Below are 115,343 nucleotides of genomic sequence, written 5' to 3'. Positions count from 1 at the left end.
ATCGTATCAACCCAATGCCGGGCTCCCAGGTCAGGCAGATCGTCACGATCGACCGACGTTATCACTGCGTGTTTTAAGTTCATCAGGCGAATACTTTCCGCTACATTGGCCGGTTCTTTCGGATCCAGCGGCAACGGCTTGCCTGTTAACGTATTACAAAAGCGGCAGGAACGGGTACATATCTCACCCGCTATCATGAACGTGGCCGTTCCCCGGCTCCAGCATTCTCCCATATTCGGGCATTTGCCGCTCGTACAAATGGTGTGCAGACAATGAGACTCAACAATGCTTTTCGTCTTTGTAAACTGCTCGTTCCCACCCAGCCGGATCTTTAACCAATCCGGCTTTCTCACATGTTCTGACATTATAAGTTATCAAATAAGAAGTTAGACATCCTGGTATACAGATGATAACGGGTATTTCCTCCGTAAATACTGTGATTACGGTCTTTGTAGACCTGCATATCGAACTGTTTACCGGCTTGTACCAATGCTTCTGCATAATCCATCGTCTGCTGGAAGTGTACATTATCGTCAGCAGTTCCGTGCACCAGCAACAGCTTACCTTGTAAGTCTTTTGCCAGCCGGATCGGTGAAGTTGCAGCATAGCCCGAGAAGTTTTCCTTTGGCGTACGCATAAAACGTTCGGTATATACCGAATCATAATATTTCCAGTCTGTCGGAGGAGCGACAGCGATACCGGCCTTGAATGTGCCGTTACCCACGCTCATCGACATCAATGTATTATATCCGCCAAAGCTCCAGCCCCAGATGGCAATGCGTTTTGCATCGATATACGGCAGTTTGCCTAAAGCCTGTGCGGCTTCCACCTGGTCTCTGGATTCCAAATCGCCCATCCGCAGGTATGTACATTTGCGGAAGGCTTCACCACGCGCACCGGTTCCCCGGCCATCCACACTGACCACGATGATTCCGTTCGCAGCCAGGTAATGTTCCCAGTCAAAACCATATTTGTCCAGTACTTGTTGCGAATTCGGTCCACTATATTGAACCATCAGTACCGGATATTTCTTCGATTCATCGAAGTTTACCGGTTTTACGATCCAGGCATTCAGCTCTATATCAGAGGCTGTATGTACTTTGAAAAATTCTTTTTTAGAGAAAGATGTACTTGCCAGCTTTTCGCGCAAGGCAGCATTATCCTGCAGCACGCGCAATACTTTCTTCGACTTCGTTTCATTTACGGTGATAACGGCCGGTGTATTGGCATTCGAATAGTTATTCACGAAATAGGCATAGTTCGCACTAAAGTCGGCACTGTTCGTTCCTTCGTTTTCCGACAGCTTTGTCTTCACACCTTTCTGGTCTATTTTATAGACAGAACGGCGCAACGGGCTTTCCTCTGCCGATTCATAATAGACAACCTTAGCTGCATCGTCATAACCGATCAGGCGGGTTACGTCCCAGTTACCTTTTGTCACCTGACGCTGCATGACCCCTGTCGGCGAATACAGGTAGATGTGTGAATAGCCATCCTGCTCGCTCACATAGGTAAACCCATTCGGATTGAAATGGATGGAAGTCAGCCATTCGGAATCTACATAGCATTTGTTTTCATCACGAAGGATCAGGCGGGATACACCGCTCTTCGGATTCACATAATACATATTGAAAAGATTCTGCTGACGGTTCAAAGTCATGACAGCCAGCTGATCGGAATTAGTCGTGAAAGTGATCCGGGGAATATAGCTGTCCGCATCCACCGGCATTTTCAATTCTTTGATATCTTTCGTTGCGACACTATACGAATGAACGCTTACCTTTGAGTTATTCTCTCCGGCTTTCGGATATTTGAAATTATAATATCCCGGATATAAACCGGTGCCATACATCTGCATGGAATATTCCGGCACTTCGCTTTCATCGAAACGGACATACGCCAGGTATTCACTGTCCGGAGACCATGCCATCAGGTTTGTAACGGCAAACTCTTCTTCATACACCCAATCAGTGATACCGTTCAGAATCTTGTTCAGTTCGCCGTCTTTAGTCACCTGCACTTCCGTATCATAGTCGAACTTGCGGATCCAGATATTGTTATCCACTACATAGGCACACATACGTCCGTCGGGCGAATAGGTCGGGATCATCTGTTTGTTCTTTGAGTCGGAAACAGGTTTGACATAGTTACGACGTACATCATAATCGTACACCATCGCTTTGAAAGAGCGGCGGTAGATGGGTTCGGTCTCTCTCCAAACCAAAATATGATGGCCGGTACTGCTGATATCATAGCCGTCGAAATCATCAAACGTACATTCACGGGCTGTCCGGGCATTGAACAAGGTGTCCACCGGATTTCCTGTACGATAGGAGTATTTAATGATCATACTACGGTCTTTATTCATTGCCGTATAATGTTCGCCATCCGGTAACGACCGCATTTCACCAATAGCGGTTACCTGACGGAACTTACCATCTGTAATTTCTTTTAAATCGACACGTTTGCTCCCACTCTGAGCAGATACGCTTCCAATTATCGCCAATGAAAGCAAGAAACCAACACCCAATCGTTTCATGAATACTATTATTTTATTTTGAACAGGCTGCAAAGGTAGTATTTTATCATGGTAAACCCTTAGCCGTTAAAGGTAAATTATGTACCCGACCGGAGTTTACCGGGTATTTTATCGTTAAATTAACCACCGGACATTGACCATTAACCATTATAAATTACCTTTGTCGTCATGGAAAACGTAAAACCTTATAACGATTTCGGAGATTTCCTACGGAAACTATTCCCTTATAAAGTACAGAAAATCTCCATAAATGCCGGCTTTACCTGTCCCAATCGCGACGGTTCGAAGGGATGGGGAGGTTGTACTTACTGCAATAACCAAACATTCAGTCCGGAATATTGCCATACAGAGAAGAGTGTGACCGAACAATTGGAAGAAGGTATCCGTTTCTTTTCCCGCAAATATCCGGAGATGAAGTATCTGGCCTATTTCCAGGCGTATACCAACACATATGATAAATTAAGTTCGCTGAAAGCGAAATACGAGGAAGCGTTATCTTATCCCGGTGTGGTAGGACTGATTGTTGGGACACGTCCGGACTGCATGCCGGAAGCTTTGCTGGATTATTTTACAGTCTTATCCAAAGAGAAGTTCGTAATGATAGAATACGGGCTGGAAAGTACATTGGATAAAACATTGATCCGTATCAATCGCGGACATACTTACGAAGAATCGGAAACTGCCATCCGCCGGACAGCAGAGAGAAGTATTTATACAGGGGCCCATCTGATCCTCGGGTTGCCGGGAGAAAGCCGGGAAGAAATACTGCATCATGCCGACCGGCTATCGGCATTGCCGGTCACAACCCTGAAACTGCATCAGTTGCAACTGATCCGCAACACCCGTATGGCAAAGGAATATGCCGAACATCCGGAAGAGTTCCATCTGTACACTGCCGACGAATATATCGACCTCGTGATCGACTTCATAGAAAAATTAAACCCCTCTATTGTAGTAGAGAGGTTTGTATCGCAATCCCCCAAAGAGCTTCTGATCGCTCCCGACTGGGGACTTAAAAACTTCGAATTCACAGCGAAAGTCAATAAGCGTATTGCCGAAAGAAATGCACGGCAAGGGCGGTTATTTATTCCTTTTTCTCAAGAGCCAGTTCCCCATAGAATGTGATGTTCTGTTTATTGACAGGTGTCACATTGATTGTCGCGGAGCCATTTGAAAATACCTGCACACTGAATGCAAATGTATCATCATCGCTTCGGGTACGAAACTGTATTTGAGCGGTTCCTTTCTTATTAAAAGAACATTGATAATCGGTAATTGATCCTTCGAAACGTAACCCGTCACCGCCACCATAAGGAGCCGAATATGCTCTTCCGAAATAAGGAAGATAGGAAATAACCGAGTCACCGCGCATTTCCAAAGAGTAGGGAGAAGTCAGGTTGACCGACCGTCCTCCCATGGGTATCGCACGGTCTACATCTACCGTAAACCGTTTACTATCTATTAATTCTTTTACTTCATTCGCCTTCTGCTCTTTCTTTTCTTTTTTACTTTGAGCATAAAGGGATTGCCCCGCTAACAGAAGGACAATCCCCACTAACCAAAATAACCTAACATTCTTCATAACCTTAAATACTAACACACAATTCTCCTTTATATATAAGACAATTACGAAAGCCAAAAGTTTATCCCAAACCCGTTAATTTAACACAACAAATAGTTAACAAACCATTACCTGGTGACATTTCAAAGGATCTGGTACATAAATTAATAAATCCTACTATCAATTAAAAACCAAAGCACTTGCGTATGTCCTGCAACTTTACGTAATTTGTTGACTCATTTTTTGAATCAGATTAAACAAATTTATGGAGAAAAAACATCAGTATCAGGGATTAACCAAACAAGAAGTTGAAGAAAGCAGGCGCCTTCATGGCGAAAACATCCTCACTCCTCCAGAGAAAGCCTCTCTCTGGAGCCAGTTCCTCGAAAAGTTTAATGATCCGATCATTAAGATTCTGCTGGTAGCGTGGCTGCTATCCATGATTATTGCCGGCGTACATTGTTGGGGACCGGAAGCGAAAGGTTTTACAGCCTTCCTCGAACCGATCGGCATCTTCTTTGCCATTATGCTGGCATCCTGTGTCGGTTTCTTCTTTGAAATGAAAGCCAACAAAGCATTCGACGTATTGAATACCGTAAACGACGATACGCTCGTCAAAGTAATCCGCGAAGGAAATATTTGCCAGGTGACTAAAAAAGAAGTCGTTGTCGGTGATATTGTCGTACTGGAAACCGGGGAGGAAGTTCCTGCCGACGGCTATCTGCTGGAAGCTATCTCCCTACAGATCAACGAATCGACATTGACCGGAGAACCGATCATCAGCAAGACGACCAACGAAGCCGAGTTCGATCACGAAGCTACCTATCCTTCTAACAGGGTGATGCGCGGCACAACGGTTGTCGACGGACATGGGGTAATGAAAGTCGAGCTGGTGGGCGATGCTACCGGCTACGGGAAAGTATATGAAGGCTCGCAGATAGAAAGCGATGTGGAAACGCCGCTACAAATACAGCTCAAAGGGCTTGCCGGTGTCATCAGTAAAGGGGGCTATACAGTTGCCGGACTTACTTTTGTCGCCTTACTGGCTAAATTATTGATGACTTCCGGTGATATGCCGGTGATGGATCTGATCTCACATATACTGAATATCTTTATGGTAGCAGTAACGCTGATCGTCGTATCCGTACCTGAAGGTCTGCCGATGAGTGTAACGCTAAGCCTTGCCCTAAGCATGAACCGCATGCTCAAGACAAACAACCTGGTTCGTAAGATGCATGCTTGCGAAACAATGGGGGCTACAACGGTTATTTGTACGGATAAAACAGGTACGCTGACACAAAACCAGATGCAGGTTTACCGGACAAACTTCTACAACCTCAAAGACCAGAAACTGGGAGACGACGAGTTGAGCAATCTGATCAAAGAAGGCATTTCCGTTAACTCGACTGCCTATCTCGACTTCTCGGAAGAAAAGGTGAAAACACTGGGTAACCCGACCGAAGCAGCCTTATTGCTCTGGCTGAACAGCCAAAATCAGAACTATCTGACATTACGGGAAGAAGCTCCGGTGCTGGCACAGCTTACGTTCTCTACCGAACGGAAATACATGGCCACTGTGGTGCAGTCTCCCCTGTTAGGTAAAAAAGTATTATATGTAAAAGGTGCTCCCGAAATCGTTCTAGCCAACAGCCAGCGGGTAGCAGCCGACGGTACATACAAAACGGTTGAATCTTGTAAAGCTGATATCGAGAAACAATTACTGGACTATCAGAACCAGGCGATGCGTACACTGGGCTTTGCCTACCAGATTATCGAAGACGGGAAGGATGATGCTTATTTCGTCAATGGACGTTTGTATGGGACCGACCTGACCTATTTAGGAATCGTAGCCATCTCCGATCCTGTCCGCGCAGATGTTCCGGCAGCCGTACAAAGTTGCTTGAATGCCGGTATCGATGTCAAAATCGTCACAGGCGATACACCGGGAACTGCCCGCGAAATAGGCCGTCAGATCGGTACATGGAAACCGGAAGATACCGACCGTAACATCATTACCGGTCCGGGATTCGAAGCATTGACGGACGAAGAAGCACTCGACCGCGTTCTCGATCTGAAGATCATGTGCCGCGCCCGTCCGACCGACAAACAGCGCCTGGTACAATTACTACAGAAGAAAGGTGCTGTCGTTGCAGTAACCGGCGACGGAACGAATGATGCCCCGGCATTGAAAGCCGCCCAGGTAGGTTTGTCTATGGGTGACGGTACCTCTGTTGCCAAAGAAGCCAGCGATATAACAATCCTGGACAATTCATTCGGCAGTATTACCCGTGCTGTCATGTGGGGACGTTCCCTGTATCGCAACATACAAAAGTTCCTTCTATTCCAGCTTACCATCAACGTGGCGGCCTGCCTGATCGTATTGCTAGGCTCTCTGTTCGGGACCGAATCACCGCTTACCATCACACAGATGTTATGGGTAAACCTGATCATGGATACATTTGCCGCCGGAGCATTGGCTTCATTACCTCCCAACGAACGGGTGATGAAAGATAAACCCCGACGTAGCGGTAAAGATGGCGACTTTATCATTACCCGCCCGATGGCTTACAATATCTTCGGAGTCGGTATAGCTTTCGTTGTAATTCTGATGGGGGTATTATATTACTTCCATGCCCAGACCGGATTAACGCCGCACGACTTGTCCTGGTTCTTCAGCTTCTTCGTAATGCTTCAGTTCTGGAATATGTTCAATGCGAAAGCGTTCATGGAAGGCCGTTCCGCTTTTGCCAACCTGAAAGAGAGCAAAAGCTTCCTGTTTGTCGCCCTGTTGATCATTATCGGTCAGTATCTGATCGTTACGTTCGGCGGAGAGATGTTTAGCGTAGTACCTTTGTCTTTCAAAGACTGGGGTATCATTATCGGTTCCAGTTCATTAGTGCTTTGGGTGGGCGAGATAGCAAGAGGCATCAGCCGACTGATTAAGAAATAGTTCATATTTTATCAGAGTTGAATGTTACTTTTCTCTTGAAAGAAAAGTAACCAAAAGTTCAAGGCTGCACCTGCCTCGCTACTCCGCATCCTACGTTCGCTGTCGCCTCCGAAACTCGCTACGCTCAAACAGCGGATGCTCCGGGCGCTCACTACGGCTGCTGCGCTTTACGCTCGCCAGCTGAGGCCTTTCATAGAACGCAAAGCGTTCTCCTGGGATGGCCGATACTGCCTGTTAAAACCGAAAGCACCTGTTATTATATTAGGTGTCGGTATCGGCAATCTTTAAAGGAAGCGGAGCTTCCTGGGAAAGGCCTAAGCGGGTGAACGTCCGCGGAGGGGAAAGACGAAGCGGTTAAAAAAATCCGTTGTCTGAGCGCAGCGAGTTTCGGATTTTTCAGCGTAGTCTTTCACCAAAGCAGTGAAGCCGGTTAAGCCTTGATCTTTTGCCTACTTTTGGATCAAGCCAAAAGTAGGTTCAATATTTCCTAATCTTTAACTCAATTAATCCCACCGACTACTATTTCTGCTACGCTTCATACAAAAGCCCTAAATAACTTGTCCAACTAAATGATTATCTATACTTTTGTTGTAATAGAAATCAGAACAAAACAATATATGAAGATCACAGTAAAAAACGGAAACGAAACGATCATCGGTCTTTCCGGCCAGTTAGATACGCTTACTTCTGCTGATTTTGAAAAAGAGATCACAAAAATACTTGCAGAGGATGTACATACGGTAGTACTCGACGGAACGGAACTCACTTATATCAGTAGCGCCGGACTTCGTTTATTGCTGACCTTACAAAAAGGGATGAAAGCGAAAAACGGAACTTTCCGGCTAAGAAACCTAAAACAGGACATTATAGAAATCCTGAATATCACCGGCTTCTCTTCTTTCCTGACCATCGAATCCTAAGCGCCCCGTACCGGCAGATGATAAACACGTTACACATAAAGAACGAACTGGAACAGCTCACCCGTTTGTACGAGTTTCTGGACCTGCAAGCATCTACTTACGGGTTGGAAGAACAATTGTCGATGCAAATCAAACTGGCTCTCGAAGAAGTTGTGACCAACGTCATATTATACGCCTACCCGGATAAAAAAGATCAGGATATACGCATTGATATGAACTACAGGAACGAACTATTGACCATCGTCATTACTGACAACGGCACAGCTTTCAACCCGTTGGAAATGAAAGAGCCTGACATTAGCCTTCCTCCGGAAGAACGTCCTATCGGCGGTCTCGGTATCTATCTGGTCAAACAACTGATGACAGAAGTCATTTATACCCGTTCATCAGGAAAAAATATACTCACAATGACAAAAGACATTCACTGATATGGCAGACTTCGACATCAAAGAGATAAGCGCGCTCAAACTGAAATTACGGATCATTGAGAAAGCGACACTGGCGGGATGGATCATAATCATCCTGGGGCTTTATTATGACTGGGAGACAATTCCCGGTCTCGCGGTTGTAACAATTATCATCCTCTATATCATTAAAGGACGGTTTCGCAAACAATTGAAGCAAAAAGAATATCTAGCAAAGATCGTGGAAGAACGGACCATCGAACTCCGCATCCAGCGCGACCAGGTATTAAACGAATCCAAGAAACTTTCCGATGCCCTGGATGCATTGGCTAAAGCACAGGACGAACTTGTCCGCAAGGAAAAGCTCGCTACCGTCGGACAATTGACACAAGGACTGGTCGACCGTATCCTGAACCCGATCAATTACATCAATAACTTCGCCGGACTTTCCGCCAATCTGATCAAAGACCTGAAAGAAAACATCATGGAGGAACAGACAGTCATGTCGAAAGAAAATTATGCCGACAGCATCGAAATACTCGACATGATCAACAGTAACCTGCAAAAGATCAACGAACATGGCTGTAACACCGTGCGGATCGTGAAGGCCATGGAGGAACTGTTGAAAGACCGGAACGGCAATGTCACTTCGACCGATATCTGCGAACTCTGTAAAGTGAACGTAGACGTGATCCGCAAAGCGTTCAAAGAAGAAATTGAAAGTAAACAGATACAGATCGATATCCTGTGCCCGGCAGAACCTGCTATGGCAGAAATCGATATCGAACAGATGAACAAGGTGATGCTCAGCCTACTGAAAAACTGTATCTATGCATTGCTTAAAAAGTTACAGAAAGTAGAATTCTCCCCGGTTATCACGATCCAGGTGGAGAAAAGGCTGAACGGAACGATTTATCTCAGTATCCGTGACAATGGTATCGGCATCGAAGACAATATCAAGAATAAGATATTCGAACCGTTCTTCACTACGAAACCCACCGCCGAAGCAGCTGGTGTCGGTTTGTACCTCTGCCGGGAAGTTATCCTGAACCACCGCGGTTCCATCATCGTAAAGAGTGAGAAGGACAACTTCACTGAGTTCATGATTACTATTCCTATTTATCAAAAGAGCAACAATGAGTGATAACAGCAAACAAGAAATTGAACGTCTGAGAAAACAAGTCAGCCAACAGGAAAAGATGGCTTCACTCGGACTGTTAAGCGCAGGTATTGCACACGAGATACAAAACCCGCTCAACTTCGTAATCAACTTCAGTAAACTATCATGCAAGTTGCTGCAGGATATGGAAGAAGTGCTGGACGAGCTGAACGACAAGCTGCCCGCAGATGCCGACGAAGAACTCCGGGAGATCATGGAGGATCTGAAAGGCAATATGATCAAGATTGAAGAGAACGGCAACCGGGCATCCAGCGTGATCCGGGGTATCTTACTCTACTCCCGCGGAAAGGATGATGAATATATCCCAACCAACCTTTGTCAGCTCACGAAAGAATATGTATGGCTTTCCTACCATGCGGTGCGGGCAAACAATAAGAGTTTCAATGTTGCCATTGAAGAAGAATACGACGAAACACTCCAATTGGTCAAGGTGATCCCGCAGGATTTCAGCCGTGCAGTACTCAATCTGATGAACAATGCCTGTTACGCCGTATTCAACAAATCAAAAGGGGCGACCGAAACGCCTTACAGACCGACTATCAAAGTAAGCCTGAAAAAAGACGGGGATAAAGCCTGTCTTACCATCGAAGATAACGGCTCCGGCATCACAGAAGAAGTAAAAAAGAAACTCTATACTCCGTTCTTCACCACCAAACCATTGGGCGAAGGAACTGGTCTGGGTCTCTCCATCACTAAATCGATCATCGAACAAAAACATAACGGAACGATAGAAATGGAATCACAACCTAACGAGTTTACCCGTTTTACTATCACTATTCCGATTCAATAATTACAGAAACAATGCTGCTATGGCTATAAAAATATTAAGTGTAGACGACGAACTGGACCTGGAAATACTGTTAACCCAATATTTCCGCCGCAAGATAAAGAAAGGCGAATATGAATTCTCGTTCGCACATAACGGACTGGAAGCACTTCAGATGTTGCTTGCCAAACCGGACTTCGATGTGATTCTGAGCGATATCAATATGCCGGAAATGGACGGGTTGACCTTACTCACCAAGATCAACGAGATGCGTAACCCGGCACTCAAATGTATTATGGTATCGGCTTACGGCGATATGGAAAATATCCGAAGCGCCATGAACCAGGGTGCGTTCGACTTCACAACGAAACCGATCAACCTGGAGGATCTGGAACGGACCATCGAGAAAGCAGCCGAACAAATCGCTTTCATCAAACAGGCCCAAAAGGAACATACACAACTGGAATCCATCCAGAACGATCTGCATGTGGCACAGGAAATACAACAAACTATTCTTCCAAAGACATTTCCTCCGTTCCCGGACCTGAAATCGTTCGACCTGTATGCCTATATGAGTGCCGCCAAATATGTGGGAGGCGATTTCTATGATTTCTTCCGCATAGGAGAAGACCGTTTGGGGTTCGTGATCGCAGATGTATCAGGCAAAGGAGTATCGGCAGCCATATTTATGGCAATCAGTCGTACGGTGATACGTGCCATTGCACTCACTGAGAACTCCGCCGCTTTGTGTATGCAACGTTCCAACAGCATTCTCTGCCAGGAAAGTGTGAATGATATGTTCGTCACTGTCTTTTACGGCATTCTGAATATCCGCACGGGAGTTGTTACTTATTGCAATGCCGGACATAATCCGCCCATCCTGATGCAGAAAGACGGTTCGGTTTCAAAAGTCCCGACTACGAACGACATGATATTGGGTGCCATGAGCAATGCCACCTATCACGAGAAAGAGTTGAAACTTGCTCCCGGTGATAATCTGTTCCTTTACACGGACGGAGTGACAGAGGCTATGAACAGAAAACATGAACTATACAGCGAACGCCGGCTACTCGATAACTGCCGGGAACTGGCGGGAAAAGAACCGAAAGAGGTAGTAGATAAGATTACCGAAACAGTAGGCGAATTTGTTGTAGACGCCGTACAATCAGATGATATAACATTACTCTCGATCTCATACAAAGGATAACAATAAAAAAGGCTGTCTTCCGACAGCCTTTTTCTATACATTATATTATATACAACTTATTTCAGCAATGAATCGCGGATAGCAGTGATGTCTGCATTGGCAGCTCTTGCATCCTGAATAGTTGCAACCTTCGTTTTCAACGGAGAAATAGTTTCACCCAGTTGTTTCAGGTCCGGATAGTAATTAGCCAGGTCGGCAACCACTTCTTCCAGCATGCTGACACGTTTTTCCATATTGGCAGAAAGACCGGCAGATGTAGCATCACCTTTTACTACCAATGTCGGATTAGCGATCAGACAGGCATATTCAGCAGAAGCAGCACCTAACATTTCAACTTCAACGTCAATTTTGTCTTCTGCAGCCATCTTTTCAATAATCTTATCTTCCTGAGATTGCAGGAATGCCTGTACCTGTTCTTTTGTTGCATCTTTCGGAGCCTGTTCTTTCAAAATATCCAGAACGAAAGAGATATTCAGGTCGGTAGCCAGTTTAGCAATTACAGCTTCAACTTCAGCAGTAGGTTGTCCCATTCCTTTCAACACGTTATAGTCAGCCATATACATACCCAATGCACGGGCTTTCTGTGTCGGTGTACTCAGTTCAGCAGCCTTGGCTGTCGGCAACATATATTTTACATCACCTACGTTTACTTTTACATCACCGCTGGTCAGACGATAAGGGATTTCAGAATCCGGCATGTCTTTCAGCAAATTGATTGTTTCTTGTTTCAACTCCTCGGTTAACAGATCTTTAGGAGCCTGACCTGCTATAACAGCAGCTTCTTCAGTTTCTTGGGCTTGTTCGTTTGATTTTTTGGCTCCGTTGCAGGAAGTCATTCCAAACACTAATGCTGCTACGGCGAGCATGCTTAATACACTCTTTTTCATATTGTATAATTTAATAATTTATTATTTTAAACCTCATCCTTCGTCCTGTTTAAAGAAACGTCCGGGAAACTCTGCGAATATAGCGATAATCGCTAATAATGCAAAGAAACCTATAACCAATAAATTAAATTTATAGGTAGAAAAATAAAATCCGCCCCAGTTTTTCTCATGACTATAGAAGGCGGCACGTCCCCAGTAGTTGTCGGGTTCCACATAAATAGTACCGACAAGCGGGTAAATACGGTTGTTCGTTTCTTTATACATGCGACGGTTTCCTGTCCCCATTACCAGGTCTTCTATCGCCATATTATGGTGCGCCTTTTTCTGTGCAGTCAGCCATTCAGAACCATTTTCACGGCTTTGTTCCCGTTGTACCTGATCCAGATAGGCCGTAAAATTATGTGCACGCTGATGCAATGCTGCCGCCGCCTTATCCAAATATGCAGAATAGTTTTCCCCTTCCGTATGTGGTTCGATACGGGCAGCACGGGCAAGCACAGCCAACTCATTTTCAACTGTTTTTCGTTTTACAGGATCATCACTGGTTGCAAGCTGTTCCGCCAGCGTCCGGACTTCCGGCAAATGTACATTCTCATAATATTGAGCCAGATACTTTTCTTTCTCGATCGGGAAATAGGTCCGGTTGTAAGCATTATCACAAAACTGTTCGACCATCAAAGCCTCGAAAGCCCAGCGCGAAGGGATCAGTTCTCCGATCAACGGCACAATGTTCTCATCGGAAGCACGGGTATTCAGATCGTCGAACTTGATCACCAAGCCACAAAGCAATATCTGAGGAATCAGCAAAAGCGGAATCGTAATATAGATGGCAACTACTGAACTCATGGTTTGCGACAGAATCAGACCTGTAAGGTTCGCCAGGAAAGAAGTAGCCCACAGGATACTCCACCAGATGAAAAACATCTCTCCCCCGACCCCAATGATTACATTTCCAACAGCTATGAATAACAAGGACTGAAGTCCGGAAACGAACAGCAGATAGATCATCTTGGAAGTCAGATAACTACTACGGCTCAACCGGAGGAAATGTTCCCGCTTCAGGATCGTCCGGTCTTTTATTATCTCTTCGGCACTGATACTCAGCCCCATGAAAGTCACTACGATCACAGCCATAAAGATATAGGATACAAAATTCTTATTGGTAAGCAACTCATATTCGCCATCATCCACATAACGCGTCAGAAGTGCCACGATCAGCGCCAGCAACGGAGCCTCCAGCAAAGTGATGGCCAGGTATTGCTTGTTAGCCAGCTTCGTTTGGATATTTCTTTCCAGGAAAATCATGAATTGCCTGAACCAGGATGGTTTCTTCTGCAGATTCTCCGGCAACTCTTCTTCGCTTACCGGAGAAAAAGACGAACGTGAACGAAGATATTCTTCATGCCATTCTTCCGGAGTAAACTTACGGATATCAGTCTGGTTACCCGAATCGTCGATCTTCTTGGAATCGATGATATTCAGGATCAACTCTGGATTTACATTTCCACAGGCACTACACACACTAATATCCGGATCCGTATATTTTGCCGCTTGCTTAAAATAGGTAATAGCCTCTATCGGATTCCCGTCGTAAATGGGATACCCCCCTTTATCCAACAACCATAAACGGTCGAACAACTTGTAAATTTCAGAAGAAGGCTGATGGATATTCACTACCACGAGCTTACCACGGTGTGTCTGTTCTTTCAGAAGCATGATCACTTTCTCCGAATCCGATGATGAAAGTCCGGAAGTTGGCTCATCCAAATACAGGATAGCCGGTTCACGGATCAGTTCGAGAGCGATATTGAGACGTTTCCGTTGTCCCCCGCTGATCGTTTTACGGATAGGGGAACCGACTTCCAGGTCCTTTATTTCCTCCAGCCCCAACTCTTTCAATACGGTATCCACCCGTTCTCCGATCTCCTGATCGGAAAGACAGGCAAAACAAAGACGGGCTGTATACAGAAGATTCTGATAAACGGTCAGTTCCTCGATCAGCAAATCATCCTGCGGAACAAAACCAATCAGCCGGCGTGCTTCGGGAGAATCGAGCAGATGCCCGTTCACAGTAATTGTTCCCTGGTCCGGACGGATATTCCCATTCATAATGCCCAACAACGTAGACTTACCGACTCCGCTTCCTCCCATAATGGCAACCAGCTGCCCGGATTCCAGATTAAAAGAGAAATTATGTAGTCCGTTACGGCTGTTCTTAAAAGTAAAATCAATATCCCGTCCCGCCAGACGAACGATTTCTTTCTGCTCATTCTTGTTGAAAACAGTAAGCAGGTCGCTATAATAAACAGGCAGGAACAATGGCCCCTTGAGTACACTGCTATGCTGCCAGGCATAAAACATATCCGGTGAAAGGGGAATATCGTTCATAAAGACCTGCCCGCTTCCATGATATGTAAATATCTGCTTATCAAACCGGCGGATAAAGAACACACGGATCATTCCCTCCATGCCTTTCCGCCTGATATGGTTACCGTCAGTTTCCTCTTCACCGCTGATCGTCAATAACGACGACGATGGCTTGCCTGTGATAAAGGCCAGCGAATCATCAAATTCCTCCTGTGAAATAGCAAAGATATCCGCTACCAGACGGAAAAGAGCCATATGCTCATCCGCTTCCTTGCTGTTCGTATAGGCAAATTCAACAAAGCGGATCAACAGAAGCAACTGTTCCTCTGCCCGCAACTTCACCTTCATTTGTTCGCAGATATTCCGCACGATCTGTTCCTTGTCGAGCACAAAGAGAGAATCGTCGTACATATCGCGCAACGCATTATAAAGTTCGATATATTCTTTATGGGATCGTACCCCGAAATGACTGGACAAATACGAATGAACGGCACGACTGGCCTGCTCCCTTTCAATACGCACGGAAGAAGCAAAGATGGCAAATAGATTCAATAGTCCGTTCAGTATGGTTTCATTCATTTGCTTGGCTGTTATTTGTCTGTATAATGATAAATAAAGTTACAAATATAACAAGAATCGATAGGTTTGGCGAAAGATTCGAACAAAACATTCCAATTAAGAGTATAAAAAGAATACTCACCAGGCAAGAACATCCACCTCATCAAAAAACAAAAAGCAGCCATCCCCAAAGACAGCTGCTTTTATTTTATTGAGCCGAAAGCCGGACTTGAACCGGCGACCTACGCATTACGAATGCGTTGCTCTACCAGCTGAGCTATTTCGGCAACAAACTATATTGCTATTGTTACTTGTTTTTCAATCCGGGCACAAAGATAAAAACTCTATTCGACATCTGAAAGAAGTTTTGTCAAAAAATCATCTAAATCTGCATCCAAATCTTTCAACAACGGATCATCCGCCCGTAAAAGCTCGTCGTCAATGAAGAGAAGCTCCTCTATTACAACAAAATCCTCATCCGTCAAGCTGACAGAGAAAGGTTTCATTATATGAGGGCTGTCAAAAGCATTTTTCGCAACCAAAAGAGTCAGCACAGATTTTACGGTGTTGGCTACCTGCTTATTGAATTGTTCTTCTTCACAGGGACAACCTACCCAATCAAAAACAATTACTTTATCCAGTAATCGTTCCTCTTCGTCGTAGATTTGCAATTCCCCGCTTTCAGGATCAGCCTGGACATATAAATCGCTATAATAGCCGGTAGAATCTTCTGCAGTCAATTTGTTAATGGCAGAAGTAAATGTTGTCTCCAGGACAGACTGAATCTTTGCATTATTTGCACTCATAACTCTTTTTTTATTCTTTTTTCGAATCGTCTGTCAAAAGTAATAATAATTCGGAGAATATATGATATTATTCTCCAAATTGCATGTTAAGTTTTTTATCTGAACGTACCCGGTTACGTAACACCTCTACATAAAGCGCTAAAAGTTTGGTATTCTTGCCGTCCTCGCCTTCTCCTTTTTTAAATAACTCAGCCGATTTATTCGCCCATTCATAGGCTTCATCCAGTTTTGTTTTCATTTCATAGCCCAAAGCGATATTGGATGCAGCCTTTGCTTTTGCCTTCCAACCGCCTGACTTTTCATATAAATGCTCCCAATACTCAACCGCCTTATCCCATTTCTCGGACTGGGCATAAGCCGAAGCTTCTTTCCATTTCGTTCCCATGCCGGTATAAAACCACCGTGTCTCATTATTCCAGTGAGGGACAAAATTCGGACTGGTTTTCATTCCTATATATTCCGCAGACGCACGCAACGCGTTTTCTGAAGAAGGCAGGAACTTATCAAGAAGAATCAGATTAGGGGCCTCTTCATTAAAAAAGACACTATCGGCCACATAGACTGTAGCCAGAGGATTCGGTCTGCCGGGAAGATAACCGCGCACGACTCCCGATATCTTTACCTGAATCTCACCTCCCACATAACCTTCCGCATAAGCCATGATATTTTTCTTCGATTCGAATAACAAACGGTCGATGGAAACCACCGCGTCTGTCCCGGTTTCGTCGCACAATTCCTGCACCTGATCCTGCGTCAGTTTCTTGTCTTCATAGTAGACATCATCTTTACGAACAGCATCATGATAGAGAAGCACATCATTAAAGAAAGAGATATCAGCCATTGCTTTCCCTAAACCACTACAAGCATAGAACAAAGCACTGTCAGCCTTCACCCTGCAAGTATCCACCTTATCACCAAATAACGTGAACTCACACCCGACATCATCCGGCTGATGGACAGCATTGTTCACTACCAGGATCTTACCGACATTACCAGGAAAGGTAATCTCGGCAGGATTGTAAGTCTCTATACCCACATAATTCACTGAACTACAGGAGGCTAAAAAGCAAACACTTAACAAACAACAGGCAACTCTCATCACTCTTACTATTAAAGGAGGCGCACTGATTTGCGCCCCTAATTATACAATATCACTCACAGCCTTGAAATAGCCGATCGATTCAGCTATACCAAGGAAAGGATCTTTCATATCCTTTTCATATTCAAGACTACACATTCCGGTATAGTTCACTTCACGCATCATCTTCATCAATGCCGGGAAGTCTATTTTACCCCGTCCGATTTCGATACCGACACCCGCTTTCGAAGCATCCGTCACATCTTTGATATGCATGTCAAACACACGAGTATGATACTTCTTCAAATCCGTCACCGGATTGCATCCGTTACGCAGGTCGTGACCGATATCCAGGCACATTCCGATACGCGGATCCAGATCTTTCGTATGTTCCCAGACATCTGTCGCATCCGGATACGTTTTAATATCGGGACCATGCAGATGGATCGCATAATTAAAGTCGTATTCCTTTACTTTCTTGTCCACATAAGGAAGCAATTCGTAATTGGGAACGCCCACAATCAGTTTTACACCTACGCGTTTCGCATACTCGAAAGCACGGTCTATTTCCGCTTCACTCTTCATATATATAGGACCAACGGCATAACCTGTTACCTTATGGGCAGCGCATTTATCATGAAATGCTTTAATCTGTTCATCGGTGCTATCCATCGGCAAGTGGAAATCCTTGATGCAAAGATAATGAATATCGAGTCTCTGCAATGTCTTCAAAGTGGTATCCAGGTCAAAATTAACAAATGTATAGCCTGCCATACCCAAACGCCAAGGATTAATCGACTTTGCCGCTTTAGGAATGATCCGGTCCGGCAAACCGGCTTTTACTACACCTGCCGATCCTAACAATAAAGCGCCGGCAAGCCCTTGTCTAAAAAATTTTCTTCTAGAATTCTCCATGGTATATAATAATGTATATAAAATATGTTACGGTTTCTTCAAGGGCAGCACTACAATAAAGGTAGATCCCTCACCAAACCGGGAAGAAACGCTGATTGTTCCTCCCATCTGAGAAATAAGTCCTTTACAAATTGCTAACCCCAGTCCTACCCCTTTGCTCCAGTCATTCAGCTGGACGAAACGGCTGAATATCTTTTCCAACTTATCTTCGGGAATACCTTCACCCGAATCTTCCACAGAAAAGACGACATCCGTCTCCGTCACCTCATAACCCAAACGGATAAAACCTTTTTCCGTATGCTTGATTGCATTGGTCAGCAAGTTAGTAAGAATTTGCGTAAGACGGTTACGATCGGTATAAAAAAGTTGTTGGGGACTATTACTTAGTTGTAGTTCCACTCCTTCCGGTATGCGTAGCAGGATGACATTGTAAATTTCTTTCATCAAGACAGAAAGCTCACAATCAGCGTAATGAAGCGCCATTGTATTCGATTCGATCTTTGACAGATCCAGTACATCCGTGATCAGCCGTTGGAGCAATTCATTATTACTTTGAATAATATTGGCATATTCCTGGCGGGTTTCGACATCCTCCTCATCGACCAGCACCTGGGAAAAACCGACAATAGCATTCAGCGGTGTCCGTATCTCATGATTCATGTTCGCCAGGAAAGCCGACTTCAAATGATCCGCTTCTTCAGCCTTCTCCTTAGCCAGTTTCAGTTGCTGTCCATACCGGTGACGGCTATAAGAAATATATCCCAACAAACAACACAAAACGAACAAAAATATAACTCCTCCTCCCATTAATAACAAATGGGAATGTGTCTGCGAAACCTCCAGGTCCATTTGCTTATTCTTCAACTCCAGCTTGTCCACTTCATGCTGTGTTTTCATTTCTGCCAGCTCATTGTAAAAATGAACTTTCGACAAAGAATCATTCAGAGCAGCATACTCTTTATAAGCCAACGAAGCACTCTTGTTTCTTCCGGCATCCAACAGGACATCTGCCTTATCTTTTAACATTTCAAGATAAAGAGACATTGAGTTTCTCATGCGCCAGACAGGCAATAACGAATCGTAAATGGCTAAAGCTTTATCATATTCTTTATTCTGTTTATAATAAGCCGCATAAATTGTCTTCAATTCGCTCCCGTAGTTATACATTTCATATTTATTCAGAAGAGCCTGAGCTTTTTGCAGATGCACCAAAGCTTCCCGAAACTCTTTCCTGTCTATATAGGCTAAAGCATAATGCCTGTGTACCACATACTCCAGGTAGTAAATTGGCATCTCTTCGTCCAGCCAGGTTATCTTCCTGTCCTTGCATATCTTTACATAATCATCCAAACGCCTGGTGTATTTCATTTTCAAGTCCGAAGTATGCGCCTTGTTCATCAACTGCCGGATAATATTAATACGTTTAATCAAAGGAGCATTCCTCATCTCCATGCTTTTCAGGACTTCCTCATATAAAGCGACGCCCTCTTCACCTAAGTTATTGGATAAATAAAAGTCAGCCAGTGCCTGATTTGCCATCTCCAGTCCTTCCGGAAATTTTAAGTTCTCAGCTTCCTGCTTCAAACCGGTAACATATTTCAGTGCTTCTTCATTCTTTTTTGAACGGGTCAGCACATAAATGTACCATGCCTTCATCCGGAAATACTCGACATACCGCTTTTGTTCATTAAAAAGAGGCAATGCCTTTTGCATCCAGAAATACATACTATCCGGATTTTTAGAGAAATAATACCGAACATAACAGAACATGGCACTTGCTTCATGATAACGATCCTTCTCATTCCGTGATCGTTCCAGCAACTGCGTAGTATAGTCAAAACCTTTTTGTTGCTGCACATGTGCCTGTGCCAGAATAAACAGCGAATCCAACGACAATGTCGTATCCTTGCTTTCGGTACCATATAAAGTTAAAGGGAGACCCAGTCCCCACAATAAACAAGAAAAGATCAGCAACCAACTTTTCACTTCCCCCATTTTTTATAGCTCTTGCATATATTTCAATGGCTGCAAGTTAGCAAAAAAAGAACTCTGTTGTTCTTTTACGTCACAAAATAAAACAAAAACATCCATATTTGTCCAAACAGAGACAAACATGGATGTTTTTTATGTGTAAAGGTACCTTCCTTATTTCGTCAATGCAGCAATGCTCTCCTCTATCGATTTGATCTTGCTTTCGGCATCGGCTTGTTTCTTACGTTCCATATCGATTACCTTAGCCGGGGCTTTGCTTACAAAGCTTTCGTTGCTCAGTTTCTTTATAACGGAAGCGAGGAAGCCCTGCTGATATTTCAGTTCTTCACGCAATTTAGCCAACTCTTCTTCCACATTGATCATACTGCCCAGAGGAACAGCATATTCCGTGGTACGAACCAGGAAGGATACAGCACCGGCAGCCTTATCGTCAGTCTTTGTTATCTCTGACAGGTTACACATCTTAGCGATTACCGGATTGAAAGCATCGTTATGATCGCCCAATACCTGTAAAGTCAATTCTTCCTTATTCGGAATATTCTTCTGCAGACGGATCGTACGGACACCGCTCACAATCTCTTTCACGATCTCGAATGATTCCAGATAAGCAGCATCTACCGGTGTAATTTCAGGCATTAATGCAACCATCAGACTTTCACCTTCCTTACGCGGTTCGAGAGCCTGCCATAATTCTTCCGTAATAAACGGCATGAACGGATGGAGCAAACGAAGCAACGCGTCGAAGAAACCGAGTGTTGCCTGATAAGTCACCTTATCGATCGGCAGTTGATAGCCCGGCTTGATCATTTCCAGATACCAGGAAGAGAATTCATCCCAGAACAGTTTATAGATAACCATCATCGCTTCGCTCAGACGGTATTTGCTGAACAGATCGTCTACCTCAGCAATCGTCTTATCCAACTGCATCTTGAACCATTTGACAGCAGTAGCCGATGCTTCCGGCTGCGCAATCGTATCGTCGACCGTCCAACCTTTGATCAAACGGAAGGCATTCCATATCTTGTTATTGAAATTACGTCCCTGTTCGCACAAAGCTTCGTCGAAAGGAATATCGTTTCCGGCAGGTGCTGCCATCATCAATCCCATACGAACGCCGTCGGCTCCGTACTGTTCGATCAGCAATAACGGGTCGGGAGAGTTTCCTAATGACTTCGACATCTTACGTCCGAGTTTATCGCGAACGATACCGGTAAAGTAAACATTCTTGAACGGCATATCGCCTCTGTATTCGTAACCTGCCATAATCATACGGGCTACCCAGAAGAAGATGATATCCGGTCCTGTTACCAGGTCGCTGGTCGGATAGTAATAGTTGATCTCTTCGTTATCCGGGTTATTGATGCCGTCGAATAGAGAGATCGGCCATAACCAGGAAGAGAACCAGGTATCCAGACAGTCGTCGTCCTGACGAAGATCGGCCATTGTCAGTGCCGGATTCTTTTGTTTCGCCAGTTCCAATGCCTTTTCAGGTGTTTCGGCTACCACATAACCGCCTTCCGGCAGATAATAAGCCGGGATACGATGTCCCCACCACAACTGACGGCTGATGCACCAGTCCTTGATGTTCTCCATCCAGTGGCGGTATGTATTCTTGAACTTAGGCGGATAGAACTTCAGGTCGTCATTCATAACCGGAGTCAAAGCGATCTGTGCCAGGTGTTCCATCTTCAGGAACCATTGCATAGACAATTTCGGTTCGATAGGCACATTGGTACGTTCCGAATAACCTACCTTATTTTCGTATGCTTCTACCTTTTCCAACAGGCCGGCAGCTTCCAGGTCTTTTTCGATCTGTGTACGAACATCGAAACGATCCATACCGATATACAAGCCGGCGGCTTCGCTCAGTGTTCCGTTATCGTTGAAGATATCGATGGAAGGCAAGTTATATTTCTCGCCCAGCATATAGTCGTTTACGTCATGGGCCGGAGTTACTTTCAGGCAACCTGTACCGAATTCGATATCTACATAATCGTCCTCGATAACCGGGATCACACGGTTTACCAGCGGAACGATCACTTTCTTACCTTTCAGGTGCTGGTTCTTCGGGTCGTTCGGATTGATACACATAGCGGTATCGCCCATGATCGTTTCCGGACGGGTAGTTGCAACAACAGCGTAACCGTCTTCCCCTTCGATTTTATACCGGAGGTAAAACAGTTTGCTATGTTCTTCTTTATAAATTACTTCTTCATCGGAAAGAGCAGTCAGGGCCTTCGGGTCCCAGTTTACCATACGCACGCCACGATAGATCAGGCCTTTGTCGAACAGGTCGACAAAAACTTTCAATACGCTTTCCGAACGTTTTTCGTCCATCGTAAAAGCCGTACGATCCCAATCGCAGGATGCACCCAGTTTACGTAACTGTTTCAGGATGATACCTCCGTGTTCTTCTTTCCATTCCCAGGCATGTTTCAGGAATTCATCGCGGGTCAGGTCGGTCTTTTTGATTCCCTGCTGTGCCAGTCTGTTCACCACCTTTGCCTCGGTAGCGATAGATGCGTGGTCGGTACCCGGTACCCAGCAAGCATTCTTACCCAACATACGGGCACGACGGATCAGGATATCCTGAATGGTATTGTTAAGCATGTGTCCCATGTGAAGTACGCCGGTGACGTTAGGAGGCGGAATGACGATTGTATACGGTTCGCGACCGTCCGGTTTCGACTTGAAAAAGCCGTTATCCAACCAATACTGATACCACTTTCCCTCTACTTCTGCGGGATTGTACTTACTTGCAATTTCCATATTGTTTTATTCAAATTATATCTATGTTCAATACAGACAAAAAAGTCCGTCATTTTTCAGACGCAAAAGTACAAAAATAATAGTAATATAGATAAGCCCGTAAATGCTAAATTTTATATTTCCTCACATTCAGAATTAATCATTAATGCTAATTCCGAACTGCATCTGTTATTTTTCTTGCTATTTACAAGAGGTCTCCCTATCTACTTATTATTTCTCTCCGAACTTCTCCTGTTGGATTTCAACATCCTCCAGGTCTTTTTCAGATATTATTTTCTGCAATCGTAATATTTCCTTTTTCATCATCTGTACATCTGAACCTTCCGGGATCTTAGTATTTGTCACATCTTTGCTTGCTACTTTCATCGATATAAGTTCAGAAGGTTTATAAATAAACTTCATTGAGGGTTGTACGGATTCAACTTCCAACTCTCCGGGCTCGATAGCATTCACTCCGTCACCAAAGATTTCCGCTTTTATCCGTATTTTCCCGGGACGTATTGTGGTACGCAACAAGATAGGTGCACTCCCCCAATTAGCCCGAACAGGATTGACTCCAATAGATTCATCCTCCAATAAAAGCCCTTCACCTTCTATTGAAAAACGGACAGCAAAGTTGTTCAATCTGTTCACTATGCCATTATGATCCACTATTTCCGCAACAACAACAGCAATATCCGATCCATCCGATATTAGAGGAACACCGTCATTATCCATCCGCAATCTTATTTTCATAGGCTTACGCGAAGGAGAACGTTTGTAAGTAGCCACAACCTTTCCGTCAATCAATCCCTCTGCCAGTAGATAAACATCTTTTTGTTTTCCAGCCCGCGATAGCGCTTTAGTATCCATAAAATCAAATACATTCTTGAAAGTAATAATGGGTGACGGCATTTTTAAAGAAGAGGAAGATCTCTTCCACACATATTGCTTCCCCCCTTCATAAACAGTCAGTCGCACCTCTTCACAATTAGAATATACAGTCACATCAGCCGGAGAAAAAGGAGTCATCTGATGGGCTATATAAACCATTGGCCCACTTTCAACGGGAGAAGAGTCATTCATTATATTCGGACGTTGGGATTTAAACATGTAATAAGCAGTTTTAGGTTGCCTGTAAGCATCCATTATCCCTCCATAAAAAGCGATCGGATGACATCCACGCTGATGATCAAATGAATGCCAAAGAGTTCCTCCCAAATGATTACTCTCCGCACGACAAAGTGCTTCTATCGTAGTAAAACGTGAAGAATAATAAGGAGCAGCATAATGTTCTGCTTGTACCAGCATCGGCACTTCTCCCCAAGATCTACAAACACGACTTGAAGAATTGTTGGCACTCCAGTCATCCACATTATCACCGAATTCACGTGTAAAATAAACTTTCGACGGATCAGCCTTATCCACACTGACACTACTTTTTTGCGGACTTATGCTTAGCGGATGAGTATAGACCACGGGAAAATATTCACTTCCTTTTGAACCCGGATCAATAGCAGAATAAGCATTTGGAGTACGCATTTCTTCATCCACACACTTTTTGGCTTGCAAAGCGAATTCCAAAGGAAAACCTGTCTCATTAAGTACCGGTTCCCAGAAAAGTAAAGAAGGACGATTTCGATCCCTACGAACCATATTCCGAATATCATCATATACACGCTCCACAAAGATAGAATCCTTATTATAAAATTGCCACCCAGGAGTCGCCTCAATATAGAACAGACCTAATTCATCACAAGCATCTATAAAGGCTGGATCTTGCGGATAATGGGCAGCCCGAATCACTGTCATACCTGCATCTCTCAACCGAAAAGCATCTCGCCAATGTAACGAATTAGGCAAAGCATTCCCAATCACGGCAAAATCCTGATGACGATTTCCGCCAATCAACTTTCGGTGATAAGGTTTGCCATTTAGCCACAAGCCCTCAACACCTTTCATTTCGATACAACGAACCCCTATTCGTTGCTTATAACCATCTATCACCACCCCCTTTTCATCTTTCACATAAACGTTGAGCCAATAAAGGGATGGAGATTCGGGAGACCATAAAGAGGGATTCCTTACCTGCAAATTCGACTGAACCACGATCGCTTCTCCCGAACTCACTCGATAAGCATTCTTTCCGGTAGCAACCACTGTACCCTCTCTATCCGTCAATGCATAAGAAACCATCCCCTTCCGAAGTTGTTTATATTCATTTCTCAAATGAAGCCTAATATCCACTTTCGCTTTTTCTTCATTTACCTCCGGATAAGAAATAAAGATACCTCCGCCACCTTTTTCTTTTTCATAATTCGGATCAGTAATAAACAATTTATCATGTGTTATAAGCCAACAATCCCTATATATACCTCCAAAATAAGAAAAATCAAGTGCACGCTGCGGTTTTCCGGGAGGATAAGACGAGTCATCACTATTATCAGCACATACGGCTATCACATTCTCTGCCCCATACTTCAACCAAGAACTTAAATCTGCAATGACAGGCAAATATCCTCCATAATGCTTTTTGATCAATTGACCATTTATCCAAACTTCAGATTTTCCCATAATCCCTTCAAAATGGATCATTACTTTTTTATTTCTCCATTCTGCATCAACCAAAAAATGTTTGCGATACCAAACCTTTCCCTGATAATTGATATTTCCACTTGCTTCTTCTGGCAACAGTTCTATTCCATTAGGCAAAGAAACGACCGCCCAAGTAGAATCCACCAATTCTAGAGCACCTCCATTGGCTATATCTCCTTTATGAAAGCGCCAAGCAACGTTCATATTATATACACACCTACCACTATTAGTCAACTCATAAAATCCGGCAGTTGAAAATCGAGATTCGCTTCCTTTCCCCCTGTTAATACCCGTCAGCAGACACAATAATACTATAACTATCGATCTCATTTTTTTACTTTATGATTAAAAAAACATCCCGGATCCTATCAACGAATTCCGGGACATTTTTATTTCAATTCAATCAAATTACCAATTGGGATTTTGTGTCAAATTTTCATTCAAATCACGGGCATCTTGAGGCACAGGCCACAGATACATGTGATCTTTCCACACTCTTGTTTCCATGAAGATATTCTCCCGCTTACCGGATTCTGTCATTTTAGCAAAACCATAGGCATCGCCTCCTCTTACCTTATCACAAATTTTCCAACGGATAATATCATAATAGCGCAATCCTTCCATAGCAAATTCCACACGACGCTCATGGCGCAATTTGTCACGCAAATCACTCTGATTCGTTACTTGTACATTTTTCGGCAACCTTGCCCTATCACGCACATCATTAATTAAAGCAACCGCCTCATCCAAATTTTCATTTTTCTCAATCAAAGCTTCAGAACGCATCAATAACACATCTGCATACCGAATTATGCTCAGATTCTTACCACCTAAAGTACGGTCGGCCTCTTCACCTTCCAAATCGACATATTTCGTAACCAAGAAGCCAGTATAAGAAGGATTTTTCTGGATATAATCTTTACTGTTCGGATCTTCTACACCAAATACAGATCTAACCGTCCCATTCGCTTTCCACTCCCAGCCTGGAGTTATAATAGTAGACTTCAAACGGGGATCCCGATATTCATATTCTCCATATCCACCATTTGCCGATACCTCTTCTCTCATTTGCACATACTTACAGTCCAATCTTTCACACTCACTTGTTGCATGACCACCCAAACATTCATACTCATCTACCAGACTTTGCAGAGGGCGTAGACCAGTCCAACCCAAATATACAGAAGATGCGGGTGACAAATTACGATTTAATGCATGTACCTTCAATGGAGCCGAATATTGTTTCTCAAAAATAATTTCATTATTGTTTCCATCAGCCTGCGGGCGGAACAATTCTTCATAACTATTCTTGTCCGCATTTCCATCAAATGCGCGGTATAAGCCATAATTACCAGAATCGATAATCGCCTTCGTATATTCCAAAACTTTATCGTAGTTCTTTTCATGCAAATAAATTCTAGCCAAGAAAGCTTTCACAACATTCTCATTGACACGTCCTGTTTCAGACGAAGTATCTTTCTGAATATCAACCAGGACTTCATTCAATTCTGTCAAAATAAAATTCAACACCTCTTCACGTGGCTGACGAGAGGTCTGTCTGGATTCATCAATTGTCAAAACTTTCGTTACTAACGGAATATCACCAAAGTAGAATAACATATCGTAATACAAGAAAGCACGAATAAAACGAACTTCTGCCCGCATGTGATCATACTGTTCCGAACTTACGGATTCTTTCGCTTTCTCCAATCCTTCCAATACATAATTCAAATTAGCGATCTCAGAATATTTCCATTCATTTTTCACTTTTCCGGTATAAGCCGTCATGGAACCGTCCGCCATCACTGCATTCCCGCTCCAAATAGCATTATCTGTAAATCCATCCCGGAAAACAAGAAGATTATCCCCATCATCATTATACAGATGGACATAACAATTATCCACCATCATTTTTGCCTGGCTTTCATCTTTCCACCAATCATCTTCCGTTATTTGATCAAGAGGAGGCGTGGTCAAAAAATCATCACAACCTGTCAAAACAATCATCCCCAGCAATATCAGATAATATTTTATATTTTTCATGACTGTACTTTATTAAAATTGAACATTCAAACCAAAAGAATAGGTTCTTGACAAAGGATATGTATACGCATTGGATGTTTCCGGATCATAGCCCGGAACAAAATTATCAATCGTAAACAAATTAGAAGCTGAGAAAAACAGACGCAAATTAGAAAAGCCTGAATTCTTCAACAAATCATTAGAGAAATTATATCCCACTTGCAAATTTTTCATACGAAAATACCCTGCATTGATTTTCCAAAAATCCGATTTTTCATAATTGAAAGAAGCTTGATCGGAAGTCAAAATACGCGGATATTCAGCATCTCGATTATCCTCTCTCCAATAATCCAACTGGTGCACAAACACCGGGCCTCCTCCTCCATCGCTTAACGGCTGGATACCAGGACCACTCATAATATAATCCTTCTTCCCAATACCTTGAAACAACATACTTATATCAAAGCCTTTCCAAGCAGCATTCAAACGCAAGCCATACAAATAATGCGGATTAGGATCACCTATAACAACACGGTCATCTCCATCGATCTTGTCATCATTATTCTGATTCTTATATTTGATATCTCCCGGTTTATTTTTCACATTTTGGAATGGAGAATTTGCAATATCTTCTTCCGACTCGAAAAAACCCAATGCTTCATATCCATAAATAGATTTCATCGGCAGTCCTTCAGCCGTATAACCATCTTTCCAAGGACCTGTTCCTGCCAAATCCAAAACTTTATTCTTATTATTTGAAAGATTGGCTTGGATAGAGTAACTTACTTCACCGACTTTATCGTTCCAACTTAATTCCATTTCCCAACCACGATTCTCTACTTCTCCGATATTCACATTCGGTTTTCCAAAACCATATTCCATCGGGACAGGTAAACCGATCAAAATTTCATTCGTATTCTTGATATAATAATCGAATGTAACTCCCAAGCGATTTTTCAAAAAATAAGCATCAGTTCCCACATCGAACATGGTCGTTTTTTCCCAACCCAAATCGGTATTACCCAACGTTTTCAAATAGGCAGTCTGTACATAAGAGTTATTCAATGCGACTCCTCCCATCGCTATCGTTGTATAACTCGGATACAATCCTAATCCGGAAGAAGCTCCGGTTTTACCCCATGAAGCACGAATTTTCATATCATCCAGAAATGAAGAGGTCACCCCCATGAAGTTTTCCCCTGAAATACGCCATGCAGCTGAAACAGAAGGGAAAGTTGACCAACGATGGCCACTGGCAAAACGAGAAGAACCATCAGAACGCACCTTCAAAGACAATAAATATTTACCCGCATAATCATAATTCATACTTCCGATAAAAGAAGCAATTGCCCAATGTTCTGCATTCCCATCATTACTCCAATTATCTTTAGATCCTCCAGTCAAAACATGTACGATATCCGTCGGATAACCATCCCGATAAGCATTGATCCAATCATAACGCTGATTTTCCTGCTGATAACCGGCTAAAACATCAATAGAATGTTTTCCAAATGTTTTCTGATAAGTCAACAACGCCTGCAAATTATAATATGCAGTAGAAGTACGTTCTTCTTTCATTGAATTGATCCCCTTGGTAGTCACCTCCTGTGTGAAAAAATCCGTAAAAGAAATTTCACGCCCAAACGTCGAAGTCTTACCAAAGATATAATTTACATTGGCTAGTCCGGTCAACTTCAAACCGTCAATAAACTCATAACTCATCTTAAAAATACCGGAAGCATCATGTTTATCCCACAAATCATGCCCAAACTCATGTATATAAGCAATCGGATTTATAATTGCTTTCGGATTATATCCATAACTTCCATCAGTATAGTAAGCGATGTTGGTCGGATTCATTTTATATACATCTATAATATTGTTATCCATTGAGATAACTTCATCTTTCTTACGTAGAATATATCTCATATCAAAAGATATATTAAACTTGTTCGTTACCTGAACATCCACATTTGAACGCACGTTGAACACATCATGTTCTACTTCAGGAATCACACCTGTCTGATGGTCAAAACCTCCACTCAAATAATATTTTACACTTTCTGTTCCACCAGTTGCTGCAATCGAATGGCGGGTTGTAATACTATTCTGAAACATCAAATCCAACCAATTGGTATTTGGATAACGGTTCGGATCTTCGCCACTTGCAAATTTTCTTATATCATCTTCTGAATAGACATCACTACGTCCTATATTACGCTGAGATTCATTATAAATTCTAGCATATTCGGCAGATCCCACCATTTCCGGCATATCAGTCGGAGTATTTACACCGACATATCCATTATAGCGAAAAGTAGGTTTTCCCAGTTGCCCACGTTTTGTTGTTACCAAAATAACGCCATGAGCTGCCCGAGAACCATAAATAGCAGCAGATGCAGCATCTTTCAAAACAGTTACACTTTCTATATCTTCTACATTCAAATAATTAAATTCACTCGGAACTCCATCCACTAATAAAAGAGGAGATCCGCTTTCATTCAAAGATGTAGCCCCGCGTAACTGCATGGATGAAGCGCTACCCGGACGACCTGATTGTACGATACTCAAGCCAGGAACGGCTCCCTGCAAAGCATCTGTAATCGTTTGAGACGGTTTATTAGTCAAAACATCTGCTTTAACAGCAGTTACTGCTGTAGTCAGATTCCCTTTTTTCACAGTACCATATCCGACAACGACGACTTCTTCCAAACTTTGCAAATCTTCTTTCAGAGTAATCGTCCAGTTTTTCCTTCCTTTCACCGGAACTTGTTGCTCCACATAGCCAATGTAAGAGATCACTAAAGATGCATTCTCCGAAGGTATTTCCAATGAGAATTTTCCATTGATATCTGTCACCGTACCGATTGTTGTTCCTTTCACAAACACATTCGCTCCAATTATCAACGTCCCTGCCTCGTCTGTAATAATTCCCTGGATAACTTTTCCTGATTGCTGAGCGACAGTCTCTCCCTGTATCTTCACCCGTTTTGTCAACACGATATAATCGTCTTCGAAAACGTATGACACACCCGAGTTCTTAAAAATACGGTTCAAGCAATCGGCTACAGCATTTTCGCCTTCATTCAATGAAACTGTTTTATTTACGTCAATTTCTCCCTTATTATAGACAAACAGATAGTCGGTCTCCTTTTCAACCTGATTGATAAAAGTCCCGATTGTCATACGACCGTTTGCGATGTTTACTTTTGCCGTCTGCGAATTTACATTCGACGCATAAGATGCAAACAAGCAGACAAACAAGAACAATGTTGAAATTCTCATAATATTAAAAAACTTCTTAAAGTGTTTTCTTTGAAATAATAAGATTGACAAAGCATATTTTTCCATACCTTTGTATAATTAAATGTTTAATACTTTTTCGACTAAGAGTGTTAGATGTATTGCTGACAGGTGGTGGAACACCTGTCAGCTCTTTATTTATAAAAAGATTTCTTATTTTTAAACCATAGGCATATTATTTTTAAGGTTACACATACTTTCCTGTATTTATATAGTTAACTCCTCCATATGGAAATCTGGAAATTATTTATTGCAAAAGAATCTGATTACGATCATCGTCTTTGGTGTAAGTGAACGGATATACTATTTGCAACTTTTTCAAAACACTTTCTACCCCATCCCTTTGTCGAAATTTCCCCGTATAGCGGAAATTACCGAGTTTTGTATCCTTCACAATAATTGAGACATCATAGTAAAGCTCTAATTTCTTTATAATATCAGTTAATAGCATATCATCAAAAATGAATACGCCATCCCTCCAAGACATAAAATCAGTATTAGTAAATAAAGAAATTTCCGATGAATGATCGGACACAACTATTTGTTGCTGCGGACGTAGTGCATAATTACGACTCCTATCATTTACACAGGATACAGAAACGCTTCCTTCAAGTAAGGACGTTACAAAATACATTTCAGAATCATATGCACTCACATTGAATTTTGTTCCAGTCACTTTTATATCCATCTTATTCGTTTTTACGATAAAAGGACTTCCCGTATCCTTTTCGACCTCAAAGAAAGCTTCCCCATTCAGTTCGACTTCCCGTTGTTTCAAATCGAAATGTTCAGGGTAACGTAATCTGGAATTAGCATTCAGCCAGACTTCCGTACCATCAGCTAACAAAACTTTCGCCCGCTGTCCTGCTGGCGTTGAAAATTCCTGATAACGAACCAATTCATCCTTCATATTCCCCGTATATGTCATCAATAAATAAGTCGACAAGACAGAAAAAATCATTATGGCTGCGTAACTAGCAATCTTCCTGGAACCTAAAAAGAACGTACGCTTTCTTCGTAAACTGACAAATGAACGATACTGCATATCGGAAGCCATACAATCTTCCTTAGCCATAGAAACAAGTGCTGATAAATTTTGCATATCAGCAGCTTCCTTCCTGTCACCGACATCTTCTTTCAATCGACGGAAAAGAGTTTGCTTTTCTTCAGACGAGATATTTCCCGTCAAATACTTTGATAATAAATCCAACATATTTCTTCCTTATATATAAGTTAAACTCTTATCTCAGGAAAGACCACTATAAGCCAATCAGAAATAAATATTATTTAACAAGGAATAATAATAGGGGCAGATAATCTTTTAGTTCAATACGTAGTTTCTTTAAAGCTGTGACTATATGATTTTCAACAGTATTTACAGAAATACCCAATTCTTCCGATATTTCTTTATACTTCAATCCTTCTATACGACTTTTAATAAAGACTTCCCGGCAACGCTCCGGCAGGGCATCAAGAGCCCGTTTTATGACTTCCTGCAATTCCGTTTCCGATTGATAAGAATAATCCAACGATTCCAAGGCATACAGTTTGAAACTTAGCTCTTCCTTCATCTGAAGATTATATTCTTCCTCTATCAGTTTGTGTCGCAGAAAACTAAGGCACTTATTCTTAACAAGGGTAAATAAATAGGTGGTTAATGTATAAGTAATTTCAAGTTCATCTTTTTTTTCCCAAAGCACCAAAAAAACATCCTGTACTATATTCTCGGCGTCTTCATCTGCCAAAACATAGTTTTTGGCAAATCCAAACATCTTCGGATAGTACAACTTATATATCCTTTCAAAATCACTTTGAATATAATTCATATTTATATACTTATTCCCTATTAGCAAAAGTAATATATTATTTCAACTTTTAAGCAATCGGATAAAATTAATGTATTTTCTCTTCTAATAAGACATCACAACAAGAACTTCCCCAATAACATATAAACATCTATATGTAATAAATAAAAATAAAATGAAAGCATATACGCTTTTCACATAACTATCCTAACTGACAAAACATCTCTACCAGCCATTTATCAGTTCGTTTACAGTAATTTTTCGAGATAAAGTCCGTCCTAATAAATATTACCTGCCGGGAAACCAACACTCAAGTCCGAGATAATTGTTATAAAGTCCGAGACAGTTGGGATTAGCTGCCGGGTAATGGAAAGAAGTCCGGCAGATAAATGATTTTCTGAAGATGAAACCTCAAAAACAACCATAGATTGTAAAAAAAAGGAACTCATTCTCTCTGGAAGCATTTACAGAAAACACTTTTTCCACCTAACATTTTTATGCAGAAAGAAGTCGGAAAATATCCCCTTTCTCATTTACCATCCGGATAATCTCTAACAAAAAAGCAGCATGCTACCTTTTCTGCCTTTTTTCTTTCTAAATATCATTCAACAACTATAACTTCACAGCATTATTCAAAACAGATTGAGCAACCAGCCGTCTATACAACATTCTCAAAGAGATTAATTATCAAAATGACATTTTGACAATTCGTATATTGCATCAATAGACGCTACAAGCGAAAACAAAATAGAAATATCCTTTACGGAGCGAAAAGGACAGGAACAATAACCTGGGTCGTATCCACCTTCCAGTCCGGACCTTTTTCGATCAGGCGAAGCGCTTCCTTGTCTGCTGATGCGCACAGGCTTCGTTTGACTTCCAGATCGACCGGACGGCCTTTTTCATTGATATGGAATGCAACAACGACAGTTCCGGTCACCCCTTTACAGGTTGAGTCCTGCGGGTGAATCAATTCTTTACGCAAATATTCCTCATAGGCTTTATAGCCTATAACAGGTTCCGGCCGGTGTATCGAGGCACGAGCCATAGTTGCATCCATCGCTACTTCTTCTTCCGCCACGATCATTTCTGCTACATTGGCATCATCTTCAACGATAGACAAGACTTCAGCTCTCGCAGGAGCAGCAGCCAAAGGGGCCGGCGTAGGTGTTACCTGCCGCATTCTAGCTTCGGGCTTTTTTGCAGCTACCGGTGCTTGTTTTTGCATTGCTTCCGTTTCTTCCTGTAATTCAGGGGTAACAGCAGCCTGGGCGATCGCCGGTTCAGGAGGTGGTGGCGGTGTCACAGCTTTTTCCTGTATAACCATCGACTGTAACTCTTTCGGCATAGCGGCATCTCTGTTAAACCAAAAATAACTGCCAAATCCCAGACAGATCAACAAGCTGGCAGCAATACTCCATTTCGCAATCTGATCTCTTTGAGAACGGGTACGGCGGGAGATACGGCGGCGCATTGCTTCGATACTTTCCACATGGTTGCCCTCCACTGTCTGAAAACCATCCAGTGCGTCGGCCAGGAAAGGATCTTTCATCGCCTCTTTTTCCAGACGATGGGCTTCCTTGCCTTTTCGTGAACCTTGTATGTATTGCAACAGATTTCTCATTGCGCCATTCTCTTTTCAATACAACTTTTCAGATTGCGTTTGCCATTCTGAATATAACTTTTTACGCTTTTGAGCTGATACCCGGTCTGCTCTACGATATCGACGTACGACATTTCTTCCATAAAAAAAGACAGGATACAACGTTGCTGCGGTTCGGGCAGCTTCTCCAGACAGTGCTTGAGGGCTGCCGTACGGGCATCGTCACTCGTTTCTTCTTTATCTAATAGATGCAATAAATCGTACGATTCCACAAATTGCCGGTCGAAATCGGTTGCTATCTCGGGATTTTCTTTTCGTAACAGCTGGAAGCAATGGTTCTTTGCCACACTGTAAATCCAGGTTCTGAACTCCCGTATCTCGTAACGCGAAAGCTTTGGCAGCAAGTCTTCGAACAATTGCATGACAGCATCCTGTGCTTTCTCTTCTTCCTGCAAATATTTCAGGCACAACCCGTATAGCAATGGGATATAGCGATTATACAGTTCACCGAAATAATCGCTTTTCCCGGTTTCCTTATATAATTGCAGCAGTTCGCTATCTGAATAGGTTGATATGTTACGTCTGAAAAACAGCAAGTTGTTCTCGTTTTTTCTACAAATGTAAACTTTAAATTAAAATCTTTCTCAAAAAAGTCCGAAACATTTATGGAATTCCCCTTTATCGCGGCATCTATCAGGTAAAAGCAATTCATTAATCATTAAACAGGATCAGTCATGAAAACGAAAACAACAATCATCAGCTTACTTACGGCAGCTATCCTGGCTGGCGGTCTGTTTCTTCTTGTAAAAAAGCCGTTAATCTGTACGCCTCCTCCGGTTCCGCATCCGGCACAGGCTGAGGTACAAACACAGAAAACAGCGAAGGCACAGGCTGAGGTTCTCTCTATCGTTGAAGACGCAGCTCCCATCATTGCAGAAGAAGAAGTCGTTTGTTGCGAAGCTTTGGTGACCACATCTTCATCCTATGATTACGATCAGGAAACAAACAGGAACGAGTATAACCAATTGGCAGAAAACAAATTCAGGAAAGTCAATAACGAACCGCTTTCTACTTTCTCGATCGATGTCGATGCCGCTTCTTACGGGACGATCCGGCGTTATATCAATGAAGGGCAAAATCCTCCGGCCGATGCTGTCCGCGTAGAAGAATTAATCAATTATTTCTCCTACAATTACGAGGAACCAACAGGAAAAGATCCTGTAAATATCACCGCCGAAGTAGGACCATGTCCCTGGAATAAAGAAAATCGCCTGGTACGTATCGGGTTAAAAGCGAAAGAGATTCCTTCTGAAAATCTGCCGGCTTCCAATCTGGTTTTCCTCGTAGACGTATCAGGTTCTATGTATGGGCCGGACCGTCTGGGATTGGTTAAGTCATCCCTGAAACTCCTGATCAATAATCTGCGGGAAGAAGATCGCGTAGCCATCGTGGTATATGCCGGAGAAGCAGGTGTGGTACTACCATCCACCTCCGGAAGTAATAAGCAAAAAATACGTGAAGCACTCGACGAACTGACGGCAGGAGGTTCGACTGCCGGTGGTGCCGGTATCCAACTTGCCTACGATATTGCACGGAAGAATTATATCCGGGAAGGAAACAACCGCGTGATACTCTGCACCGATGGCGATTTCAATGTGGGAGTATCATCTTCCGAAGGATTGGAGCGATTAGTCGAAAAAGAACGTAAAAGCGGTGTATTCCTAACCGTTCTGGGTTATGGTATGGGAAATTATAAAGACAGTAAGATGCAGGTTCTTGCCGAAAAAGGAAACGGCAACCATGCTTATATCGACAATATCCAGGAAGCAAACAAAACACTCGTCCATGAGTTTGGTAGTACAATGTATGCCGTAGCCAAAGACGTGAAGTTACAGATCGCTTTCAATCCCGATCAGGTACAGGAATATCGTCTGGTCGGTTACGAAAGTCGCTTATTGAATAACAGGGATTTCAACGACGATACCAAAGATGCCGGTGAAATGGGTGCCGGACATACGGTAACGGCTTTTTACGAAATAAAGCCGAACAATGCTCCCCGCACCATGCAGTTTGCAGAACCGGAGTTACTGGCTATACGCCTGCGCTACAAAGCTCCTGACAGCGACGTCAGCCAGTTGATCGAGACTAAATTGAAAGCAAGCGGCAGCAACAAGCTTTCCCCCGATTTCTATTTTGCATCGGCTGTCGCCATGTTCGGCCAGTTACTGCGCAACTCCGAATACAAAGGAACAGGTTCATATAATCAGGTGATCTCTCTGGCACAAAGCGGACTGGTAAATGACCGCCAGGGTTACAAACGGGAATTTATCCGGTTGGTTGAAACAATGAACGGGTTGACTGCTGCAACTCACTAACCAAGCGAGAAAAGCATCGCCGACGATTAAGAAGCCAGCCGGCTTTATGTATTCCGATCGATTTTGGGCGTCACTTTTTAAAACGCAGAGTATACAGATTGATATTCAACAATTAATGGATGACGCCGGAAACTGCCTCCGGCGTCATCCATTAATTGTTGAATATCATCATCTAAGTACCATGTATACATATAGTGACTCCGATTAAAGACTAAATATCAACAAACAACAGAGCCTGAAAACGAGTACCTATCCATGAATAAAGCGATGCCTACCCATTTGAAAAAAGCCGCCGAGCGGTTGCAGAAAATACTTATGTATTTAACAGGCCAAACATACGTCTTTTGTTATCAAAACATATATGATTTAACGACAAAACACCTATGTTTGAAAAGATGAATGTTTGCACAAACGGGAAAAAGTCAATACAATGTTTATTGAATAAAATTTAAACAGACCCCAAGATTATGAAACACAGCTTGCAACATTCCGCAAATGCCAGTATCTTTGTGAATTATTTATGATAATAAAATGAGAAGACGCTCAGGTTACAAAGACACAAATCAAAAAAAAGCCCCTCGCGGACGCAAAGTTGCGGTGAAGGAAGAGAATACACTGCTTCCTTTTCTGTTCCAATTGTTGAGCGAACAGAGCAAAAGTTCCGTCAAGGCCTTACTTGCCCACGGACAAATCTTGATAAACGGGAAAGTCACTTCCCAGTTCAACGCTCCTTTAGTGCCGGGAGACGAAGTCGAGATCAGTTACGAACGAGGAAAGGTGGAGTTCAGCAATCCTCTATTACACATCGTGTGGGAAGATGACGACCTGATCGTCGTCAACAAAAAGAACGGGCTCCTGTCTGTTTCCAGCGATCGTGTAAAGGAACGTACCGCTTACCACCTGCTCAGCGATTATGTCAAGAAGAATGATCCGCGAAGCAAAATTTTTGTACTGCATCGTCTTGACCGTGACACATCCGGACTGATGATGTTTGCCAAGAACCAACGTGTGCAAAAGGCTTTACAATCAAACTGGAACTCGGCAATCACACAGCGTACGTATGTGGCCGTCGTAGAAGGCCGTCCGGAAAAAGATTCTGACCTGATCGTCTCCAACCTGGTTGAAAACGCAAAGATGCAGGTGTATATAACAGCAGAAGGTGAAGGGAAGGAAGCCATCACCCGTTACCACGTCTTGCATAGTAACGGACATTATTCTCTATTGGAGCTTGATCTGGAAACAGGTCGTAAGAACCAGATACGCGTCCAGATGGAATCTATCGGACACCCGATTGCCGGCGATTACAAGTACGGCGCAGAAACCGATCCCGCCGGAAGGCTGATGCTTCATGCCCGACGGCTCTATTTTATTCATCCGGAGACAGGAGAAGAGATGCGTTTTGAAACGCGTATTCCGGATGCTTTCGTTTCATTAGCTAAATAAACTAGACTGAAATATAAACATTGTAATGAAGAAACTCTTTAGCATCTTATTGCTGGTGTTCGTAACACTGGCTGTACAGGCCCAAATCCATCAGCCTGTCAAGTGGAAAATTAAACTGGAAGACTCCCAGTCTGCCGAGAAAGAAATCGTATTCGCCGCCACAATCGATAAAGGCTGGCATTTATACGATATGAATCTGCCGGAAGGAGGACCTGTATCAACCTCGTTCACCTTCGAGACACTTCAAGGGGCAGAATTGATAGGACAGCCGGTATCCAACATCAAGCCGACCGTTGTATATGACGAACAGTTCGCAATGGATCTCCGCTGGTTTCCAGGTGCCGTAACTTTTACCCAAAAGGTAAAAATCCTCAATCCTAAAAAGTTCAAGATCGAAGGTGAAGTAGAATTTATGGTCTGCAACGACGAAACTTGCCTGCCGCCCGACCGTGTCAGCTTTGCTTTTGACAGTAAAAATACAAAATTGACATTGCCGGCCGATGCACCCGTCGTAGAGAAAGACGATGTGACCGAAGAACAGCCGGACACCAATCAAGTAGCGGAAGAAGGGAAGACTCTGACCACTCCGGATCCGGTCGCCAAAGAAGAAACGGTTATCGCCAATCCGGAAAAGATCGCTAACGCATTGACAAACGATGCCGCTCTATGGACACCGGTTATCGATGACTTGAAAGCGTATGGAGACACGACTGTTACGGCAACGGATACTTCCTGGCTATTCATCTTCTTCGCCGGATTCCTGGGCGGACTGATCGCTTTGCTGACTCCATGCGTATGGCCGATGATCCCGATGACGGTTAGTTTCTTCCTGAAACGTACCAAAGACCGGAAGAAAGCGATCCGCGATGCACTCACCTATGGAATGTCCATCATCGTGATTTACCTGGTGATGGGATTGCTTATCACAGGTATTTTCGGAGCTAGTGCCTTGAATGACCTGTCGACAAATGCGATCTTCAATATTATATTCTTCCTACTGCTGGTCGTATTTGCCATCTCGTTCTTCGGAGCATTTGAAATGGTATTACCTGCTTCCTGGACAACCAAACTGGACAGCAAAGCGGATTCTACGACTGGTATATTAAGTATCTTCTTCATGTCGTTTACGCTGGTACTGGTATCATTCTCCTGCACAGGTCCGATCATCGGTACACTGCTGGTACAGGCGGCATCCATGGGTACGGCAGTCGGCCCGGCTATCGGAATGTTCGGGTTTGCCCTGGCACTTTCCATTCCGTTCAGTTTGTTCGCTATCTTCCCGAATATGCTGCAAAGTATGCCTAAATCCGGCGGATGGCTGAACTCGGTAAAAGTAGTATTAGGCTTCCTGGAGCTGGCACTGGCACTGAAGTTCCTTTCTGTTGCCGACCTGGCTTACGGCTGGCGTCTGCTAGACCGCGAAGTATTTATCGTTCTGTGGATCGTGATATTCTTCCTGTTAGGACTTTACTTGCTAGGAAAGATCAAATTCAGCCATGACAGCGATGTTAAGTATGTATCCGTACCGCGTCTTTTCATGGCGATCATCTCGTTCGGTTTCGCCATTTACATGGTTCCGGGACTTTGGGGTGCACCTCTGAAATCAATCAGCGCTTTCGCTCCACCTTTGTATACACAGGATTTCAGCCTGTATAACGACGAGGTACATGCCCCTTATGATGATTATGAAAGCGGTATGGCTTATGCCAAACGGGTGAATAAACCAGTCATGATCGACTTCTCCGGCTTCGGTTGTGTTAACTGCCGTAAGATGGAAGCATCCGTATGGACCGATCCGAAAGTAAAACAATTGCTTGAAAAGGATTACGTCCTGATTACTCTGATGGTAGACGACAAGACCAAACTGCCTCAACCGATCGAAATCGAAGAACACGGCAAAGTGCGTAAACTGAAAACAATCGGTGACAAATGGAGTTATCTTCAGAGAAGCAAGTTCGGAGCCAATGCACAACCTTTCTACATTCTGCTGAATGACGAAGGCAAACCGCTCGGTCCGTCATATGCATTCAACGAAGACGTATCAAAATATATACAATTCCTTGAAAACGGATTGAAAGCGTTCAAAGAGCAAAATAAATAATTAATCAATTTGCCAATATGCCAATGTGCCAATAAAGAACCCCTGTCCATAGTACAGGAGTATTTAATTGGCACATTGGCATATTAACACATTGGCATTAACATTTTGGCATATTATTACAATGGCAACAAGAGAAGAAAAAATGGAAGCTTTCGGGCAACTGCTCGACATCCTGGATGAACTCCGGGTGAAATGTCCCTGGGACAGAAAACAGACAAACGAGAGCCTGCGTACCAACACAATCGAGGAAACCTACGAATTGTGCGACGCAATCATGAAGAATGACAATTACAACATCAAGAAAGAATTGGGAGACCTGCTTCTTCATATCGTTTTCTATGCAAAGATCGGTGAAGAGAAAGAAGCTTTCGACATCAAAGATGTATGCGACAGTCTTTGCCAGAAACTGATTTTCCGCCACCCGCACGTATTCGGCGACGCTTCTGCCGACACTGCCCAGAAAGTAGAGCAGAGCTGGGAACAGATAAAATTAAAAGAAAAAGGCGGAAACAAAACCGTTCTGGAAGGTGTTCCTTCTTCTCTCCCCTCTGTCGTCAAAGCCCACCGTATCCAGGATAAAGCCCGCAATGTCGGTTTCGACTGGGAACAACGTGACCAGGTATGGGATAAAGTACATGAGGAGTTTACCGAACTGAAAGAGGAGATCGACAAAATGGATGCAGACAAGATGGAAGGCGAATTCGGAGACCTGTTCTTCAGCCTGATCAATGCCGCCCGTCTCTACAAGATCAATCCGGACAATGCACTTGAACGTACGAACCAAAAATTTATCCGCCGTTTCAATTACCTGGAAGATCATACCATTAAAGAAGGCCGTTCACTGAAAGAAATGTCTTTGGAAGAAATGGATAAGATATGGAATGAAGCCAAATTGAAAGGCCTATAAAAAACAAAAGGGGAACCGACATCACGTCGCCACCCCTCCCTTAACTTAAACGCCAAAACTAAATCTAAACAAAAAACACAAATAATGATAATATTTTATTTTTTCTTGTTTTCTTCTTTCTTATCGTCCGGACCTTTCATAAAATTCCGTGCAAATTTGTATTCAGCACGCCGGTATTTATAAAGTTTCTCAGGCGATAGTATCTTTTTAAATTTTTCGTAATATTCTTTCTCTAAAGCAGCCTCCTTCATTTTCACTCCGATACATTCATCATTTACTTTTGAATAATCGTTTTCTGTCGGAGATTTCATGTGCTTTAGTTCCTTTGACAGTTTACGGCATTCACGACCAACCTCAAACATCTTTTCTTGCAATTCATTACATAAAGGAATGAAAGCTTCAGCTTCTTCCGGTGTCAAACCTACTTCAGCTGTAATAAAGGCATTTCTTTTTGCCTGAAAGGCCTCTTTGTCAAAATGTCGATGTTGTTTATCTCCCTGTGCCAACACTCTCGAAGAGAATAAAACTGAAATCGCCACAAATGTAATAAAAAATATTTTGCTCATACAATTATTATTACAAAAATATGCTAATAACTTCTTTTTTTCGTCAATTTATTCGTAATTGCCCAATTCTTCTGCTAAAAGATAATCTGTATACTGGGCTTCCAGATATTCCAGATATTCTTCATTTTCCGCTTCCAATATAGCAGCTTTAGTTTCCGATGCATCTGTCGACTGCACCAACAGCGTATCAGACTGGCTCTTTTCACCGTCGAAACCGACTATTGCTTTAAAGAACAATCCCAGCCCGGCAAATACTGCAGCCATATACAACCACGGACGGACACGGTCCGTCATAGAGACTTTCTTTGCCTCCACATGCGGCTTCTCCGGCAGCTGGCTCATAATATTAGCCGTGAGATCCTTCATGTACCCATCAGGCACACTAAAAGGATTCTTTCCTTTAAAACGATCCAGATTGTTTTGTTCTTTTTCCATACTCTTCCGTTTTAATACACCTTTGACGAGCTTCGAGCCAAAAGGTTTAAATGTCTTTAGTTAAAAACTCCTCGACTTTTTTGACTGCATGATGATAAGAAGCCTTCAAGGCTCCGACAGAGGTTCCAAGAACATCCGACATATCTTCATACTTCATCTCGTCAAAGTATTTCATGGTAAACACCAAACGTTGTTTCTCCGGCAAGGTGAGAATTGCTTTCTGCAACTTCAACTGGGCTTCATCACCGTCAAAATACTCGTCCCCTTTCAGACGTTCCAGCAAAAAGACATCAGTATCGTCAATCGATACATTATTTATATTCCGCTGACGGTTCAGAAAGGTAAGACACTCGTTGATGGCAATTTTATACAGCCAGGTAGATAACTTCGCTTCACCCCGGAAATAGTCGATATTCGTCCAGGCTTTCAGAAAAGTATTCTGCAAAAGATCGTTTGCATCGTCATGGCTCAATACCATCTTTCGTATCTGCCAATACAACTTTTCCCCGTAAAGGCTCACGACACTGGCAAAAGCATCCCTTTGCCGAGCCGGATCCCGCAGTTGTTCTACTATTTCATCTTCCGTATATTGCTGCATCCTCTCCATTTTGGCTCAAATATATAAAAAAATACGGACATAAAAAAAGCGGGCAACTTTATCAGTTGTCCGCTTTCGGAAGTGCCCAGAACAGGACTCGAACCTGCACGCCTCGCGACACACGCACCTGAAACGTGCGCGTCTACCAATTCCGCCACCTGGGCAATTCATCATTTTCAGGTAAGCAATCTCTCGTGATTGCGGTGCAAAGGTAGTGTTTTTTTTTATAAAACAAAATATCCGGCAATTATTTTTCGAGAATATTTTATCGTGATACCCTTTCATTTGAAAGGATACCACGATTATTTCTCCGGTATTTATTCAACTCCCCACGAATAATTAGGTTCCGAGGACATTTCAAGAGTCAGAGAGCCTCCTTTCAATAGTTCAGAAGCCGGGAAACGGAAAGACTCTAAAGGCGTACAGAGGACTTGCTATTTCGTACACTGGCTCTGTACTACAACCTCCGTCCGTTTGGAAGAAGCAATCTTCTGCAATTCCGGCAAGTCATATTATTCCGATTGAGTTGTACAATATTCCGATTCTGTCCTCTGATACGCAAAAAGCCCCGCCGGATAACCAGCGGGGCTTTGTTGTATGTAACCTGTCAACCTAACGGTTTACCAGGAATTGTCCTACTTATTTAACGATAGCTTTTACAGCTTCTTCACCGTCAACAGAAACAACCACGATACCTGCAGGAGCAGAGATTGTTACGTTGTCAGAAGAAATAGTCTGAGTAGCTACTGTCTGACCAAGGATGTTGCTTACAGAAACTTTCTTACCAGCAGCATTTGTGATAGTGATAACACCTTCACCAGCGATTACGCTAACTGTTGATGTAGAAACACCTTCGTTAGATGTTGCGAAATCTTCAGTATCTTCCAGGTTGAAGATCTGAGCCTGGTTGATAAGTTCTTTCATCTTATCGTCATCATCCTGGTGGTTACCGTTATCAACTTCGTATTCAGCCAATACAGGAACTCCGTTGTGGATTTTCACCCATGCACCCTTGAATGATGCTACGTGTGATACACCTGCCTTGTTAGATTCCAGTAAGAAATCTTTATGATCGTCGTCTGTGTAACGCAGAGAGAATGCATAGTTTTTGTGTAAGCCTGTCAGTTCTTTCTTTTCGAACTTGCTGGCATCGTACAGATCACGAGGATCAAGAACACCGTCTTTATTCTTCAGATCAGCCAACTTCAGACCGTTCTTCAGGATATACAGATATTCATTTTCGCCATCTACCTGGTGAACACCTTCTACGAATCCAAGGCGAGTGTAAGACTGCCATTTGTAAACGTCAGGATTGTTCAACATGTTAGTACCGCCTTCGATAGAGTCAGTCAGATTGATCAGGAAGCTACCTGCCAGGTAACCGTTGTAATCAATTTCATGTTCGCAGTTCGGGTTGTAACCGTGAGTGTTACACCATTTGCCGTCTTTCACTGAATCCGGACGCACAACAAACAGATACTGAGGCATACGGTCTGTAGAACTTACCACATAATCAGCATACAAAGCAGTTGTTTTACCTTCACCGATCGGTTTGATCTTTTCAGCAGTCATACCCAGGTAACCGAAACCCTTAACAACTTGCGGAGCGTTGCTCTGGTTGTTAGTATCTTCGAACAGATATTCAGCGCCAGTACCTCTTCCACGGAAGATGTTGATGTTCTTACCGATTTCACCCAGATCCATATATAATGGACGAGGATCAATATTGATAGAGAATGCTGTAGCTCTTTCCTGAGCCATGTTGTCAAGACGCAGGTAAGTCATATCACCCGGAGCATCTTCGCAGTTAGCCTGCATCCAACCGTTATTAACATCCAAAGTTGTACCATTGTTAATGTCAATCAATACATAAGCACGAGTGTCAAGATCGCTATGCATGCGCTGGTCAGCCTTCAGATAGAATACAGCCAGTTTCGGATTTTCATCCGTAGCAGCAGCAGCTTCCTCTTTCGTCATAGCCTTGTAGTAAGGAGTCTTACCCTTCGGTTCAACCAGATATACATAAACCTTATCGTTATCGATCAAGTTTTTATCGCTAACTTTCAATACATAACCGGTTCTGATCAACTGCGGTAAACCGATTTGAGCACCGTAACCGAAAGGAACATCAATAGCAGTACCATTAACGTCAAATACATTCTTAGCTTCAGTCAACTCATAAGTAGTAGCCTGACCTTCAGTCGGAGCAAAGCTCTTAGTAGCAGTTACATTCAGATACAAGTTCGGATTAGCGAACAAGTTATAGTTCAGATAATACTTAGTATAAAGCAGATCATCAGAAGTTAAATGTCCGTAACCATGGTAAACGCTAGTTGTAGCTTCACCGTCTGCAACAGTATTAAACTTATAGTTGTCAGTATGCAGTAGTTGTTTATCTGTGAAAGAATCAAAGTTCTGATTGATAAAGTAAACGCTACCATCTTCATTAGAATAAAGCTGACCTTCGTATACTTCGTCTGCATATTCACGGTTGTAAACAGCAACTGTCGGAACTAAACCGCAACCTGTAGTCTTAACAACCCACATAGTAGCCGGCATATCATTATAATTCTGAACAGCTGTTTCAGCATCCAGCATCAGTTTACCAACGAAATTGTCAACAACATACTTTTCAGTTGCTACATCTTTGATGAAATACAAGCCCTGATCAACTTTCGTACGAGTCAGATACTTGAAAGTTCTGTCTTTGAAATTAAACTTAGTCTGCAGAGAACCCGGCATATCATAACCATTCAACTCTGTGTTCTTAGCTGTAATAACAGCCTGATCGTCTGTCAAATAAGCGATACGAACAACAACTTCGCCATAAGTATCCTTGTTCAAATCAGCCTCAGTAGGCGCAGCGTCTACATGTATTGCATTTTCGTTATTGTTTGTAGAGTTAAATGCATAATCAGCATTCTGCCATACATCGCTAGTAGGATTCTTTGATAAAGCATTCATCGGTTCAACAACCAGACTATCCTGAGAAGGATAATAAGTAAATTTGAACAAGCTACGAGCTTCCCATGCTGCATCACTCATAGAAGCGACAGGTTTATCTACATCTTTAGGAAGACCTTCCAATAAAACCATTGGCAACTCTTTACTACTGCTAGAGAAGAATTCTGTACCAACGCTCAGTACTTTATTCGTACCAGTTGTCAGATAAACAAAATGATCAGCATATAACCCTACAGCCGGATCATCAGAAAGACCTAATTTCTTTCTATTAGCTTCAACACCTACTGCAGTATTAACACTCGGGAAATCCGTGTCATTATAATCTTTTGCAGTAAATGCATTCGCTAAGAACGGGCTAACTGTTTTAGGAGCAACAGCAGAAGCAATAGTGAATTTTCCACCATACTGGAAATCAACTACATTGTTCAGATCAGCCGCTTTCAAAACGATACCACCAGCTAATACAGGTTTCAACGTTACAGCATCAGTGATAGATACTACACGGTCACCGGCAACTTTCTTAGAATATTTAACTGCGACAATTTCATCATCCTGGTTTTTCTGCAATACAACAACAGAATCCTGATTGTTAAAATAAGAATAAACAGGAGCCAACTTGAAATTGTCAGTCTGCACATCTGTTGTATACCAACTCCAATCTGTCAGACAACCTTCAAGAATACTTGTTGCTTCATCTGTGTCAGATGTTTTTTTCGGAGCATCACCATCAAATACAGCTGCATTAACATGTGCATAAACCAGTTCAAGGTTTGTTTCTTTGTTTACAAAAGTATAGCTGTAACCGCTAGTGAGGTCACCTTTTACCTTTATAGACCATAAAGAAGCATTGATAGGAGCATCTTCCACAGCAACCAACTTCAAATTCAATTCTCCGGTAGTGTAATTACGAGTCTGGATCAATACTTTTCCATCTGCATCTGCGTCTGTCAACTGATACAATTTGTTTGTATCAAAACGGTTAACACCATCACCTGTTTCAGCGCTGGCAGTTGCAGTTGGGCGCAGTTCAATACCGTGACCAATTTCATTTACATTGGTATGTACGGCAGTTGTACCTTGCGCGAAAGCTCCAAGACTAGTTGTCAGCAGGGCGCCGACAAAAAGAGTAGAAAACTTTTTGTTCATAATCAAATAATTTAATTAGTAATAAAATATAAAGTTCTAATAAATCTATCTTATAATAAAAATAAAGCTCGACAACGGATATCATTTAATCCCGTCGGTGCATACTTCGCACCAAAAACATAGCACAAAGATACATATCTTTTTTAGTTAGACTATTTTTTTGATATCTTTTTTTCCCTTTAACCTTGCTTTCTTATCCTATTCCAAGCTTAAAAAGGACAAATGACAGGTTTTCACGTACAACCTTCATCATTCCTATCAAACTATCCCGTGCTCCGACTCCCGTTTCCGGTATTCGGAAGGCGAGAGGCCCATCACTTTCGTGAAAGTACGCGAAAAGTAAGCGGGCTCTTCAAAACCAAGCTTAGTAGATATCTCATTCAGTTTCAAGCCAGTCAGTACAATATACTGGCAAGCCTTCTGGATCTTCAGCCGGATAAAATAACTGATCGGTGCCACACCTGTTTCTTTTTGAAACAGCATAGAGAAATGAGACGGGGAATACTTGAAATAGGCCGCCAACTGATCCAACGTAAGGTTTCGCTCGACATGCTCATTCATATAATGGATCACCCGCGAAGCAAAAGAATACTCCTTATGGTTAGGCAAATTTATATAACGATACTGTTCCAGATATAAAAAAGAGGTAAGGAACATATAAAGACACATGGAAGAATAAACCATATATTCCTTTATATACCCCATCGAGAAACAGGCATATATCTCCTCGAACAATTGTATCCGATCCTGAAGACGTGAATATTCCCCCGGAAGGATCGATCCGGGTATAGGAGTGGACGGCAGAAACTGGTCACTCAGTTCTCCCATAAAGTGAACCCAATAAATAGTCCACGGATCAGTCTCCGAAGCACCAAAAGAATAAGGAACATTCGGGGGAATAATAATGTATTGGTTCTGCCTGACGGGATACGTCTTTCCATGAACCGTATACCAGCCCTCCCCTTCCGTACAGTAGATAAGCATGGCATAGTTGCATCCCTTATCCTTTTGTACGTAATGGTACTTGACTTTCGGGAAGAAACCGATCTTACGGACATACAAATTACCTATAAGCGGTTCTCGACTATACGTTTCAAGCAACTCGTCCGGCAAAGAGACGAATCGTTCTCCTTTGAATCCTTCTTTAATCTTTATCACTATACATTATTATATATGTAAACCGCAACAAATATAATAAAAAAACGGCCACTTCCTTTTTCGGAAGCAGCCGTTTATAATTTATCTTATGGGACGAGATTACATCATGCCGCCCATTCCGCCACCCATACCCGGGTTCATCGGAGGCATAGCAGGACCTTCTTCTTTCTTTTCAGCAATTACACATTCTGTTGTCAGGAACATACCAGCGATAGAAGCTGCATTTTCCAAAGCAACACGAGTAACCTTAGCCGGGTCGATTACACCTACTGCGCACAGGTTTTCATATTTGTCTGTACGAGCATTGTAACCGAAGTCACCTTTACCTTCTTTTACTTTCTGAACGATAACGGCACCTTCTTTACCAGCATTGGCAACGATCTGACGCAACGGTTCTTCGATAGCACGTTTAACGATTTCGATACCTGTTGTTTCGTCTTCGTTTTCGCCCTTCATTCCTTCCAATGCTTCGATAGCACGGATGTAAGCTACACCACCACCAGGAACTGTACCTTCTTCGATAGCAGCGCGGGTTGCATGCAAAGCATCGTCAACACGGTCTTTCTTTTCTTTCATTTCCACTTCAGAAGGAGCACCTACGTAAAGAACAGCTACACCACCTGCCATCTTAGCCAGACGTTCCTGCAGTTTTTCTTTATCATAATCGGAAGTAGTGTTTTCGATCTGAGTCTTGATCTGACCGATACGAGCCTGGATAGCAGCTTTGTCGCCTGCACCGTTAACAATGATAGTAGTATCTTTGTCTACAGTGATCTTTTCGGCAGTACCCAACATATCCATTGTAGCACCTTCCAGCTTCAAACCTTTTTCTTCGGAGATAACAACACCGCCTGTCAGGACAGCAATATCTTCCAACATGGCTTTACGACGGTCGCCGAAGCCCGGAGCCTTCACTGCACAGATCTTCAGAGAACCACGCAGACGGTTCACTACCAATGTAGCCAATGCTTCACTGTCGATATCTTCAGCGATGATCAACAGAGGACGTCCGCTCTGAACAGCCGGTTCAAGAATAGGAAGCAGGTCTTTCAATACAGAGATCTTCTTGTCGTAGATCAGGATATACGGATTTTCCATCTCGCATTCCATCTTTTCTGTATTTGTTACGAAGTACGGAGAGATGTAACCACGGTCGAACTGCATACCTTCCACTACGTCTACTGTAGTTTCAGTACCTTTAGCTTCTTCCACTGTGATAACGCCTTCTTTCTTCACTTTTTGCATAGCTTCTGCAATCAGCTTACCGATAGTTTCGTCACCGTTGGCAGAGATTTTAGCAACGTGTTCGATCTTTTCGAACTGGTCGCCTACTTCTTCAGCCTGGTCGGCGATCTTTTCAACCACTTTGGCAACGGCTTTGTCGATACCGCGTTTCAAGTCCATTGGGTTAGCACCTGCTGTAACGTTCTTCAGACCAACACCGATGATGGATTGTGCCAATACAGTAGCAGTAGTAGTACCGTCACCTGCATTGTCGTTAGTCTTGGAAGCCACTTCTTTAACCAACTGTGCACCCATGTTTTCGAACGGGCAAGCCAATTCAACTTCTTTTGCAACCGTTACACCGTCTTTTGTAATGTGAGGAGCACCGAATTTCTTTTCGATGATCACGTTACGGCCTTTCGGGCCTAATGTTACTTTTACTGCATTTGCCAGTTCGTCCACACCTTTCTTCAAAAGGTCGCGGGCATCCATATCGTACTTAATTTCTTTTGCCATGATTATATTATTTTTTTATTGTCCGTTAATGAATTAGATAATAGCTAAGATATCAGACTGACGCATGATCAAATACTTTTCACCGTCCAGTTCGATCTCTGTTCCTGCATACTTTCCGTACAGTACAGTATCGCCACTCTTCACAACCATTTCTTCATCCTTTGTTCCGTTACCTACGGCAACAACTTCACCTTTTAAAGGTTTTTCTTTTGCTGAATCAGGGATAATGATTCCGCCAAGTGTCTTTTCTTCTGCTGCAGCCGGCTTGATAAGCACTCTGTCTGCTAATGGTCTAATGTTCATCTTTGATATATTTTTAATGTTAATAATATTATGTTTTACTATGAATTTCTAATTCACGTTTACTCCTATGCGAAATCTGTGCCAAATTTACTGACAGGAAAAAGACTGACAATTTTGCATAAACAGACCGGTAGATACACCGACATGACTGACAGGATGACTATACATTCCGCCCTCCATGCTTCCCGACTAGAACAAAAGTAACAGTATGGTAGTTCATAAGCAGCCACCTTTTAACCTAAAGCTAGTAATATTTAGTCTATCTGCAGCGTGGCAAAGGAATGCGCAGACAGTACGGGTTGGTAGACACGACCGTCGATTTCGACAGATACCTGGCGGTCTTCATTCCCCTCGTTTGCCAAAGCGACAACTATACTTTTATCGGGATTGACAAAAGCCATCAGATTGCTGTACCGGCCGGTGGTTTCGAGCTTCCGGGCACCAGGCTGAACGTAATGGCTCAGATGTTTCATGACATAATATTCGGGGGTATAACGGAAGGTTTTCGTATCGGGATCGACAACGACCAACGAATTTTGCGCCCATCCCCAACGGCTGATGCCGCCTTTGTCGAGCGAGATATTCCAGTACATATATGCCGAGGCTCCGTTATCCAGGTAATGACGCATCAGGTTCCAGGAATAGACGGCACCGCTCCAGTCGTTCTTACCGTCGCCGCATTCCTGCTCCGTCTGGTAGAGTTTCATAGCCGGATAGCGTTCGTGGATTCCTTTGATGGCTCCTTTCCCTGCCCATTGGAAACCGACACCGCTGATATATTTTCCGCTTGCCGGATCAGTCAGGATAGTATCGACCAGGGCTTCGTTGCCACGCTCCATGGTTCCGAACATGACTTTGACATCCAGCTCCTTCATAGCCGGACCGAGGTAGTTGCCGACAAAGTTAGCCAGCGAGGCAGCCGTCCAGCAACAGCTGGGAAATATCTGTGCCGAGTTAAATTCGTTCTGCGGCATGACGGCAAAGATGTCGATGCCTTGTTCGCGGTAGGCTTCGATGAATTTGGAGAAATAAAGGGCGTACGCTTGCAAGTAAAGCGAATCCTGGATAAACATGTCCGTGCCTTCGTAACCGACTTTATCGGCAGGCAGGCCGTTGCGGTATTTCTCGTTATAGGCTTCGCCGGTATAGGCGGAGGCGTAATGCTTATTGTGTTTCATCCAGGATGGAGGACACCAGGGGGAAGCCCAGATACTCAGACCGGGATTGTATTTTTGCGCACCTTTGATGAAAGGGATCAACGTCTGCTGGTCGTTGGCGATGGTGAAATATTGCATGTCGAAATCACCGTCGGTTTCGTTGTACGAGTACCAGTCGCGGGAGAAGTCATTGGCTCCTACCGGCATACGGCAGATGGTAAAGTTTGCCCCTATCTCGGGGAAGAAGAGTTCTTCGAGGATTTCTTCACGGACTGTCGGGTCGAGTTTACTCAGAGAGATCCAGCCCAGTTCGTTGAAACAGGCACCGAAGCCGTCTATCTTCTGGAGTTTCTTTCCGGTATGGACAACGGCGTCGATGTCGGGAATGGTATCTACAGAGGCCGATACCAGGTCGGGACGTTCCACCCATTGATCATTTTCGGTCGTTGTCACCCACGATGCACGCGGTTGGATAGTACAGGCCGAAAGACATAATGCGAATGTGAGAATTAATTGATATGCTTTCATGATAAATAAGGATAAACGTGGTATCTAAGTTTGTAAACGGCACACAGATGACGCGGATTGAGCAGATGACCACTGATTGTTATTATTAATAAATACTTTATCTGTGTCAATCCACCTAATCTGTGTCATCTGCGTGCCATTTACAGACTTTTATCACCGGCTTTTTTATTAGAACCGGGCGATCAGCTCTTCCACAGTGACAGGGACCTGTTCGCCTGTGATCATATTCTTCAGGTTGATCTTGCCTTCGTTCATTTCCGTTTCACCAACGATGGCGACAAACGGGATTTTCTTCGTATCGGCATAGCCCATCTGTTTCTTCATCTTGGACGCTTCCGGGAATAACTCCGTACGGATTCCGGCAGCACGCACTTTCGAGATAATCGGCAACAGGTAGCTCTCTTCCGTGGCTCCGAAGTTGACAAACAACAGCTGCGTTGTCATTAATGAATCGGCAGGATAGAGATCCAGCTGGTTCAGCACGTCGAAGATACGGTCTGCACCGAAAGAGATACCGACACCCGACACACCGTCCATGCCAAATACGCCGGTCAAGTTGTCATATCGTCCGCCACCGGTGATACTTCCGATCTGTACGTCGAGGGCTTTCACTTCAAAGATGGCTCCGGTATAATAGTTCAGTCCGCGCGCCAATGTCAGGTCAAGTTCCAATTCGGCACGCATAGGCAGCTGATCGATACGGTCGAGGATGAAGGTCATTTCTTCAATACCCTTCATGGCGATCTCGGAGGTTGCCAGCTGTTCTTTCAATACGGCCAGTTTCTCGCGGTTGGTTCCTGCCAGCATGATGATCGGCTGCAGGCGGGCAATGGCATCTTCGGTAAGGCCTTTCGAGCGAAGTTCTTCGTTTACATTATCCAGGCCGATCTTATCCAGCTTATCGATAGCTACGGTTATATCGACAATCTTATCTGCTTCACCGATGATCTCGGCAATACCGGATAAGATCTTACGGTTGTTCATCTTGATGCAAACGCGGATACCGAAACGGTGGAATACCTCATCCATGATCTGGATCAGTTCCACTTCATTGATCAGCGAGTCGGAACCGACCACATCTCCATCACACTGATAAAACTCACGGTAACGTCCTTTCTGCGGACGGTCAGCACGCCATACGGGTTGTATTTGATAGCGTTTGAAAGGGAATGTTATGTCATTGCGGTGCTGCACCACGTAACGGGCAAAAGGCACGGTCAGGTCGTAACGCAAACCTTTCTCGCAGGCTTTCACACCGAAACGTACAGGATTACGTTCCAGCAGTTCCTCATCAGTAATACCGGAGAAGCAATCGCCTGAGTTTAATATCTTAAAAAGCAGCTTATCACCTTCTTCACCATACTTGCCCATCAGGGTCGACAGGTTTTCCATGGCTGGGGTTTCTATTTGCTGAAATCCGTACAGATGATATACTTCACGAATCGTATTGAATATATAATTACGTTTCGCCATTTCTTCAGGCGAAAAATCTCTGGTACCTTTTGGTATAGACGGCTTCTGCATATATCGTTTGCTCTTGTTTATCGTCGGAGCTAACCGACTTCTATATATTAAATTATTATTCGGCAGGCAAAGGTAGGTATTTTGTTTCAAATTCGTAGATTCCGAAACAAGTTCATTGTTTTATACGTTCCTTTTTGCTACATTTGTAACGTACGCAAAATATAACGAGACTATACCATCACTATTTATTTAAGTGGAATTATCGCAGTTGCCGTCTTTCTTGGACTAGGCTTGCGATTCATAAAATTAAAGGAGGAGTAATTATGACTAACATTCTTTTAGCATTTTCAATTCCTATGATATTGGCAATCGTAGCCTTTATTTGGTCTCTCTATATCGAACGAAAATTCAGTCAAGAGAAGAAAAAGAAGAAATAAAAATAGCTGCCCGAGCCATTCAAAATGACTCGGGCAGCTATTTTTAGTGGGTGCAGCAGCCAGTCCCTATTCACTGCAGCAGCCAGTTTTATCCGCTGCCGCAGTCATTTCCGTTTAGTCACGGCTTCTTCCGCCCAGGAAGATCATTATATAATATAATAATGTAGCCAACGAACCTAAAGCAGCCACCACATAGGTATAAGCAGCAGAACGCAAAGCATCTTCCGCCATTCCATGCGTACTGACATTCGTTATACCGGCACTACTCAACCAAACCAACGCACGCTGGCTGGCATTGATCTCGACCGGCAACGTGATAAAGCTGAACAATGTCGTCGATGCAAACAGAATGATACCGAACAGCAGCAACTGCGGGAACTGATGGATCAGCAACATACCGCCCAGCAACACCCACGTCATGATATTCGAAGCGAAGCTGACCACCGGAACCAATGCCGACCGCATCTTCAGCGGAGCATACGAAGTGGCATGCTGTACCGCATGACCGCATTCATGGGCTGCAACGGCTGCCGCAGCAATACTATTACTGTAATATACCGATTCACTAAGATTCACCGTTTGATTTGCAGGATTGTAATGGTCTGTCAAATGTCCGGGAGTAGAAATCACCTTCACGTCGTAAATGCCGTTATCATGCAACATCTTCTCAGCCACGTCCTTTCCGGTCATACCGTTAGGCATAGGGATCTTAGAATACTTCTCAAACTTGTTTTTCAGTCGGGAAGATACCAGCCAGCTTAACAAGGCAAAACCAATAAATATAATCCAATACATGCTCATAATGCTCTAATTAATTAAGTGTTATACAAGAAATGTCTTACAAAAAGTCTGCCAAAAACAAAAATGGCAGAAGATAGGCCTGCTGAGAGGTGGTCTTCTGCCATTTTGTAATAGTATATGAGGTTTATTCTTCCGTATACCGGATAATTGTCTGTTCACGGTCAGGTCCTACTGACACGATTTTAACGGGAACACCCAACTCTTCTTCCAGGAAGGAAAGGTAAGCGTTGAATTCTTCAGGGAATTCATCTTCGCTCTGCATCTTTGTCATGTCAGTCTTCCAACCCGGCAGTTCAACGTATACCGGTTCGATCGTATCGTCGATCTCGAACGGAAATTCCGTTACTTCTTCGCCGTTGATCTTGTAAGCCACACAAGCCTTGATCGTTTCGAAGCTATCGAGCACGTCGCTCTTCATCATGATAAGCTGGCTTACGCCGTTAATCATAACGGCATATTTCAAAGCTACCAGGTCGATCCAGCCGCAACGACGTTTACGTCCTGTTACAGAGCCGAACTCATGCCCTAACGTACAAAGCTGATCGCCTGTTTCATCGAACAACTCTGTCGGGAACGGACCGCTGCCGACACGTGTACAATACGCCTTGAAGATACCGTATACTTCACCGATATTACGCGGAGATACGCCCAAACCTGTACAACAACCGGCACAGATCGTATTCGAAGAAGTAACGAACGGATAAGAACCGAAGTCGATATCCAGCATAGTTCCCTGTGCGCCTTCTGCCAAAACAGACTTACCGTCTTTCAGGTAGTTGTTTACCACATGTTCGCTGTCGATCAGGTTGAATTGTTTCAGATATTCCAAAGCTTCAAACCATTGAGCTTCCAATTCCTTGATATCATAAGAATAGTTCAGTGATTTCAGGATTGCTTCGTGACGTGCTTTGGCAGCAGCATATTTTTCATCGAAGTTATGCAGCAAGTCACCTACTCGGAGACCGTTACGGCTGATCTTGTCTGTATATGTCGGGCCGATACCTTTACCGGTCGTACCGATCTTACCTGAACCTTTAGCCGCTTCGTAAGCAGCATCCAGCATACGGTGGGTAGGCAGGATCAGGTGTGCCTTCTTGGAAATACAAAGTTGTTTGGTCAGGTCGTGACCACTGGCAGCAAGCGCTTCGGCTTCCTGCTTAAACAATAACGGGTCGAGAACGACGCCATTACCGATTACATTCACTTTTCCACCCTGGAAAATACCTGACGGAATAGAACGAAGGATATACTTTTCTCCGTTAAACTCCAATGTGTGTCCTGCATTGGGACCTCCCTGAAAACGAGTGATTACATCGTAATTCGGAGTCAGCACGTCGACAACTTTACCTTTGCCCTCGTCACCCCATTGCAATCCTAATAAAACATCTACTTTCATGTTATCTTTATAATAGACTATTAATATTCTTATTTACCATTCTTCTGCTGAAGCTTGAACTTGCATTTACTGCATATCCCATAAATATACAACGCATGAAACTCAGGTGTGAAACGGGATATCTTCAGATTGTTGACATCCTTTTTCAGCATACTGTCTTTCATTTCCCGGATCGCCCCGCACTTCATACAGATCAGATGAAGATGCGTTTCCGCCAAAGCCCGGAGTTCGTATTGAACCGATTGGGCGTTGAGTTGATGCCGCACGATCAGGCCACCGTCTTCCAGCACGTCCAGCGTATTGTAAAGCGTTGCCTTGCTCACATGGAAGTTCGTCTCTTCCAGTTTTTCCTGGAGTGAGTACATGTCGAAATGACCCGAGAAACGACATATGCATTCAAATATAGCATATCTTTCCTCCGTCTTTCGTAGTTTTTTCTCAGTCAGATACTCCGTAAACGACTGCTTCATCTCTATGTACTTCTTTTCATCCATTTCGTTGCGACTCTACGCGACCGACAAAGTTAGCGCATTTATTTTAAACGCAAAGCCTTAGCTATAATATTCAAATTCAAATTTTAAATCATTATATATTTCCTGTCCTTCCGGTGTCTCCATGAACTCCGGAAACTCATCGAAACCACTTAACATTTGCCGGGCATGATCGGCAGACTGGCGACCGTAAAATTTCATTGCTTTTACAGCTGCCTGCTTCTCTTTCCAGGTAGCGCCGAAGTCGGGCCAGGCAATAGAACGCATACATTCCACAATAAATGCGGCTCTTACCGGTGCAACTACCGTTTTCCCCTCCTTGAACAGTTCCGCCCAAATCAGGTAGGCCACCGTACGGGCATACTCGTCTTCCACATTGAAGATTAATCCCAAAAGAAGGTTATCGACATAAGGCAACTTGCAAAACAGATTACGGCTGCATTGTTCCGCGATTTCCAGATAGGGTATTTCTTTCACCCATTGCTTTGCCTGATCGAAAGGAAAATCATCCGCAGGCTGTAACATGGATGCCAGTATCTTGAACTCACGGATATCTTCTTTCCACAGAGCCGCTGCCAGCTCCGAACCGGGTTCGTGCATAGCGGCAATCTGCTTTATTTCGGGCAGAGGAACACCGAAGTTCAGTTTATAGTTTATCCCTTTCTCGCGCATGCTGGTGGATGTAATACCATTCATTGCCATGCGGAGCTGGGTTCTTATTTCTCTTAATTGGTCCTGCAACATAACTTAGTCGTTGTAAGATGGGAGGAATGAATAATCGTTACTGTAACGAAGCATCTGGTCCGTGTAGCCTTCGGTATAATCGAGGACGATATCGGTCACTTCTCCGTTATCGTTCTTCACTTCTTTCATAACCGGGTTCACAAAACCTTTGTAAGGCGCCAGGTTTAGTTTGGCATAACGGGCAAGTACCTCGTCGTGTAATGCCTGATCTACTTTTACGCCATAATCTTCCACCAGCTTCTTTCCGGCGGCAAAATCGCCTTCGCTCTTGATGCGCTGTACCTCTGCCAGTAATGTACCGAAGAGGGTACGGAGTTTTTCGTAATCGTTTACAACGACGTATGTTTTGCCGTCACGTTTTTTATATTCGATCACATTATCGGCTTTGCCGTTTTCGTAGGCCCATTTGGCAATCAACTGGCGGTTACGCATGTGGGCTTCTTCCACATTCTTACCGGCTTCGATACGGACAAGTTGTGTCATCAGGCCATTCATGATATACTTATAATACTCTGCTTTATAAGCTTCTGCATCCGGCACCAAACCTAATTCCACCAATTTCGAATCACCCAGATAATACAATCCGAACAGGTCGGCACGAGTTTCTTCGAGTGTAGAATCGTAGGCTTTCAAGGCTCCGGATTCCGTATCCGGCAACAGTTTACCGGAACCATGCCCCAGACATTCGTGCAAATCCGTATGTAAATTATCCGTGATAAATCCGTATTTCTTCAACGCCTCGCGTTCAACGTCACTCCAAACGAACTCTTCGCTAAAACCGTTGCCTTGCGAAGCCTTATCGTAGGCTTCCGTTATATTCTCGATAGTAACTGATTTCGAACCGTGGTCGCGGCGTATCCAGTCTGCATTCGGCAGATTGATGCCGATCGGAGTTGCCGGATAGCAATCGCCTCCCAGCATGGCGACGGTAATCACCTTGGCACTTACACCTTTCACCTTTTCTTTTTTGAAACGTTTGTCTACCGGGGAATGGTCTTCAAACCATTGTGCGTTGTCGCTGATAATCTTTGTACGCTTTGTCGCTTCCTTGTTGATAAAGTTCACGGTAGATTCCCAACTAGCCTTCATTCCCAGCGGATCGCCGTAGGTTTCGATAAAGCCGTTTACAAAGTCCACATCCGATGTCGTGTCTTCCACCCAAAGGATGGAATAAGCATCGAACGTCTTCAGATCGCCCGTCTGATAGTATTCGATCAGTTTTTCGATGATCGCCTTCTGTGCATCGTTCTCGGCAAAAGGCACGGCTTTCTGCAACTCGCCGACTATCTGTTCGATGGCTGCCGAATAAAGACCGCCGACTTTCCACACCTTCTCAACGATCTTTCCGTTCTCTTTCACCAAACGACTGTTCAAACCGTAAGAAATCGGGGTGATAGTATCTTTTCCCGCTTTCATGGCAGAATAAAAGCCTTCCACCTCTTTCTCGGTAACACCTCCGCCATAGTAATTATTGGCGGATGCCAGAATCAGATCCTGATCACCGCTCTGCACGGTACGTTTCGCCAATACGGACGGATCAAAGATCACCGGAGATATCTCAGCGACAAACTGCTCCAGTGTCTGCCCTTCACGTAAAGGAAGATTAGCCACGTCTACCTGTTCCAGACAACTCTTGAAAAACTCAGGTGTAAATCCGGGAACAAACTTATCCTCTGCATAATGATGATGGATGCCGCTTGAAAACCACACCCGTTTCAGGTAAGTCTCCAGCGCCTTGAACTGCGCATCTTCCCGGTTGCCCTTATACGTTGTATAAATCGTCTCCAGCGTGCGACGGATCGGCAGGTTATAGCGACAATTCTGATCAAAGAATATATCACGCCCCATCAGCGCAGCCTGCGACAAATGATATAATAACTGTTTTTGTTTCAATGAAAGAGACTCGAATCCGGGAACCTGATAACGAAGAATCTGCAGGTCGGCGAACTGGTCTACCACATAATTAAAATCCTCCTGCGGTGCCTGTCCTTTATTTTCTTTCGGACCAGCACAAGCAGTCAATGCCATTGCTGTCATAAACGATACTATTGTATTTCTCATATTATTTATAATAACTCTTTTATTTTTTCTGAAGTATTACAACGAAAGGCTCTCCCGCAAAGGTAACGAATAAATCGAAGCCATAGGAATATCACCCCAATATTTTGTACCTTTGTACCCGATATACTTAGAAAAGAATGGAAATAGCAGCATTAGTATCAGGAGGTGTGGACAGCTCTGTAGTTGTCCATCAGTTGAAGGAGGCAGGATACGATCCTACCATCTTCTATATCCGTATCGGTATGGAAGATAAAGACGGATATATCGACTGCCCTGCCGAAGAAGACATAGAAATAACATCTTACATAGCCCGCAAATACGGTTGCCGCATGGAAGTGGTATCCCTGCATGACGAATACTGGGACAAGGTGGTCAGCTACACGATCGACTCGGTAAAACGCGGCCTCACTCCCAACCCGGACATGATGTGCAACAAATTTATCAAGTTCGGCTGCTTCGAAGAGAAATGGGGAAAAGACTTCGATAAGATCGCAACCGGCCATTATGCCACAACGACCGAGATAGACGGCAAAGTATGGCTTTCTACCGCCAAAGATCCGGTGAAAGACCAGACCGACTTCCTCGGACAGATCACCCGTCTGCAAATCCGGAAGCTGATGTTCCCGATCGGCCACCTGATGAAATCCGAAGTACGCGCCATCGCCGCCGAACAGAAGTTGCCCAGCGCCATGCGTAAGGACAGCCAGGGTATCTGTTTCCTCGGCAAAATCAACTATAACGACTTTATCGAACGTTACCTGGGAAAACGTGTCGGCAAGATCGTCGAACTGGAAACGGGTAAAGTCTTAGGTAAACACAACGGTTACTGGTTTCACACGATCGGACAGCGCAAAGGTCTCGGATTGAGCGGCGGTCCCTGGTTCGTTATCAAGAAAGATATCAAACGCAATATCATCTACGTCTCCAACGGCTACGACCCGGAAACACAATACGGCAAAACAATCAACCTGCACGGTTTCGACTTCATCACCGAAGACCCGTGGGGAGAGTTTACCGACGAGAAGGAAATCACCTTCAAAATCCGCCATACACCGGACTTTACCCCGGGACGTATCCGCCGTATCGGAGATTTGTATCGTATCGAGTCCGAGAACAAAATACAGGGAATTGCCCCCGGCCAGTACGGTGTTGTCTACGACAAAGACCACCGTCTCTGCCTGGGTAGCGGTATGATAATCGACGAGGAAAAATAAACCTTTGTCAATAATTATACCTATCCTTGTATCAGACTATAATATAAACAACTATGGAAACAACAACTTTAAAAACATTCGAAATCTCCATTCCCGAAAAATACGTATCTGCTATACGTAAACTGGTAAAAAGCATGGGAGGAAGCATCACGGTTCGCAAAGAAAAGAAATGCGGACTTGATGAAGCATGGGAAGACGTGAAAGCCGGAAGAGTATCGAAAGCCTATACAGATATGGATGAACTCTGGAAAGATCTAACAGCATGAAATACAGCGCTCGTTATTCCAACAAGTTTAAAAAGGATATGAAGCGCTGTGAAAAACGTGGATACAATACTCATCTTTTACGTGATGCAATATCCTTATTATGTGAAACCGGAACTCTCCCCCCCTTCGTATCACCCACACAAATTAAGCGGCAAATACGAAGGTCTGTGGGAATGTCATATAAATCCAATCAGATAGGATAGAAAAATAAATTTATACCAGATCAGTCTATTTTTTTTTCTGTTTTATTTGGTTTATATTATAAACCATTTTATATTTGCGGTGTGTAAGTGAGAAATGCGCAGCTCCTTGCACTTTTTTAATCCATATATAGTTTATAATATAAACCATTTTACAAACAACAATTAAAGAGAGAACAACAATGGAAGCAACAGTAAACTCAAACAAGAAAAACAATTCATTTCCAGCACAGCTGAAGATGAACATCCTCCGCTATATCGTTATATGCAGCTTTTTAGCAGTAGTAAATTATGTCACAACCCCACATTACTGGTGGGTTCTATGGGTAATTGCCGGCTGGGGCATCAATCTGATATTGGAGATAGTTTGTCATTACATGATCAAAGAAGAGCGAGAAGAAGACTGTCCGACAAATGACATTAATGTAAAATCAACCTGTTACAAACAACAATAAAACATATAAAATCATGGAAGACAAAAAATTGAACGAGAAAGAGAGTCTAGCGCTCATCACTCAAATGATAAACTCCAGTAAAAAGAACATGGAGATTGGGCAAGGGAATATCATGCTAATATATGGCTATTTCACAACGGCCCTATCAATCGTTTTATTTGCACTGATCAGTCTTACACACGACTTTATATGGAGTTGGGGATGGATGCTGATGTTCGTTATATGGCCGATAATGTCTTACAGACAAAGACAAAAACCTCCGAAAGTCGTGACTTACACCGACAAAGTCATCTCAAAGGTATGGCAGGTAATGGGCTGGATGTTCATCGTTACTTTTCTGACGATCGGTATCATCGAATTTAGTTTCGCCCGGTATATCGACTTCATTCTGATGCTGCCGCTCTCTTTGATTTATTGCGGAATCGGCGTTTCCATTACCGGCATTATCATACAGGAGCGCTGGATGACTTATACACCTCTGATCGCTTTTATTATCGCAATCTATATGCTTACCATGCTGATGATTGGTGAAAAAGCGACCACTTTATGGTATCTTTACTTCGGTTTGTCGTTCGTGTTTATGATGATTATTCCCGGACATATCGTCAACAATAAAGCCAGAAAGCAATGTTTAAAGAACTAGATCCGTTACTTCATTCACAATTGCGGCTTGCCGTGATGTCCATCCTCCTTTCGGTCGAGGAGGCTGAATTCGTCTATCTGAAAGAAAAGACACAGGCTACGGCGGGGAACCTAAGTGTACAGATAGACAAACTGAGCGAAGCCGGTTATATAGAAGTAGAAAAGAGCTTTGTCGGAAAGAAACCCCGTACGACCTGCCGGATAACAGCCGCAGGACGGCAGGCTTTCGAGAATTACGTAAACGCCCTGAAAGATTACATCGGATAACCCCAAGGATCAAACATAAAAAAGGCTGCCATCAACAGACGGCAGCCTTTTTATATCATTAATCCCGCTAATTAAATAGCATATAAAGAACTGATAGATTCGCCACTGCAAACACGACGGATCGCTTCGGCAAACATATCGGCAACAGACAAAACTTTCACCTTCTCGCATTTCTTTGCGTAAGGAATAGAATCAGTAAAGATCATTTCCGTCAATGCAGACTGATCTACACGGGTAGAAGCCGGGTCAGACATGACAGCATGACTGGCAATCGCACGTACCGACTTAGCACCGTTTTCCATCATCAGGTTAGCAGCTTTCGTAATCGTACCGGCTGTATCGACCATGTCGTCTACCAACAGGACATCCAAACCTTCCACATCACCGATGATACGCATTTCTGCAACTTCATTGGCACGCAGGCGTGACTTATGACAGATAACCATCGGCAATCCCAGATATTTGGAATAGCTGCTGGCACGTTTCGTACCACCTACGTCAGGAGTAGCGATACACAAGTTATCCAAAGGCAGTTCACCCTTGATATAATCCAGGAAGATAGAAGAAGCATACAAGTGATCGACAGGAACATTGAAGAATCCCTGAATCTGGTCAGCATGCAAGTCCATCGTAATCAAACGGTCGATACCGGCTGTACTCAACATATCAGCGATCAGTTTCGCACCGATAGATACACGGGGTTTATCCTTTCTGTCCTGACGGGCCCAACCAAAATAAGGAACTACAGCAATTACAGAGTGTGCGGAAGCACGTTTAGCAGCGTCAATCATCAGGAGCAATTCCATCAGATTATCCGAATTAGGAAATGTCGATTGAACCAGGAACACATCGCGGCCACGGATAGATTCTTCATAAGAAACTGAAAATTCTCCGTCAGCAAAATGTTGAATGTTCATCTGTCCCAGAGGACAACCAAGACTATTGCAAATTTTCTCTGCAAGATACCGGGAGTTGGTTCCCGAAAACACCAAGAAAGGAGTTTGTGCACTCATTATTCCGAATATTTATCTTAAGTAAATAGATTTGAATTGTGGTGCAAAAGTACAAAACAATTGACAATTGACAATGCACAATTGACAATTAAAATATAAAACAATTACAAGAAGCTTTTATTCTAAGATAATTCTTTACTCTTAATTGTCAATTATCAATTGTCAATTGTCAATTACTTATCATACGTAAACCGCAGTATCCTACCGGAATAGGCTGGTAAAACCAGCTGGTACGGACAAGCCGTCGTCAACGTACTGATACAAGTATCTCCCGTCAGCAAATCGGTCTGCACAGCCGCTTTATTGTCGTCAAAGTCCAATATCTGAAAAGCTTCAATAGGAATTTTCACTCGTACGGTCTGTTCATTCTTATCAAAATTAACGACAATCAGCACGACCTCATTACGGTATTTACGCATAAAAGCATACTGCCGGTGCGTATTAAAATACGGATTTTTCGAGTTGGCATACATCAAATCGAAGAAAGCCCCCTGTGTGATCGCCTGTTCTGTCTTCGCCACATTCAGTATCTTAGCGTACTTTTCGCGCAGGGCACGCTGTTCAGCCGTTAAGCCGGCACCGTCGAACTTCCAGTCGTTAATCCATTTACGCAAACTATCGACGCTCCAGTAATCGAATATCGTCGTACGACCGTCGCGTCCGCTGAAACCCTCCTCGTCCATGCCCGGTTCACCCAGTTCCTGACCGCTGTAGATCATGACAGGATTCGTATTCATCATCGCCGATACGATCATACCGGGAATACCCGGGCGGGCATCGCCTGCAAAGAAATAAGATGCAACACGCTGTTCGTCATGGTTTTCCAGGAAATTCAGCATATTCGACTGGATACCTTCCAGCCCTTGCCAGCAGTAAGAGATATTACTTGCCGGAGCCTGGTTACACATAACCGCACGCACCGTATCGTATAAGCCCACTTTATCATACAGATAGTCAAAATGACCGTTAAAGATGTAGTTACGATACTCCGCCGGATTATACACCTCGGCAATAAAACACACTTTATGTTTTTCTTTTACTTTCGGGATCACCCAGTTCCAAAATTCCACCGGCACCATTTCCGCCATATCGCAACGGAAACCGTCCACACCTTTATCCGCCCAATACAACAGGATATCCAGCATCTTCGTCCAGGTATTCGGAATCGGGTCGAAATAACCGGTCCGTCCGTTCACATAATCCACTCCGTAATTCAGTTTGACCGTTTCGTACCAGTCGTTCTTTCCGGGAGCAGGACTGAAACAGTCATTTCCGGTTACTTTTGCCGGGAACTCGCTATAATCATATTCGCCGTGCGAATCGGCAAACGACAGGTGTAACGGGCATCCCGGAATATAATAGAAATTGTTATTACGGTCGAATCCTTTCGTCGTATTATCATGCTGACCCAGGTCTTCCACATACGACATGCGCGCATCCGAATAATACTCGCGTGCCACATGGTTAGGCACAAAGTCAATGATTACTTTCATACCCGCCTCATGCGTACGTTTCACCAGCGCTTCGAACTCTTTCATACGGTTCTGCACATTTTCCGCCAGGTCGGGATCTATATCATAATAATCTTTTATCGCGTAAGGAGAACCGGCTTTTCCTTTCACCACGTCCGCATGATCCTTACGTATCTGATAAGCGGTATAATCTGTTTGGGTAGCATGTTCTATCACTCCCGTATACCAGATATGCGTAGTGCCCAACTCCTTGATCTTAGCCAGTGCCGTCGACGAAAAGGCAGAGAACTTACCTACTCCGTTCTCATCTTTACTGCCGTTCTTCACCAACGAAGATCTCAAATTTCCGAACCAACGGGGAAATACCTGATAAATGACCATCTTATCCATTTGTTTCATCGCTTTATCCACTTTAAAAATTATCGGTAAAAGTTACCCGGTCCAGTGCCGTGCCAAACTATGGCAAGAGTATATTATTCTTTCGTGCCACAATCGCTTTCACCAGGGTTTCATATTTATTCTCTTGTATCACCAGTTCGAATGCCCGGATCGCCGCATCATAGCCGATACGTGCAATCTGTTCCACATTCTCCAGATCAAAGGTTTTATACATGCCAAATTCCTCCGCTTCGATCAGTACGTCGCACATTTCGCGGTCTTCCAGCGTATTCGCCCGGAACATATAGTGATAGGAACGCTCTGCTATATGAAATATCGTTTGCTTGTATTTCTGGGGGACAAGCGGACTGACATTCACCCCGATCACCCTCTCGCACATATCGCGGATAATGGATACCGGGAAGTTATGGAACAGGCCGCCATCCACATAATGCACTCCGTTGATGACCACCGGGCTGAAAATGATCGGAATACTGCACGAGGCAGTCACCGCATCCACGATAGGTCCGCTCTTGAACTCATGGCTTTCGCCGTTATCGAGATCGGTCGCTACCACTATCATAGGAATCTTCAGCTCTTCAAACGTCTTGGCTCTTAAATGGCGTTTCAGAAAATACCGGAAACGTTTGCTGTCAAACAATCCGGATTTGGGGATCTGAAGCTGTGCAAATTCGGAGAATTCACGACCGGTAAAGAGTTCTTTCAACTCATCCGCCGAATAACCGTCGGCAAACAAGGTACCCATTAACGATCCGACGCTCGTCCCAACGATCACATCCGGCTTCAATCCGCACTCCTCCAGCAACTTGAATACTCCCAGGTGTGCAAAACCTTTCGCGCCACCTCCGCTCAAGGCCAATCCCAGTTTATAGGTCTTATGGTTCGATTCTTGCGTCATTGTATGTTTTCTCTCTTTTATGTGACAAATATGCTGTTTTTTTTAGAATGAAACATTATTATTTACGAAAAAGTTTCTCCACTTCTTTATTTTCGTTACATTTACGGGAGACAAAATAAGGTCTTGAATCACTTTAAATCGAATGACTATGATAACTAGTATTTTCTGGATTGTACCCGTAGCGTCGGTTCTGGCGCTGGTATTTGCCTGGTTCTTCTTCCGGCAAATGATGAAAGAGAGTGAAGGAACGGAAACGATGGCAAAGATCGCTTCTTATGTACGTGAAGGTGCGATGTCGTACCTGAAACAACAATACAAGGTCGTAGCCTCGGTCTTCCTTGTATTGGTTATCTTGTTTTCCATTATGGCTTATGGTTTCGGCGTGCAGAATGAATGGGTTCCCATTGCCTTCCTGACCGGCGGTTTCTTCTCCGGACTGGCGGGATTCCTGGGGATGAAAACTGCGACCTATGCTTCTGCCCGTACAGCCAATGCAGCCCGCTCATCTTTAAATAAGGGACTACAGGTTGCCTTCCGCAGCGGTGCCGTAATGGGACTCGTGGTTGTGGGGCTCGGACTGCTCGACATTTCTTTCTGGTATATCCTCCTGAATGCTCTTATCCCCGATGAAGCATTGAATCCGACTCATAAACTGACCATTATCACCACTACCATGCTGACGTTCGGAATGGGTGCTTCCACCCAGGCGCTCTTTGCCCGTGTAGGTGGCGGTATCTATACCAAAGCAGCCGACGTAGGTGCCGACCTTGTCGGGAAGGTGGAAGCCGGTATTCCGGAAGACGACCCGCGCAACCCTGCCACCATCGCCGACAACGTAGGTGATAACGTAGGTGACGTAGCCGGTATGGGTGCCGACCTCTATGAATCTTATTGCGGATCGATACTGGCGACCGCCGCCCTCGGCGCAGCCGCCTTTGTCGCTTCCGGAGATATAGAAATGCAGTACAAGGCTGTTGTCGCACCGATGCTGATCGCAGCCGTGGGTATCGTCCTTTCCATCATCGGGATATTTGCCGTACGCACGAACGAGAATGCCACGATCCGGCAATTGCTGAAAGCGCTGGCTGTCGGCACCAACCTAAGCTCCGTTCTGATCGCCGTTTCCACCTTTGGAATCCTTTACCTATTGGGGCTCGACAACTGGCAATGGATCAGCTGCTCGGTAATTGTCGGCCTATTGGTCGGTATCGTGATCGGACAGGCTACGGAATATTACACTTCGCAATCGTATAAACCCACCAGGCGGGTATCCGAAGCAGGACTGACCGGACCGGCCACCGTTATCATCTCCGGATTGGGATTGGGAATGATGTCTACCGCTATCCCCGTACTGGCCGTCGTTGTCGGTATCATCTGCTCCTTCCTTTTTGCTTCCGGATTCGATTTCAGCAATGTCGGGATGGGATTGTACGGGATCGGTATTGCCGCCGTCGGAATGCTTTCCACGTTGGGAATTACACTGGCGACCGATGCATACGGACCGATAGCCGACAATGCCGGAGGTAATGCCGAAATGTCCGGCCTGGGTAAAGAAGTGCGCAAACGTACCGATGCGCTCGATTCGCTCGGAAATACGACAGCGGCTACGGGCAAAGGTTTTGCCATCGGTTCAGCAGCACTGACGGGACTGGCGTTGCTTGCTTCGTATATAGAAGAGATCAAAATTGGTTTGCTTCGCCTGGGAGAAACCGTCCTGTCATTCGCCGACGGACGGACGATGGAGATTTCGAAGGCTTCTTTCTCCGACTTCATGATTTATTATGATGTGACATTGATGAATCCGAAAGTACTTTCGGGCATGTTCCTCGGCTCTATGATGGCCTTTATGTTCTGTGGATTGACGATGAATGCCGTCGGACGTGCTGCCGGACATATGGTGGAGGAAGTACGCCGCCAGTTCCGCGAAATACCGGGTATTCTGACTGGCAAGGCAGAACCCGATTATGCCCGTTGCGTGGAGATTTCGACGAAAGGGGCACAGCATGAGATGATTGTTCCTTCATTGCTGGCTATCATTGCTCCAATCGTTACCGGACTGATATTCGGAGTTACCGGAGTGATCGGACTGCTGATAGGCGGCCTTAGCACCGGCTTCGTCCTAGCCATCTTCATGGCGAATGCCGGAGGAGCCTGGGACAATGCAAAGAAGCATATCGAAGAGGGTAACCACGGTGGCAAAGGCAGCGAAGCCCACAAGGCAACTGTCGTTGGCGATACGGTCGGCGATCCGTTCAAAGATACTTCCGGACCGAGCCTCAATATCCTGATCAAGCTGATGAGCATGGTGGCGATTGTGATGGCTGGACTGACGGTGGCATGGAGTCTGTTTTAGCACAAATGACAGGTTCGGCTGTAGGGGCGGGCAGACCCGCCCCTACGGTCGAACTTGCCTGTTCCATTATGACGGCGCCTGTAAGGGCGGTTCGCGAACCGCCCCTACCAACGACGCTACATTCACATCTGACAAACATTGAGCTCTCTCCCTCTCTTTCTATTGCTTTCTCCTCCCCAGCAGGAATCCCAGCAAATCCATTATAAACTGAAGTATTCCTCTCACCTTGTTACTGTTTCCATTCTCGCTCATACACTTTCTTTATTATTAAGATTATACACTATGGGGACCAGCGACCGTGCAATACGTTCCAGCATATTGCAATACGCTTCGCGATTATCCCCGTTCACTTCACTGATATACCGGCTGTAAGCAATCTCACGGGCATAAGCCGCCGGATAATGGCTCACGGCAGCCGCCTGTTTGTAGACCGTCGTTATCAGGCGGGCAAAATCGAGGAAGCTGTTTTCAGGACGGTCATACCGGCGGAACAACAGGCCGTCCGGCTTATCCGGAACTGTCTTGCCGCCATGCCAGTAGGCATTCGCCACACCGTAGCCCGTCAGCCCGAAAAAGTTGTTGTAGAGAGTAGCCAGGGTGCTCTCACCCCAGCCGGATTCGATGGCAGACTGCGCCAGGATAACCACCGGGTTCAGTCCGTACAACTCACCCGCCACACGTGCGGCGGGGAGGTACTTGCGGGTAAACGACTCTTTATCCATATACACAGGGGGTAAGGATATTATTCGATTACCGGACGGTCGTCTTCGCCACTGCCGCCACCTGTGTCCGTTTTCGGCTCATCCAATTTGAAACGCTCGCCTTTGGCTGTCGCGATCAGGTTGCGCAACTTCTCGCCGGGACGGAAACGAAGACGTGCACGATACAACATAGATGAAGAGAAATCATCGACCGTGACACTTCCGGAGCTGGTCTGCACCAACTGGAAGGTTCCGAACTCGCCGCACTGAACCACTTCACCACGTGCCAGGAACAACAGGAGAAATTCTATCAAACGGTCGATCACCACCTTCACATCACCACTCGAAGCCGTGGAACTCTGTGCCACCAGGGCACACAACTCTGCGAAGGTACACGTCCCCGTCGCACGGGTCTGCGCATAGAAAAGTTTCTCCTTCCCTTCCTCTACATTCTTACTGAGGTTCTTCCTGAGAACCAAATGATACTGAAATGCCATAATCCAATTGTTTTTAGTTGATTATTAATGATATATCAAAGATACGACAGCCATGAGGGGCCCTTGAAGCCGTAGGTGACAGGACGTTACGAAGCGACAGTTTTTTTCGCAAAAAATATCAAAAAGATCATCTTCGAGAAGAAATAATTCATACATTTGTAAACTAACAATAATCATTAATTAGAAATAACTATGAAAAGAAAAAATGCAGACTATAAACAACCGGAAAATAGTTCTTCTACCCTGCAGGAACCTGTCGTTAACTATCATCCCAATCATAATAAAATCGACAATCAGCATTTTGCATTCATTTCAGAAGACGAACTGAGCACTAATTGCATGCCGCTAGCCGAATCAAAAAGGCTTTTATTGGAAAGAGTACACAAAGAATGAAAACCGATAAAAAACCCTCCTCAAATACTTGCTTTATTCATTGATTTTCCGTACCTTAGAAGAATAAAACCAATCTTCTCATGGAACAAACGACCTTCACGATACGAGCCTACGGGATAGGCGAACTTGCCGAGCTTTACAGCCCCCATCTCAGCCGCAGGGCGGCAACCCTGCAACTTTGGCGGTGGATCAACTTTCATGGCGTATTGAAAGCCAAACTGCTTGAACTGGGCTATCATCCCGGAGTCAGGAGCTTCACGCCCCTCCAGGTGGAGTGTATCGTCCTGCATTTGGGAGAACCTTGAACGGTAACTGTTTTTCCGTGGCTGCCACAGCTATTTGAAACCGCTGCTGCAACCACTCAAAACAGTTGCAGCAGCCACCGGAAACGACTGCAGCAGCCACCCAAAATGGCTCGGGCAGCCACCGAAAAGAAATATATATCAAAAAGCAGGGCAGCGATGAAAAAGGCAGGATAAGGCAGCCTAAAAGCCCTCTCCGGGAACCTTTTCCGACCCGTTCCTTTTATTCCTTGCGGTTTCGGGAGAGAGGGAACAAAAGGAACAGGCTAAAAAAGTTTCGGAAAACATCTTTTGCCTGCCCCATCCTACCCCCAGCTTTCAGAATGGTAGTTTCGGATCGGTCTGATCGTCTCCTATATCTTTCTCTTTATCTGTGTCTTCCGGATTTTCCGACGGATCGTAACCGAACCCTTTACGTCGGGCCTCCACCTGTTCGGAAGTCAGCTCGATCACCCTGTAAAGTTGCTTGCCATGCTTCTTCACCCACTCGAAACCTTCTCTTTTTAACATTTTTCCCATGATATTTATACCGGAAGCAGTCACCGGAAAACGTGTCCGCTCGGCAATACGGGTGACCAGTTCGCTACAGGAGAGCAACAACGGCATCTCGAAGCGTACCGGCTTACGGTAATAGGTATAAAGCAGCTCCAGCTCCGGGCTGACCAGCTGGAAAGGTTCGTTGTTACTGTTGATCTCCGCAATATCCGCATTGGCAAACCAAAAACAGAAACCTTCGCGAAACAAAGCCAGCGCCTGCGCATAAACGGCGGTATGGTCGACCGGCAGGGTATAGTCGATGCGCGTGGCCTCGAAACAGAGGAAACGGCGCGATCCGGTGCGGTCGGTCAGCACCTCGCTGTCGTTGACAGTAGCGGCAAAGGAGGCACGACGCACATAGGTCTCGGCATTACGGGCATAGGGACGGCGTTCGTACACGCTATTTTTCGTGATCAACGCCTTCAACTGGTTCAGCTCCGTGCGGCTCTGCCCCGACAGCTCGTCGAGGATGATCAGGAAACAGTCGCTCATCATCAACGACGAATCCTTGGCCGTCGGGTCGAGGTTGCCCGAATAGACATACTGCCGCAACCGGGGAGGCACCAGGTTACGCAGCCAGGTGGTCTTGCCCAACCCCTGCGCACCGCTCACCATCAAAACCGTATGATTCTCCAACCGCTCGTCGCAGGCACAGGCAACGAGGGCAACCAGCCATTTTCGCAGGCATTTCTCCCAATACGCCGGGCGGGTCGTGCAGACAGTAGCCGCCAATGCCCCGATCGGATCGGTCTGTCTGTCCCAGGCAGGCAACTGATCGAAATAAGAACAGAACGGATCATACTGCGGACTGAAATCGGAATGGATCACCGACCGCAGCTCGGAGACACTGCACAATACGCCCTCCTTCTGCAAGGCACACCAGACGGAGTTTTCCCAATAGTCGTTGACCGGCGTAAACGACTCATCCGTACCCTTCGGTCTACACTCCACCAAACGGCGCACCACATTGCGGCGCAGATCATAGTGAGCGGACAAATGTTCCTGTATCTGCACCACATAACTCGCTCCTCTCCTGCCGGTCTGCAAAAAAGCGGTGGCATGCTGTTCATCGTGCGCATAGGCGCTGTCGATAACCGCTGCACGTTCATCCGCCGGGAGATCGGCAAAAGCTTTCGCGGCATAATTCACCACATCGGCCCGGTTAATGCCCAGGCGGTTGCAATGGCTGGCAAAAAGATGGACATAATTGTTACGGTTGCCTTTGTCGTAGGCATACTTACGGGTGGTCTTCTTGCGGGCAGAAGCGAGCAGGCGCGCCGCTTTCGGATCGACCGGCGGCTCGATGGGAGCAATCCCTTCCGGCTCGCCGCTTTCTCCTTTCAGCCAGGGTTCGAAACGGGGAGAGATATACAACGTCGGATCGTACGACAACAGGCACAGACGCCCGATGTCGCTCCCCGACGCATCCGCCCCGATACCCAGCAGGTTTTCATACCAATCCTTCACTAGGGTGTAGACCGCCTTATGGTTCTTCAGGCTGCGCTCCATGCGGACAGCCGGATAAGCGATGATCTTGATTCCGTGTCCGCGCGGACTGATCCAGCAGGCCACCGTATAGACAGCCTGGCGTGCCGTTTCCAGCAAGCGGGCAAGATCTTCTTTCTTCAATTCATCGAAATCGAGAATCACCAGCGGGTTGTAAGCAGTGATACACTTAGCCAGTCGCTGCCCCGCATAGGTAGCCGAGAGGGTGACGGCAGGCAGCTCTTTCTTCAGTGTCTCGGCAGCATCGGGGTTGCCCTTATCCATATACACACGGATTTGGTTGACTTTGGTGGCATACTTCCCGCTACGGATATCCTGCAGGACATCGATCAGGTTTACATCTCCTTCATTGCGCTTGAACCGGGCAAACTGTGTTACTTTCAGCATAATAAATTGTATTAAAGAGGTTGATTAACAAATGCTCAATGTAAGAAGTAAAAAGAAGGCCGCCTATTGTTTTACACTATTTTAGGGAAACAATAGGCGGCTTGAAAAATAAGGAATTAATAACCTAAGTGTGAACGACTTTCACGGTGTTCATCCATATAATTCCGTACCAGATTTTCGAGTGATCCGAGTGTCAGCGGCTCTTTCTTCGAATCATAGCATATCTGAAAGACGGAATAAAGCGAGCGGAGGAAAGCTTTCACGGCATGTTTGTCGTTGACAGTCCATTTCCCGCTCATCAGCAAGGGGCCGATCAGCTCGACGAACTCAGTGCCGGTTCCATTGAAAACGATCGTTTCTTCCACGACCATATCTTCGTTCCACATAGCGTTTTTCAAAAGCCGACACATATAGTTGTCGCTTTTCTTCACTTCATTCAATACGCTTTCCAGTTGTTCACACTGGTTCCTGAAATCTTGTGCCGCGTTTGTCAGTAGTGCGGCGTCCAGTTTTTTTTCATATTTGTTTGTTTTATAAGAATTGAATGTCACTTTTCTCTTGAAAGAAAAGTAACCAAAAATTCAAGCCAAAAGTAGGTTCAATATTTTCTAACAACGAAGCCCCGGCGGAATGAACCGTCGGGGCTTGTTTTTGTCTGTCTTTGCTCTTCACAGAGATCGAACAGAAGAACTTTATTTCATTACTTTAGTATTAATATCTACCGCTTGTTCGCCTGTCACAGGCTAATTGGTTCTTTGTGCGTTGCATGCAATATGAACCGCGCGGTAAACAATTTAGAATTATTTGATTTTAATAATTACTTATTTTACGATTGCTTTTACAGCTGCTTCGCCTTCTACTGCAACAAATACAACACCTGCAGGAACCGCAATAGTTGCTTCACTGGAAGAAATCACTGTGTTAGCAATTGTCTGACCGAGAAGGTTACTGATAGCAACTTTCTTGCCTGCTGCGTTTTTCACAACAACAGCACCCGAAACAGCTGTTACAGAAACTGTCTCTGCAGAGATAGCAGGCTCATTGGCTGTCGGATTTTCAGCAGTCTTTTCTACGTTAAAGATTTCTGCCTCATTAGCCGCATCAGCAAATGCTGCATAGGAAATTACAGGAACACCGTTCTGGATCTTCACCCAACCACCCTGCATCGGAGCGATCATATTATTATCAGTTTCTGCCGATTCGATCAAGAAGTTATCAGAACCTTCTTCCAACAGACGGAAAGAGAATACTACGTTCTTATGAAGGTTATTATCCAAACGAACTTTTGTCGCTTTCAATGTAGAGAAGTCTACAGGATCTGCTAAAGCCGATTCCTCACCATTCAGAATATACAAGGTATCTTCTTTATGGATAGCTTCTACAAATGCCAGACGAACCTGATTGTTCCAAATATAATCAGCATCACGTATAGCATCCAAATAGTTTCCGTCAACCTTAGCAGAATCAACGGCGTTGATCAGATAGCGACCTCTTACGTAACCATCAGTACCTGGAGTTGCATGTGAACAAGTCCATTTATCAAGAGGATTACCATTCTGATCGAATCCGTGATTATGTTCTAACGGACATGGAACAGGATCAACACCCGGAACAACATGTACACCTACAGCCAGCATATATTGAGGTTTGATATAACCTGTACCACGCTTTACATAAGCAGTATCTACATAGATAGCACGTTTCGCATCCGGATACTGAATGTTATTATTAATACCCAAGAAATTAATTTCTTTACCTTCAGAATATACGCTGTGAGCATCTTCAAACAACATGTCTGCAGAATTGTTTACACGGAAGAACTTCACTGTATCAGGATCATCAGAAGCGATCTCACCTTCTTTGGTTGTATTAAATCTCCTGTACAAAGGAGCGTCGTCTACTTCTACAGAGAAAGCTGAAGTACGAGATTCCGTCATGATCTGATTCTTCATCCATAAATTGTTGTCATCTGTACCGACTTTAGTCGTATCTGCACCAGTTTTAATGAATGCATAAAACAATGTCTCAACATCGTCGATCGCTTTCTCGTTATTGGCTTTCATTAAGAATGTTACCGGAGCAACTTTCTCAGAAACAGCAAAACGACCTTCTTTATCCAAAACTACACTGTCAGCTTTAGCACCAAAGATAAGTTTAGCATTACGGATCTTCAATGTATAGACTTTACGATACAGTGGTTTCAAGTCAGTAACTGCAGATGATGTATAACCATATACTTCATCTGTACCTTTCTGAGCCAGAGAAAATGCAGATTTAGCACCGACATACAAAATAGAATCGTTTTCCTCCGTATTTACACCAGCAAAATATTCATCAGAAAGTTCATGCAAATAACGGAACTTGTAACGAGTAACCATCAGATCCTGTGTATCCAAATATTTATAACCCAGCAAGCTATCCTGTTTAATTTCAGATGTTGCAGCAATGAAACCAGCCACATTTACAGTCTTAGAGACAGTCTTGTCATCTGTCAGTTCAGCATAAGAAGCTTCATCCGTATCCAGTTGAACATTTGTAAAGTACTTTATTGCCGTACCAAATTCACGGTTAGTAATAGTAATCTTTGAAGTGTTCGAATCTTTTCTTTGTTTTTCAACAACCCACTGGAATGATGGCATTGTCCAAACATTCACATTCTTTTCCAATGTAACCCACTGAACAGTAGAATCGCCATGGATCGGAGCTGCCAAATATTTACCATCTGTACTCTTAATCACATACAAATCACTGGGAACAGTAGTCTTAGTAGAAGTAGGAGCTTCACCACAAGTGCCAAATCCTAATTTAATATAAGTAGAAACAGAGTCAGTACCAACTGTCAACACTTTTGAGCTTACCAAATCCTGAACATATACATGTAAGCTATCACGGTTTGTAGACTCATAAGAATCAGCCCAGCTTTTGCCATCTTCTTTTACAAGACGAGCTCCTGCAACTGTGATAAATACGCTATCGGATGCCGGCGCATATTCGAATTTGAATGCATACTTATTTCCTTGGCTTGCAGCTTCGTCAGCAAGATAAGTAGCTGCTTTAGTTGTATCTGTCAACATCACAAACTTAACGCCAGTTGTATTATTATAGGCACTATCTACACGTAAATATTTACCTGTTGACTTGTTTGCAACAATCACATAATCCACAAGTGTATCTTTCACTGCAGTCAACTCATTTGCAAATACATTAGGATTAGCCGTCTGCTCAAAAGTCAATTTGAATGATGTTCCATTTGCATTTAAACCTAACATAGTATTCAATGCTGCAGCATTCAGAATTATACGAGACGGTTTCTTCAAAGTATACTTCGCTGCAATATCACCAACTTTGTCCGCACCATATTTCATAGCTACGAGATCATCACCAACTTGTTCCAATGCGATCACAGAATCTGCAGTAAAATAAGAATATAAAGGTTTGTCTTCTTCAATACCCTCAGCATAAGTAGAGGAGAAAGCCCAACCATTAACATCTGCTTCATCATTCACAACCAAAGGTGAAGATGCAGTTTCTTCAGCCAGATCTTTCAATGCTTCATCCATAAATACTTCCAATAGACGACCTTCCTTTTTATTGGTAAAATCGAATTTGGGATTTTGTCCTTGACTCTGGGCATCAATATTCACACACCACAATGTAGAAGCCAAATCTGCTGCAGCTACAGTAGCACTTTCCTTAAATACGAAGTTACCAGCAGCATCGATAGCCAAAACACTATCGCCCTTTGCAATCTGGTACAAACCGTCATTAGGTCCCACTTGCAACTTAATGTCAGAATTCACCGCAGCAGAGGCAACCGATGAAACCAACGCCAAGCCAGCTAATAAAGTAGAAAACTTTTTGTTCATAATCAATAAATTTAATATTAATAATAGTGTTATTAAAAGTCCTATTCTGAAGAAGCGTCTTAATGTTGTCAATTGTTAAATGACTAGTTTAAACGTCCCTTTTTTCTCGTCACTTTTTGGGAATTCGTTTTCTAAAGCGAGTATTTCGTACTAACTTTGCTATCCAATTGATAAGAAAGGATATAGGAAAAGAAAAATTATTCGGAAAAAGATTGGCGGTTAGAAAGAATGTTGTAATTTTGCTGACGAGAAAAAAGGGACGTTAAAATTAGTCACTCATTTTCAGCCTTCCAATATATAATATTCAAAGTCTACACAGCATTATACGCTCCCAAAAACAATCATTAAAATAAAACATATCCTTATATAATGTACGCGTGTGTACATTAATTTAATTAGTTACCTGGAAGAATAAAATCAAGAGAAACGGGAATAATCGCATTTTTTACATTCAAAAAGCCATTCTGAACACCAAATATTGGATAAAGAATAAATATTTATATCTTTGCATAAAAGGAGGATTTATGAAAGTCGATTATCAATCCATGTTAAGCCAAATAAAAGAGAATGTGTTGGAAGTCGAGCCTACGGCACAAGTTTGGTTATATGGTTCCCGTGCCAAAGGCAACGCACGGGAAGATTCCGATTGGGATATACTTGTCCTTTCATCCAAAGAGAAATTGTCCGTCAAGGAAGAAAGTCTATTCATCGACCATATATGCGACTTAATGGTCAAAACGGGACAGGCTATACAATTATTCGCCTATGGACTGAAAGACTGGCACACACGCCATTCCGTAACTCCATTCTATAACAGTGTTCAATCAGAGGCAATACAATTATGAATAATGAGAGGGAAGAAAATATGACTGCCTATATTCGTTATAGGCTAGAGAAGGCACAGGAAGTTTACCATGCAGCTCACATTCTTTATGAAGCACAACAATGGAACTCTGTTATCAATCGTTTATATTATGCTTGCTTTTATTCGGCTTCCGCCCTCTTATTGTATAAACGTATATCTGCAAAATCCCATTCCGGAGTTATAGGGCAGTTTTCCGAACAAATAGTACGCCCTGGCATTATTTCGATAGAAGAATTTAAAATATACGCTAAATTATTAAACTGGCGCTCGAAAGGAGACTACAACGATTTGTTTGATTTCTCAGAAGAAGATGTCCAGCCGATAATGGAACCGACAAAATGTTTTATCGACAAAATCGCTTCACTAATAGAACTTCCATAAAATCAAGAGAAACGGGAATAATCGCATTTTTTACATTCAAAAAGCCATTCTGAACACCCAATAAAAGAATAATTTGCGTTGATTTCTTGAAAATAAAAAGTCGAATAATTTAGGAAATGAAAACTAATCTTTATATTTGCATTGTTACTTGATGTTCGGTAACTCAAAACTTTTATACTATGAATAAGTGTATTAATCCTTCCCAGTATTATTGCTTCACTATTGGATATAGAATTGAAGCATGTAAAAAATCATTTCTTCGCTTTTCGAAAGAAAAACAATGTATTTATGCTAAGATGCAAAAGAATTTAGTGAATAACCTTTGATATATACACATAATAATCTAAATTTGTATGAAGAACGAAGACATGCTGAAGGAGCTTGGCAAATATTTTATTGATAAAAGAAACAAAATGGACGATAGACTTATAATTCAGCTTTTTCTAGTGGCTTGCTTGTCTATTGTATATTTTTGGGCAAGGCATAAATGGGGGAAAAAAGACTCCGAAGAAGATTGTAACGAGAAAAAATAGAATACCCTACTTTTGCTCCATAATAGTGCCCTTGTTAGCTCAGTCCTAACATACTGCACTCTAAAAAAGGATAATCGAAGCTCATCCCAAGTCGGATGGGCTTTGTTTCTTTTTAACTACCCAATGAAAGCATAAACCAAGATTTGCCCGTATCTTTGCAGCCGGTAAAACAAAAAAATAATCCGTATGTCAATCTCACGCTTTAATGCAGTGGAGAAAGCTTCCAACCGTAAGGCCGTAGAAGCCATCACTCCCAAACAGAAAGTATCCGAGTACTATGGCGAGAACGTATTTAACCGCAAGGCGATGCAAAAGTATCTCTCCAAGGAAACGTACAAAGCCCTGACCCACGCCATTGATAATGGAACACCTATCGACCGGGAAATAGCCAACCATGTAGCTGCCGGTATGCGTATGTGGGCACTGGAAAAAGGAGTAACCCATTACACACACTGGTTCCAACCGCTTACCGACGGAACAGCCGAAAAGCACGACGCTTTTGTAGAACACGACGGCAATGGCGGTATGATCGAAGAATTCAGCGGTAAACTGCTCGCCCAACAGGAACCGGACGCATCCAGCTTCCCCAACGGCGGACTGCGCAACACATTCGAAGCCCGCGGATATTCTGCCTGGGACCCCTCCTCTCCCGCATTTATTGTAGACGACACCTTGTGTATCCCGACTGTCTTTATCGCTTATACCGGTGAAGCACTCGACTACAAGACACCGCTTATCCGCTCGGTTGAAGCTCTGAACAAAGCAGCCAAAGAGGTCTGCAACTACTTCAACGAAGATGTTCATAAAGTGATCACTTACCTGGGCTGGGAACAGGAATATTTCCTGGTAGACGAAGAATTGTATTCGGCCCGTCCCGACCTGTCGCTGACAGAACGTACGCTGCTCGGACACGAAAGTGCCAAGAACCAGCAGTTGGACGACCATTATTTCGGTGCCATCCCTTCACGCGTACAGGAATTTATGAAAGACCTGGAAGTGGAATGTTACAAGCTGGGTATCCCGGTGAAGACCCGTCATAACGAGGTTGCCCCGAACCAGTTCGAGTTGGCTCCGATCTATGAAGAATGTAACCTGGCAAACGACCATAACCAGCTGTTGATGTCGGTCATGAAACGTGTTTCACGCCGTCATAATTTCCGCGTACTGCTTCACGAAAAGCCTTTTATGGGTGTGAACGGTTCGGGTAAGCATTGCAACTGGTCAATGGGGACCGATACGGGTATCAATCTGTTTTCGCCGGGTAAAGACCGCGAAGACAACCTGCGTTTTATCACGTTCGTGGTTAATACGCTGATGGCCGTTTATAAATATAATGCCTTACTGAAAGCAAGTATCGCTTCTGCTACCAACGCACACCGCCTGGGAGCCAATGAAGCGCCTCCTGCTATTATCTCTTCTTTCCTGGGAACGCAGATCAGCGAAGTACTGGATAAATTCGAGAACAGTTCGATCGAAGATGCGATCGAGGTAGACGACAAGAAACGTCTGAGCCTGGGTTTCGGACAGATACCGGAATTGCTACTGGATAATACCGACCGCAACCGTACCTCTCCGTTTGCTTTCACCGGAAACCGTTTCGAGTTCCGTGCACCGGGTTCTTCCGTGAACTGTGGCTCGGCTATGCTGGCTGTTAACTCGGCAGTCGCTCATCAGCTTCAACAGTTCAAGAAAGATGTAGAAGCACTTCAGGCTGCCGGAAAGAGTAAGGAAGTGGCTATCTTCGAAACACTGAAAGCATATATCAAAGAATCCAAACCGATCCGTTTCGACGGTAATGGTTACTGCGACGAATGGAAGGAAGAAGCTGCCCGCCGCGGACTGGATTGCGAAAACAGCGTTCCACTGCAATACGATGCTTACCTGAAACCGGAAGTGATCCGTATGTTCAAGGAAACAGGCGTATTGAATGAAAAGGAGCTGGAAGCCCGTAACGAAGTAAAATGGGAAATCTATATTAAGAAAGTACAGATCGAAGCCCGTGTATTGGGTGACCTGTCGATGAACCATATTATTCCGGTCGTATTGCATTACCAGTCTTTGCTGCTCAGCAATATCACCAAGCTGAAAGAGACATTCAGTCCGGATGAATACGAAGACTTGTCAGCCGAACCGCGCCGCCTGGTACGTAAGATTTCCAAACACGTGAATGCCGTAACACGCATGACGGACGAAATGATCGAAGCCCGTAAGAAGGCAAACGTCATCACCGACCTCCGCAGCAAGGCGATCGCTTATCATGATACGGTAGTTCCGTTCCTGGACGACATCCGCGAGCATATCGACGAACTGGAACTGATGGTGGATAACCAAATGTGGCCGTTGCCGAAATACAGGGAACTGTTGTTTATCCGGTAAGAAACAGATAAGTACGATTCTAAATACAATGTCCTGTGTAAAGAGCTTACACAGGACATTCTTTTTTTACACTGATCGGTTGTTAAAATCATTAAGTGCCTGATAAAACGCCTCGATATTCTCAGAGGGAATATGAGGGGGGACATCACAACCTGTCGATAAAACGAAATTCTTCCATTGGCTGGTATTCTTTAAGAGAGTCATCGTCTCTGCATATACTTGTTCAGAAGATGCCTGTTTGAAAAGTCCGACCGGGTCCAGGTTACCCATAACCAACCGGTCTTCCGGACAGTTAGCCAACGCATCTGCCATATCTATCTTATTGCCGAAATGAAGCCCGACAGCTCCCGACTGAACCATGGCTTCCGTACAATGCCCGGAGTTTCCGCAGTTATGCAGGATCACCATAAAGTTTTCATCCTGCACCGCATCCACGATCTGACGGACATAATCCGTCGAATACAAGATACAATCTTCGTTAGAGATCAGACCTGCCGCCGGTTCCGCCATGATCACACCGTGAACGCCTGTCTGTTTGATCGCACGGGTATAGTCGATCAGAAAACGGGTGCACTTTTCGAGCAAGACGGCTATATTCTCCGGTTCCACATACAGGGCAATCATCAATTCGGACAAACCGAACAAACGTCCTGCCAACGAAAACGGACCGATACAACCGGCAAAGACAGGTTTATCCTTTACCCGCTCAGCCGTCAGGCGGTTTGCTTTCAGGTATTCAGGCACACGTCCGGCATCCAGCGAGGGGATCTGCAAATTATCTATGGACTCTTTGTCGGATACCAACGGTTCCGTTACACTGGGTACTTCATCTTCCGGAAAAACTACTTTCGCCCCGAAAGCTTCGGCCTCTACCGTCAAATCCATGATGACCGTCGGGGCTGCCGCCGGATATTGCTCGTTCAACCGGCAGATAGCCTCTGCATGTACTTCACCGCTGGTAACTGCATCTTTCACTGTTTTACCGCATAGTTCGATACCGGGATGCGTCATGATAGGAACGGCCCTTCTCTCCTGCCGGCTCATTGTTTCCTGTAACCATTTCTGTATTTCCATTATTTCTTCAATCTTTTTCGTTTATAACAGGTTTCTAACTCACAAAACTGACAACCATACTTTTTCTCATCCACTTCAGGTCCGATACCGATCACGCCACTGATAGACTTAATCGGCGTCATCAAACAAACCTCAGACAAACTGATGCCGCAAGGATGCTCGCCCATCAACCGGAAGAGGGTCTTCTGACCGGACAGATGCCAACCGCAATAACCCGGACTCATACGGTTGGTATGCCGTTCGCCGCCCAGCTCTTTTTCGAGTAATCGCTCCATGTAATCTCCGGCCTTTTCGGCAATGCAACTTCCGATTACATCGGCTATAAAACATTTCAGAATATCGCCTTCCGCCTTCAAACGATCTTGATAAGCTTGAAAAGCAGCACCAGCCGTGGCCGCAAAAAGAACAAAACGTTGAGAGCTCTTCATTAGGGTAGCGATGGTAGCCCCTACCTGCAAGCGTTCACCGCCGTTTATTACGACCTCCTCACCTTCTATCTGTCCGCCAAACAGACCGAATGTACAACGCGGCTTTACCCAAGAGGATATATCTTCCAGCATGGAGACAACTAATGTCTCCACAGGTTCTTCCGGTTGTTGCGTCTTGCTGTATCCCATCTCCACGAACAACTCGTGTGGCGTCAGGGACAGCTGACCGAAATCCAACTCGTACTCCTGCATACGATCAGGCGGATAATAAGGATTTAGCAAGCGTTACGGCGGCATTGGCATTGTCGCTATAACCGTCTGCTCCGATCTGACGGGCAAAGGATTCAGAAACCGGTGCACCGCCTACCATGACTTTCACCTGACTACGAAGACCGTTTTCTTCCAGGGCTTTGATAACCTCCTGCATATAGTTCATCGTCGTAGTCAACAGCGCTGAAAGGCAAAGTATCTGAGCCTGGTTTTCTTTCAAAGCATTGATGAACTTTTCCGAAGAAATATCGGTACCCAGGTTGATCACCTCGAATCCGCAACCTTCGAGCATGGAAGCTACCAGGTTCTTTCCGATATCATGCAAATCACCTTTCACCGTTCCTATCACCACTTTTCCCAAACTATGGGAAGCAGCACCTTTCATTTGCGGTTTCAGCAGGTCGAGCGCACCTTTCATGGCACGAGCTGCCATTAATAGTTCAGGGACAAAGGCTTTTCCTTCCTCAAAACGTTTACCGATGTCTTCCATGGCCCGCGACATATAGTTATTAATGATCAAATGCGGGTCGATATTCTCTGCGATAGCCTCGTTGGTTACCTCCTTGGCTACATTCAGTTTTCCTGTCAAAATAGCTTCATACAATTTATCTAAATCTGCCATAACTTATTCTTCTTTTAGTATTTAACTTCGTAACTCACGCAATGTCTCTATCATTGCCACTACATTCCGTACCGGTGCGTTGGCCTGTATATTATGGACGGCATTAAAGACGAAACCGCCGTCTGCCCCCAGTATCTCACATTCCTGCATGACGTGGCTCCGCACCTCTTCGGGTGTTGCATTCGGCAGGATACGTTGCGTGTCGATGCCTCCGCCCCAAAAAGTAAACTGGTCGCCAAACTCTTTCTTCAAAACGCGCGGATCCATATCCTTGGCATTGATCTGTACAGGGTTGAGAATGTCGAAACCAGCCTCCACCAATCCTGGGAGAATAGGAAGGACAGCCCCGCAAGTATGTTTGAATACCTTCCAGGTAGTATTCGCGTGAATCCAGTCATTCATCCGTTTATAGTGAGGGAGCCACAACTCGCGGAAGGTATCGAGGGAGCAGAATTGAGAATCCTGTGTACCGAAATCGGTTCCGCAGGTAAAGACTACATCGACTTTTTCACCCACTGCATCCCAAAGGCGCTGATAATTTGCTATCGCGATATCGGTCTGCTTTTCAAAGACGGTTTGTACATAGTCACGGCGCATGGAGGTAGACATATACCATTCCGCCACATTCCGGATTCCTTTCGGATCTTTCAGTCCCATGCCCGGAACGAAAGCAATATCGCCCAGTGCCGTACCTCCGAAGCTGGCTACGACCGCTTTTCCCGTGGCAGCAGCCTTTTCGACTGCCTCCTTATAATACTGAAGATCTTCTTCTGAAATAGGACCGAATTCTTCCAGGTTATCTTCCGGCTGAATCGCATCATCGTCGACATACTCCTGCCGTTCGGTTGCATTGATAAAATAACAGTCAGCCGGCATCACGGCACTGGGGGGATAAGAACGGTCGCCACCCGCATAGATATGCACGTCTCCCTCTGCATCGGTCGTCAGGTCGATACCGGAGGCGATCATCACTTTCTGTCCCCAGGGGGTTATTTGTTCGTGAAGTTGAGTTTCATCGATGTCGAACATATCCTTCCGCCCGAAAACAGGGACACAATCTACGCCGATAATCTCCTGCAGGTCACTCTCGATCTCTCCCAGCATCTGGAAAGGTTCGATGACGCGGACAGGATGCGGGTCCAATCCATAATGTTGCCGCAAAGCCTCCACGACCTTGCAATGGATACCGGTAACTGAAGTTGCTCCGAAGTCGACCGGTACGCAATCGGGCATACGATGGGCTAGTGCGCTTTGCACACGCTGTTTAGATGTCATGTTCAATAATAATTTTAGATTACCATACTTTTATTCTGATCTCACCGTCTTTGATGGACTCCAAAGGCCCCGGTTTGGGCTGGTTTCCACGTGCATTCCCCAGATAGTCGGTCGCTATTTCAATCGGGCTGCCGTCAGGTTGCTCATAGGCTTGTCTAGGGAGTTTAGCTTTTCCCAGTCTCTCCGTATTGACACGGCTGGTCTGCAAATCGCTCAAACCTTTTACGGATAAAGACAGATAAACGCCGTCAGCCGTTTCTTCGATCTTCACATTCGGGTTGAAGTCGGGAAGCACAACGCTATTCTTTTCACCTTCGAAAGGTAAGGCTTTGTTGTAATAAACATTACCTTCAACCATCATCGGATAAACCGTTTTGTTATAGTCTGCCAAACCGTATTTCCGCTTATTCTCTCCTTCTGTCACCGGATTCGTCGTAGCAAAGAGGTTATTGATATAACGGTCGTCCCCACCGGGGATAATGGACAGGCCGGCAACCTCCGTCGAATGAGGTAAGAAGTAAGGTGTGTACCGTCCATGTTCTACGTAGCGGTAGATATCTCCGGCGATCAGGTTGTGAACGTAAGCACCTCCCTGGGATTGTTCCAGGATGCCCCGGCGTGAAGCGAAGATATTATTGTCGACCAGGAACGGGCCGTGGTTTACTTCCAGGAAGATATCTTCCAAATCATTATCATAAAACAGGTTTCCGGAAACCCGCGTTCCCTGTGTCATCCAATCCAGCCAAAGGGAACGGCCTGCGTTATGGATACGATTATGGATAATACGGGTATCTACTGCGGCATGAAACTTTATTCCTCCGATTTCGGCACCGGTAAACTGGCGTTTCACCCAGATATCGTGGATATGATTGTTTTCGATCAGACTGAAAGCGGCTCCCATACTTCCACAGATACCGGTTTGTTCACAATGGGATATCTCATTGTTACGGACGATATGCGAACCGATGTTCTCTTTATTCCAGCCATTCCGGATCGTATTGAACGTGACTTCGATATAATGCAGAGAACCGTCGAGACTCGTATCGTTCAGCCAGACGTTATGTCCGGTTTTACGTTCCTTTCCCAATGTAATACCTGAACATTTGGAGTTACTGATCACATTATTCTCGATGATCCAACCTTTATTCCAGTGAGTAGCTACCATACCGATCTGCTCTGCTGTGGGAGCACCCCATTGGGTAGCAGCCTGGCTGATGTTAAAACCTTGGATAGTCAGGTAGTCGATACCCGGTTTCTCCGGATAGAAGCAGGTATTGCGGGTACTTATTTCCACTAGTTCCTTATTCGGGTCGTATTTATGGAAATTCGCCCAGATGATCGTATTCACACCATCATTCTCGCAATACCAGGTGTAGGTGGAACCTTCCTTGTCTTTGCTCTTTTCATTCGGGACCGGATGCAACACCTTGTCCAGTGTTTCTTTCTCATAAAGCGATTTGTTGTTCAGGAACACTTCACCGGTATGATGTTCACGTCCTATACCGTCAAACCAGTCGCCATAGATCAAGTCGGTATAGGGATTATAATCACCAAAGAACGTATTCGGTATCGTTACTTTCCAAACACCGTCTTTCTCTTTCGTCCAGTTGGAGATTCTTTCTGAGCCTTTTATCTCAACCTTTTCTCCCGGGGCCGCACGATAGACAATCCGCTTCTCGTCGCTTTCGCCACCTCTCGGAGGATTGATCCATTCACGATATGTACCGGCATGTACGGTAATTATATCTCCCGGGAAGGCATATTCTGCAGCTTTTCCTATTGTCCGGAAAGGAGCTTTTTCGGTTCCTTCATTCGCATCGTTTCCTTTGACGGAGACGTGATATTCTTTCGCCTGCACTGCCGCACAGCATATCAGAAATAGTATAAAAAGTAACTGCTTTCTCTTCATGGTATTTCGATTGTTATTGTAACATCAATTATAAGAACAATGCAAATATAGAGGGTCCTTTTCCGATATAAAATAGCAAAAAGTTGCCTATTTTGTGGATTATTATTGCTAATTATACACATCTGACAAAAGATGACGATTTCATCGCACTAACACTATAATGCTAGCCATAGTAGCACTATAGAGCTGAATAGGTAGGACTATAGTGCTAATGGTAGGAACACTATAGTCCTAATACTTATTATTCTCCAATAAGAGAAACTTGTCCTGAAGCCGTTTCCAATCCGGTATTTTCCATTTGTATCTGTAGCTCTACACCGTTATTCCCACGAATATCATCCGATAAGGTTACCGGATAAACGATTCTCAATTTATCTCCGTGCAGGATTTCTTCTGAAGTATCGTCTATCAGCACTTTTCCATCTGCGACCAGTTTCAAACGGGAACAAACGACCGAACTTTTCCCGGCTTTCTTTTCTATTCGAACAGCCGATAGTTTATCCAGCCTGTCTGCCGGAATCTGAAATGATATGATTTCTGTCTTTTTAGCACCTACCGTCCATGATCCCAACTGACCTTTTTTCCCATCAGGTATTAAAGAAGGAGTTATAAATGCAGCATAATCAACCAGTGAACGGGCTGTATTTACGATGTCGGCAGGAGGTGTCTGCGGAGAACAACCATCCGATTCAACCCAGGTCTTCTCCCATTCAGCAAAGTTAAAACGAGTACCTGTTTTTCTGCTTGCGAAATAATGTTTCCAACGCGGCAAATAATAGTCACGGATCAAACCGGACCAGACACGGGCGGAGTAATCATCTACCGGAGGTCCCCAGATCGTGACGATACGTTTCGCATTTCTTTCATATTGTTTATGTTGTTCAGGAGTCGCCGCTTGTTTGTGGGCGAAGTCGATCCAACGCTCCAAACGTAATGTAGGATGAGCAGATAGCAGAACATCCATTCCCTTCAGTATATATTCAAAATCCTTTTCAAACTTTGCGGCACGCACCGTATCTCCTATTTCATATTGCCAATCTATTGCCTTCACCAACAATTCAGCCTTTCCTCCCAGGTAAAGGGCTGTAAACTCCGAAAGGTCAGCCAAATAAAGAGGGTTATCTTTCAGCTGACCAGAAGCACTGACAAAAGATTCCAATGCCTTGAAAAACGATTCACTTATATTGATTGAACCGTTCCGAACTGTCCCCGGACGCAACTGCCAATTGTAACGAGGATGGTCGGTAAATGTCCCATAAACAGATTCTAACAACGCATCCCAACATTTACGAACGGCTGTCGGATAGCCTCCATAACGGTTATAAGAATACTCCTTCAACCATTCATGAATATTAATCTCTTTATCCGACCAGCCTGCATCGGACAATAATTCATAGATGACTTCATTGTTTTCTATTCCTTCAGGTGCCATTCCATGTGCTACCAAACGCCCTTTATTTGGAGAAGACAAGGCTTCCAAATGACCGTTTGCATAAAAGTCCAATACTCCGGTCATACCGGTTTTTCCTCCCATATTCGGAATGACACTATATACCCAAGGCTTGTTATAGAAACCTTTATAGAACTCCCAGTTCACTTCCGATTTCCAAAAATGCTTATTATAATCTACTGCTAAATCCAACAAAAGCATTTTGTTATCCGGAACTTTAGAAACCAAAGCTCCTAACGTTTCATAATCCCAAATATCCCTTTGGTAACCAAACATCCAACCCTGCATCGTCCAAACCGCATTCGGATTACCTTTGCGAATAGACTGATACACTTTGTCGCCGTAAGAGGCAAGCAGTTCGTAACGCTCTTTAGAGCCTTTAGCCGGGAAAGGAATATCCATCTCGTTAAAGCTGTCCACCAGGTAGTGTTCATTAGCTCCAAATTCTTTTTCCCATTCACGAATAAAGGCTGTTCCGATCTGAGAGAACAAAGGTTCTTCCGGAGAGATCATCCAGTTACAGAAAGCACCTCCCCAATGCGTCTGGATAATTTCCAGATCAGGATAGATACGTTTAAAGGCTTCCGGTATAAAACCCGGGAAACCGGGACAAATGGGTTTCATACCCAACTCTTTCATCCGTTTTAATATTTTGTGCTGCAAAGCGATTTGCTGACGATGCCAGTCCTCATTCAACGGACCGTCAATACCACTTATATTCCCCATCCGCATCCAGGGTAAATGAGCCGGACCTACAAAATAATGATTTATCTCATCATCCGTCAGTCCCATCTTTTTCCATACACGGGCTAAGATCGCTTCATAACCAACCAACGCCAAGGGCATATCAATACCATGCAATGCCATCCAATCTATCTCTTTCTCCCAACGTGCCCAGTCCCAGTAAGGCATGGAATATCCATAAACTACCACATTACACATAAAATGGTTTTCAAAAGGAGAAACGACTCGTTTCAAGGGACTCTCTTTCAGCTCCTCAGGAAATCGAACATTATTTCCGGACCAACTATAAATACCGGACCGGTTACTTTTAATAAAATCATAAAAGCCCCGACACAAGGCAACCGGGCTACTTCCCTCAACCATCAGCGTACCCTTATCCACCTTATATTGGAAATAAGTACTCCCCTCCGCTTTCTCTTTATTCGGCTTCAAAGAGAACTTAACCGGTAACCCGGATTGACCGGATACCCGTTCAATCACTTCATAAGCAGCTTCTGTCTTTTGTTTTTGGGCTGACAAAGGTTGGCTTCCGAGAAACAACAGGCTGCTGATTACAAATAACAAAATCTTTTTCATTGCTTTATAAATTGTTTATACTTTCAAAAATAACCGTTGCTTGTAACATACCCACAGAATAAACCAAACAATCGCAACATGAGCTGCTTCAAGCAAAACAAGATAAAAATCACCTATAAAGGATTCAAATCCATGTAGCCAATATTGGCGGAGAGAATCAGTATTTAAAGTAAAAAAGAGCATATAAGCCAAAATAGAGTTCATTCCATATATTTTAAGCCATCTAAAACAACCCCATTGTTTACGCATGTCGACATAATAGTAAAAAACGAGCATTAACAATATTGAAATACCTGACGATAAAAACATCATCGAACTTGTCCAAAGTCTCTTTATCACCGGTTCTGCAAAAGATAACCCGAATGCAAGCATCAAAGAAACTCCTCCTCCGAAAGCTAAAAATCTCATTTTGTTTTTAGCTGATATTTCCGACTTCAGCACACATCCTGTCAATACACCACTCATCACGGTTGCTGTAAAATTCAAAGTACTGTAAATCCAACTAATGTGATACCATTCAGCAAAGATAATATTTCCCGTCTCGGAAACTGTAGCCCCATATAAAAAACGTCCTAGTATTATTTGATCTATCTTTTCAGCTAGATTATCTCCCGGTGTGTAGCCACCCATCAATATCATTCCGGTTGTATAAACGATCGGTAACAGCAAAAAAGCTATGAATAGGAATTGAGTGGGAAGTAAAAGAAACAAAATAACGGAAAACAAATAACCCATTGCGATTGCTTGTAAAGTGTCGGTATAGAGATAAAGCGTATCTATATTTAAATCAAGCAAATTACCCTGTACAATTGCTCCGAATATCCAAAGTAGAATGACTCTTTTCGACACTCTCCAAATCAATGATCCGATTTTGCCTTCCCCCCGTTTGTATTTCGAAAGAGCATAAGGGATAGAGGTTCCTGCCATAAAAAGGAACAAGGGCATTATCTGATCCCAAAGATGAAACCCTTCCCATTCTACATGCGTAAAAACAGATTGATAAATTTCACCAACCCAACTATCTTTTCCTAACGCTTGTGCCAAACGCATAAATACAGGTTGAAAACATACCAACAAAAAGAGATCTGCTCCCCGCAAGATATCAAGAGATTCTAACCTTATTTGCTTATCGCTCATATTATAAGTTTATTATTTACCTTACAAATATAAAAAATAGAAATCCTAACAATGTATAAACTAATATTACAGCACTATTTCAAACTATTACCAATAAAAAACGAGTAGCCAAAATCAACTTAATAATGACTACCCGCTTTTTCATAAGAAGTTAACTATTTCATTAAACTCATTACTTCTATTGTCCAATTTTTCCTGGTTCCATTTGCAGCATCTACCACATATGTATTGGGCTTACTCCAATCACCGGGAACACCCAAAGTCGGAGAACCATTTAACGGACTGATTCGTGCCGCGGTAGAAAGCCCTACTGCTACCATGATATTAGATGTAGATAAATTACCCAACTCTGCCTCCGGAAAATTTTCCGGTACAGATACAGTAATCTTTACGGTTGCAGCATCAGTATCAATATCTGAAGTAAAAGTCAAATTTACCTCCTTAACAATATTTTGACCTGAAGCCGGAGACTTTTCATCACTTATGTAGCGATAAGCCACAGCACTAACCGAGGTGATGTCTGCCCCATCATACACATCCAGTTCGTCTAAGCCACTGGTCAGACAAGATGTAAATGAAAACATCATCAATGTCAACAACAAATTATAAATCACTTTTTTCATATTCAAAACAATTAATTATTACCAACCTTCATTTTGTTTATCAATAATTCCATCTGCCGCACGTTTATCTATTGCGCCTTGCGGTATCGGAAATAAATAACGACGTGTCGTGAAATTGCGGTTCCAGCTATTCAACAAAGTAAGCTGTCCTACACAGAAAGATTTCCGGTCACTGGTAATTCCTATTTTATATACAGGAGCATTTAAGTCTTTAATTACATCACCTGAAGCACGACCATAATTACTAGCACCACCATATTTACCCCAACGCAAATAGCTGAAATAAATATCTCCGTTTTCATATGCCATCTCAACACGACGTTCCCTCAAATAATCAGTCCAGGCATCATTCAATGTTGCCGCATTCGAAGGAGGTAAACCACCATGCTTAACACGAGTTACATTCAACATTTCTACAGCTTTTGTCACATCACCTTTCAATAGATATGCTTCTGCCATATTCATATACATCTCACCCAAACGGGCTATCACATAATGGAAATTGATTTTTACAGAAGCAAATGCACGAGGATCTGGCTTCACAGTGTTTTTCCGCCAATAATAACCTGTTGTCGTTGTGTACCATCCACCGTCTTCTTTTGATCGAACTCCTTGGGAAGCGTTTCCACCCATATTTAACGTCATTGTCAACCCCCAAAACTCAGACATATCACGGATAACAGTAGCATCCATACGTTTGTCTCGGTTGTTGTACATGATATCTGTGACTGTTCTATTAGAACTACTTTTTACTTTACCTACTTGCTTGAATAGCGGGTAATCAGTACGTCCGGTAATCAAATCATTAGCAGTCGGCAAATTACGGGTTTCTCCGTCAAAACGCTTGAACACCTCAATACCTCCTAATCCTAATCCTTCCGAAGGAATAGTTTCTATATTATCCAAATACTGAGAGGTTTCATACCAAACTTTTGCTTCACCCGTTTTTTCATCAATAGCCAAGTATTGATCTACTAAATCCTGTGTTGGCCAATACATCCCCCATCCGTCAAAGGTTTTTACATTTGGATCCAATGTATTCTCACCATTACTACTACCATTTTTCACATCATCACCAGGCAAATTAGGTAAAGCTAAAATCATCTCCTCAAAAGAGCCCACTGTAGCATCTTTATCCAAATAATAACGAGCCAATATAATTTCATTGTCATTGGGTGAGTTCTCATCAAATATATCACCATAATTATCAGCAAGCGTATATTGTCCAGAATTGATCACTTCGTTAGATGAATTAATCACCACATCCAAGTATTTACTATCTTTCGTATAAGCGTAAGCCTGAAGAGCTGCACGACTACGTAAGGCTAAAGCAGCATATCTGTTTGCACGTCCTTGATCCGATGTTTCAGGAAGACCTTCAACAGCCAGATCCAATTCTTCCATCACCAAACGATAGCTCTCCTCAACACTGGCTGTAGCCGGGGTCTTAAAAGCTTCCGTATCATTCTGATCGAGAACTTTGTCTATCGGCACAAAACGTCCCATTTTACGAGTCATATCAAACCATAATGCGCCTCTCAAATAATGCGCTTCTGCAGTCAATTCCTTTTTTTGCAACTCGGTCAATACTGTAGACTCAGCCACCTTTTCCAAAACCATATTGCAACGACGCTGTTCACCAAAACGTCCGAAACCATAATCTGTATATGCATCGATTCCTGTTTCTGTTGCTTTGGTATTAATCGAGTTACCAACCTGATCGCATTGTGCACCATTAGGTGTCAAAGACTCCCAACTACCACATCCTCCAGCAAAATTATTGGCAATCGTACCCGGATAAGTCTCTATCACAAAAGCATCTACCGTTTCTTTTGAACTCCAAACCAAATCTTCACTATATGTTTCAAAAGGTTCCGTATCCATCACGTCGCAGGAAGATAAAATACTCAATCCTGCTAAACATGCGAAACCTATTTTTTGATATTTATTCATAATTCATACATCATTAAAATCCAACACTCAAACTAACCGCATATATTCTTTCATTCGGATAACCGTACCGTTCAGTTGATGACTCTTCCGGATCAAGTCCATACTTGATTGCTTCCGAAATCGTAAATAAATTCTGTCCGGAAATAGCCAAATTGGCTTTTGAAATCCAATTCACATTTTTCAACAAACGCTTAAAGTCGTATCCGAAAGAAAAGTCTTTCATACGTAAAAATGCACCATTAACCAACCAGAAGTCACTTGCTTCGTAATTGTTATTTCCATTCAAACCGGCACTCGACATCAAGCGTGGATAACGGGCATCCGTATTATCCGGCCGCCAATAATCTGTCTGATAATCATAGATAACCGGAAATTCACCGGTTTGTCCTCCATTCATGGCAGCTGTTCCCGAAATATACATGTCAAAACGACTAGCACCCTGGAACAACATATTCAAGAAGAATCCTTTATATCCTAACTTTATATTGATACCATAGTTCATACGTGGAAAACTGTTTTTACCCGAACGAACCATATCTGAATCATCAATTTTGCCATCTCCGTTAAAATCTGCATATTTCAAGTCGCCAGCAGTCAGGTCATAAGAACCTAGACGTTTCACACTATTCAACACATCATTCGCATCCGTATAAAAACCTAAATTCCGATACAAATTACCATAATATCCTTTCTGCTGCGAACTTCTTTTATAAGGATTCATTACATTCGATACGGATTCCGACGGATCAAAAGCCCAAAGCTGATCAAATCGTGTCATATTGGCAGTAATATCGTACGTAAAATCTCCGACATGATCACGCCATCCCAAAGACAAATCAAATCCGGCACGACGATGTTCACCATTCGTAGATATACGCGGTAAAGACATACCAAGCGGATCAGTATATCCTACATCAACTTGATTCGGAGCATACAAGAATCCATGCGTTTTATAAAAGAAATAATCTACAGACCCATATAAACGATTATTTAAAGATGAAAAATCGAATCCGGCATCAAATTGGTCTGTAGTAAACCAAGAAATATCCGGTGAGGGTATACCTCCTTCAGAGAATCCCGGGACATAAGCTCCATTCAGCACATACGCTTTATTGTTCAAAGAATAAGAAGTCAAATATTCAAAACGCCCAATATGGAATGGATTGTTTTCATCTCCCCAGTTGTCCAAACCGACCTGACCGTAAGAAGCTCGTAATTTCAACTGATTGAAAATATTCTTTTCTACAAGTGATTCCATAAAAGCCTCATCTGCAATTGACCAGCCTAAAGAAGCAGAAAAGAATGTTCCCCACCGGCGATCTGCAGGGAAATTATCAGATCCGTCATAACGCAAACTACCTTCCACGAAATATTTATTGTCATAATTATACTTCACCTGACCAACCCATCCGGCACGTCCGGCTTCACTTTCACTACCTCCATTTTTTTGAGTATCTTCCGGTCCTACGTTAATTTGGTCAATAGGGAACTTATAATTTTCACGTTGCAACCAATAAGAATTTGAATATCCGTAAGTCGCTTCATACCCTGCCAATGCACTAATAGTATGTTTTCCAAAAGTATTAGTGTAATTAGCGAAGAACTGAGTCGTCCAGGTATATCCATAATCTGTCTTGTTATACAACATAGGTAGTCCCGCATATTTCGGTTCTTTCGAATCCCAATCGTATGCAGCAGCATCCTTACGCCATTGTTTATAAGTCGTTAACCCATAACGATAATTACCTGTAGCACTCAAATTCAAACCCTTTACCCAAGGCACAGCCCATTCTAATTTCAAATTACCATTAACTGTTTTTTCATCCTTATTTTTATATCCATTATCTTTAGCAAGCTCAACAACTGAATTTCCTGGAGAATCATAAGGTAATCCGTATTTATTTACAGCAGGTAATAATGGAGTTGAATTCTGAATATGACTAAAATATGCCCAAATGTCTTCACAACGAGAAGAATATGGCTCCGTCTCTTTCTGCAAGTACCCATCTAATGTCGCCGTAGTCTTCAAACCTATTGATTTTATCAACGAACTTTGACTCAAACGGAAGTTTGTACGCTGCATATTGTAATTATTATTTTTAAATAACGACTCTTGATCCAAATGATTCAACGACACATAATAATTATTAGCCTCTGTTCCACCAGTCATGCGGATTCCATGAGAACTTTGGGGTGCAAAACGACGAAGTACCAGATCCCGATAATTTGTATTGTTATTCTGTAACGGATCACTACCATCACGCATCTTTTGAATTCGTTCGGCACTAAATGAATCCGGCAGTCCATCATTTCTCTTCGCAATATTAGCATATTCCGCACGATCCCATGAGTCCAAACGTTCTTTCCAATAAGCAGGTTCAGCCATACTCATATTGAAATTATATTCAATATACGCCTTACCGCTTTTACCTTTCTTTGTTGTAATCTGAATGATACCATCGGCTGCACGCGAACCATACACCGCTGTGGCCGAAGCATCTTTCAACAAACTAAGCGATTCGATATCTTCCGAAGGCATTTGGATAAAGTCATCATAATTACGAATAACCCCATCAATAACCACCAGCGGCGTACTCCCCCCACGGATACTGATCTGTGCCTTATTATTGATACCACCACCGGATGTTTTTACAATCAAACCGGGAGCACGTCCGGCCAACCCCTTCGACATATTCGCAATCGGAAGTGTTGTAAGTTCTTCTGAGTCAACAGAGGATACAGAAGCAATCATTGAACGTTTGGTAGTCGTACCATATCCGACAACAACCACCTCATCCAATTTTTGAGTATCTTCTTTCATCACAACATCCAAGGTTCCTGAGTTAACAGCCAATGTCTGTTTTACATACCCGATACTTGAAAACACCAGTTCTTCACCGGCAGGAACCGAGATGGTATATTTCCCATCAATATCCGTAATCGTTCCTTTTCCCGGATTTCCTTTCAAGAAAATGGTTACACCAATCAATGGTTCTCCATTAGCATCAGTTACTTTACCCATAACCGTCTTACCTGCTTGATCAATCCTTGTCACACCTTCTATTTCCAACGATTTACCATTATCCGCTATTGACGGAAGTACATTGGCAAAAAGTAAAGGTAGACAAACACTTAACAAAGTCGTCTTTCTCATTACTATTAAATTTAAATATTAAAAAATATCCACCACATCAAGAAATGACTAGAAAAAAGGATCGTTTTTTTTAGTCACGTTTTCCTCTCTGTGTATTTTATATGAAAAAACGACAACTATCTACAAATCAATAATATATATTATTGATTTGTAGATAGTTGTCGTTTTTTCATATAAAATACAAAGAGAGGAAAACGTGACTAAAAAAAACGATCGTTTTTTCTAGTCATCTCCTATTAACAGTATAGTACAACCCTCAAATCACTATCTATCCCTATCATTCAACATACTCTATATTTTCTCTTAAAAGTATATCATCAGCCGACCGCCCGGCCATAATTTCAAATAAGCCCGGCTCTGTGACAAACTGCATATCCTCGTTCCACAAAGCCAGATCCTTAGGCGATATTTTAAATGTAATACGTTTGGTTTCCCCCGGAGCCAATAGTACTTTCTCAAAACCAATCAATTGCTTAACAGGAACAGATACAGAACTTACGATATCACGGAAATATAACTGAGCAACCTCTTTTCCTTCCCGTTTTCCCGTATTCGTCACATTTAAAGAGACAGACACGATATCTGCTGCACCAAAATTATTCTTTGACACTTTCATATCGGAATACTCAAACGTCGTATAAGACAATCCAAAACCGAAAGAAAATAATGGATCCGTAGAGGCAAAAACATAATCACGACCAGGTCTATCTGTCGTTCCCGGTGAATGATAAAATCCTCTTCCAGACGGTTTATGATTATAAAATACAGGGATATGTCCTACACTTTGAGGAACACTTACAGATAAACGACCGGATGGATTTACTTCACCAAACAAAATGCGGGCAATAGCCGTCCCCCCTTTTTCACCCGGGTACCAAGCTTCCAGAATAGCCGGAATATTATCTTTTTCCCATGTGATTGACCAGGGACGACCATGCACCATAACCAAAACAATCGGTTTACCTAACCTATATATTTCCTGTAATAATTCACGCTGTACACCATAAGGATCTATATTTGTCACATCAAATCCCTCCCCACAAGTATTGGGGTCTTCAGTCTTATTGGTAGACTCATCCCCCCAACCGATACCGGACAGGATAGAACTTGTTTCCCCCATTACAAAGATGACAACGTCGGATGCTTTCGCTGCATCAACAGCTTCAGCAAAGCCATCTTTGCTCATCCCCGAAATAGAACAACCTTTGGCATATTTTACCGAGATATCTTTCCCTGCCAGTTCCTTTATTCCCTGCAATACAGTCACCCCGGATGCATTATCTTTGGTATAGCTATAATCACCATATTGCACCTGATCTGCATTAGGCCCTAATACAGCGATAGACTTCAAGGATTTTCGATCGAGCGGAAGTAAGGATGCCTCATTCTTCAACAAGATAACCGACTCTTCCGCTACCCTCTGAGTCAATTCCTTATGCTCCTTATTTCCTATTACCTGTTTAGTAACCTTAGGATCAGGATAGCTTTTTTCGAACAGACCGGCTTTAAATTTGACACGCAAAATTCGTTTGACACATGTATCTATCACTGCTTCCGGAAGTTCTCCACTTTGTACGCGTTCTTTCAAGCTCAAATAGCTAATACGTGTATTATCTAAATCAACACCCGCTATTACCGCTTTCATGGCAGCATCTTTCCGATCGGTTGCTGTCTTATGGAAAGAATGAAGCATATCTATTGCTCCGTAATCAGAAAACACATATCCCTGAAATCCCCATTCATCTCTCAATACTTGTTTCAGCAAAAACTTACTTTCATGGGCTGCTATTCCATCCATCTCATTGTAAGAAGGCATCACAGAATATATATTAGCATCTTGAACGGCTTTCTGAAAAGCCGGTAAATGTGATGTTCTCAATTCCCGCTCTCCTATTGATGTAGGTCCCAGATTTATACCCGCAACCGGTACAGAATAGGCTGCAAAATGTTTAGCCGTACACATCAATTTATTATCCGCAATCCGTTCTTTTGTCTGATCAGGATCACCCTGCATACCACAAACAAAAGCGCTACCTATCTCTCCCACAAGATAAGCATCTTCTCCATAACATTCTTCAACCCTCCCATACCTCGGGTCCCTGATAATATCGAATAAAGGAGATAAGGCCTGATCTACACCAGCACTACTGGCTTCCAATGCAATAACAGAAGCCATCTCTTTGATCAAAGAAGGATTCCAGGTACTTCCTTGTGCAATAGCCTGTGGAAAAACAGTCGAACCATGTGATAAAAAGCCATGCAAACATTCAGCTATCTGAATGGGAGGAATCCCTAATCGGGTACTGTCGCGAAAAAAACGTTTTGCTTTAATAGAAAGACGGACAACCTCTTCGGCCCCAATAAAAGGACTTTCGCAAGCTCCCACACCTACCTCCATTCCTTTACCGGCTTGATCTAATTTGATCATTCCCATCTGAGAAAGTTTTTCATCCAGAGTCATTCGCGACAACAAATCGTCTACACGTTCTTCTGTTGAAATCTTAGGATCTTTATATTTTTGAGCGTATGCTCCCCGGGAGCAGCCTAAAACGAAAAGAATTAGTACTACTCTAACTAAATTTATTCTCATTATATTAACGGATGATTTTTCTCTTATCTAATCTTTATTCGAATAGTATTATGTGATAAATTTTCAAAAGGTCCCACTGTTGGAGTTACAGAACGAGTGTTACCCAGAAAATCAGTATCAAAAACCAACGGACTTCCGTCAGGGCAGTCATAAGGAAGAGCTGTTTGTTTCGTCATTCCCAACTTTTTCGTATCCACCCAAACTGTTTTTACTGATTTAAATGAAATTGCATTCATATTCAAATGAAAATAAATTCCCTTTTCATCCTCTTCTATTCCATACTGAAGCTCTGAATCGTTACAAACAACACCCGCCTCTTTACCGGAAAGGGATCTGGCACCATTCACGAACAGATTGCCACTAGCCGTTATCGGCATTTTAGCTGAATCGTAGGCACTTAACCCATAGTCGAAAAAACCGCCACAACAGCCGGCTTTCGGCTTCTCTCCTCCTCGTCCGACAAAGAGATTATTATAATAGCGATGATCACCACCAGCTATCGCTGCCACCCCTTTTATCTCTGTTGAATGGTTCAAATGATAAGGAGTAAAACGGGCATCGCCACGGGCAGTAATGCTACCGACAAACAAGTTATTGATAAAAGCACCGCCATCGGAATACTCCAAAACAGCACGCTCAGACAAAAACAGATTATTATCAATAATATAAGGACCATGATTAACCTCCACAACCATATCTTCCTGCCAATTCTCATAGAATGTATTGGATGACACCCGCGTACCTTGCGCCATCCAATCCAACCATAACCCAAAGGTACCCACATTATGAATCACATTATGATGAATATAGGTATCAACCGGTGCATGAAGTTTAATACCTCCCATTTCAGCACCTCCGAATTGTCTTTTTACATAGATATTATAAATATGGTTTCCGTATATCTCACTAAAAGCTCCCCCCATACTACCAACGATACCCGTCTGCTCGCAATCCGAAATCGTATTGTTGCGAACAATATGAGAACCAATATTATCACGGCTCCAACCGTTTCGAAGCGTATTAAAAATAACTTCTATATAATGTAATGAACCATCTATTTGTTTCACTGGATCGATAGCATCCACATTATGACCTGTACTACATTCTTTTCCTAAACTAATACCGTTGCAACGTGAGTTCTTCAAGATATTGTTTTCAATAATCCATCCTTTACACCAGTGCGCAGCAATCATCCCCACCTGTTCCGCCGTAGGAGCCGCCCATTGAGTAGCCGCCTGACTTACCCGGAATCCTCGAATCGTAATATAGTTCAAACCTTGACGGGTTGGATAAAAGCAGGTTGGACGTACGGCAATCTCCACCGTCTCTTTATTAGGATCCAGGTCTCCGAAATGGGCATAAATGGTTGTGTTCTCTTTGTCGACAACAGCCGACCATACCCGTTGTGTTCCTTCCGGATCACGAACACTCCGAATTGTATCCGGGTTGATTACTTTCTCAACGCTCGGCACTTCATACAACGAACAATCATTCAAATAAACATCTCCTGTATGATGCACCCTCCCCCCATCAGCAAACCAATCACCGAATAATTCTTCCGTATAAGGATTATAATTACCGAAAAAGCTATTGGGTAATATAACTTTCCATACCCCATTACCTTTCTTTTCCTTTTTCCATCCTTTTATTAATTCAGAGCCTTTGATTTCAACCAATTCTCCTTCTGCTGCCCGATAAAGTATTCGTTGATAATCGCTTGTACCACCATAAAGAGGATTCACCCATTCCCGATAAATTCCGGCATGCACCGTAATCGTATCACCAGGCAAAGCTTTCTGGGCAGCCGCATTGATTGTTCGCAAGGGAGTTGTTGCGCTACCTTCATCCACATCGCTACCTGTTACTGCCACATGGTACTCTTTAGCCCATCCAATAGTACAACTTGCCATAAGCATAAAAAACAATAATCCTTTCTTCATGATATTCTATCTTTCGTAAAACGGAGCAAAATTACACCGTGTAATTATGTTAAAGAATAGCAAAAAACATCCTTTTTTATGGATTATTATTGCTACTTCAGAACTATTTCACATACTTTACAACTTTTCAATCGTACCATTTAACCGCGATTCTTCCGCCTTGAACCCCATCACATGGCTTTCTATGGAGGCTTCAATAGTACTAGTCAAAAGCGACTCGTCTTCCTTATCAACAGCCCACAACAAATCTCTTACCAAGCGTAAGTCACCTCCACCATGTCCGTCACTGATATCCGTACCCCACTTCTCCTGCTTACCAGTCAGAAAATCTGTTAAAGTAAATGTTTGCATATCACCTACAATATCCCCTTTTGTTCCCATAATGCGTGTACGACGACCGGCATAAGAGGTCAGTGCTTCCATCGAAAATGCAACCGTTACATCGTTTTCAAACTTCATATTCATGATAAAATGATCCGGTTGGTCATTGTCTGAATAAAATACACAACGCCCGTAATCGGTGGTACGCAAATAAGAGAGAATCTGTTCGCCCTGTTGTTGCCTATCTCCGCTCAAATCAAAGACATTCAGCCAATCCCGTCTATCATAATAAACCCTTTTAGCTGAAAAAGCACATTGTGCCTCTATCGGACAATCCAAACAACGCTTGGCTGCCCCTTTCGGAGCTTTAGAAGATTTGAAATACGAAAGAGAACCGAAAGCAGTCACTTCCTTACAGGGTTTCCCGACAATCCAACGCAAAATATCCAAATCATGACACGATTTTGAAATGACGGCAGGGGTTGTTTTCTTGGAGTTATTCCAATTTCCCCGCACATACGAATGGGAGAAATGGATACGCTCGATAGGCTCCAAATGCTGGATACTGACCAACTCACCGATTTTCCCGGAATCAACCGTCTCTTTAAGAGCCTTAAAATAAGGTGCATATCTGAGCACATGACAAATAGCGACAATACGATTATATTTACGGGATTGCTTTAAGATATCGGTACATTCTTTTTCGGTCTGTGCTGCTGGTTTTTCCAACAACACATGATACCCCATCTCCAAAGCCTTCATACAAGGTTCATAATGCAGGTAATCTGGAGTAGTGATAATCATAATGTCAGCAAATTTAGGTTGTTTGAACACCTCGCTCCAATCACCAAATCGATGAGAGGCTTTCACCGAGAAACGGTCGCCCATTCCTTTCCTACGAAACTCATTGATATCGGATACGCCCACTATCTGAAGCGATCCCGGATAGCGGTCTGCATATAGCGCATACGTATTTCCACGACTTCCAGCTCCTATAATAACGGCAGTTAATGGTTTATCCAATTTCGCATCCAAGTCATCCGGTGCTGCCGACATGACTTTAGCTGCTTCGACCTGCTTGGCTTCCAACAATTCTGTATGTCCAAAAATAACAGATGAAGAGGCCAACAAGCCTGTGTTTCTTAAAAAATCCCTCCGTTTCATGATCTATTTGTTTTATGATTGTTTATTAGATAACACTCCACCTCTTCTCCAGCACTAAGGAAGCCCCTTCCCTAGTACTAAGGAAACGCATTCCCTAGTGTTAGGGAAGGGTCGGAGTCAGTAAAAACCGATAAAAGTCCGGTTATTCTATCACCGGACGATCGTCTTCTTCATCCGATTTCTCGCCCACATAGACCGGAACAGATACCGAACGAGGTTCTTTCAACAACAAACCACTATTCTTAGTATATTGAGTAGTTATTATCAATTCATAATCACCATCAGACAATTCGGACGGAACAATAAATATCAATTCGGACGGATTATTTGTACCAAACATGTCCTCTTCCAGTTTGACGGTCGTGTCATCGGTCTTTTTACGGAATGTAACCCCGACCGAAGCATCTTCACCCACTACTTTAATATGTGAACCGCGGATAACGAAGTTGCGTCCCGGAGTCATCCGACCGTCCTTCAGTCCTGTCTTTTTATCTTCGGTTTCAAGAATATACATCACATCATTCTTTTCACCCTGTATAACCACCTCTGTCTTCGCGATTTCTTCACGCAGAACTTTATTCTGGTTGAAAGAAACATAAATACTGTTCTTGTTCGGATTCCAGCGTCCACTTTCTATCAAACCTGTAAAACGAGGAACTGCATAAAACAATCCAGTACTCACATTATAACCATTCATCAAAAAACGGGCAACAATACGTTCGTAAAGATTAACAACATGAACCAAAGTTTCCTGGCGTAAGCCCGTATCTTCTTCACGCATTTCTTTGTAGATTTGTTCCAGTTCTACATTACCGGCAGCATCCAAAATAAGAATTTTGTCATTAGGATCCTTTGTAACCGTGTTAGGTGCGATCCAGCCTTTTAATTTATTTTGCATAATAGTGTGTTTATGGAAGTTTTTAGCTCTTCCTGTTTCATGATAATATGATTTACATTTGCAAATGTAGAGCTAGTGAATGACTTATGGATTCAAAGAAATATCATAGCACTATTTTGAATGTTTTTTTCAGATTAATACTTCTATTCTTACTTTCTTTCTATATTTGTCCCGTACATATCCTTAAAATCGATGACATAGATGAGAAACAGAGAAATCAGCCGTTTGATATTAGACATGAAAAAACATGGAATAGAAGTTTTTGACGAATTTGGCAGATATAATTATGTTAACACGCAAACGATACTTCCCACTCATACCCACTCGGATATGATCGAAATTTGTTATTTGGCAAAAGGAAGTCAGGAATACTTCGTTGGTAACAACACGTTCAGATTATATGGAGGAGACATTTTCATTGCTTTTCCCAATGAAATACATGGAACAGGTGAGGTTCCTGAAGAAAAAGGCGTTCTTTACTGGATGGTTCTGAAAAGACCTGAAGAGGAAAAAGATTATTTAGGATTAAACTATCCGGATGCCTTTGAACTATTTTCCAGGCTGTTGCAACTACCCAAACGACTATTCAAAGGAGGAAGTGAATGTGAACGTTTGCTTCAAAAAATCATACAAATTTACTTTCAAAACAAAGATCCTCTTAGTAAGATGGAGCTAAACAATCTACTCGTATCCCTTTTACTACACATCATACACGCTGGAGAAAAAAGTTCAGGCAGGGCATACAGTGACCGCATAACAAAAATCATCCATTATATAGATGAAAACCTCTTTGAAATACTGGATTTGGAATTTCTTGCAAATAAATGTAATCTCTCCGTATCCAGGTTCAAACATCTGTTTAAAGAAGAAACAGGCATACCTCCTTCCGAATACATCATCCGTAAAAAAATAGAAAAAGCACACGAAATGATGGAAGATAGCAAATCCTCAATCAAAGACATCGCTTATGATCTCGGGTTTTCTTCACCTGCTTATTTCTCCACTGTATTCAAACAATACAATGGTTATTCTCCCACTTTTCATAAAAAGAAAAACAATACTTCAAAATAGTGCTATAATACAGTATTTAAATATAAATTAATCCATTGGAGTTACTTTTGTGAAAAAATAATTCCATGAAAACACATATCTTATATTTTTGGATAGCCATACTGGGCGGAATGCTTTTCGGTTACGATACGGCTGTAATTAATGGGGCCATGCCGTTTTTTACTTCCCATTTCGATCTGTCGGATGCAATGGTCGGCTGGTCAGTCAGTTCCGGCCTGGTCGGATGTATCATTGGAGCGACACTTGCCAGCTGGCCTACTGATAAGTTTGGCCGCAGAGATACAATGAAAATGGCAGCTTTATTGTTTTTTGTATCTGCATTGGGAACCGGATTCGCCTATGATTTTACGATGTTCGTCATTGCCAGAATATTAGGAGGTATTGCCGTTGGGGTAGTTTCCGTAACTATGCCTATCTACCTTTCTGAAATTACACCTCCTGAAAAGCGCGGAAGTTCAACCATCAACTTTCAATTAGGAGTTGTCGTCGGTATATTAGCAGCTTTCTTCGTCGATTATTTATTAATTGACACAGGGGAACATAACTGGCGTTATATGTTTTTATCGATGGCTATTCCTTCCGGGCTTTTCTTTTTATTATTACTTAAAGCACAGCGCAGTCCTCGATGGCTTGTTCAGCGAGAATATATACAAGAAGCAGAAGTTGTATTATCCGGATATAATTCACCAGAAACTAGCAGGAGATTAATCAAGGAGATACAAACCTCTCTCCATAAACAAGATCCTAATAAACAAGTGCACATACCTTTATTCAGAAAACCCAATCTACGATTCATGCTGATAGGCATTGCGGTCGGTGTTTTCAGTCAATTATCCGGTATAGCCATCGTCATGTATTATGCGACCGATATATTCAGAGCTGCAGGATTTTCAACAGACGCTGCTATCGGGCAAACAGTTATCATCGGCTTGACTAATCTGACATTTACTTTACTGGCAAAATCTTTGATAGATAAATTGGGACGAAGGAAGCTCCTTCTCTTCGGTACGGCTGGTATGTCCATTGTGCTGGCAGTATTAGCATTATCTTATTTCAATACAGGATTCCCGGCGTGGATATTATTAGTGTCTCTGGTTAGTTTCGTTGCCCTATTTGCCTCTTCCATGGGAGCTGTTTCCTGGGTTTTATTGGGAGAAATATTCCCGAATAGCATCCGGTCGCAAGGCATGTCAATAGGCTCTCTTTCAAACTGGATCGTGAACGGAGGAATCTCATTTTTGTTCCCTATAGCAACCGGAGCATTACCAAATGGCGGAGGATATTGTTTTGCGTTCTTCTCTGTTACAACCCTCGCCGGATACTTTTTCTTTAAGAAATATCTGTTTGAAACAAGAAACAAGTCACTGGAAGAAATCGAAAAAGAAAACTCATAAATAGAATTAACATGACAGGATACGAAAGAATCCAAGCGGCTCTTTCCGGCAAGCAACCGGACAAGACCCCAATAATGCTGCACAATTTTATGATGGCTGTCAGCGAAGCCGGATACACGATGGAACAGTTCCGCAACGACCCACGGGTGATAGCCGAATGCTTTATCCGTGCCGTAGAAAAATATCAATATGATGGAGTTGTGGTAGATATCGACACGGTTACACTTGCTGGTGCGTGTGGCGTAAACGTTGACTTTCCGAAGACAGAACCGGCTCGCTCTCATGAAGGAATCTTAGCATCATTGGCTGAAGTCGACCAATTAAAACCGGTTGACATACAAAGTTACCGATACGCAAATATCTGGTGTGAAGCTGTAACCTTATTAAAAACTCACTTCAAAGGTGAAATTTATATACGTGGGAATTGTGACCAAGCACCATTCTCGTTGGCGACAATGCTCCGCGGCGTAGAGAATATGATGATAGACTTATGCCTGGAAGAGGAAGAATCTGTTTTTGCACTACTGGACTATTGTTATGAAGCGACTTCACAATTTATTCGAATGATGAAAGAAGCCGGAGCCGATATGGTTTCAAACGGTGATAGTCCGGCCGGTCCTTCTATGTTATCTCCTGATATGTACGGAAGGTTCGCACTCCCATACGAAAAGAAAGTTTGTGAATACGCTCATCAATTGGAAATCCCATATCTGTTACATATTTGTGGTAATACGGATATTATTATCGATCAAATGATTACATGTGGAGCTGATGTACTGGAACTGGATTATAAAACGAACATCCATCTGGCGGAAGAAAAAATGCGTGGAACAACAGTTTTTGCCGGAAATATTGATCCAGCCGGAGTACTGGCATTCGGTACACCTCAATTAGTCAGAGAAAAGACCTCAGAGTTACTGAACATATTCAAAGATAATCCCCGATTTATATTAAATGCCGGTTGTGCCATTCCCTCAACAACACCTTCTGAGAACCTGTTCGCAATGATTCAGACAGCACGGGAGTATACTTACTAACTTACAAAAATAGGACAGTAGTGTGGGGACTCCTAACACTACTGTCCTGAATAGGGTAACACAACTGTGCTACCCCTGCTAGCACTACTATCTCAAAAAACGCATCTTAGTATTCCAATCTCAATGTGATTTGTCCGTACGGAGCCATTACCAAATTGCCGTCAGTTCTTTCTCCGGCTATCTCCTCCCGATCGCAGACAGAGACACGTGCCGGGGTCTTTTTAGGGAAAGATAGTTTTACACTTTCCTCTTTGTCGGACAGGGAACGGAGACGGACGATCAAAGTATGATCGGTTTCCAGGGATTTAATGATCGTTGAATAAACCATCTGATTGTCGATAGCAATCAAAGGCTGCACCTGCGGATCTTTGTCAGCTGTAACATATACCAGCGGCTGAGACTGTTCCATACCGAAACGGTTGGCTTCCACCACATCGTAGGCTTCGTGCGGATACAAACGATAACGGAACTGAACAGGACCATCCTGTGTCAACGGGAAGTTGGTATGCCAGTGATTATTCATCGCCCAGGAATAGACTGTTGAACTGGGTTCAAGTTTGGTTACCCAGTTTCCCTGGCCTCCCCAGCCCATTGCGATATTGGCATAACGATCGCCGTATTCAAACAAAGGAGCATCCAGCGAACACCAGGTTACGCCATGTGTCGCATTCGAAACATCCAGCCATCGTTGCATCGCCAGCCAGTTACGGTTACCTTGCGGCCACTGGTCTTTCTCCACTTCCATCACGCCCCACGGAATATCCACGCGAGTCTTTGAATTCGGTAGATTGAAGGCAAAGCCAAAATGAATGCCGTCTTTCTCCACCAAAGGCAATTTATCTACGACATTGGAGATTTCCACCCACGGCTGCCCAGCCTGCAAACGGACAGAACGGGAGACACTCCGACAACCGGTTGCCTTCGATGTTACACACAGTTCTACAGCCAAAGGACCTTCTTCGACGACGGATACAGACAATACCGTATCCGCTTGCGGAGCATCCACATTCGCCGGTAACCAGGAGAAGGTATTGGCTCCCTGGGCGATATAGTTATATTCAGAACCTTTCTTCAATAAAGAAACTATATTACCGGTTGTCCGATCCACATGAACCGTCAGACAATCGTTCTTCAGTGTCGTTCCTTCTATTTTACAACTGCCCGACAAAGAGCATTTGCCTTCCACTACACGGAAATGACGGGAACTCAGTGCAGGTACTTCCGGCACATAGACCAACAACTCACCGGTAGAAAGACGTTGGGAAAGAAGCTCTTTACCATTCTGATCGACTACTTTATCCCCTTTCAGACTTTCTTTTGCCGTCAGCCTAATCACACCGCTCTGCGGCCATGAATGCGTATTAAAGACAGCGATACCTCCGTTTGACGGACCTTCCTTAGGCCCCAATGCCCCATTCGACTTATCCGTGGCAGGAGCCAGCGATTCATCCAGCATATCGATCGAACGGTCTTCGGCTTCATGGAAGTAAGACTGTTTCACTTTCCAAATGGCATCCTGGAAATAGGGTTCGGTTGGGTTCTCAAAACACCAGGTATGTTCCGAACCTAACAGGATATAACGCCAGGCCTCATCGAAATCTTCGCGCGGAGCTTTTCCTCCGTCTGCCAGCATGGACCAAATTGTTTCTGCCTGCACCAATTTCTCCTTGGCATTCCGGTTCTTGGCTGTCAGGCCGGCAGCCGTACCCAGACCGTCCGTCCAGTATTCGGTATAGTCACCGGAAACGACCGGCAACTGGTCACCGTACTTCTCTTCTATCATCGACATGATTTCATGACCGCCGCTGATAATGATTTTCGGATAAGCATATTTCTCATTCCACTCTTTCACCGCAAAAGGGACATCGGCATCCAGCGGATTATTATCCCACAACGACCAGGAAAGAACGGTATAATCATACGGATAATTCTCTTTTTCCAACGCCGTCAGTTTCTCGGTAAAATCGACATTGGCATATCCCATACGGATCACTTTCGGCACTTTTGCCGGGTCACGTTGTCCGAACCACGGACGTCCGGTCTCTCCGCCTTTTCCCATACTGCCACTATTGGCATAACCGCCCGGCTGAAGGAACAAGACTTTCGACTTGCCGTCGGGACCTACCCACCAAAAGGGTTTTCCATCCATATTTTTATGAGCATTTCCTGCGCGGTCAGTATTCGGCCATGAGATAATATACTTAACGCCCTCCTGTGCCATAACCGGAATCAATCCCCACGACATACCCGGTATATCGAACTGCTGGAAAACATCCGAAGGAACTCCGCTCAACCGTTGCATCTCGCGGGTAAACTTGAAGACATGGAACAATTCCTCATCGGCACAGGTACTGGTATTCAGATTCAGATAGCTGGCATCCAGACATATCTGCCCTTTCTTCATAGCCTCAACCAGTTCGTCACGCATCTCCGGATTGGATTGCCACAACCGCTCCATAGGCCAGCCTACTTCCGGATTCCAAACAAAACGGGCACCGTCGGGATGATTCTTCGTCTCTTCCGCCAGTTTTATTCCTTCAATGATATTGTTTTTATGAAGCTGCTCTACGTTCTTATGCGTATTTGTATAACCTATATCCACGTGGGCATGGTTGTACAGATAAACATTCCAGTGACGCATAGGGGTAATACTGACCTTTTGCTTGTATGTCTTATCCGCCCCACGGAGGACAAATGTGACTTCCGACTTCTTCTCTGTAGGTACTGTGGCAGGTAACATAACATCTACTTCTGTCGAGTCTTTCGCATTCAATACAAAATGGTTCTTTTCTGTTTTCCCCTTGGTTATCACTTCGACCGAAAGATCACCTTTCAGTTCCTCTCCTTTCAACCGGACCGTTACAATACGTCCGGGTGCACCGTCGGCCCTGTAACCATAAAGCGGGCGTACGATATAATCGATCGCACCGGGTTTTATGTCAGCCTGAACAGTGGCAGACAAGGCCAATATCAATAAACAGAATCCTATTCGCTTTTTCATTATACTACTTATTAGATTAGCAATTTATTTATCATACAAAATAAAGACGTTCTTATTTACTGTACAATAGACATTATTATTGTTTACTTGTACTATCTTGCGATATCTCGTTTACATCACCTCAAAACTGCCATCCAACCTGATATCCTCAACCGAAGAACCTATCATCACCTTAAACTCGCCCGGCTCCAATACTTTCTTCATCTCCGGATTCCATACCTTCAGATCTTCCTTTTTCACGACAAGCTCGATTGTCTTTGTCTCACCAGCTTTAAGATATACTTTCTTAAAAGCTTTAAGAGCCTTTAGCGGTGTACTGGTGCTACTCACCACATCACGGATATATAACTGCGCGACCTCTGCCCCGTCACGCTTACCTGTGTTGGCTAGTTCGCAAGTAACCTTCACCACATCGTCCGCTTCTTTTATATGCATGTTTTTATATTCGAATGTAGTATAGCTCATACCATGACCAAAGCAGAACAAGGGTTTCGGATGTGCAAAGACATAATCACGACCGGGATTTTCCGGCGTTCCCGGACTCTTGTAGAAACCTCTGGCAGATGGTTTCTGAGCAGCATACATAGGTATATGCCCTGTCGTTGGAGGAAAGGTCATGCTAAGACGACCGGAAGGATTGACCTCTCCAAACAGTATACGCGCTACAGCCTCTCCACCTCTCTCTCCCGGATACCAGGCTTCGACAACCGCATTCACCTTCTTCGCCTCTTCGCCAATCGTCAGCGGACGACCGTTTATCATCACAAGCACGATCGGTTTACCGGTAGCGGCAACGGCTTCGAGCAGTTGTGGCTGAACACCTGGAAAATCCAATTCGTTACGATCATAGCCTTCACCGCACGTAGCCAGTTCTTTGGAGTTTTCATCACCCCAGCCAATACCCGAAAGTGTTTGGCTTGTACCACCCAGTACCAATACAACCGCATCACTATTCTTTGCAATCTCTACTGCCGAATCGATACTGTCGGTAAACAACGATGTGATACCACAGCCGAGAGCGTAATTGACCTTTACCTCATCCCCTAGGTATTCCCTTAATCCCTGAAGGACAGTAACACCATAGTCGTTATTTTTCGTAGGACTGTAATCACCAAACTGCACTTTATCGGCATTCGGACCGATCACAGCCAAAGATTTCAGTTTGCTTTTATCCAATGGCAGTATGTTATCATTATTTTGTAACAAAACAATAGACTCCTCAGCTATACGCCTTGCCAAATCCACATTTTCCTTCGTATGGACTTTCTGTTGATCGTTTTTATGCACTTTAAAGGGACGATCGAACAGTCCCATCTTAAATTTCATCGTAAGAACACACCTTACACGCTCGTCAATAACCGACTCAGGTAACCGACCCTCCTTGACCAGTTCTACCAAATGTTTATATCCGTATGCACTGGGAGCTTCCACATCCACTCCGGCTGTTATGGCCTGAAAGCCTGTTTCCTTTGGTCCGTCGGCTGTATGGTGGAGATAATTCATCATACCTATAGCCCCATAGTCGGAGAAGATATATCCTTTGAATCCCCATTCATCGCGAAGTACATCCTTCAACAACCATTTACTGGCATGGATAGGCACGCCGTCTATCTCATGGTAACCAGGCATAATACTATAGATATTGGCCTCTTTCACCGCTGCCTCAAAAGGATACAGGTGATCTTCCCTCAATTCTCTTTCTCCAACCAATGCCGGAGCAATATTAATTCCGGCTTCCGGTTTGGAATAGGCAACAAAATGCTTTCCCATAGCTGCCAGCTTCCCGGGAGCTATCCCCTTTGCGGACTGTTCCGGCTCACCTTGTAACCCTTTCACAAAAGCTACCCCCATCTCCTTTACCAGATAAGGGTCCTCCCCATAGCATTCTTCGACACGTCCGTAGCGGGGATCTCTGGCTATGTCGAACAAAGGAGAAAGAGCCTGATCCACACCGGCGAGCAGGGCTTCCTCGGCTATCACGCCAGCCATTTCCCGGATCAACTCCGGATTCCATGTCGAGCCCAAGCCGATCGATTGAGGGAAAATAGTTGCCCCCAGTGCCATATGTCCGTGCAGACACTCGGCAATCTGAATGGCGGGGATACCCAACCGGGTCTTTGTCCGCAGATATTGGTCGGCTGCTTCCGAATAAACCGCAATCTTTTCGTGTTCGATAAAGGGACTTTCCAGGCAACCGATACTCTCACCATTGAAAAGGGAATCCAAGGAACCGACCGTCACCTTTCCCTTTTTGTCTATTTTCAGCCGGTTCAGACTTTTCATATTCAACTGGCCTACTTTTTCTTCCAACGTCATACGTCCCAGCAAATCACTGACGCGTTGTTCTACGGATAATTTCGGATTTTTGTAAGGAAAATCTGACGTGGCCGCCAGAGAATGAATGCCTAAACTACAACTTAGGGATAGGCATAACAGCATTGTTTTTCTTTTCATGATATCGTTTGTTTTTCTATACTGCACATGAAGTGTAAGTTAAAACAAAAATATAAATAACCATTTCGATAATAAATAGCAAATAATTGCTTATTCCGTGGATTATTATTGCTTACTTTACAGTGTCAACCCGATTATTATATGTATTATGGCAAAAGTAGAACTTGGTTTTTCCGGCGAACGTTTCATCTATCTGCCGATCCCTATGATCAATCTGATGGAAGACAGTCCCCTCACAGGCGACCTGTATCTTTATTCCATGGGCTTTTTTGCTCGTGCTTCCCACCATTATATAAACCGTCCCGAAGGATGTGACGAATATCTGTTCATTTATTGCAAGGACGGACGGGGATGGGTCGAATTATACGGAAAACGGAAAATACTGGAGGCTAATCAATTCATCATACTTCCACGCCACATTCCGCATGCTTACGGAGCAGACGAAGAAAATCCCTGGACCATTTACTGGTTACATTTCAGAGGAAGCAAAGCGCCTCTTTTCTCCTCCCGTTTCGATAAGCCAACGTCGGTTCCTCCCTCAGCACAGTCGCGGATAGAGGAACGGATCGATTTGTTTGAAGAGATGTTCAATACTCTGAATGAGAGTACGGACATGGATCATATGCATTATGCCAATCTATGTTTTGCTCATTTCCTGGGATCGTTCCTTTTTATCAATATTTATCGCAAGCAGTTCCGCCAAAAGGAATATTCGGAAAACGTGATCAACCGGGTAGTACATTTCATGAATGATAATATCGAATCGAACCTGAAGATTACGGACTTTGCCAACTTCTGCGGTTATTCGGAATCCTACTTCTACCGTAAATTTGTCAAAGAGATCGGACATCCCCCAATGGACTATTTCATCCGCCTGAAAATAGACAAAGCCTGCAAGCTCCTGATCCAGACAGATATGAAGGTGAATCAGATAGCTCACAAGCTTGGCTTTAAAGAGTCTCAATACTTTTCCCGTACGTTTTCCAATGTGATGGGGGTTTCTCCACTAGAGTTCAGAAAGCAGAATTTCAAGTTATAACAAGAAATAGCTGCTGCAGTCATTTTCTGTAGCTGCGGCAGCCACTCAAAACCACTGCGGCAGCTACTGAAATTGGCTGCTGCAGCCAGTTTAGACAGGTGTGGCAGCTATTTCTTTCCACTTTCATTCATTATGGATCGGTAGCGGAGGACTGTCTACCGGATTTTCATTATGCCAGCTATCTTCCAAAGGTACACCTCCCAGATTCTGACGAATCAACTTCAAGCCGTACATCGGCGAGTTCCAGACACTGACGATGACACCTTCGGAGCCTCTGTCCGGTAATAATTCCGCGTACTTATCGATATACTCTTCAAAAACAGTCAATGCTTCATTACAAATATCGACGACACATTGTTTATCTTTTGCGGTCATCTTCTGTTCATCGATTGTTCTGATTGCTGTCGCTACTTTAAAGGCTTTCAGATAAATAACGGTTGCCGCTGTTTTATTTTCCAACAAGCTCAAGACATCACGAGCAGATTGAGAAGAAGTTTTATCCAACAAGCCAATCAGTTGCCGGTCAGCAGACTCATATCCAACCATTGCCTTATCTATGTTGTCTACGTTCATCCATTTGAATAAACCCGCATGCCGCCAACCGCCTGTCCAGCAAAAGCCAATGTTGCCTAAACCACCGGTAGAGAAGCTATCCAACTGATTGATTTCTTTCATGACAGCAGCAAAAGCTTCCGGAGAAGTTATTCCGAGTCGACGGGCGTATGCCTGATAAAAATCATCCAATCGCATGGAACCATTCAAGACTACTTCAGAGGCAAAACGTGCCGTTACCCGATTCTCACAAGTACGCCAATGGTTGAAACAAACAGATGGTAATTGCTCGTCTCCCATCAAATGGTCGGTATATGCAAATAAACCGTTAATACCCTCGATCGCATTCTGTTGCAGGTACATCAATCCGTCAAACTCAATCCATGAATAAATTTCCGTAGACTTCATATCCGATATAGCTTGTATGTTATTGCGGACTGCCCGGTTTACCCCATCACTTCCATGAGAAGGCATAACGGCTACAACAACCTCCGGCATCATTTTACGAACAAGGTGATAAGCGGCTTTCGAATAACCGGTCGTACAATAGATACCCAGCTTAAATTCTTTAGAAAACAAGCTCGTGTCCTGTTTCAATTGCTTAACCGCTTCCATGTTATTCCCCAGTTGAGAATACAAAGCATTCAAATCAGCCTGAGGAGCCAATGTAGTAGACTGAATCAGAGTATCATTCAGGATTGTTTCCCCGAAATACTTCGTCAGCGTTTCCACCACCTCTTCTTTCGTGCAACAAGGTCCCCAGCCACCCATCTCTTCCGTGATCAACTCCAAAGCATCGATAGCCGGATAGGCTTTCAATATTTCTTTAGCCGTTGACACTGTTTGCTCCAACGGCAGCTGACGCGGTTCAATAGAAAATTGTATCTGTAAGCCCAGGCTTTTGGCATAGGTCAATAATTCGTTCATCCACTCCATCGACTTCTTACTTTTAAGCGGCTTGTCGAAATAGATCTTTTCCATAGAAGGAATACAGAACAGCGAATCATTAAAGCGGACATGCTTTTTTATGGATTCATTATCCTTATAATAGTGAGGACTATCATAGAAGTAATTTCCTCCATAGAGAATAGAATCACCCTGGGGCTGTTCATGCCAAAACCCGGGATAACTATGAACAGCCAATTTATTAAACCGCAAACGAACTAAATTATTCACGTATTCTTTCGCCTCATCCATCGGGTATGAAGAGATATCCATCGGGAAATTAACATGTTGACGAATTCCTCTCCAACGTACTTTAGGGACTGTTTTTATATCCACCTGGCGGATTGCATCAAAATCAAACTGTTCCGGGACCATTGTTTGAGATATATCAAATGTATATCCCAATGTTTCCAACAAAGTGTAAACGGCATGGGAAAGGGACATGGCATCTCCACCACTCAGCACAAAGTGGTTGGGAGAAGCCGCTTTGCAGGCAAACTCCCCTTTATGGAAGCTCGTATCGCAGACGAAGTCAAAAGAGAACTTTTCGCTCACTTTCTCCTGTTCCATTGCCTGCGTCATAAAATCAGAGAGTTCCTTTTGTGCAAAAAGAATAGCAGCCGACTCCGGAAATCCTTTCACCTGTATAGATACAGGCTTGCTATTGCATTGCACCAACAGGGCTATCGCTAATAGCGACAAGCCCCATGATAAACAGATCTTTTTTATATTCATTATCCTATCGTATGTATTAGATATTCACCTCCTTTGTTTCACCCGGATTCAAATAGAGCGACTTCATACCGACCACGTCTGTTGGCATAAGCGTCTTACGTGCCTCTTTGGAAGTTTCCGAATAGATTTTTACTTCGGCCGGATAAACAGTAGGATTAGTTACTTTCAGCGTCATACGTCCATCGCTACTTCTCATCTTTTCTACCTTCAGGTGGTCGAATACAGTAACCTCCTGCCGGTCTGTTTGCACATAAATACTTGGAATCTGGGTAACTGTCAACAAGGCACCCACTTCACACCAAGAGCAAGAGGCAAAGATATTGCCGCCAACTCCACCTTTACCTTCCCAGTCACTCAAATTGACACGTTCACACATTCCTCCCCAAGGCATGGAACCGATCGGGCATTCCTGGCGACTGACATATTGAGGTAATCCATGGGCT

Annotated in this window: 84 protein-coding genes and 2 tRNA genes (2 of these 86 only partly in view); 27 read left to right on the top strand and 59 right to left on the bottom strand. The window is 43.6% G+C overall.

What is annotated here, in order from left to right:
- Window positions 1-365, bottom strand: partial view of a lipoyl synthase gene (lipA, locus tag P3L47_RS11160; RefSeq protein WP_277780829.1) — the 5' end (the start) only. It extends 481 nt beyond the left edge of the window; 365 of the gene's 846 nt are visible here — the first part of the coding sequence; the start codon lies at window positions 363-365; its stop codon lies off the left edge, out of view.
- Window positions 365-2,539 carry a S9 family peptidase gene (locus P3L47_RS11155; RefSeq protein WP_122360883.1) on the bottom strand — a complete coding sequence of 725 codons (2,175 nt, stop codon included), beginning with the start codon at window positions 2,537-2,539 and terminating at the stop codon, window positions 365-367. The genes lipA and P3L47_RS11155 overlap by 1 nt, the downstream gene beginning before the upstream one ends.
- A 168-nt stretch (window positions 2,540-2,707) precedes the next feature.
- Here P3L47_RS11155 and mnmL point away from each other — a divergent pair, with 168 nt between their 5' ends.
- Complete coding sequence (mnmL, locus tag P3L47_RS11150) at window positions 2,708-3,664, top strand: tRNA modification radical SAM protein MnmL/YtqA (protein ID WP_277780828.1); 957 nt, start codon at window positions 2,708-2,710, stop codon at window positions 3,662-3,664.
- Here the strand turns inward: mnmL and P3L47_RS11145 are convergent.
- On the bottom strand, window positions 3,624-4,121 hold the full coding sequence (locus tag P3L47_RS11145; protein WP_277780827.1) for a DUF4251 domain-containing protein: 498 nt from the start codon (window positions 4,119-4,121) through the stop codon (window positions 3,624-3,626). The two genes, mnmL and P3L47_RS11145, sit on opposite strands and share 41 nt — an antisense overlap.
- Window positions 4,122-4,365: 244 nt before the next feature.
- On the opposite strand from P3L47_RS11145, the gene P3L47_RS11140 reads away from it, so the two are divergent.
- From P3L47_RS11140 to P3L47_RS11115, 6 genes are all read left to right on the top strand, one after another.
- Window positions 4,366-7,050, top strand: a complete 2,685-nt coding sequence (locus P3L47_RS11140) for a calcium-translocating P-type ATPase, PMCA-type (protein ID WP_277780826.1) — start codon at window positions 4,366-4,368, stop codon at window positions 7,048-7,050.
- A 617-nt stretch (window positions 7,051-7,667) separates the two neighbouring features.
- Window positions 7,668-7,970 carry an STAS domain-containing protein gene (locus tag P3L47_RS11135; protein ID WP_122361098.1) on the top strand — a complete coding sequence of 101 codons (303 nt, stop codon included), beginning with the start codon at window positions 7,668-7,670 and terminating at the stop codon, window positions 7,968-7,970.
- Window positions 7,971-7,987: 17 nt separating this feature from the next.
- Entirely contained in the window at window positions 7,988-8,398 is a 411-nt protein-coding gene (locus P3L47_RS11130) for an ATP-binding protein (protein WP_277780825.1), read from the top strand.
- Window position 8,399: 1 nt separating this feature from the next.
- The gene (locus tag P3L47_RS11125) at window positions 8,400-9,518 is read left to right on the top strand and encodes a sensor histidine kinase (RefSeq protein ID WP_122360888.1); all 1,119 of its coding nucleotides are present in this window, start codon (window positions 8,400-8,402) and stop codon (window positions 9,516-9,518) included.
- Window positions 9,511-10,344 (top strand): sensor histidine kinase, encoded by an 834-nt coding sequence (locus tag P3L47_RS11120; protein WP_122360889.1) that lies wholly within the window; start codon window positions 9,511-9,513, stop codon window positions 10,342-10,344. The genes P3L47_RS11125 and P3L47_RS11120 overlap by 8 nt, the downstream gene beginning before the upstream one ends.
- Window positions 10,345-10,363: 19 nt before the next feature.
- Complete coding sequence (locus P3L47_RS11115) at window positions 10,364-11,527, top strand: PP2C family protein-serine/threonine phosphatase (RefSeq protein WP_277780824.1); 1,164 nt, start codon at window positions 10,364-10,366, stop codon at window positions 11,525-11,527.
- 56 nt (window positions 11,528-11,583) lie between these two features.
- Here P3L47_RS11115 and P3L47_RS11110 read toward each other — a convergent pair whose 3' ends face one another.
- The 15 genes from P3L47_RS11110 to P3L47_RS11040 all read right to left on the bottom strand — a co-directional run bounded on the left by P3L47_RS11110 (window position 11,584) and on the right by P3L47_RS11040 (window position 34,802).
- Window positions 11,584-12,414, bottom strand: a complete 831-nt coding sequence (locus P3L47_RS11110) for a hypothetical protein (RefSeq protein WP_122360891.1) — start codon at window positions 12,412-12,414, stop codon at window positions 11,584-11,586.
- A gap of 33 nt (window positions 12,415-12,447) precedes the next feature.
- Window positions 12,448-15,360, bottom strand: coding sequence for an ATP-binding cassette domain-containing protein (locus P3L47_RS11105; protein ID WP_277780823.1), 2,913 nt, complete (start codon window positions 15,358-15,360; stop codon window positions 12,448-12,450).
- 193 nt (window positions 15,361-15,553) lie between these two features.
- Window positions 15,554-15,626 (bottom strand) — tRNA-Thr (locus P3L47_RS11100).
- 57 nt (window positions 15,627-15,683) lie between these two features.
- The gene (locus P3L47_RS11095; protein ID WP_122360893.1) at window positions 15,684-16,145 is read right to left on the bottom strand and encodes a hypothetical protein; all 462 of its coding nucleotides are present in this window, start codon (window positions 16,143-16,145) and stop codon (window positions 15,684-15,686) included.
- A gap of 67 nt (window positions 16,146-16,212) precedes the next feature.
- Complete coding sequence (locus tag P3L47_RS11090; RefSeq protein WP_122360894.1) at window positions 16,213-17,244, bottom strand: DUF6340 family protein; 1,032 nt, start codon at window positions 17,242-17,244, stop codon at window positions 16,213-16,215.
- A 42-nt stretch (window positions 17,245-17,286) separates the two neighbouring features.
- Window positions 17,287-18,138: a sugar phosphate isomerase/epimerase family protein gene (locus P3L47_RS11085; RefSeq protein ID WP_122360895.1), complete on the bottom strand. Its 852-nt coding sequence runs from the start codon at window positions 18,136-18,138 to the stop codon at window positions 17,287-17,289.
- Between the two features lie 27 nt (window positions 18,139-18,165).
- Complete coding sequence (locus P3L47_RS11080) at window positions 18,166-20,124, bottom strand: tetratricopeptide repeat-containing sensor histidine kinase (RefSeq protein ID WP_277780822.1); 1,959 nt, start codon at window positions 20,122-20,124, stop codon at window positions 18,166-18,168.
- A 159-nt stretch (window positions 20,125-20,283) separates the two neighbouring features.
- Window positions 20,284-22,899, bottom strand: a complete 2,616-nt coding sequence (locus P3L47_RS11075; protein WP_129729266.1) for a valine--tRNA ligase — start codon at window positions 22,897-22,899, stop codon at window positions 20,284-20,286.
- A gap of 210 nt (window positions 22,900-23,109) precedes the next feature.
- Window positions 23,110-25,803 (bottom strand): glycoside hydrolase family 2 protein, encoded by a 2,694-nt coding sequence (locus P3L47_RS11070; protein WP_427910505.1) that lies wholly within the window; start codon window positions 25,801-25,803, stop codon window positions 23,110-23,112.
- Between the two features lie 78 nt (window positions 25,804-25,881).
- On the bottom strand, window positions 25,882-27,516 hold the full coding sequence (locus P3L47_RS11065; RefSeq protein ID WP_122360899.1) for a RagB/SusD family nutrient uptake outer membrane protein: 1,635 nt from the start codon (window positions 27,514-27,516) through the stop codon (window positions 25,882-25,884).
- 12 nt (window positions 27,517-27,528) lie between these two features.
- Window positions 27,529-30,780, bottom strand: a complete 3,252-nt coding sequence (locus P3L47_RS11060) for a TonB-dependent receptor (protein WP_233577021.1) — start codon at window positions 30,778-30,780, stop codon at window positions 27,529-27,531.
- Between the two features lie 265 nt (window positions 30,781-31,045).
- Window positions 31,046-32,011: a FecR family protein gene (locus tag P3L47_RS11055; protein WP_277780820.1), complete on the bottom strand. Its 966-nt coding sequence runs from the start codon at window positions 32,009-32,011 to the stop codon at window positions 31,046-31,048.
- A 70-nt stretch (window positions 32,012-32,081) separates the two neighbouring features.
- The gene (locus P3L47_RS11050; protein ID WP_277780819.1) at window positions 32,082-32,624 is read right to left on the bottom strand and encodes an RNA polymerase sigma-70 factor; all 543 of its coding nucleotides are present in this window, start codon (window positions 32,622-32,624) and stop codon (window positions 32,082-32,084) included.
- A gap of 739 nt (window positions 32,625-33,363) precedes the next feature.
- Window positions 33,364-34,227: an energy transducer TonB gene (locus P3L47_RS11045; RefSeq protein WP_277780818.1), complete on the bottom strand. Its 864-nt coding sequence runs from the start codon at window positions 34,225-34,227 to the stop codon at window positions 33,364-33,366.
- The gene (locus P3L47_RS11040; protein WP_075556863.1) at window positions 34,224-34,802 is read right to left on the bottom strand and encodes an RNA polymerase sigma factor; all 579 of its coding nucleotides are present in this window, start codon (window positions 34,800-34,802) and stop codon (window positions 34,224-34,226) included. The genes P3L47_RS11045 and P3L47_RS11040 overlap by 4 nt, the downstream gene beginning before the upstream one ends.
- 138 nt (window positions 34,803-34,940) lie before the next feature.
- Here P3L47_RS11040 and P3L47_RS11035 point away from each other — a divergent pair, with 138 nt between their 5' ends.
- From P3L47_RS11035 to mazG, 4 genes are all read left to right on the top strand, one after another.
- The gene (locus P3L47_RS11035; RefSeq protein ID WP_277780817.1) at window positions 34,941-36,581 is read left to right on the top strand and encodes a vWA domain-containing protein; all 1,641 of its coding nucleotides are present in this window, start codon (window positions 34,941-34,943) and stop codon (window positions 36,579-36,581) included.
- A gap of 531 nt (window positions 36,582-37,112) precedes the next feature.
- The gene (locus P3L47_RS11030) at window positions 37,113-38,024 is read left to right on the top strand and encodes an RluA family pseudouridine synthase (protein WP_277780816.1); all 912 of its coding nucleotides are present in this window, start codon (window positions 37,113-37,115) and stop codon (window positions 38,022-38,024) included.
- Between the two features lie 25 nt (window positions 38,025-38,049).
- Entirely contained in the window at window positions 38,050-40,125 is a 2,076-nt protein-coding gene (locus tag P3L47_RS11025; RefSeq protein ID WP_277783657.1) for a protein-disulfide reductase DsbD family protein, read from the top strand.
- Between the two features lie 121 nt (window positions 40,126-40,246).
- A complete protein-coding gene (gene mazG, locus P3L47_RS11020) occupies window positions 40,247-41,032 on the top strand; it encodes a nucleoside triphosphate pyrophosphohydrolase (RefSeq protein WP_277783656.1) in 786 nt (261 codons plus the stop codon).
- A gap of 95 nt (window positions 41,033-41,127) precedes the next feature.
- Here mazG and P3L47_RS11015 read toward each other — a convergent pair whose 3' ends face one another.
- The 15 genes from P3L47_RS11015 to P3L47_RS10945 form a co-directional block, all read right to left on the bottom strand.
- Window positions 41,128-41,598, bottom strand: a complete 471-nt coding sequence (locus P3L47_RS11015) for a hypothetical protein (protein ID WP_277783655.1) — start codon at window positions 41,596-41,598, stop codon at window positions 41,128-41,130.
- A 48-nt stretch (window positions 41,599-41,646) separates the two neighbouring features.
- Window positions 41,647-42,033: a hypothetical protein gene (locus tag P3L47_RS11010; protein ID WP_277783654.1), complete on the bottom strand. Its 387-nt coding sequence runs from the start codon at window positions 42,031-42,033 to the stop codon at window positions 41,647-41,649.
- Window positions 42,034-42,079: 46 nt separating this feature from the next.
- Window positions 42,080-42,631, bottom strand: a complete 552-nt coding sequence (locus tag P3L47_RS11005; RefSeq protein ID WP_122360911.1) for an RNA polymerase sigma factor — start codon at window positions 42,629-42,631, stop codon at window positions 42,080-42,082.
- An 82-nt stretch (window positions 42,632-42,713) separates the two neighbouring features.
- Window positions 42,714-42,795 (bottom strand) — tRNA-Leu (locus P3L47_RS11000).
- A 475-nt stretch (window positions 42,796-43,270) separates the two neighbouring features.
- Window positions 43,271-46,741 carry a DUF6383 domain-containing protein gene (locus P3L47_RS10995; RefSeq protein ID WP_277783653.1) on the bottom strand — a complete coding sequence of 1,157 codons (3,471 nt, stop codon included), beginning with the start codon at window positions 46,739-46,741 and terminating at the stop codon, window positions 43,271-43,273.
- A gap of 258 nt (window positions 46,742-46,999) precedes the next feature.
- Entirely contained in the window at window positions 47,000-47,899 is a 900-nt protein-coding gene (locus P3L47_RS10990; protein ID WP_277783652.1) for an AraC family transcriptional regulator, read from the bottom strand.
- A gap of 99 nt (window positions 47,900-47,998) precedes the next feature.
- A complete protein-coding gene (gene groL, locus P3L47_RS10985; protein ID WP_122360914.1) occupies window positions 47,999-49,639 on the bottom strand; it encodes a chaperonin GroEL in 1,641 nt (546 codons plus the stop codon).
- Between the two features lie 33 nt (window positions 49,640-49,672).
- Complete coding sequence (locus tag P3L47_RS10980; RefSeq protein WP_075556223.1) at window positions 49,673-49,942, bottom strand: co-chaperone GroES; 270 nt, start codon at window positions 49,940-49,942, stop codon at window positions 49,673-49,675.
- Window positions 49,943-50,196: 254 nt separating this feature from the next.
- Window positions 50,197-51,627: a glycoside hydrolase family 30 protein gene (locus P3L47_RS10975; RefSeq protein WP_277783651.1), complete on the bottom strand. Its 1,431-nt coding sequence runs from the start codon at window positions 51,625-51,627 to the stop codon at window positions 50,197-50,199.
- Window positions 51,628-51,795: 168 nt separating this feature from the next.
- The gene (gene hisS, locus P3L47_RS10970; RefSeq protein ID WP_277783650.1) at window positions 51,796-53,151 is read right to left on the bottom strand and encodes a histidine--tRNA ligase; all 1,356 of its coding nucleotides are present in this window, start codon (window positions 53,149-53,151) and stop codon (window positions 51,796-51,798) included.
- Between the two features lie 491 nt (window positions 53,152-53,642).
- On the bottom strand, window positions 53,643-54,329 hold the full coding sequence (locus P3L47_RS10965; RefSeq protein ID WP_122360918.1) for a zinc metallopeptidase: 687 nt from the start codon (window positions 54,327-54,329) through the stop codon (window positions 53,643-53,645).
- 124 nt (window positions 54,330-54,453) lie between these two features.
- The gene (locus tag P3L47_RS10960; RefSeq protein WP_122376288.1) at window positions 54,454-55,725 is read right to left on the bottom strand and encodes an adenylosuccinate synthase; all 1,272 of its coding nucleotides are present in this window, start codon (window positions 55,723-55,725) and stop codon (window positions 54,454-54,456) included.
- Between the two features lie 29 nt (window positions 55,726-55,754).
- A complete protein-coding gene (locus P3L47_RS10955; RefSeq protein ID WP_075556218.1) occupies window positions 55,755-56,219 on the bottom strand; it encodes a Fur family transcriptional regulator in 465 nt (154 codons plus the stop codon).
- Between the two features lie 57 nt (window positions 56,220-56,276).
- Window positions 56,277-56,960, bottom strand: coding sequence for a DNA alkylation repair protein (locus tag P3L47_RS10950; protein ID WP_122360919.1), 684 nt, complete (start codon window positions 56,958-56,960; stop codon window positions 56,277-56,279).
- Between the two features lie 3 nt (window positions 56,961-56,963).
- A complete protein-coding gene (locus tag P3L47_RS10945) occupies window positions 56,964-59,021 on the bottom strand; it encodes a dipeptidyl-peptidase 3 family protein (protein ID WP_277783649.1) in 2,058 nt (685 codons plus the stop codon).
- Window positions 59,022-59,158: 137 nt separating this feature from the next.
- Between P3L47_RS10945 and mnmA the strand changes: the two genes are divergently transcribed.
- The 5 genes from mnmA to P3L47_RS10920 all read left to right on the top strand — a co-directional run bounded on the left by mnmA (window position 59,159) and on the right by P3L47_RS10920 (window position 62,065).
- Window positions 59,159-60,235 carry a tRNA 2-thiouridine(34) synthase MnmA gene (gene mnmA / locus P3L47_RS10940; RefSeq protein ID WP_277783648.1) on the top strand — a complete coding sequence of 359 codons (1,077 nt, stop codon included), beginning with the start codon at window positions 59,159-59,161 and terminating at the stop codon, window positions 60,233-60,235.
- 53 nt (window positions 60,236-60,288) lie between these two features.
- Complete coding sequence (locus P3L47_RS10935; protein WP_122360922.1) at window positions 60,289-60,501, top strand: hypothetical protein; 213 nt, start codon at window positions 60,289-60,291, stop codon at window positions 60,499-60,501.
- 382 nt (window positions 60,502-60,883) lie between these two features.
- Complete coding sequence (locus tag P3L47_RS10930; protein ID WP_122353347.1) at window positions 60,884-61,156, top strand: 2TM domain-containing protein; 273 nt, start codon at window positions 60,884-60,886, stop codon at window positions 61,154-61,156.
- Between the two features lie 13 nt (window positions 61,157-61,169).
- Window positions 61,170-61,799: a hypothetical protein gene (locus P3L47_RS10925; RefSeq protein ID WP_277783647.1), complete on the top strand. Its 630-nt coding sequence runs from the start codon at window positions 61,170-61,172 to the stop codon at window positions 61,797-61,799.
- The gene (locus tag P3L47_RS10920) at window positions 61,784-62,065 is read left to right on the top strand and encodes a winged helix-turn-helix domain-containing protein (RefSeq protein WP_277783646.1); all 282 of its coding nucleotides are present in this window, start codon (window positions 61,784-61,786) and stop codon (window positions 62,063-62,065) included. The genes P3L47_RS10925 and P3L47_RS10920 overlap by 16 nt, the downstream gene beginning before the upstream one ends.
- Window positions 62,066-62,136: 71 nt before the next feature.
- On the opposite strand, the gene P3L47_RS10915 is transcribed toward P3L47_RS10920, so the two are convergent.
- From P3L47_RS10915 to P3L47_RS10905, 3 genes are all read right to left on the bottom strand, one after another.
- Entirely contained in the window at window positions 62,137-63,078 is a 942-nt protein-coding gene (locus P3L47_RS10915; protein WP_122360927.1) for a ribose-phosphate pyrophosphokinase, read from the bottom strand.
- Window positions 63,079-63,251: 173 nt separating this feature from the next.
- A complete protein-coding gene (locus P3L47_RS10910; protein ID WP_277783645.1) occupies window positions 63,252-64,949 on the bottom strand; it encodes an alpha-amylase family glycosyl hydrolase in 1,698 nt (565 codons plus the stop codon).
- Window positions 64,950-65,007: 58 nt separating this feature from the next.
- Entirely contained in the window at window positions 65,008-65,847 is an 840-nt protein-coding gene (locus P3L47_RS10905; RefSeq protein WP_122360929.1) for a patatin-like phospholipase family protein, read from the bottom strand.
- Window positions 65,848-65,995: 148 nt separating this feature from the next.
- Here P3L47_RS10905 and P3L47_RS10900 point away from each other — a divergent pair, with 148 nt between their 5' ends.
- A complete protein-coding gene (locus P3L47_RS10900; RefSeq protein WP_277783644.1) occupies window positions 65,996-68,200 on the top strand; it encodes a sodium-translocating pyrophosphatase in 2,205 nt (734 codons plus the stop codon).
- Window positions 68,201-68,448: 248 nt separating this feature from the next.
- On the opposite strand, the gene P3L47_RS10895 is transcribed toward P3L47_RS10900, so the two are convergent.
- Together P3L47_RS10895 and P3L47_RS10890 are read right to left on the bottom strand one after the other, a co-directional pair.
- The gene (locus P3L47_RS10895; protein WP_122360931.1) at window positions 68,449-68,922 is read right to left on the bottom strand and encodes a glucosaminidase domain-containing protein; all 474 of its coding nucleotides are present in this window, start codon (window positions 68,920-68,922) and stop codon (window positions 68,449-68,451) included.
- A 20-nt stretch (window positions 68,923-68,942) separates the two neighbouring features.
- The gene (locus P3L47_RS10890; RefSeq protein WP_122360932.1) at window positions 68,943-69,398 is read right to left on the bottom strand and encodes an HU family DNA-binding protein; all 456 of its coding nucleotides are present in this window, start codon (window positions 69,396-69,398) and stop codon (window positions 68,943-68,945) included.
- Between the two features lie 192 nt (window positions 69,399-69,590).
- Between P3L47_RS10890 and P3L47_RS10885 the strand changes: the two genes are divergently transcribed.
- Both P3L47_RS10885 and P3L47_RS10880 read left to right on the top strand, forming a co-directional pair.
- Window positions 69,591-69,791, top strand: coding sequence for a hypothetical protein (locus P3L47_RS10885; RefSeq protein WP_129729351.1), 201 nt, complete (start codon window positions 69,591-69,593; stop codon window positions 69,789-69,791).
- Window positions 69,792-69,871: 80 nt separating this feature from the next.
- A complete protein-coding gene (locus P3L47_RS10880) occupies window positions 69,872-70,096 on the top strand; it encodes a DUF4248 domain-containing protein (RefSeq protein ID WP_277783643.1) in 225 nt (74 codons plus the stop codon).
- A 315-nt stretch (window positions 70,097-70,411) separates the two neighbouring features.
- Here P3L47_RS10880 and P3L47_RS10875 read toward each other — a convergent pair whose 3' ends face one another.
- The 3 genes from P3L47_RS10875 to P3L47_RS10865 form a co-directional block, all read right to left on the bottom strand.
- On the bottom strand, window positions 70,412-72,523 hold the full coding sequence (locus tag P3L47_RS10875) for a VapE domain-containing protein (protein ID WP_277783642.1): 2,112 nt from the start codon (window positions 72,521-72,523) through the stop codon (window positions 70,412-70,414).
- 116 nt (window positions 72,524-72,639) lie between these two features.
- On the bottom strand, window positions 72,640-73,074 hold the full coding sequence (locus P3L47_RS10870) for a hypothetical protein (protein WP_277783641.1): 435 nt from the start codon (window positions 73,072-73,074) through the stop codon (window positions 72,640-72,642).
- A 270-nt stretch (window positions 73,075-73,344) separates the two neighbouring features.
- Window positions 73,345-76,389, bottom strand: a complete 3,045-nt coding sequence (locus tag P3L47_RS10865) for a DUF6383 domain-containing protein (RefSeq protein WP_277783640.1) — start codon at window positions 76,387-76,389, stop codon at window positions 73,345-73,347.
- A gap of 524 nt (window positions 76,390-76,913) precedes the next feature.
- On the opposite strand from P3L47_RS10865, the gene P3L47_RS10860 reads away from it, so the two are divergent.
- From P3L47_RS10860 to P3L47_RS10845, 4 genes are all read left to right on the top strand, one after another.
- Window positions 76,914-77,234, top strand: coding sequence for a nucleotidyltransferase domain-containing protein (locus P3L47_RS10860; RefSeq protein ID WP_277783639.1), 321 nt, complete (start codon window positions 76,914-76,916; stop codon window positions 77,232-77,234).
- Window positions 77,231-77,635: a HEPN domain-containing protein gene (locus P3L47_RS10855; protein WP_277783638.1), complete on the top strand. Its 405-nt coding sequence runs from the start codon at window positions 77,231-77,233 to the stop codon at window positions 77,633-77,635. Before P3L47_RS10860 ends, P3L47_RS10855 begins: the two co-directional genes overlap by 4 nt.
- Window positions 77,636-77,988: 353 nt before the next feature.
- Complete coding sequence (locus P3L47_RS10850) at window positions 77,989-78,168, top strand: hypothetical protein (RefSeq protein WP_122360937.1); 180 nt, start codon at window positions 77,989-77,991, stop codon at window positions 78,166-78,168.
- A gap of 186 nt (window positions 78,169-78,354) precedes the next feature.
- Window positions 78,355-80,544 (top strand): glutamine synthetase III family protein, encoded by a 2,190-nt coding sequence (locus P3L47_RS10845; protein ID WP_277783637.1) that lies wholly within the window; start codon window positions 78,355-78,357, stop codon window positions 80,542-80,544.
- Between the two features lie 66 nt (window positions 80,545-80,610).
- Here P3L47_RS10845 and P3L47_RS10840 read toward each other — a convergent pair whose 3' ends face one another.
- The 14 genes from P3L47_RS10840 to P3L47_RS10775 form a co-directional block, all read right to left on the bottom strand.
- The gene (locus P3L47_RS10840) at window positions 80,611-81,618 is read right to left on the bottom strand and encodes a uroporphyrinogen decarboxylase family protein (RefSeq protein ID WP_277783636.1); all 1,008 of its coding nucleotides are present in this window, start codon (window positions 81,616-81,618) and stop codon (window positions 80,611-80,613) included.
- On the bottom strand, window positions 81,618-82,298 hold the full coding sequence (locus tag P3L47_RS10835) for a vitamin B12 dependent-methionine synthase activation domain-containing protein (RefSeq protein ID WP_277783635.1): 681 nt from the start codon (window positions 82,296-82,298) through the stop codon (window positions 81,618-81,620). Before P3L47_RS10835 ends, P3L47_RS10840 begins: the two co-directional genes overlap by 1 nt.
- 4 nt (window positions 82,299-82,302) lie before the next feature.
- A complete protein-coding gene (locus tag P3L47_RS10830) occupies window positions 82,303-82,938 on the bottom strand; it encodes a corrinoid protein (RefSeq protein ID WP_075556200.1) in 636 nt (211 codons plus the stop codon).
- A 21-nt stretch (window positions 82,939-82,959) separates the two neighbouring features.
- On the bottom strand, window positions 82,960-84,213 hold the full coding sequence (locus P3L47_RS10825) for a uroporphyrinogen decarboxylase family protein (RefSeq protein ID WP_277783634.1): 1,254 nt from the start codon (window positions 84,211-84,213) through the stop codon (window positions 82,960-82,962).
- Window positions 84,214-84,232: 19 nt separating this feature from the next.
- Window positions 84,233-86,122: a right-handed parallel beta-helix repeat-containing protein gene (locus P3L47_RS10820; protein ID WP_277783633.1), complete on the bottom strand. Its 1,890-nt coding sequence runs from the start codon at window positions 86,120-86,122 to the stop codon at window positions 84,233-84,235.
- Between the two features lie 241 nt (window positions 86,123-86,363).
- Window positions 86,364-88,892, bottom strand: coding sequence for an alpha-N-acetylglucosaminidase (locus tag P3L47_RS10815; protein WP_277783632.1), 2,529 nt, complete (start codon window positions 88,890-88,892; stop codon window positions 86,364-86,366).
- A gap of 15 nt (window positions 88,893-88,907) precedes the next feature.
- Window positions 88,908-90,029 carry an acyltransferase family protein gene (locus P3L47_RS10810; RefSeq protein WP_277783631.1) on the bottom strand — a complete coding sequence of 374 codons (1,122 nt, stop codon included), beginning with the start codon at window positions 90,027-90,029 and terminating at the stop codon, window positions 88,908-88,910.
- Between the two features lie 155 nt (window positions 90,030-90,184).
- The gene (locus P3L47_RS10805; RefSeq protein WP_277783630.1) at window positions 90,185-90,652 is read right to left on the bottom strand and encodes a DUF5018-related domain-containing protein; all 468 of its coding nucleotides are present in this window, start codon (window positions 90,650-90,652) and stop codon (window positions 90,185-90,187) included.
- An 18-nt stretch (window positions 90,653-90,670) separates the two neighbouring features.
- Complete coding sequence (locus tag P3L47_RS10800; protein WP_277783629.1) at window positions 90,671-92,536, bottom strand: RagB/SusD family nutrient uptake outer membrane protein; 1,866 nt, start codon at window positions 92,534-92,536, stop codon at window positions 90,671-90,673.
- Between the two features lie 82 nt (window positions 92,537-92,618).
- A complete protein-coding gene (locus tag P3L47_RS10795) occupies window positions 92,619-95,759 on the bottom strand; it encodes a SusC/RagA family TonB-linked outer membrane protein (RefSeq protein WP_277783628.1) in 3,141 nt (1,046 codons plus the stop codon).
- A 277-nt stretch (window positions 95,760-96,036) separates the two neighbouring features.
- Window positions 96,037-98,349, bottom strand: a complete 2,313-nt coding sequence (locus P3L47_RS10790) for a glycoside hydrolase family 3 N-terminal domain-containing protein (protein ID WP_277783627.1) — start codon at window positions 98,347-98,349, stop codon at window positions 96,037-96,039.
- 23 nt (window positions 98,350-98,372) lie between these two features.
- Window positions 98,373-100,289, bottom strand: a complete 1,917-nt coding sequence (locus P3L47_RS10785; protein ID WP_277783626.1) for a right-handed parallel beta-helix repeat-containing protein — start codon at window positions 100,287-100,289, stop codon at window positions 98,373-98,375.
- Between the two features lie 117 nt (window positions 100,290-100,406).
- A complete protein-coding gene (locus P3L47_RS10780) occupies window positions 100,407-101,774 on the bottom strand; it encodes a Gfo/Idh/MocA family protein (protein WP_277783625.1) in 1,368 nt (455 codons plus the stop codon).
- Window positions 101,775-101,916: 142 nt separating this feature from the next.
- Complete coding sequence (locus P3L47_RS10775; protein WP_277783624.1) at window positions 101,917-102,672, bottom strand: DNA-binding domain-containing protein; 756 nt, start codon at window positions 102,670-102,672, stop codon at window positions 101,917-101,919.
- 201 nt (window positions 102,673-102,873) lie between these two features.
- On the opposite strand from P3L47_RS10775, the gene P3L47_RS10770 reads away from it, so the two are divergent.
- The 3 genes from P3L47_RS10770 to P3L47_RS10760 all read left to right on the top strand — a co-directional run bounded on the left by P3L47_RS10770 (window position 102,874) and on the right by P3L47_RS10760 (window position 106,174).
- Window positions 102,874-103,743 carry an AraC family transcriptional regulator gene (locus P3L47_RS10770; RefSeq protein ID WP_277783623.1) on the top strand — a complete coding sequence of 290 codons (870 nt, stop codon included), beginning with the start codon at window positions 102,874-102,876 and terminating at the stop codon, window positions 103,741-103,743.
- A 65-nt stretch (window positions 103,744-103,808) separates the two neighbouring features.
- Entirely contained in the window at window positions 103,809-105,137 is a 1,329-nt protein-coding gene (locus P3L47_RS10765; RefSeq protein ID WP_277783622.1) for a sugar porter family MFS transporter, read from the top strand.
- An 11-nt stretch (window positions 105,138-105,148) separates the two neighbouring features.
- Complete coding sequence (locus P3L47_RS10760) at window positions 105,149-106,174, top strand: uroporphyrinogen decarboxylase family protein (protein WP_277783621.1); 1,026 nt, start codon at window positions 105,149-105,151, stop codon at window positions 106,172-106,174.
- Window positions 106,175-106,280: 106 nt separating this feature from the next.
- Here P3L47_RS10760 and P3L47_RS10755 read toward each other — a convergent pair whose 3' ends face one another.
- Together P3L47_RS10755 and P3L47_RS10750 are read right to left on the bottom strand one after the other, a co-directional pair.
- A complete protein-coding gene (locus tag P3L47_RS10755; protein ID WP_277783620.1) occupies window positions 106,281-109,175 on the bottom strand; it encodes a glycoside hydrolase family 38 N-terminal domain-containing protein in 2,895 nt (964 codons plus the stop codon).
- Window positions 109,176-109,286: 111 nt separating this feature from the next.
- Entirely contained in the window at window positions 109,287-111,629 is a 2,343-nt protein-coding gene (locus P3L47_RS10750) for a glycoside hydrolase family 3 N-terminal domain-containing protein (RefSeq protein ID WP_277783619.1), read from the bottom strand.
- Window positions 111,630-111,777: 148 nt separating this feature from the next.
- Here P3L47_RS10750 and P3L47_RS10745 point away from each other — a divergent pair, with 148 nt between their 5' ends.
- Window positions 111,778-112,668, top strand: coding sequence for an AraC family transcriptional regulator (locus tag P3L47_RS10745; protein ID WP_277783618.1), 891 nt, complete (start codon window positions 111,778-111,780; stop codon window positions 112,666-112,668).
- A 123-nt stretch (window positions 112,669-112,791) separates the two neighbouring features.
- Here P3L47_RS10745 and P3L47_RS10740 read toward each other — a convergent pair whose 3' ends face one another.
- A complete protein-coding gene (locus tag P3L47_RS10740; RefSeq protein ID WP_277783617.1) occupies window positions 112,792-114,900 on the bottom strand; it encodes a hypothetical protein in 2,109 nt (702 codons plus the stop codon).
- Window positions 114,901-114,916: 16 nt separating this feature from the next.
- Window positions 114,917-115,343, bottom strand: the end of a protein-coding gene (locus P3L47_RS10735; RefSeq protein ID WP_277783616.1) for a glycoside hydrolase family protein. 1,823 nt of this gene lie beyond the right edge of the window; the window shows 427 of its 2,250 coding nt (coding positions 1,824-2,250); the start codon falls outside the window, past its right edge; the stop codon is at window positions 114,917-114,919.

Origin of the sequence: Parabacteroides chongii (genome assembly GCF_029581355.1) — a bacterium.
Taxonomy (GTDB): Bacteria; Bacteroidota; Bacteroidia; order Bacteroidales; family Tannerellaceae; genus Parabacteroides; species Parabacteroides chongii.
The sequence above is the reverse complement of the archived record's forward strand: the minus strand, read 5'-3'. Positions and strand labels throughout refer to the sequence as shown.

Excerpts from the sequence above, each read along its gene's own strand:
- P3L47_RS10865 (WP_277783640.1), bottom strand. The coding sequence starts at position 76,389 with ATGAACAAAAAGTTTTCTACTTTATTAGCTGGCTTGGCGTTGGTTTCA.
- P3L47_RS10755 (WP_277783620.1), bottom strand. The coding sequence starts at position 109,175 with ATGAAAAAGCGAATAGGATTCTGTTTATTGATATTGGCCTTGTCTGCC.
- P3L47_RS11010 (WP_277783654.1), bottom strand. The coding sequence starts at position 42,033 with ATGGAAAAAGAACAAAACAATCTGGATCGTTTTAAAGGAAAGAATCCT.
- P3L47_RS10885 (WP_129729351.1), top strand. The coding sequence starts at position 69,591 with ATGAAAAGAAAAAATGCAGACTATAAACAACCGGAAAATAGTTCTTCT.
- P3L47_RS11055 (WP_277780820.1), bottom strand. The coding sequence starts at position 32,011 with ATGTTGGATTTATTATCAAAGTATTTGACGGGAAATATCTCGTCTGAA.
- P3L47_RS11085 (WP_122360895.1), bottom strand. The coding sequence starts at position 18,138 with ATGGAGAATTCTAGAAGAAAATTTTTTAGACAAGGGCTTGCCGGCGCT.
- P3L47_RS11035 (WP_277780817.1), top strand. The coding sequence starts at position 34,941 with ATGAAAACGAAAACAACAATCATCAGCTTACTTACGGCAGCTATCCTG.
- P3L47_RS11005 (WP_122360911.1), bottom strand. The coding sequence starts at position 42,631 with ATGCAGCAATATACGGAAGATGAAATAGTAGAACAACTGCGGGATCCG.
- P3L47_RS10775 (WP_277783624.1), bottom strand. The coding sequence starts at position 102,672 with ATGCAAAATAAATTAAAAGGCTGGATCGCACCTAACACGGTTACAAAG.
- P3L47_RS11145 (WP_277780827.1), bottom strand. The coding sequence starts at position 4,121 with ATGAAGAATGTTAGGTTATTTTGGTTAGTGGGGATTGTCCTTCTGTTA.
- P3L47_RS11110 (WP_122360891.1), bottom strand. The coding sequence starts at position 12,414 with ATGAAAAAGAGTGTATTAAGCATGCTCGCCGTAGCAGCATTAGTGTTT.
- P3L47_RS10815 (WP_277783632.1), bottom strand. The coding sequence starts at position 88,892 with ATGAAAAAGATTTTGTTATTTGTAATCAGCAGCCTGTTGTTTCTCGGA.
- P3L47_RS10750 (WP_277783619.1), bottom strand. The coding sequence starts at position 111,629 with ATGAAAAGAAAAACAATGCTGTTATGCCTATCCCTAAGTTGTAGTTTA.
- P3L47_RS10740 (WP_277783617.1), bottom strand. The coding sequence starts at position 114,900 with ATGAATATAAAAAAGATCTGTTTATCATGGGGCTTGTCGCTATTAGCG.
- P3L47_RS10890 (WP_122360932.1), bottom strand. The coding sequence starts at position 69,398 with ATGGCATTTCAGTATCATTTGGTTCTCAGGAAGAACCTCAGTAAGAAT.
- P3L47_RS10955 (WP_075556218.1), bottom strand. The coding sequence starts at position 56,219 with ATGGATGAAAAGAAGTACATAGAGATGAAGCAGTCGTTTACGGAGTAT.
- P3L47_RS10790 (WP_277783627.1), bottom strand. The coding sequence starts at position 98,349 with ATGAGAATAAATTTAGTTAGAGTAGTACTAATTCTTTTCGTTTTAGGC.
- P3L47_RS10880 (WP_277783643.1), top strand. The coding sequence starts at position 69,872 with ATGGAACAAACGACCTTCACGATACGAGCCTACGGGATAGGCGAACTT.
- P3L47_RS11050 (WP_277780819.1), bottom strand. The coding sequence starts at position 32,624 with ATGAATTATATTCAAAGTGATTTTGAAAGGATATATAAGTTGTACTAT.
- P3L47_RS11025 (WP_277783657.1), top strand. The coding sequence starts at position 38,050 with ATGAAGAAACTCTTTAGCATCTTATTGCTGGTGTTCGTAACACTGGCT.
- P3L47_RS10915 (WP_122360927.1), bottom strand. The coding sequence starts at position 63,078 with ATGAGTGCACAAACTCCTTTCTTGGTGTTTTCGGGAACCAACTCCCGG.
- mnmA (WP_277783648.1), top strand. The coding sequence starts at position 59,159 with ATGGAAATAGCAGCATTAGTATCAGGAGGTGTGGACAGCTCTGTAGTT.
- P3L47_RS10760 (WP_277783621.1), top strand. The coding sequence starts at position 105,149 with ATGACAGGATACGAAAGAATCCAAGCGGCTCTTTCCGGCAAGCAACCG.
- hisS (WP_277783650.1), bottom strand. The coding sequence starts at position 53,151 with ATGCAGAAGCCGTCTATACCAAAAGGTACCAGAGATTTTTCGCCTGAA.
- P3L47_RS11105 (WP_277780823.1), bottom strand. The coding sequence starts at position 15,360 with ATGAATGAAACCATACTGAACGGACTATTGAATCTATTTGCCATCTTT.
- P3L47_RS10995 (WP_277783653.1), bottom strand. The coding sequence starts at position 46,741 with ATGAACAAAAAGTTTTCTACTCTTTTTGTCGGCGCCCTGCTGACAACT.
- P3L47_RS10925 (WP_277783647.1), top strand. The coding sequence starts at position 61,170 with ATGGAAGACAAAAAATTGAACGAGAAAGAGAGTCTAGCGCTCATCACT.
- P3L47_RS11155 (WP_122360883.1), bottom strand. The coding sequence starts at position 2,539 with ATGAAACGATTGGGTGTTGGTTTCTTGCTTTCATTGGCGATAATTGGA.
- P3L47_RS10800 (WP_277783629.1), bottom strand. The coding sequence starts at position 92,536 with ATGGATACGGAACCTTTTGAAACATATAGTGAAGATTTGGTTTGGAGT.
- P3L47_RS10960 (WP_122376288.1), bottom strand. The coding sequence starts at position 55,725 with ATGAAAGTAGATGTTTTATTAGGATTGCAATGGGGTGACGAGGGCAAA.
- mnmL (WP_277780828.1), top strand. The coding sequence starts at position 2,708 with ATGGAAAACGTAAAACCTTATAACGATTTCGGAGATTTCCTACGGAAA.
- P3L47_RS11115 (WP_277780824.1), top strand. The coding sequence starts at position 10,364 with ATGGCTATAAAAATATTAAGTGTAGACGACGAACTGGACCTGGAAATA.
- P3L47_RS11140 (WP_277780826.1), top strand. The coding sequence starts at position 4,366 with ATGGAGAAAAAACATCAGTATCAGGGATTAACCAAACAAGAAGTTGAA.
- P3L47_RS11090 (WP_122360894.1), bottom strand. The coding sequence starts at position 17,244 with ATGAGAGTTGCCTGTTGTTTGTTAAGTGTTTGCTTTTTAGCCTCCTGT.
- groL (WP_122360914.1), bottom strand. The coding sequence starts at position 49,639 with ATGGCAAAAGAAATTAAGTACGATATGGATGCCCGCGACCTTTTGAAG.
- P3L47_RS10930 (WP_122353347.1), top strand. The coding sequence starts at position 60,884 with ATGGAAGCAACAGTAAACTCAAACAAGAAAAACAATTCATTTCCAGCA.
- P3L47_RS10780 (WP_277783625.1), bottom strand. The coding sequence starts at position 101,774 with ATGAAACGGAGGGATTTTTTAAGAAACACAGGCTTGTTGGCCTCTTCA.
- P3L47_RS10835 (WP_277783635.1), bottom strand. The coding sequence starts at position 82,298 with ATGCAGGAGTACGAGTTGGATTTCGGTCAGCTGTCCCTGACGCCACAC.
- P3L47_RS10830 (WP_075556200.1), bottom strand. The coding sequence starts at position 82,938 with ATGGCAGATTTAGATAAATTGTATGAAGCTATTTTGACAGGAAAACTG.
- P3L47_RS11075 (WP_129729266.1), bottom strand. The coding sequence starts at position 22,899 with ATGGAAATTGCAAGTAAGTACAATCCCGCAGAAGTAGAGGGAAAGTGG.
- mazG (WP_277783656.1), top strand. The coding sequence starts at position 40,247 with ATGGCAACAAGAGAAGAAAAAATGGAAGCTTTCGGGCAACTGCTCGAC.
- P3L47_RS10975 (WP_277783651.1), bottom strand. The coding sequence starts at position 51,627 with ATGAAAGCATATCAATTAATTCTCACATTCGCATTATGTCTTTCGGCC.
- P3L47_RS10935 (WP_122360922.1), top strand. The coding sequence starts at position 60,289 with ATGGAAACAACAACTTTAAAAACATTCGAAATCTCCATTCCCGAAAAA.
- P3L47_RS11030 (WP_277780816.1), top strand. The coding sequence starts at position 37,113 with ATGAGAAGACGCTCAGGTTACAAAGACACAAATCAAAAAAAAGCCCCT.
- P3L47_RS11045 (WP_277780818.1), bottom strand. The coding sequence starts at position 34,227 with ATGAGAAATCTGTTGCAATACATACAAGGTTCACGAAAAGGCAAGGAA.
- P3L47_RS11095 (WP_122360893.1), bottom strand. The coding sequence starts at position 16,145 with ATGAGTGCAAATAATGCAAAGATTCAGTCTGTCCTGGAGACAACATTT.
- P3L47_RS11130 (WP_277780825.1), top strand. The coding sequence starts at position 7,988 with ATGATAAACACGTTACACATAAAGAACGAACTGGAACAGCTCACCCGT.
- P3L47_RS11060 (WP_233577021.1), bottom strand. The coding sequence starts at position 30,780 with ATGAGAATTTCAACATTGTTCTTGTTTGTCTGCTTGTTTGCATCTTAT.
- P3L47_RS10860 (WP_277783639.1), top strand. The coding sequence starts at position 76,914 with ATGAAAGTCGATTATCAATCCATGTTAAGCCAAATAAAAGAGAATGTG.
- P3L47_RS10765 (WP_277783622.1), top strand. The coding sequence starts at position 103,809 with ATGAAAACACATATCTTATATTTTTGGATAGCCATACTGGGCGGAATG.
- P3L47_RS10965 (WP_122360918.1), bottom strand. The coding sequence starts at position 54,329 with ATGAGCATGTATTGGATTATATTTATTGGTTTTGCCTTGTTAAGCTGG.
- P3L47_RS11015 (WP_277783655.1), bottom strand. The coding sequence starts at position 41,598 with ATGAGCAAAATATTTTTTATTACATTTGTGGCGATTTCAGTTTTATTC.
- P3L47_RS10805 (WP_277783630.1), bottom strand. The coding sequence starts at position 90,652 with ATGAAAAAAGTGATTTATAATTTGTTGTTGACATTGATGATGTTTTCA.
- P3L47_RS10920 (WP_277783646.1), top strand. The coding sequence starts at position 61,784 with ATGTTTAAAGAACTAGATCCGTTACTTCATTCACAATTGCGGCTTGCC.
- P3L47_RS10910 (WP_277783645.1), bottom strand. The coding sequence starts at position 64,949 with ATGAAACAAATGGATAAGATGGTCATTTATCAGGTATTTCCCCGTTGG.
- P3L47_RS10895 (WP_122360931.1), bottom strand. The coding sequence starts at position 68,922 with ATGGATAAAGAGTCGTTTACCCGCAAGTACCTCCCCGCCGCACGTGTG.
- P3L47_RS10855 (WP_277783638.1), top strand. The coding sequence starts at position 77,231 with ATGAATAATGAGAGGGAAGAAAATATGACTGCCTATATTCGTTATAGG.
- P3L47_RS10900 (WP_277783644.1), top strand. The coding sequence starts at position 65,996 with ATGATAACTAGTATTTTCTGGATTGTACCCGTAGCGTCGGTTCTGGCG.
- P3L47_RS10745 (WP_277783618.1), top strand. The coding sequence starts at position 111,778 with ATGGCAAAAGTAGAACTTGGTTTTTCCGGCGAACGTTTCATCTATCTG.
- P3L47_RS11125 (WP_122360888.1), top strand. The coding sequence starts at position 8,400 with ATGGCAGACTTCGACATCAAAGAGATAAGCGCGCTCAAACTGAAATTA.
- P3L47_RS10795 (WP_277783628.1), bottom strand. The coding sequence starts at position 95,759 with ATGAGAAAGACGACTTTGTTAAGTGTTTGTCTACCTTTACTTTTTGCC.
- P3L47_RS11070 (WP_427910505.1), bottom strand. The coding sequence starts at position 25,803 with ATGAGATCGATAGTTATAGTATTATTGTGTCTGCTGACGGGTATTAAC.
- P3L47_RS11120 (WP_122360889.1), top strand. The coding sequence starts at position 9,511 with ATGAGTGATAACAGCAAACAAGAAATTGAACGTCTGAGAAAACAAGTC.
- P3L47_RS11065 (WP_122360899.1), bottom strand. The coding sequence starts at position 27,516 with ATGAAAAATATAAAATATTATCTGATATTGCTGGGGATGATTGTTTTG.
- P3L47_RS10845 (WP_277783637.1), top strand. The coding sequence starts at position 78,355 with ATGTCAATCTCACGCTTTAATGCAGTGGAGAAAGCTTCCAACCGTAAG.
- P3L47_RS10850 (WP_122360937.1), top strand. The coding sequence starts at position 77,989 with ATGAAGAACGAAGACATGCTGAAGGAGCTTGGCAAATATTTTATTGAT.
- P3L47_RS10825 (WP_277783634.1), bottom strand. The coding sequence starts at position 84,213 with ATGACATCTAAACAGCGTGTGCAAAGCGCACTAGCCCATCGTATGCCC.
- P3L47_RS10945 (WP_277783649.1), bottom strand. The coding sequence starts at position 59,021 with ATGAGAAATACAATAGTATCGTTTATGACAGCAATGGCATTGACTGCT.
- P3L47_RS10770 (WP_277783623.1), top strand. The coding sequence starts at position 102,874 with ATGAGAAACAGAGAAATCAGCCGTTTGATATTAGACATGAAAAAACAT.
- P3L47_RS10820 (WP_277783633.1), bottom strand. The coding sequence starts at position 86,122 with ATGAAGAGAAAGCAGTTACTTTTTATACTATTTCTGATATGCTGTGCG.
- P3L47_RS10810 (WP_277783631.1), bottom strand. The coding sequence starts at position 90,029 with ATGAGCGATAAGCAAATAAGGTTAGAATCTCTTGATATCTTGCGGGGA.
- P3L47_RS10840 (WP_277783636.1), bottom strand. The coding sequence starts at position 81,618 with ATGGAAATACAGAAATGGTTACAGGAAACAATGAGCCGGCAGGAGAGA.
- P3L47_RS11135 (WP_122361098.1), top strand. The coding sequence starts at position 7,668 with ATGAAGATCACAGTAAAAAACGGAAACGAAACGATCATCGGTCTTTCC.
- P3L47_RS10950 (WP_122360919.1), bottom strand. The coding sequence starts at position 56,960 with ATGTTGCAGGACCAATTAAGAGAAATAAGAACCCAGCTCCGCATGGCA.
- P3L47_RS10875 (WP_277783642.1), bottom strand. The coding sequence starts at position 72,523 with ATGCTGAAAGTAACACAGTTTGCCCGGTTCAAGCGCAATGAAGGAGAT.
- P3L47_RS10905 (WP_122360929.1), bottom strand. The coding sequence starts at position 65,847 with ATGACGCAAGAATCGAACCATAAGACCTATAAACTGGGATTGGCCTTG.
- P3L47_RS10785 (WP_277783626.1), bottom strand. The coding sequence starts at position 100,289 with ATGAAGAAAGGATTATTGTTTTTTATGCTTATGGCAAGTTGTACTATT.
- P3L47_RS10980 (WP_075556223.1), bottom strand. The coding sequence starts at position 49,942 with ATGAACATTAGACCATTAGCAGACAGAGTGCTTATCAAGCCGGCTGCA.